This is a genomic window from Paenibacillus sp. VT-400 (genome assembly GCF_001029205.1).
Classification (GTDB): Bacteria; Bacillota; Bacilli; order Paenibacillales; family Paenibacillaceae; genus Paenibacillus; species Paenibacillus amylolyticus.
The window spans coordinates 230,686-346,028 of record NZ_LELF01000038.1 but is presented as its reverse complement, the minus strand read 5'-3'; the positions used below and the strand labels follow the sequence as shown (position 1 = coordinate 346,028).

Genomic DNA, 115,343 nt, shown 5'->3' with positions numbered 1-115,343 from the left:
ATCTGCATTTCCAGGGCCAACGGGAGCAAGTATTGATGTAGTATCGACATTGCAGATCGGTGAATGTGCTGTCGTTCGAGAACGGACAGGACTGCCAGTGATTGGCAACCTGCGGGCAAGGGATATGGCCGCTGGTGGGGAAGGTGCCCCGCTTACGCCTTATGCGGATGCTCTGATGTTCCGCAGCCCGACGGAAGGGCGGCTGGTGCAGAATATCGGTGGCATTGGCAATGTGACGGTGCTTCCCTCCGAGTCATCCACCGAAGGTATTTCGGCATTTGATACGGGACCAGGGAATATGGTGATGGACGCCATTGTGCGGCAGGCAACGGATGGGCGGCAGCATTATGATCCGAATGGAAGTATTGCCGCACAGGGGAAGGTCGATCAGGGTCTGGTAGACTTGTGTTTGGAGGATGAGTATTTCAAAAGACTTCCACCGAAAAGTACCGGGCGAGAAGTATATGGAGCCGCGTATGCAGTGAGACTGATGGAGATGGCCACAAAGCGTTCCTTATCTCTTGAAGATACGCTGGCTACTGCCACCTGTCTGACCGCGGAAACCATCGTGCGTGCAGTGAAGGATTTTATCCTGCCCAAGGTGCAAATATCGGCCATGCTCGCGTGCGGTGGTGGCACTTCCAATGCCACGTTAATGGAGATGATCCGTCAGAGACTACCGAAGGATATCCGTTTGGAGCGAACGGCAGATTATGGTATACCCGATGATGCTCGGGAAGCCATTGGATTTGCTTTACTTGGCCATGAGGCACTTATGGGAAGAACCAATACACTTCCGGCAGTAACCGGCGCAAAACACGCCGTAATCTCGGGCAATCTCACACTTTAGTGAGACCTGAATTTAATATGAGTTCAGTTATGGAAGGGCGAGGAATTCGATTAGACGCGAGTGGAATTATAAGATAAAATGCTTGTACATGAATGCAGTACGGAAAGGAGGAGCGAATGGAAGGCATGAAAGGTGGACTTGTACGTTTACGCGCATTAATGGATGACTTGACCCCGTCCGAACGGAAGATCGGAGCTTATATTCTCGATCATCCGCAAGAAACTGTTCAATCCTCGGTGGCCCAGTTGTCTGAACGGAGTGGAGGCAGCCCAGCTGCCATTATCCGTCTTTGCAAATCACTAGGTGTAACGGGTTTTCAGGAGCTGAAGCTGAAGATTGCCGGAGATTTGCAGACGAGTGAGCCATATCAATATACGGAGATTCGTCCCCAGGACTCCATGGAGAGCATTATTCAGCATGTGTCCGCAAACAATATTCAGTCGGTGAAGGATACGGTTCATATTCTGGACCCACGTCTGGTGGAAAAAGCTGTGGACGTGCTTCATCAGGCAAACCGGATCTTTTTCTATGGAGTAGGGGCCTCCAACCTGATTGCGCTGGATGCACATTACAAGTTCATGCGAATCAATCGCACAAGCTTTTCGTTCGCCGATCCGCATATGCAGATTTCGTCCGCAACGACGCTTCGTGAGGATGATGCGGTTGTATGTATCTCGTATTCAGGGGAGACTTCGAACGTAATCTCCTGTCTCAAGCATGCTCATGATGGTGGTGCAGCGACAATCAGCATTACCAAGTGGGGCAGCAATACACTCAGTAGTATGGCGGATGTGCCCCTGATGATTACTTCTACCGAAAGTGATATTCGGAGCGGAGCCACTTCGTCACGGATTGCACAGTTGAACGTGATCGATATTTTGTATCTGGCGATTGCCAGTCGGGATTATAACCAGTCGGTGGAATATTTGGAGAAGAGCCGACAGGCTATTCTGGAGCACAAGTGAAGTAGAACCATATGAATCCCTTTCTGTTTATGCAGGAGGGGATTTTTTGACGGATTATATCCGCTTTTAGAATAAAAAAAAGAGCCCAGACTAATGTTGGGCTCCTCTCTTACCACCTCTAATAATACCCCTTGTACGGCTCAGGAAGGCCCCGCAATGGCGCTGCGGACAAATCCGTCAGCCAGATCAAGCCTGTGCTGGGCTTCCGTTGCGTCCACACCTGCCATCAGCATGACGATTGCCGTTTTTACATGACCGTCTGCACCGGTAAAAGCCTCTTCAATATCCGCTTCATTCGCTCCGGTTGCCAGATGGATCATGCGTTTGGCCCGATGAACAAGCTTCTCGTTCGAAGGATTCAGATCAACCATGAAATTACGGTAAACCTTGCCCAGACGAATCATGGCGGTAGTGGTGAGCATGTTCAAAATCATTTTCTGTGCGCTGCCTGCCTTCATACGTGTTGAACCCATGACAACCTCTGGGCCGACAACAGCCTCAATGCTCACATCAGCCAACAGGGTCATCGGCGTGCCTGCATTATTACTCAGGCTGATCACCGTAGCCCCGATCTCCTTGGCGTGTCTCATCGCACCCAGCACATACGGCGTTCGTCCACTGGCTGCAATGCCAACCACAACATCGTTTTTGTCTAAGCCATGTTCATCAAGGTCCGCAGCTCCCAACTCCTCATTATCTTCAGCACCTTCAACCGGGTCCTTCACTGCCCGGAATCCCCCTGCAATAATACCCTGCACCATGGATGGCGGGGTTCCGTAGGTAGGCGGGCATTCCGAAGCGTCAAGTATTCCTAATCGTCCACTGGTACCTGCGCCTACATAAAAAAGCCTGCCGCCAGACTGAAACGCCTCCAAGATCCGATCCGCAGCTTGAGCAATGACCGGAATGAGGGGCTGAATGAGCTCCGCAATCCGTTGATCTTCCTTATTAATGAGCTCCATAATTTCTGCCGAAGGCAATTCATCTATATGATCCGTTAGTGGATTGGGTTGTTCTGTTAGTAGTGAATTCAGCATGTGATTCATCCGTATGGCCTCCTTCTCTCTTTTAAAATGATTCATTCAGGGAACGGTGTTGTCTTGCCAGTTGTGCTGCGCCAACCGCTGGAGCGGGGGCATCTTCACGATATACAAAGTCCAACTCTCCATAATATTCAGATAACTTGTGAATAAATGTATTTCGGAAAAGTGCAGCGTATCGAAACATTGATCCGGACAGGACAACCGGAGTGGATGCAAATTCGGGATGACGGGCAATCAGCGCCTTGGCGGTATCCGCCAATTGTGAGGCTTCGTCAATGATCAGTGCGCGGGCGGCCTCATCTCCGAGTTCAGCTGCTTCTATAGCTAAGCGGGCGATGGATGCGGTCTCGGTTTTGCCCCAATCCGTCTGATACACTCGCGTCTTTAACTCCGATATATCCCGAAGGTTCAGATTCTTTAGAAGAAGCGGGGTTAAACAGGTTGGAGGAAGAACACCGTCATAACTCTGCATAACCACTTGGAGTGCACGTTGCCCAATACGATAGCCACTCCCCTCATCTCCGAGCAGATGACCCCAGCCTCCTGCACGGTATCGCTCGCCTTCCAGCGTAAATCCGTACACGATGGAACCTGTTCCAGAGATACACAATACACCGTGCGTATGTCCGAGAGAGGCCATCAGAGCAATCTCTCCTTCGGATACAACCCAGACTGGACAACCTTCTGATGCCTGTTGATTACGACTCTTCATATAGTTATTTACTGCTTCGGCTATAAGTTGCCGTTCTTGGATCGTATCTACACCTGACATACCAAGGCATATACCCTCACAATTTGTCGATAAATCACTTATTAGATTAAATAGCTGTTCCAGCACTCGTTGCAGTTCGGAAATGGCCTGTTCAGTTGATACGCTGTGAGGATTCGTGGGACCACCGCTGAGTCGGGCGAGGATTTCACCAGATTCAGAAATGACTGCTGCATCAGTATTGGTACCGCCTCCATCTACGCCTACATATACTCGCAAAGTGGCTCACCTCGCTTGCTTGGGTTTTCTTTTTACATAGTATAGTTGCATGAAAAGAAAAAGTAAAATTAAATTTTATAATAAAAAATAATGTTGAATTTTTATTTTACAACTCATATAATGAATTCAATCTACAATTTTGGAAGGAATTAATACTGTTAATGTTAATTAAGTTGACGTTAATATTGCATTTAAGAGATTTAGCCTGCGACTGGCAGGCCCAATCTACAGGGGAGGTGCTTTTCCTTACTGCCGCGTGTATAGGTGGATGGCGTTTGAAGGTTGAACGATCACAAAGGGGTAGCATGGTTAGGCAATGAAAGAATCGGATGATGACATGCAAAAGGAGATGAAGGGATGAAAAAGAAGGGTCTGGTATGGGCAATGTTGTTGATGATGGTCTGGGTTACTGCCTGTGGGAATAGCGGAGGTGCTGCTTCGGATGACCCGAATGCCGATGATACGGTGACGGTATGGACCTACCCTGTACATGGCACATATGAAGATGAACTGAAGGATCTAATCTCTGATTTCAATAAAGAACACCCAAACATTACCGTGAAGACGGAAATGCTCTCCTGGGCGGAAGGGCCCAAAAAATTCGATGTCGCTTTGAACGCAGGCAACCCGCCGGATCTTTACTTTCATAGCGTAGACGGCACATATGTGAATACGGGATTGGCACTTGAGCTGGACAGCTACCTGACACCTGAGATCAAGGACGACTACCTGCCAGGTACGCTGGATTTAGGCCAGATTCAGGGGAAACAGTATGGACTGCCTTTGTATCAATTCCAATGGGCTTGGGGTGGTAACAAACGCATTCTGGAGGAAGCGGGCATTGATTGGAAGTCCATTCAACAAAATGGCTGGACCTGGTCCGAATTCAACGATGCTGCTGCCAAGCTGACCAAAACGCTGGATGGCGGGGCCAAGCAATATGCACTGGTTACCGACGGAACCTCGCTTGACTTCATTGAAATGCTGTCTCGTAACAACGGGATGATCGATGTTCTTGATAAAGACGGCACGTTCCAATGGAATGATGGTCGCATTCTGGATACCCTCTCTTTTATCAAAAACCTGATGGATCAAGGGTATATGCCGAAGGAAACGGCGGCTCTCGCTCCAGCGAAACGGACGGATATGTTCTACGCGGGGGAAACGGCGATTATTTCCAAAGCGATTCCTTATTATGATGTGATGATTCAGAATCGCAACAAGGACATCGATGATGGCAAGGTGCAGGGAGAGAAGATTGATTTTGTCCTGTTGCCTGTACCACATAATGATGATCAACCTGCGGCCACAACGATGGGCGGCGAAGGGTATGTAGCCTTCAAACAGAAAAAGGACAAGGGCGAACAGCATGCTAAAAATACGTTCCTGGTGATGGAGGCGCTTAGTGGTGCCAAAGCAGGGAACTCGGCCAATGAACTGGCGCTTCCATTCGTAAGACAGTCCCAGGTGGATCTGTTTAAAGGAAAAGAGCTTGGTCAACCGGATAATCTGGCTGCTGCAAAAGTCATGGCAGAGAATATCGCGATGCCGGTTGTACTTGAACTGGATATCGACAAAGCATCTCAGCAAAAACAATTCAAGGAACAGGTTGTGAAGCCTAATATTCAGGCGCTGTTCTCGGGTGAAAAATCACCGGAGCAGATCGCAGAAGACTTCAAGAGCAAAGGCCAGCAGATGTTTGGACAATAACTTGGACAATCAAACATAACGTAAAACCACACTGATTAGGAGAGGAGGATTCGCCATGCAGACCGCCCTCGCGCCAAAATCGTCAGTGCCCCGGACTTCCCGGGTTGCCCGGTTTTGGCGAGACTACGGGTGGGCGTATTTGTTTATTTTGGCGCCTGTCCTGCTGTTTCTCATTTTCACACTGTATCCCGTTCTGACGGCTCTTGTGATGAGCTTCCAGAAATACAATATTATGAACTCAACGTGGGTTGGATTGGATAACTACGAGCGTTTGGTGAAGGATGAGACATTCTGGAAGTCGATTAAAAATACAGTCATCTTCACCGTAGGCACAGTCCCGGTCAATATTCTCATTACATTTGTACTGTCCTATTTCATCTATCAAATGAAAAGCAAATGGCAGACATTTTTCAAAGCTACCATGTATCTGCCTGCGGTAGCCTCCGGGGTGACCATCTCCATTGTATGGCTGGCGATCTTTGACCCGACGGATTCAGGACTGCTTAACCGTTTCCTCGGTCTGTTCGGCCTGGATCCGGTGATCTGGCTGGGCCAGTCGGGAACGGCACTCTTTTCCCTTATTCTGATGAACTGGCTTGGATCGCACGGAGCGGGCATTATTCTGTATCTGGCAGCCATGGGTGGTATTCCGAAATCGCTGTACGAGGCGGCGGATATTGATCATGCCAGCGGCTGGACCCAGTTCAGCAAGATTACATGGCCGCTGCTCAAACCAACGACGCTGTATCTGCTCGTCACGGGTGTCATTACATCCTTCCAGGTGTTTATCTCGGTATATCTGATGACACAGGGTGGACCAAACTTTGCGACAACTACAATCGCTTATCTGATCTATGAGACGGCATTCAAGTTCTATGAATTTGGATTGGCTTCGGCCCAGTCGTTTGTATTGGCGATTATCATCATTGTCATCTCCGTCATACAGTTCAAATATTTCTCCAGCGATATTGAGTATTAGAGGTAGTTCAAAACACGTACGATTAGAGCACGTTGCATTAAGCATCCGGGGGTGAATGAAATCCATGAAATCAACACAGAAAAAGATTCTGCTCGTTGTTGCATCCATTCTGCTGGTAGTCTGGGCGCTGGTGACGGTCATTCCGATGTATTGGATGCTCGTTGGTTCGGTGCAGGATAGCGCGATGTCGGCTTCGTTTAAACCACAGATGATTCCGGAGCAGTTGTCGTTATCACCATATGAGCGCTTTTTTGCCAAAACCGATGCCTGGCGCTGGTTATACAACTCGCTGTTCATCTCGATCATTCTGACCGTAACAAATGTATTCTTCGCCTCCCTGGCGGGATATGCGTTTGCCAAACTGAAGTTTCCGGGTAGTCAGGCGGTATTCTGGACTTTGCTTGGGACCATGATGATCCCGGCGCAGGTGACACTGATTCCTTTGTACATTCTGATGGTCAACGTGTTTGACCTAGGGGACACGTATACGGCCATTATTCTGCCTGCTGCCGTTAGCGTAGGGAACATATTCTTGATGAAACAGTTTATGTCTACGCTGCCCACATCGCTGATCCATGCGGCACGTATCGATGCATGCAGTGAGTTCGGTATCTTCTGGAAAGTCATTCTGCCGATGGCAAAACCGGGAATCGCGGTGCTGGCAATTTTCACGTTTGTAGCTTCGTGGAATGAATTTTTCTGGCCGTTCCTCATTACCAATTCCAACGAGATGCGTACCATTCAGGTGGGGTTGGCCTCGTTTGTATTTGCCGAATCAACGGACTTCGGCGCAATGATGGCAGGGGCTACAATAGGTGCGCTGCCCATGATCATTCTGTTTTTCTCACTGCAACGTTACTTCCTGCAGGGCATTACGATCGGTGCGGTTAAAGGTTAACTGTTAGTTCAGGACAAGCGACAACGTAAAGGGGGATCTACCTATGGCACGCGTGGAGTTTCGCCAAGTGCGCAAAGAATTCAAAGACGATCATAAAGGAACGTTCACGGCTGTGGCCGGCTCGGACTTTGTTATAGAAGATAAGGAATTCGTAGTGTTTGTGGGTCCTTCGGGCTGTGGCAAGACAACGTCACTGCGGATGATTGCCGGACTTGAAAAGCAAACGAGCGGTGATATTGTGATCGGTGACCGGCTTGTTAACGATCTGCATCCGAAGGATCGGGATATCGCGATGGTGTTTCAGGATTATGCACTTTATCCGCATATGACCATCCGTGAGAATCTTTCCTTTGGCCTGAAAAATCTGAAAAAGCCAAAGTCCTATATTGATGAACAGGTGCAGAATGCGGCCTCCATTCTGGGACTGGAAGCGATGCTGGAGCGCAAACCACGCGAGCTGTCTGGTGGTCAGCGCCAGCGTGTTGCGGTAGGACGGGCGATCGTCCGTGATCCGCAGGTGTTTTTATTCGACGAACCACTGTCCAATCTGGATGCCAAGTTGCGGGTACAGATGCGGGTGGAGTTGGGTGAGTTGCATAAACGTCTCGGTGCCACGATTGTGTACGTGACGCATGATCAGGTAGAAGCCATGACACTTGGGGAACGCATCGTGGTCATGAATCATGGAGACATTCAGCAGGTGGCTTCACCAAAAGAACTGTATGCGAGTCCGCGGAATATGTTTGTTGCCGGATTTATCGGTTCTCCGGCGATGAACTTCATTGATGCCCGGATTGAAGGCACGCAGGTTGTCGTGGACGGTGCATCATTCACCTTGCCAGCAGATGTACTCGCTCGTCTTCAGAGTCATCAAGGCAAGCCGGTGATTATGGGTCTGCGTCCAGAGCATATTTTTGGTGACGATGTCGCTCCCAATATCCCGACAGACCATATGCTGCAGGCGCGAGTTCAGGTTGTAGAACATCTGGGCTCCGAGAATTTGGTATATTTCCATTCCGGTGCCCGTACTGTTACGGCCAAGGTCCACCCGGAAACACATGCTTATGTAGGTATGGACAAAAATTTTGTGCTGGACCTGCGTAAGGCACACTTTTTCGATCCAGAGACGGAGCTTGCGATCGGACGTGAGTAAGAGACGATGCCTGGTGAAGAAGGAACGGTGAGAAAGGGGAGAATAAAAATGCGTAAGCTGAGTGAAGTATTGATCAAGTCGGGTGCGGAAATCTATCGGGATATTATTCCGGTGGCCTTGTACAGTGTCGTTAGTTCCATCGTATTGGTTCCCATTCTGATGTTTGCTCCGTTGCCGATCGCGGTGCTGCTTCTGGCCTTGATATATATGCCCATCCTGTTCGGTGTCTGTTATTCCGTGCATCACAGATTGGAACGTAAGGAACGGCGCAATGGACTTAAGGATATTTGGGTCGGAACATTGAAGGGAATAATCCCGGGAGGATCGGTGGGTGTGCTTTTCGCAGTGCTTGGCTTCATTCTATGGTCAACTTGGTGGTATTACGGTGGACAGGGTGGAATTACAGGTACAGCAGTGGGTGTATTCCAGACATTCTTTGTTCTCATGGCGCTGATGTCACAGTTCTATACCTGGCAGCTTGTTTTACAAAAAAACATGGGCATCGTTCAGGCGATGGGGGAAAGTGTAAAGCTGTTCTTCCGTCACCCGGGGTACACGATGGGCGCTTGTTTTCAGGCCATGTGCCTGACTGCTCTGCTGATGCTGACTGTCGTTGGTTTCGGAGCGTTGTTTGGAGGTATGTTTGCCATCTATCAGCATAAGGTAGTTCTTAATGTGCTGGAGCCTGAAGAAGAGCCTGTCGTAACAGGCGGTAATGATCACCAGCATACAGGCTGGATCAGCCAGGGGAATGTGTGATGGGTCAGTTGAATGGGGCGAAGCAGATCCCGGTTGTAAAAACGGGAGTTGATCTTCTGTCCAGAGGGTTATCGCATCCATGGATAACGGGTAATCGAATCGGTCTGATTACAAACCCGACTGGTATTACAGCGGATTTTGTATCGACAATAGATGTGTGCGCCGGACTGGCTAATACCGAGCTTACAGCGCTCTATGCCTGTGAGCACGGACTGTATGGAGAGCTTCAGGCGGGTGTCAGATTCGGAGACATGCTTCATCCACGTCTGGACATTCCGGTGTTCAGCCTGTATGGAGATTACAAGAGACCTACGCCTGCAATGCTGGCTGGAGTGGATACGGTGCTGTTCGACATTCAGGATGTGGGCATTCGTTATTACACGTATGCCTCAACCTTGTTCCATATGATGGATGCCTGTGCTGGAGCAGGCAAACGTATGCTGATTCTGGACCGTCCCAATCCGCTGGGTGGAAACGTTGTGGAAGGCGGTGTGCTGAACGCGGGGTATGAATCACTCGTTGGCGCTTGGCGTGTACCTGTACGTACCGGATTGACGATAGGTGAACTCGCCCTGATGGTCAACAGCGAGATGGATGTACCTTGCGAATTGGGCGTGGTTGCCATGGAAGGATGGCAGCGCTCCATGGAGTTTGCGGATTGTGGTCTTCCCTGGATGTTACCCTCTCCCAATATGCCCACGCTGGACAGTGTGCGGGTATATGCGGGTATGTGCCTGTTCGAAGGCACTAATGTATCGGAGGGCAGGGGCACGACCCGCCCATTCGAGTGGATTGGGGCCCCTTGGGTTGAGGGTGAACGTTTGGCGGAACGATTTCGGGAATACAAGCTGGAAGGTGTACATGTGCATCCAGTGTACATGTCCCCAACATTCTCCAAACATGCAGGTGAGCTGTGTGGTGGCGTAAGGATTTTTGTAACGGACAGCAGGAAATTTCGGGCGGTAGAGACAGGGTTGGTGCTTTTGCATGAACTGGTGTCACTCTATCCGGAGCAATTCTGCTGGCTGGAGCCACCAGAGCCGGGTTCAAGGTACTTTATCGACCTGCTGGCAGGGGGTAAGGAAGCCAGGGAAACGATTCATGACCGCGCGGAATTCATTCGTTTAATGGACGCGTGGAATGTACAGGCAGCGGAATGGAAGGAGCGGCGAAAGCCGTTTTTGTTATATGAATGAACGGATGTTTGTTAGCGGAGGGAGGCATGAAATGAGTGGGCCAAAAGAGTTATACCAGTCGAAGCTGAAACAGATGACCTTGCGTGAGAAAATCGGGCAAATGCTGCTTTGTGGCTTTCATGGCACCGAAGCTGCTGGCGATGTGGAATCCTTTCTCCGAATGTATCCAATCGGTGGCGTAATCTACTTTGCTCGCAACGTTGAGTCGCCAGAGCAGGTAGAGCGGTTATCGTCAGGGTTACAGCATATTGCCAAAAGCAGCGGTAATGTGCCGCTCTGGATATCCATTGATCAGGAGGGCGGCATGGTTGCACGAATTACCGAAGGAATCGCCTTGATGCCTGGACCAATGGCCATTGCCGCTGCCGGTTCCATTGACGATGCATATCAGGCGGCATATATCAGTGGGTTGGAGCTGAAGGCCATGGGCATTAACATGAACTTTGCTCCGGTATTGGATGTAAACAATAACGCGGCCAATCCGGTCATCGGTGTACGATCATTCGGCGAATCTCCACAATCCGTTGCAGAATATGGAGCCAGAACCATTGCGGGAATACAGGACGCTGGAATTGCAGCGACAGCCAAGCACTTCCCGGGGCATGGGGATACGGATACCGATTCCCATCTGGACCTCCCAATCATCACTCATGATCGTGAACGGGTAGAGCGCCTGGAGTTGATTCCATTCCGAGCCGCTATCGTCGAAGGTGTCGATGCCATGATGTCGGCGCATATTTATTTTCCTGCACTGGAGCCAGAGCGTCTGCCCGTAACGCTATCGCAAACCGTATTAAGCGGTCTGCTTCGCCAGGAACTGGGTTATCAGGGCATGATCGTGACAGATTGCATGGAGATGGATGCCATTGCCGTGAACTATGGCACTGTCGATGCAGCCGTAATGGCGGTAGAGGCCGGGGCAGATCTGGTGTTAATTAGCCATACGGCTAAGCTTCAGGCAGAGGCATTTGATGCGTTGTTAGCAGCTGTGAGGAGCGGGCGGATTAGCGAGAGACGTATTGATGAGTCGGTGAATCGCTTGCTGATGTACAAGGCGAAGCGTGGTTTGTTGGAGAGTGGAATGGGCGGTGCAGATGATGATGAAGTGTATGGTGTAGTATCGAATGCATCATTGCCAAAGGCATCAAACGCTCCTGCTCTATCCAGTGGGTCGGAGCGCAACAGTTCATTACACCAAGAGGTTGCCCGCCGTATTAGCGAGAACAGTATCACACTGGTGCGCGATCAGCTGAATATGCTGCCTTTGAAGCCGGAACGCACGCTGGTCATAACGGTTGCCACGTCCGTGACGACAATTGCCGACGAAAAGCTGAATCAGACGTTCACCTTGGGCTCAGCCTTATCCATGTATGGTCTGGATGTTGTCGATCTGACGGTCACGCCTGAGGAAGTCGCCATTCGTTCCGCACGTCTACTTCAGGCAGCGGAAGCAGATGACATTCGGCAGATTGTGGTGGGAACCTACAATGCGGGAAGTCCCTCCGGCGATCCGCAGTGCAGGCTGATTGGTTGGATACAGCAATTGGGCAAACCACTGGCTGTTGTAGCACTGCGAAGCCCCTATGATCTGCTGGCGCTCCCGGATGCCAAGGTCTATGTAGCGGCTTACGAGAGCCGGCCACTTGCCATGGATAGCGTCGCTCAGGCGCTGATGGGGCGCATTCCTTTTGCGGGGAAACTTCCTGTAACATTAAAGCAAACAGATGATGAAGAACGGATGTCTCCTAGGCAGTGATAAGAATATGAGTAAATCTACCTTTTGCAGGATGGAGAAGAGCTGGATTGTGGGCTGAGCTTATACGGAAGTGTGAGTCGTTAAAATGAAAACATATATAGAGCAAAGAGACGATCCTTTAAAGGACCGTCTCTTTGTGCTGTATAAGCGATTAAATATAGATTATTGCAATTGCAGTGCTTTGGCTGTCTGTGCCTCAACTTCATCCAAAAGTGAAGTCATGTCCATACCTGCGTGGTTGCCAAGCAGGATAATGGTGATATCATCGGACAGATTACGTGAAAAGGCTGTGGCAAACCCGCCACCACTACCGTTGTGGAAGACGGTACGGTTTGCGCCATTCTCTTTGAGAATCCAGGCGTAGCCATAGTTTTTATCAGAATAAGGCTCATACATCTGTTCAATCGTATCCTGGCTTAGAATCTTGTCCGTATACAGCGCACGATCCCATTTCAGCATATCGTCCACCGTGGAATAGATGGTTCCTGATCCGGATTGAGACACATAGTAAGGTGCAGTTACCCATGCGTTATCTTCTTGAACAAAACCACTAATCGTGTGCACTTTACGGGAGGCCTCTCCCGAATTCTTCATACCAAGTGGTTTCAGTATCGTCTGCTGCACGTAATCGGCATAACTCATGCCAGATACCTGTTCAACGACGTATGCAAGTAAAACATACCCGCTGTTGCTGTACAGATAGGCACTTCCTGGTTCAAACTTCAGCGTTTTGTGGCGAATCTCCTCTACAGTCTCTTCCATAGAAGTTCCTTCACCCCGACCAAATGCAGATGGCAGACCTGAAGTCTGGGATAACAGCATATGCAGCGTGATCTGATCTCCCTTTGGTATACCGGAGATATACTTGGAGATTGGATCTTGCACATTAATCTTACCATCCTCAACCAGACTCAGAATGGACGCGGCCGTGAAGGATTTGCTCAGCGATGCGATTCGAGTCTTCTGATCCGGGCGGTTCAGCGTCTGTTCATCGGCAAGTCCGTAGCCTTGCTTTAGAAGTACTTCGCCATCGCGGGCGATCAGAGCCATACCTGGATAGTTGATCTCGCGCAGATACGTATCAACGCTGGCAACCTCGCTGTTCAGCAGGCTGACTTGATCAGTGACCATACTTACACTCATCTGCCCCGTGGCTGTACGTTGGACCTTGATGTCTGCTTTGATTGCATTAGCCATGGCCCGGACAGGTACCATCAACGTACCGTTAACGGTACGTGAATTCACACCTGTAGCTAGATCGACCTTGTTTACTTTAATGGAATTGCTGCCAGCCTGATGGATTAGCTTGTCTCTGCCAACGGTAATGGTAGCCGTCTTGGTGCGATTATCCCATTTCAACGTGCCTTTAACCGATGTGACCACATCCCGAAGTGGAACAAACGTTGAACCTTTGATGATAAGTGGTGCGTTCTTCCAGGATTGTTGCTCACCATTCACTTCAATGTGAACTGCTTGCGTCGCCTGCGCTACGGATGCCGTAATACCAGCTTGTCCCAGAATCGGGCCTGCACACAGGATGAGCGCTAACAGAATGCGGAACATGGATGAATATACAGTGGAAACATGTAGCCTTTCATTTGCCTTGCGTAAGATTTGAATCCTCTCCTTCCAATCGTTTCATGAATAACCAGCTTATGAGCATTGTAAACGATCTCGCTAAGGGGGTCAAAACGAATAGAAGGATTAGGTGAATCCATCTAAACTGATCGAAAAGATTAAATTTATTCTAATTTAGTATCTATACATAATATTTTTACAGCGATTGTCCGATAAAAGGATGGGTGAAGATTATGATGGGGGATAGTTATATGAAGAAAAGGATTCGAAATTGGTTTACTTTAACCGTAAAAAAACGCCTGATCGCTGCATTGCTCCTGTTCCTGATTGTACCGAGCATTACTGTTGGTTGGTTGTCTTATCAAAAAGCTGCTGACCAGGTTAAAATGGAAATTATTCGTTCCGCACAAGCCAAAACAGAAATGCTTAGTCTGCAGATAAATCAAATGCTGGATATGGAGAAGGATAACGCAGCGCAGTTGGCTGCGGGTATTACTTCAAACGATATTATTAATAAATCCCCTGCACTGCAAAGGCAGATGGATCGGATGTCTCAGAATCATAAGGAACTGGGTGTACTCACCGCAGGTGCGGAAGATGGCAGCTGGATGAAATCTCCTGATCCCGGGGAACAGATCTATGACCCACGTGAACGTTCATGGTATACGATGGGCATGTCCCAGGACGAACCTGTAATCTCGGATACGTTCCAATCGGTCACAACAGGTGAGTGGGTTGTAACGGCAGCTGCCAAGCTGGCTGATGGCAAAGGGGTATTCGGGGCCAATGTCAGTCTCAATCATCTGAAAGAATCCGTTGATCAGATACGTATTGGTAAAGAAGGCAAACTGTACATGCTAGATAACGGGGGTAAATTCCTGTTCCACTACAATATTGAATCCGGTACACAGTCGGATGAAAGCTACATTAATGAGATGTACACGAAGGAAAGTGGAACGGTGAAGTATACATATGATGGTCACGAAGTGGAAGCTGTGTATTTTACCAATCCGGTGACAGGTTGGAAAATTGTTGGTGAGATGGTTCCTTCCGAAGCAAGTGAAGCGGTAATGCCTATTTTGATCCGTGCAATTACAATTGTCGCATCTGCATTGGTTATCGGGTTGATTCTGCTTATATTCATTATCCGCAGTATTCACCGGCCATTGCTGCAATTAACGCAGGCAGCATCCAAAGTAAGCGCCGGGGATCTCACCGTTCGGGTTGGTTTGCAGCGCAAGGATGAGTTCGGACAGCTTGGAGATAGCTTTGATACGATGACGACTTCCCTGCGTAGTGTGCTTGGAGAGGTGCATGATACGTCCAGCCAGTTGGCAGCATCTTCTGAAGAGCTAATGGCAAGTTCGGAACAGACATCCAAAGCCACAGAACAAGTGGCTGAACTGATGCAGGATGCAGCTGCGGGTACGACTTTGCAGAACAATAGTCTTGCTGCTACAGGTCAACTCGTGGGCGAAATGTCCATTGGAGTCAAAGAGATCTCATCAAGTGCTGAAGACACCGCTCGTATCGCTCTGGATGCATCCACTAAGTCGGAAGCGGGTATGGTTACAGTAGAAGAAGCGGTTACCCATATTCAGCAGGTGAATGATGAGAGCAAAGCCATGTCTGTGGTCATTGAGGATCTGCGCGCGAAAAATGAAGAGATTCTTGTGATTGTGGCCGAGATTACGGCCATTGCCAAGCAGACGAACATTCTCGCTTTGAATGCATCTATTGAAGCTTCAAGAGCTGGTGAGCAAGGGCGTGGATTCGCGGTCGTAGCCAACGAAGTGAAGACACTGGCTCACAGTTCAGGCGCTTCAGCCGAGCGGATTAATGAGCTTATGCATGAAATGCAGGAGAAAACCAATGCGGTGCAATCCACTTTTGCCCGTACGGGAGAAGGTATGGTGAAGAGTTCGCAGATGGTTACAGAAGCAGGCGAAGCATTCAATAACATTCGTACTGCGGTACAGTTGGTGGCTGCACAAGCTGGAGAAGTATCCGCGGCTTCCCGTCAAATTGATGGGGGCATGAGTCATATCAACAAGGCAGTAAGTGATACCATGGTTCTGTCGGACAGAATTGCCTCTGGAACGGAAGATGGATCAGCGGCGGCTCAAGAACAGTTGGCTACAATGGAAGAGGTTGCAGCTTCTTCGGCAGCATTGTCACGTATGGCTGAAGATCTGCAAAGCATGATTGAACGGTTTAAGTTGTAACAGGGAATGAAATGAGACTGCAGGGTTGCGACCCTGCGGTCTTTTTTCTGTTGAACAAGGGACATCCGTTATGTCTTCAAACACAGCATTCTTTTCTGTTATATTGACATATAATAAACAAAATTATAATATATCTATAAATAAACAAACATAATTATAAAATATTTGATTAATATACGGTTGGAATGACCATAACAATGATAAAAAGGAGCTTTTACATGAAATCATCGGAATCCTGGTTGCAAACAGCTTCATTGGAAGAGATCAAGCGTGGTTATATGGAGGAGGGTCCCGCCTATATATGTGTCTGCTGCGGATATAGGACGGAAGCGGGGATTATCTATCCTGAAGATGGAGTGCTCTATGAGGCAGCCCGTTATATGCGAGTGCACATTGAGAAGGTTCATGGATCGGTATTTGAATATTTGCTGGAGCTGGATAAAAGCGTAACCGGATTGTCTGATGTCCAGCGGGGCTTGTTGTCACAATTCTATGAAGGCAAGAAGGATGCTGAAGTACAGAAGACCCTTGGCATCGGGAGTGCTTCCACGATCCGGAATCATCGGTTTGTATTAAAGGAGAAGGGACGGCAGGCCAAAATATTCCTGGCATTAATGGAACTTCTCAAAAGTAAGGATACCCAGGCTCCAGCCGAATGGGTGTCGCCGGTGACAAGGCATGAACATACGATCCATCCGAACTCATTTGATATTACAGAACAGGATCGGGAGAAGGTGCTAAACAAGTATTTTCCAGAGGGTACTGGCGGTCGGCTGACGACGTTTCATATGCAGCAAAAGCATAAATATATTGTGCTCATCGAAATTGCCAAACGATTCGAGACAGAGCGCAAATATTCCGAGAAACAGGTCAATGAGCTGCTGAAGGAAGTTAATGATGATTACGTGGAAATACGGAGGTATCTCGTCGACTATGGTTTGCTGGAACGTGAGCCAGACGGCAGTCAGTATTGGCTGGGAAGCCACGCAGATCAACAGAGCGCCGAAGTTGGAAAACAGGAGCGCAAAGCAAAGGGGGAGCAGGAGAAGATGGATCGTCGCAAAGAATTACAGGAACAGGCCAAAGAAGTTAAAACGGAAGCGGGCGTCTACCAGATTCGGAATGAACGTAACGGCAAAGTTTATATCGACAGCACACTTAACCTGAAAACCATTAACGGACAACGGTTTATGTTACAGATGGGTAGCCACCTGAATCGAAGATTGCAGGCTGAATGGAATGAATATGGAGAGAATGCGTTTGTGATCGAGGTGCTGGAGACATTGAAACAAGATGATAACCCGTATTACGATCCCAAAGATGCACTAGCCAAATGTCTGAATCGCTGGTTTGAACAGTTAGAGCCCTACGGAGATCAAGGGTACCACGGAGATAAAAAGCAATCTGCTGAATAGGAGAGTCATCTCCTTTCTGAAATGCCTGACCTTTTATAACCCAAAGCCCCTTTGCCAATATGATGGCAAAGGGGCTTTGGGTGTTACAGACTACTTATTATTATATAAGTTGAACTAATCTTTTACACGATAACAGCGATTGGAAGGTTATTCTGTCATCGTAGTGTCAGTGTAAACAATCTTTAGTTCAACGACTACAGCTTGAATTGTTCCACCAGCTTCTGCAGCTTGTGAGCCAGATGGGCAAGGGAATCAGCAGAGGATGATATCTCCTGCATGGAAGCCACTTGCTCCTCCGTAGCAGCAGAGATGTTCTCCGTTCCATCGGCATTGGTTTCCGATATGGCGTGGATCTGATCAATGGATTGCACCACTTCTGCTGTACTTGCGGACATCTGTTGTGAGGCGGCTGCAATGTTCTCAAGCTGATGATTGACGACCCCAACAGCCTCACTAATCTGGGCAAAAGCTTCATCTGCAAACTGAACGGCACGTATGCCGTTGTTTACATCCTGTTGCCCGATCTGTACACTGTGATTGGCCATTGAAATCTCCTGTTGAATCGCTCCGACCATCTCTACAATCTTCTGGCCGGACAGGCTCGATTGTTCCGCCAGCTTGCGGACTTCGCTGGCAACAACGGAGAAGCCACGTCCATGTTCACCTGCACGTGCTGCTTCAATAGAAGCATTGAGAGCAAGCAAATTGGTCTGTGCAGCGATATCTGTAATGACAGATACCATCTCACCAATGGATGTGGAATGCTGTTCAAGTCGTCCAGAAGTATCTGCCATACCTTGCACAAAGCGACTCACGGAACTCATCTCGGATACGGCCGTCTGCATGGTCGCATTCCCTTTATCCGCGAGCTCACTTGCTTGCATGGCAGCTTCGGATACTTGCTGTGTGCTGTTCGTTACCTGTCCCACACCTCCAGCAAGTTCATTCATCTGCAGTGCCGTATGTTTCAGGCTGCTTGCTTGTTTCTCAAGTCCAGCTGCGGATTCTTCCGTGATCAAGGCGACTTGCTCTGTTGCTTTGGTTGTCTCCGATGAGTTGACTGCCAATTGTGTGGATGAGGCGGTTAACTCGTCAGCCGTGTGTCGCACGTCCTGAATAACGGTTCGCAAGGATTCGCTCATCTTATTGAAGCTGGTGCTCAGCTTGCCGAATTCATCCTGTCCCAATACAGCAACCTCGATGGTCAGATTACCATTACTAATTTCGTCAGATGCCTTCACCAAACGGTTCAGTGGTTTGGTGATTGATTGCACAATCCAGAAAATAATGACGGAGCTTACCGCAATTGCAATCGCTACAACAATAAGTGTGGTGTATAAAATCGGACGGACAGAAGCCGTCACTTCCCCACTGTCAATGACACCAACCACGGTCCAGCCCGTCGTTTCATTGGTGGAGAAAAAGGCGTGTTCCTGGTTTCCATTTAGTGTATAGGTCAGACTTCCGTTTTTCTGTGCGAAAATATCTTTATAGGGTGCCATGGTTCCTTCGGTCCCCGGTTTTTCGGTAGGATGTACAATGATTTTATTGGCATTATCAATGATATAGATATAACCCTTCTCGCCAATCTTCGTGGAGTTAACCGTCTTCGAGAGGGCTTCAAGCGATAGGCTGACAGAGACGACACCATGGCCATCCGCTGAGGTCTGAGCTACCGAAGCAACAACATTGCCGGTATTGCTTGATAAGTAGGGGGTGATTACGGTAGGGACATCTTTGTTCTGCGTAGCAGCCTGATACCACGGGCGTTCGCGCGGGTCATATCCTTCTTTGTTCACCGCAGTTACAGGGGAGTTAATATACACGCCCTGATCGGTACCGAGAGAGGCAAGTTCCACGTCATCATGGGTTTCCTTATACGCGTCGAGCAAGGTACGGATGGTATCTGTTTCGTCACCCTGATTGGGTCCGACATTGCCTGCATCCAGCTGACTTGCCAGGAAATCAACATTTTTGCGTGTTGCACCAATGATCTGGTCAATGGTCTGGTTGAGCACAGTAACACTGCTGATCGCGTTCTCATACATTTTCTCTTCAACCTTGGCATCGGCTGTTTGGAACGAGATAATGCCCAGACTAATGGTTGGAATGAGCAATACAATGGCAAATGACAAAATCAGTTTCTCTCTCATCTGCATTGTTCTTTTGACCCCTTGTTTACGAATTTTTTTCATACACATTCCCCCTCTGTGTAACCCATCCTCATGTCTAGTGGACAAGCCCATCTGGTAAAAGATATTTCATTCCATCCTTTCCAGAAGTTTCTGGTGCTATCGTATGACAAATTTCGAGTTTATTCAACATAATTTATGAGTTTCGCGAAAATATTTTTTGGTTTTGTAGGTATTTAGGATTACATCTGTTCTATAAAAAGTAATCTGTCTCTCCCTTAGTGCACATCTTGTGGTATATTTCTGAATTAATGTGAAGTGAATTTTGTAAAATGTGAAATCCATAAGGCATGTAACTGGTCATGTTGAATACACAAAGAAGTTGTTTTCATGAAGAATGGACCTGGATGGATCTACATCCATATATATCGGTATATGAGGACAGAAATTGGAGAGGGGTTGTACGGCAGTTGGACCAAAGTACACTACAGATATCTGGACAGGAGAACATGGAAGAAGAGGTCCAGGACCAAGCTACATTCATGCAAGGGGTCAAAGATTGTATCCCAACCCTGCTTGGTTATTTGAGTATTGGTTTTGCAGCGGGTGTCATTGAAATGACCGCAGGTCTGAGTCTGGCGGAAACGGCACTGCTCAGCCTGATTTTATATGCAGGATCGGCTCAGTTCATTGCAGCAGGCATGCTCGCATCGAATGGGTCAGCAGTAGCGATCATATTCACCATATTTTTTGTGAATCTTCGCCATTTGCTGCTCAGCGCAGCTGTATCGCCGTATTTTCGGCATCTGACCCCGCTTAAAAATATGTGGATTGGTTCATTGCTTACGGATGAGTCTTTTGGCGTAGCGATGACACGTGCGATTGGCAGAGAAAGGCTCAGTGAACGCTGGATGCATGGTCTGAATATTACTGCGTACCTGAACTGGTTCGTGGCTAATATGGCGGGAGCGTACTTTGGACGCTGGATCACTAACCCGGAACGACTGGGTCTGGATTATGCCCTGCCAGCGATGTTTATTGGACTGGTTGTACTCCAGTTGGTGCATCGCAAAAACAAAAAAATACACATTAATGTGGCTATTATCGCCGTTGTCTGTGTAATCTTCGCCAGCATGGCTTCACTTGGCAGCATGAGTGTCATTGTGGCTGCGGTCATTGCGGCAACGATGGGAGTGATCATGGAACGATGGAAGTAAGATGGGATGTTTTCTGGATTATTATGGGCTCAGCGTTGTTAACATTTATTCCGCGTGTACTGCCACTGATGCTGTTCAGCAAGATACAGATTCCAATGTGGTTATTACGCTGGCTGGAGTATGTACCCGTAGCGGTCATGGCAGCGTTGATTGGTCAGGAACTGTTCATGTCGGGCAACCAGTTAGTGCCGATTACGCACAATGCAGCTCTGTGGGCCTCCCTGCCTACGATTGCAGTAGCCATCTGGACACGCAGTCTGCTTGGAACCGTATTGGTCGGTATTGTAGCTATGATGATTTTGCGATATTGGATCGGATAGTTGAACTAAGGAATATTTACACTAACCACTTCGATGACAGAACAACCTTCCGATCACTGTTATCCCCAGATTTTTTAATTTACTTTTTTAAAGGTGAAAATTTTGGGATAAGCGTATGCTTCCGATGCAGCTTTCTTTCAGAAAGCTTTTAGGCGAACGCTCCGCTTCTTCAGGTTCTTTCTGTCCTCTACGTTCTCGTGTAAACGGCTAGTTCAACTTATATAGGTTGTATTGTAAAATCCGGTAATTCCTTCGCCTGATCGGTTAATACTGTTCTATAGAGGACAGATAGCCTATCTGAGCGAAGGGAGCTGGATTCATGAGTGAACTGAAGCGCAAGCTGTTAATTACGGGAGCTGCCGGAGTCATTGGTCGCAGTCTGCTGGAGGGGTTGAGAGCTAAGGGTGCGTATGACATCGTTGCGGCTGATCTGCGTGAAGACGAGGAAGCTGGCATTGTAGCCATGGATGTGACCGATGGGGAACGCCTGAAGGAACTGATGCAGGGGGTTCACACCGTTCTGCACATTGCCTGGGCCAAGGATGAGGAAGATTTTCTGGGCAAAGTTCTGCCAATCAACGTAACCGGAGCCTACCATGTGTATGAAGCCGCACGGTTGAATGGTGTTCAGCGGGTGATCTTTGCAAGTTCCAACCATGCGACAGGTTTCTATCCTACAGGTGAAGATATTGAAGTGGATGACCCGTACCGGCCGGACAGCTTCTATGGACTTAGCAAATGTTATATTGAACTGCTGGGACGTTATTACGTTGACAAATATGACCTGTCCTCATTCAACATTCGGATTGGAAACTTCTCGGGTGATACATATCCGCACTCGGAGCGATCGGCTCATATTTGGATATCATCAAGGGACATGGTCCAGCTCGCTGAGTGCTGTATTGAAGCCGATTCGGATATGAAGTATCTGAATCTGTACGGGACTTCAGCGAATACAGATAATTACTATGATATTAGATATCTAGCGCAGAAGATTGGATACCACCCACAGGATGATGCGGCCGAGTTGTGGGAAGAGGCAAAGCTTAGAGGCATACCTGACAAACAGGATGAGACAGCCTATCAGGGCGGAGGCCATGTGGAAAAAGAACCAAAAGATTTATAAGATTGGGTATCTATATAAGATGAATGAATCAATTACACGATAACGGAGAGGACAGAAAAAACCTGAAAAAGCGAAGCGTTCGCCTTTATCCTCGGATTTTCACCTTTATAAAAGGGAATCAAAAAAATCTGGGGATAACAGCGATTGGAAGGTTGTTCTGTCATCGTAGTGCCAGTGTAAATATATGTAGTTCAACTTATATAGTGATGAAAACGCTATTTTCTATTGTGGCCGAAAGGGATAAAATGGAGACTGAGGTGTTCAGTGTTTCCATTTTGCACAAGAGGAAGGAACGATTTCAATCATGAGTACTAGTCCATCCGTTATATTGTTTCAGGGAGACTCGATTACAGATGGGGGAAGATCACGCAATGATGATCCAAATCATTTTCTCGGACACGGATATGCGTATCTAATCTCCAGCAAACTGGGTATGGAACTGGCGGGTAAGCAAAAGACCTTCTATAACAGAGGCATCAGCGGGGATCGGGCATCGGACCTGTACGCACGCTGGAATGAGGATACCATTAGTCTAAAACCGGACCTGATCAGCATCCTGATTGGGGTTAATGATGCCTGGCGCACGATGAATGGTGAACCTAGCGGGGTAACGGATCGTTTCGGACGGGCGTATCGCCATTTGCTTGAAGAAACTCGGGAAGTGATGCCGGATACGGGGCTGATTTTGATGGAGCCGTTTATTCTGAGAACCGGAGCGACTGCGGAGAAATGGGAAGCCTGGGAAGAGTATGTCGGTCAATATCAGAAACTGGCCCAAGGTCTTGCTGAAGAATTTGGAGCTGTGTGGGTGCCATTGCAGCAGACGTTTAATGACGCTCTGAAACAGGCGGATGCAGCGTACTGGTTATGGGATGGCGTACACCCAACCGCAGCAGGTCATGAGCTGATTGCACGCCAATGGTTGTCTGTTGTACAGAATTCTTCGCTTGCGATTGTGTAATAACAACAGCGGACAGCTAGGATATGGGCAGCAGCATTATAGGTATTCAGGATTAATTGAGGATGAGGATATAAGATAGTTAAGAATATGAGATAACCATAAAAAGCCTGTGGTGACAGGCAGAATGCAACGGAGAACCTGACGAAGGTTCTTCGTTTTTTTTTTTTGGTTAGGAAGGAGAAGGAAGTAACGTCGCGGAAAGGGTTCTAATGGATAATTCTTCAAAAATGCTATCATATCCGGTAAAATGAAATCGATTACATTATAATATGGGCATGACAATCCATTAACGAAGAGTGGTGAATCCAATGGAAGATTCCATTCACGAAGTCGAAAATGAAAATATAAACCAACGTGGTACTGAGAGCAGAGCATTGAGTTCCTTAAGTGCCGACAGACTCTTGGAGAAGTTATCCCGGCCTGAATTGGCTACGTTATACACAGACTTGAAGGCTTACGGTGAACGCGCTTTGATTGAACCCATGCCTTCTTTAACGTTCCGTCTATATCGACAGTTCAGCGATACGGGTGAGCGAAAAGCCTATGAAGAGGTATATTTTGATCGGAGGGGCAGACTTGCTGCTGTGGCGATGCTCGCATTAGACACAGCTAGGCCGGATGCACTGCAGGCGCTGGAGGAAATGTTGTGGGACGTGTGTGGTGAGTATACGTGGTGTTTGCCCGCGCATCTGGGTACGGGAGAGGTCAACCAGGTGAATGAGAACATCGATCTGTTCGCCGCAGAGACGGTACATATGCTGGCCGAGATTGTGACCATTCACGCCGAGCGGCTGGATGGCCTTGTCATAGAACGGATCAGGTCTGAAGCAGAACGGCGAATCTTCATCCCGCTTTACCGGGAGCAACGGAAGTTCCACTGGCAGACAGCGGATCACAACTGGTCGGCGGTCTGTGGTGGGTGCTGTGGCATGGCCGCATTGTTGCTGCTCGAGGATGAGTCCACACTACAGGAATCGATCTCCCATACGGTCAGCTGTATGAACGCATTCTTGAGCGGATATGGCGAGGATGGCGGCTGTGCCGAAGGCATTGGATATTGGGTATATGGATTTGGTTATTTCACCTATTATGCCGAGATGCTTCGTGAGTACAGTGAGGGCGAACTAGATCTGCTGACGGGTTCCAAAATAACAGCTATCTCAGCCTTCCCGCTGCGAGTTCATCTGTCGGGTGGCACATATGTGAATTATTCGGACAGTGCCGAGCAGGAAGAGATCCCTTCCGGATTGCTTTCCCTGCTCGCATCCCGATTTGGGTTGCAGGTGGATTTGCCGCTTCATATCCCACTGCTTACCGATGATTCCTGTCATCGCTGGGCTCATCTGTTGCGGAACGTGATGTGGAGCGATCCGCCAGTGTACGGTGATGAAGGTGCCTCTGGGCAGGCTGAACGAGGATTTATTTTTCAAAATCTGGGCTGGATGATTGCAAAAGGATCGCTCGATTCCCGGGATACAAAACATGCGAACGGGGCACCCCTTCATGTGGCTATTTCCATTAAAGGCGGGCATAACGATGAACCTCACAACCATAATGATCTGGGGCAGTTCATTATCCATTGCGGTGGTGAGAATATTCTGTGTGATCCAGGAGCAGGGTTGTATACCCAAGCGTATTTTGCGGCAGGCAGAGAGCAGCTGTTCCACATCTCGTCATCCGGGCATAACGTTCCGCTCATTGAAGGCCAGGAGCAATGCTCCGGTCGGCAAGCGCAAGCCCATGTGTTAGAGGCAAAGCTGGCAGAGGGTGGCTGTGAGCTGAATGCAACATTGGATCTGACATCCGCTTACTCTGGAGCTGCTTCACTGGCTCGTTATACGCGCCAATTTTATTGGAAGATGACTTCTGACGGTAGAGGGCATGGAGCGGAATTGCATCTAATTGACCGTTTTCAATGGAAGAGTAGGGTGGTGTCTTCGGCAGAACGATTCTCTTCTGTGGACGATTCAGATGCAGGATGTTCAAGCGTTGTGGAGCGATGGATGAGCAGAGTACAGCCTGAAGTGGTGAAGAGTGGTAATCTTCGCTGGCAAGGTGTACATGGAACGGTTCATATGACGTATGATGCGAACCAGTGGCAAATTCTTACGGAGAAACTGGACACAGTTGATCATGACAATGTACCAGTCACATTCTATCGGACGTCACTATCATGGACAGGTGTGATTGATGAGACGGATGTTCAGACAGAACGCCCTAATCCGCTTGAAACAGTATGTGAGGTACGCTTCATCATTAATCCGAAAATGGGAGAAACCGAGGTGAGCATGCGTGAGTAAATATACATCTGCGTCCACATATCCATGGAAAGACGAACTCGAACATTACCGTACATTGGCAGAAAAAGCGGGTCCCCCTCCGGCAGACGGCTGGAATAGGGAGCGCAAGTTGGCACTTGTTGAAAGTGTTGTTCGCGCTTACACACCATATCAGGACAGTCAGGGTGCAATTATCGACCCGTTCTCGGGTGTGGAGAGGTATTATTCTACACCAGCCTATGCGATGGCTGCGGCTGTTCTGGTTGACGCGGGATGTACAGATCTGCTGGATTCCGCAGCGGTAGCCCTGTCACAGAGCATTGATGCCGTGGTCAAAGGTAGCGCACCAGACAATCACCCTGATTTTTTTCCGGTGCTCATGATGAGAGCTTATATGTTGTTGAAGTCACATCTGCCTGAACAAGCACAGATCTGGGCTGAGGCACTCAAGACGATCCACCCTGAACAAGATTATGTATTTACGATGAGCAAAATGAACAATCCCAATCGCATGATTAACTGGAACGCCATTATGATCTCTGGCGAATATCTGCGGTGGCATGAACAGCTGGCGAGTGAAGATACAACGTGGATGGATCGTTATCTGGAAGCCTATCATCTACCCCGGTTTACGGCCCTTGGCTTGTATCAGGATGGACCGCTGGACCGTCCAAATTGTCCATTTTCCTATGATATTGCCACCCGTTATCACCTTGGGGTGATGCTTGAAGCTGGTTACGAGGGAACCACTGCCGATACGTTACGTGAGCAGCTGCGCCATGGTGCCTTCAGCTCGTTACTGACGCTCTCGCCGCTAGGTGAGATTCCACCGCGTGGTCGCAGCTCCCAGCATCAGTGGAATGAAGCGGCGGCGGCTTATGTATGCTCCACACATGCAACGCAGGCTCTGAAGGCGGGAGATCGGGTGATGGCGGGTGCTTTTGCACGTGCGGCCAATCGGTGTTTTGCTGCTGTTGAGCGCTGGAAGATGGAAGATGGACGTTTGAAAATCGTGCGCAATGAATACGCGCCAGAAGATCGGCACGGGTATGAAATCTATACCAACCACACCTGTTACAACCTGTGGACGGCAGCAGCGCTGGCCCACGCTTGTCTCAGTGATCCGGGAGACGATGTGGGCGAAGTGTATCTTCCTTCCGAGGTGGGCAGTAGGGTTTTGCAGACGGATGGGTGGTTCGAAACTTTGATTGCTTCCATACCTGGTCAGCAACTGGTATTACACACGGCGATGAATGATCCGTATACGATTTCTGGTTTGGTACGGATTCAGCAGATGGGGTTACCTGGTCTGATTGGTCCGTCCGTTGCCAGCCATGTTCAGGCCGGATTTACGGAGTTTGCCGAAGGGGCGGTCCGTCCGCTCAGCTACTGTCCTGCCTGGAAGACACCAGATGGGGTATGGCACAGTCTTGCAGAGGGGATTCCATCCGGTGGTGCATATGATCGGGATGTTGGGTTGGACCCTGCACAAGGAGGAGGGGCAATAGTGTACGAGAAGGATGACCATAATACGCCGAATAAAGTAGAGAAGCATCTGGTAGAAAGAGCGGCAGAAGATGGCGGCGAGCAACAGGTTAATTCTTTTGCCGTGACATGGGTCGGTCCATTACCGGGAATTGAAACATTGCGTACTCATTATGTGCAACAGGCGGATGTGCTGACTATAACGTATGAATTCGAAGGTGAGATTGCGGCGGCAGGTGCACTCATTCCGTTGATGTTCCATGATGGCCGTGAACAGGCGGTAATTACCCATACGGATCATAGCGTGCGAACGGAGTATCGGGGGGCGTATGTAGAATCCACTGCGCTTGATCAGGGAGCCATAATTCATCTGGAGGAACAGGCTGTGGCCTCCCGTAATGGTTTACTGAAGGAAGCCCGGATTGAAGTGAACGGAGCACGTAGGTTGTCATTTGCGATCCGATTGGGCGAGGTTAACTGAAGGTGTTCAGGTTGAGGATCATTAGATCTCCAAACATCTCAAAACAGCTCGAAGCATAGTTGAAAGTGTTATTCGTGGATGATTAGTGATATTTATCGGATAGATATTGCAGTTACGGCATACGACGCTATAGATAAGTTGAGGATGAGCTGGAGCATCAAGCTTAGATGTCTGGTATTGAATCGAGGAGGGATATGTTCATGAACACATCAACGTCGGTAAAATGGCTCGAGGAAGCGTGGCAACAGGGGGCTGCCAAGACAATTCGGAATGCAAAGCGGATCAAGGATACATTTCCACACATTGCCCCGCAAGGGACGTATGATCGGAATGATCCGGAATGGTGGACAGCAGGTTTCTGGCCTGGATTGTTATGGCTGGTCTATGGGGATGCGCCGGCAAGTGAAGCGGCGGCTTCGCTACATCGCATTGCCGAAAGCTGTGAGCGGCAACTGGAGGGTTGTCTGCGTGATCCCGAATCGGTGGATCACGATCTGGGGTTCATCTGGCTGCTTAGTGGCGTAGCCAACTACCGCCAGACGGGCAGCATGGATGGACGGCGGCGTGGCATGCTTGCCGCCAACCTGCTCGCTGCCCGGTTCCACGTGCGCGGTGAGTTCATCCGCGCCTGGAACTTCAGCTCGTCAGCAATGGATACGCGCGGCGTAGCCATCATTGACAGCATGATGAACCTGCCGCTGCTCTATTGGGCATCCGAGCAGAGCGGCGACCCTCGCTTCCGCTGGCTGGCGGAAGCACATGCGGACACCGTGGCGCGCGAATTCATCCGCGCGGACGGGTCCATCTGCCACGTGGTGGAGTTCGATCCACACACGGGGCAGAAGCTGCGAGAGCATGGCGGACAGGGCCATGCTCCAGGTTCCGCCTGGGCGCGGGGCACCGCCTGGGCGTTGCACGGGTTTGCGCTGTCTTTCCGGTATACGGGCGAAGCCCGATATCTGGAGACAGCGGAGCGTGCGGCCGATTTCTTCCTCGCCATGCTTGGCGAAGAGATCGTGCCGGTGTGGGATTTCCGCGCACCTGCGGAGCATCAGGTGGCGTGGGACTCGTCCGCTGCGGCGATTGCCGCGAGCGGGTTGCTTGAGCTGGCGAAGCTGTCGCCACGCGGGGAAACCTATGCTGCCGCGGGAGAACGTATCGTTCGCGGGTTGCATGAGCACTATAGCTCTGGCGACTCGGCAGCGGAAGAAGGTCTGATCATGCAGGGAACGGTGCATTACCCGGAAGGGCGAGGGCTGAATGTGCCGATTATATACGGCGATTATTTCTATATGGAGGCGCTGGCGAAGCTGCGTGGACATGCGGGGTTATTTTAAAAGAAGAATTGAGAACTACGGGCTGGGAGAACGGATTAGTAAGGTATTAGTGTTGTGAGCCTTCGAATTATTTCATTAGATTCAACTAGTTAACCAGTTATATATTCAGTATTTAGTTGTCATTAGCGTCATTAGCAAACCATCATCACCTGTCCACGTGAGGCTGTCTCCAGTATTAGGAACGATATCCCTTCTATTGGAGACGGAGTATACCTAAGCTTGAGCTTTGAATAGACAAATCAAGGTGAGCGGACAGGCGGATGGTGTACATAATCCAAGGAAGACAAAAGAATGTCTGGTCTATGAATACTCATTCTTACGGGTCCAGTTGGGGTGCAGACTTAGCTATGCTCTACTGAAAAAATCAATTTTCACTTCGAAGGCGTACGTCTCAGGATGACAAAGTCGGCAGAAGATTGATCTGGATAACGCTGCGGAATAATCTCATGAACTTTGAAATCAGGATAGTCGAAGAGATATTCAAACAGATTACGGTCCTGAATTGTATCAATCCCCGGGTTGCCGTTTTCTTTCAAACGGGTGTAAAGCACCACCCATGCTGTTGAGGAGTGCAGAATATCATAGAGGGTGTTGCGAAAATCTGTTTCATCCGTGATGTGATATAACACATCCAGACAGACCGTCAGATCGGCTTGCAGGAAACCTCGGTTAATCCATAGGCCTGGTGTATACAGCATGAAACTCTTGGAAGAATCCTTGGCAAATTGGGAAGCACAACGCTTTACTGAAGAAGCCGCTACATCCACGCCCAGGTAGTCCTCATAATTCATGTATTGCAACTGGTTGCCATCCCCACATCCAAACTCAATGACACGATGAATCCCTTCACGTTGAATCAGTCCGTTCACAACCTCGGCCTTGAATTCAGCCAAAACCCCGTATGAACCCCTCCCAGAAGTTTCACCCGAACGATATGTTTCCTCCCAATACCCGATGTAATCAAAAGGCTTACGCATTATGTTTCCTCCAATCCTGTTAAAAGAAGTTCAAGACAGTCAATATACATAGGTATGCGTAATATTCGCAGGTATGATCGGTTGAAACAGGAATAGAAGATAAATTAATTTCCATAGAATTCCCTGAAAATTTCCTGAAAGTCTAAACATCTGGAAAGAACTTGCCGACATAAAACATAAGGAAAAAAATGATGATAATCGGGGGGAAATGATGTTAAAGCCAAGATTGACCAAGTACATGGTGATGATGCTGGTGTTGATGCTGAGTATTTCCAACGTAGGCTTGGCCGCTGCGGCAGACAAAGAACTGTCCAAAATTGTGGTTTCCAAGAATGAGATGTCGCTCGAAGTTGGTGATTCCAGTTCCGTTACAGTGACAGGTGTATATTCTGATAATACATCGACAAACGTAACGATCAGTTCATCCTGGAGTACCAGTGATACTTCGATAGCAACTGTATATAATGGTGCAATTACAGCCAAAAAGGAAGGTACAGCGACGATTACCGCAGCTTACCAGGGTCAGAGTCAGACCGTTCAAGTGAAAGTGACGAAGAAGGTTAAAGCTCTTTCGAAAAACGTGCAAAGTCTGGACTTGCGTACGGGAGACACGAAAGAAATTATTTTGACAGCAACCTATAGTGACAATGAAACAAATAATGCAGCAGCAAGTACTGCAGAATGGTCTACCAGTGATGAGAAGGTTGCTACCGTTGTGAATGGTAAAGTAACTGGACAAAGCGCGGGTACGGCAGTTATTACTGCGAAAGTTGGCAGCCAAAGCGTGACGGTGGATGTTAACGTTGAAGTGGTTAAACGTGTAGATGTAGATAAACAGCAGGTTAACCTGTTGTTGAACAAAAGTGAAAGTGTGAAAGTGACGGCTACGTATCCAGATGGCACAACCAAAGATGTAACGGATCTGGCGGAGTGGACATCCAGCAATGAGAAGGTCGCAGACGTTCTTAAAGGCGAAATTACAGGATACTCGGCAGGTTCTGCCAAGATCACAGCCAAATACGGTACGAAATCAGTATCCGTTGACGTGGATGTGGATCTGACGAGCAAACTGAGTGTGGTGAAACAAAGTATTTTCTTCCGTTTGAGTGATACAACCAAAACGGCTAATGTCGTTGTAACGGCTTCTTATCCAAACAGCAGCGATGTGAATGTAACCGATCAGGCAACATGGACATCCAGCAACGAGAAGGTTGCAACGGTATTCAAGGGACAGGTCACAGCGATTAGTGCAGGTTCAACAACGATTAAAGCAACCTACAGTGGCAAAACCGTAGAAGTTGCTGTGGATGTAGATACGGCAAGATATTTGGATATCAAAGATGTGACTGACAAGCTCGCCATGAGTGTTACAGGTGAGAACAAGTCCAAAAAATTGGTAGCCAATGCAGAGTATATTGATGCAAGCACAGAAAATGTAACTTCCAAAGCAACATGGACTACAAGCAATCCAGATGTCGTATATGTATCAAACGGCGATCTGATTGCATACAAATCCGGTACGGCTACGATTACAGTAGCTTATGGCGGTAAAACGGTTAAATTCACAGTGAATGTAGACGTAGCAGACAAGTATGAGATGGACAAGAAAAAAGCATCGGTAGCTGTTGGTGGAACGACTTCGGCCAAAGTGCTGGCGTTGTATGGTGAAACATCCAAAGATGTATCTGAAGATGCAACTTGGAGCAGCAGCAGCGACAAAATCGCTGAGGTAGATAGCAAAGGGGTTATCACAGGTGTTGCTACAGGTAAAGTAACCATTACCGCGAAGATTGAAGGCAAAACACTGACTCTGCCTGTTGAAGTAGGTATGGCTAGTGGACTGGAAGCAGATGTGAGCTTCGTTGTTCTGTCTGCCAAAGAAACTCAGACGATCCTTCTAACAGGTACGGATGAGGACGGCAACACGTTGGATGTTACATCCGAAGCAACCTGGAAATCCAGCAATGCACGTGTAGCGGATGTGAAAAAAGGCGTGATCACAGGTAACAGCAGTGGTAAAGCCAACATCACAGCAGAATACGGCTCCAAAAAAGTGACGATCCAAGTTGAAGTGGATGTCATCACACGTATTGAAGCTTCCGAGCCGGTTCTTTCCCTGAAATCAGGCGATACAGCTGATCTGACGGTAACTGCCTTCTTGAGCGACGGTAGCGAGCGTGATGTTACGGACAAAGCTGAATGGAAAACGAACAGCTACAAAGTAGCTCAAGTGACCAAAGGTAAAGTCAAAGCTACAGGTTCAGGTAAAGCCAAAATCACAGCAAAATACGGTAGCAAGTCTGTGACGATTGCTGTAGATGTGGATACACTGAAATACTTGCAGACGGATAAAGTAACGTTGACCATGAAACCTGGTGAAAAGGTAACTGTGGCTGCAACTGCAACGTATGCCGATGGCAGTGAAGCTAATGTATCCAAACCGGCTCTCTGGAAATCTTCCCGTATTGCAACAGCATCGGTGAAAGATGGCATTATTCAGGCGAACGGCAAAGGTAAAGCAACGATTACGGTGACATTTGCAGGTGTGAAAACCAAAGTAACGGTAGTGGTTGAAGCGAAGTAAACGATATTTTTCAACTGTGAGTGTGAAACGCGCAAATAAAAACGGTGATGCCAGCTAATAGCTGGTATCACCGTTTTTTGTTTATAAACTAGAACGTGTCTTCAAGCGCTAACGAATCTGAAACGTCTTATTAAGGGATCGTTCCCTGTATGTTCTATAACTACATCGTATGAGACAATACCAGCGCACCATAGGCAAAAGCGATCACAATCAGAATGGCCGGATGCAACTTGGTTTTGGTCATGACCCAGAGCGAGATGCCTGCAATGATCAACGTCTGCCAGATGCCGATGGAATCAGTGGACAGCTGCCCGAATTCCCATGTGAGCAGAATCATGAGTACGGCGATAACAGGCTGCACAAGCAGGGTCATGCCTTTGACTTTTGGTGACGTGCGATGTTTGTTCAACAGACGAAGTAATATAATTAGTGCGGTCGCGGAAGGTACGATTGTGGCAAAACTTGCGATAAATGCCCCAAACCATCCTGCTACGTGGTACCCGACAAATGCAGCAATTTTGGTTGCAATCGGGCCGGGAAGGGCGTTACCAATCGCCAGTACATCACCGAATTGCTCGGTGGTCATCCATTGGTAATGGTTCACAATCTCTTCCTGCATGAGCGGAATGGAAGCCGGACCGCCCCCATATCCCAAGATGTTTGCTACGAAAAATCCCCAAAATAATTCCCACCAGGTCTGGAGCATCCTTAGGACACCCCCTTATCGGACTCGCCTTTGGACTTGAAGCGCTGAACCAGATCCAGATGGAAGACACCATATCCCAGGAAAACCGCGATCACAATCCCCGGATGGATATCCAGCAGCTGCAATAGTACAAAGGCAATTACGCCGAATAGGGCGGCAAAAACTTTACCAAGTCCCTTCCAGGCTTTCATGGCAAATTCATAAGCCATCATGCCCAGCATGACAAAAATGACCGGCCTTACGGCGGCTATCATGCCTGCTACCACTTTCGACTCGCGTAGCGCGTACATGGAACCGAGCAGAGCAATAATGGCAATACTTGTCGGCAAAATATGAGCGAGTACAGACACGATCGCGCCCAGCACACCTTTGGTTTTATAACCGAGATATGCGGCCATTTTGGTCGCGATGGGACCCGGCAAGGCGTTGGCGATAGCCAAAATCTCGCCGAACTCCTCATCACTGACCCATTTGTAACGCGTAACGGCTTCGTAACGGATTAACGGGATCACCGAAGGGCCGCCGCCATATCCGAGAATTCCGGTTCGTACCATTCCGATGACGAGACCGTTGTAATCTTTCCAACCCATGCTGATTTCCTCCTAGAGTCTCATGCCCATCCGGCTTTTATAACGTTTCAACAATAGCTGTGATTCCACTTTGACGATACCCGGCATCTTATAGAGCTTCTCCAGCAAAAACTGCTCCATCTCTTCCATATCCGCAAAAATACCGTGCATGTGCAGTGTACTCGGGCCTGTCATATGATAAAGGCTGGTGACGGCTGGCTCTTCATCCAGTTTCTCAGCGACTTCATCCAGGAAGGGCGGTTCGACATCGACATTAAAAAAGGCCGAGACTTGAAGCCCAACCTTGCCAGGGTTGATTACAACGGTGAAGCGTTCGATGATTCCTTTTTCGGATAACGCATTAATGCGCGCCTGAACAGCTACACGTGACAACCCGATCTGTGTACCCAGGTCCGTATAGGATATTCGGCTGTTGTGGTGAAGCGCGGCGATGATTTTGCGATCCATCTCGTCCAGATTGTACATTTGTGGAATTTCTCCTCCTTTGGAGGAGCGTTTCTCTGACATGTTGACCATCCTTTTCTCTCGCTATATGAAATGAACAATGAAATTTTACTAATCATACAATTTGTATGTGGCATTCATAGTTTAATGACGAATCGTAACTGGAGTCAATCTATTTATCATGATTATTGAATTTAACCGATTTTGAGCCTTCATTTTGTCATTTCGACCAATTGGAAATAAAAAGACCACTCGCACAGTCCAATAGCGAGCAGCCGTTAAATAATAGATAAGCTGGAGTAAAGCACAAAGTGTGATACGAAGCATGTACGGTTATCCCTGTGCTGTCTTGGGCAGTAAAAGGGTAACGGTAGTCCCTTCGCCAGGCTCGGAAGAAACTCTCAACGTTCCTCCTGCACCACGGGCACGCTCTTCCATACTGAACAATCCAACGCCATTGCCTGCGGTTGCTTCGCTGAATCCAGCACCTTGGTCTTCAATAATAACCATCGTCATGTTCTCAGCGTCTTCTATAGTAACACGTGCCTCGGCAACATCGGCATACTTCGCGACATTGGTTAAGGCTTCCTGAATAATCCGATAGATAGCTATCTCCCGGTTCATCTCCAGTCGTTTGCGCAAATTACATTCCAGATCAACTTCGATCCCGTAGTGACGGGTGTAATTCTCGATATACGTACGAATCGCCGGAACAACACCCAGGTCATCCAGAACGGATGGTCTCAGCTCCCATGCCATACCGCGTACATCTTCCATGATGCCCGTGACCTGTTTACGAAGTGCTTCAACCCCGGGGTGAGGCTGGTCTGCCAGCAGGCGATCCATCTGAATCACCAGAGAGAAGAGACTCTGTCCAATCCCGTCATGCAGTTCACGCGAGATCCGGCGTCGTTCCTCTTCCTGAATGTTCATCACTTGGGACATCATCTTTTGCAATTCTGCTTCGACGGATTTCAGCTTGGTGACCTCGCTGCGTACAGCCAGGTATTGATAGGGCTCCCCGTCGTTATCAAGGAAAGGCACGATGGTGGTGTTGACCCAATAATGACTGCCATCTCTGGCACGATTGAGAATTTCCCCGTTCCATACCTTACCTGAGGATATCGTGTCCCACAGGTTTTTCATAAAGCTTTTGCCATGGTATCCGGAATTAATGATTCGATGATCCTTACCGATCAGTTCCTCGCGCTCATACTGCGAGATTTCACAGAATTTATCATTCACATACTGGATTTTACCCTTGCGGTCTGTCAGGGCTACAATGGAGGATTCATCCAAGGCGAATTTCAGATCACTCAGTTGATGCAGGGAACCCTTCAACCTGCTGCGAAATTCATTATCCGTAATGTGATTATCGATTTCGTTCAGCAGGAGGCGTACGGGCTGGTCTGCGAGTCCACTTAATCTGTTCTTGCGTGCACTACTCAAAGTTCAGCAACCCCTTTTTCATAGCGAACTTCACCAGTTCCGGTCGTGTACGCAGGCCAAGTTTCTCCATCAGATTGCTTTTGTGGGATTCGACCGTTTTGACACTGATGATCAGATGTTCGGCGATTTCCTTGTTGGCGTAACCCTTGGCAATCCAGGACAAAATCTCTTTCTCCCGCTCGGATAACGTGTCATACGGTCCGGCGTTTTCCTGTTTGGCTTTGTCCAGGTATTCACTCATCAGCCGCTTGGTTGCACTGGGGTACAGATAGGCGCTACCCTCTGCTACGGAACGAATCGCAGCAAGCAATTCTTCATGCGGCGCACTTTTGAGTATATATCCGGATGCTCCCGCGTGGATGGCGCGGAACAGATATTCTTCATCGTCATGCATGGTTAGTATCAAAATGGAGACATCTGGCATCAATTTCTTCAATTCAGCCGTAGCGGTCAGACCGTCTTTGCCTGGCGGCATGCTGAAATCCATCAAGACCACATCTGGTTTCAACTCTTGAGCCTTGGCAATGGCTTCATCGCCATCTGCGGCATCTCCAACGATATGTATATCATTCTTTCCTTCAAGTAAGGCGATCAGCCCGGAACGCACGACAACATGGTCGTCTACAACTAATAGTTGAATCACATGATTTCCCCCTGTCCGCTTCCTTAGTTCTATCTATATCATAACAAAAAAAGAAGCCATTCAGAGCTTTAATCTCCGAATAGCTTCTCTCACGCTCTAGTTCAAACTTTATCCAAACACCTTCGGCTGAAGATGTAGAGCGACTTGCTCCGTCTGCCGGATCATATCCGGGGAGAAGGTGCAAGGCAATCTGCTGCCAACGAGCAGCACGGCGCCAGGCACGCTTCCTTCCTGGAACACAGGTACCGCTATGGCACATACCAGCCGCTCAGCAAGCATTAACGGGCAACGACCGGGTGTATGCTCCCCGGTGGATTGTGCATCAGATCGGGCTGTGCGTCCAGTCCGAAGGGCTGTGCCCACCAGATCTTGTCCGGGGCGCATTTCCATGCGTTTCACCCGTTCATTACTAGCCCCAGAGGTATACTTCCAGCGTAGCATCGTCCCGTTCAGACAGGCAAGTCCACAGAAGTCGCTGGATGTGTTCAGGCGCAGGCCGTCGATCATCTCCTGAATGCCAGATGGCAGTTCATCATGCATGAGAGGACACTTCCTTTTTCGAAATTATAACGTACGTGACGTGTAATTATTATCATTAACCTTTGAACAGGATCATCTTAAAGAGGTAGTTCAAAAAGTCCGCTTTTGATTACGAAGGATGCCTATCGGCATCATCAGCATCGAATATGGGATTCAGCCGAAATGTCCGTTGCTCACGTAGTTTTGCCTACGCTCCGCTACTCCATTTCTAGCTTCATCCCATCTTCTCGGTACTGAAAACCGCTCTTTTTGAACAGGATCATCTTAAAGTAAGGGTATTACAATGTTAATTCTATTGTAGACCCTTTCCCGTACGTTGTAATTCAGGGAAAACCCCTATTTCCGTTCTATAATCTACTGAACTTAGGCAGTGGAGGGCTCCTGAGTCAGGTGCACCAAGGGATTGAAGAAATGCGAAGGATGAGGCATATCGGTGAAATGTGACTTTTCTCACAGCAAACTCAGGGAGTTTCTCGTTAAGGATCAGGTAATCCCCCGATAACCCTCGCGCTACTTTCGCGGTATGATGGATACATAAGGAATCACCAAGGGGGACGAAGGTTATGGGTACAGTATTTGTAGAAAGAACAACCCAAAGAGCAGAGCAGAAACAAACGGAGGCGGGCAAAATGACACGAGAAACAGGCGGAATCCTTTCGTTCGTTACATCTGAGCAATGGGGCCTGATTGAAGCAAAAATGCAGCCCAAACGGGTGAAGTCGGGGTATAGTCTCTTTCTCGAAGGCGATGAAGCCGGATATCTGTACTACATTCGTTCGGGACGAGTGAAAATGACCAAGTCGACGGAGGATGGCAAGGAAATTATTTTATCCATTCAGCAAAGCGGCGATCTCATCGGTGAATTCGGCGGCATCGGAGGATTGAATCATAGCTACAGTGCAGAGATGGCGGAAAAAGGGGAACTGGCCATTATCTCGCTTAGCGATCTGGAAAGTATACTCAGCAAACATGGCGACCTTGCCTTGAAATTCTTGCAATGGATGGCACTGTCGCAGCGGATCACCCAGTCGAGATTCCGTGATTTGCTGCTCTATGGCAAGGCGGGTGCGCTCGCTTCGACACTGATCCGTGCCAGCAATTCGTATGGCAGGGTTACACCGGATGGTATTGTGCTGGACATGAAGCTGAACCATACCGATCTTGCCGAGATGATTGGAGCTACCCGGGAGAGTGTAACGCGGATGCTGGGGGCATGGAAGGAACAAGGTACGCTGGATATGATGGACGGCAAACTGATGATTCGAGACCTGGCAGCCCTGCGCTGTATGTGCGGATGTCCGACGTTCCCGAGCTGTCCGGTAGAGCTGTGCCGACTGTAACATAGATTGTTCCGGTGTTCCGAGTTGAGGGAAGCACAACGGTTGCATCCCTGAGGGACAAATTTGATTTGGATTTCAAATGAGGCCTCAAGGCTTCACCTCCATTGGCGATTGGGGTCGTTACGGAGTAAAAGAAAGAAAGCTGGCGTCCCATATATGGGAGTCAGCTTTTTGTGTTTCTTTGAAATTGTTCATGTGCATATTCACTGGAGAGAATCGAATAGATCACAGAGTCATGAAAGGAACCTTTGTAGAACCAGTGCTCGCGTAATAGCCCTTCTCGCTGCATGCCAATCTTCTTCATGACATTCTCCGAAGCTGTGTTGTGCGGACGACATTTGGCGTAAATCCGGTGAATTCCGAGTTCGTTGAAACCGAAACCTAGTAAAGCGCGGGCTGCTTCGGAGGCGTAACCTTTCCCTTGGTAAGCGGGGTTAAGGACGTAACCGATCTCTGCATTGGTTTTCTCCATCACGTGAATACCTACTCCGCCAAGGAGAGTTCCATCACTTTTCAAACATATTGCAAGTTCAAAGCCCTCTCTTGGATGTGCCTGCTGTGTGTCCAATACAAACTGCACGTATGCTCGTGTATCTTCTTCGGTATTTGGCCCCCACGCTGTATGCTGTGTAACTTCCGGCATGGAAGTATAGGCATGAATCCTCTCCCAATCGGTCTCAAGAATATCCCTGATGATGAGTCGTTCGGTCTCCAGTTGCAACGTTGTTCACTCCTTCACTTTTGAATAACTTTACTCTACATTGTACAACAAAAATAGCCCATAACAGATTCAACGAATGAATCGGTCATGAGCCATAATGTAGATCTATGATGTATGTGGCATGCTATTGTGGTTGTTTACATTGAACTGCAGGATAAGTATAAGCCAACTTGCGGATAATTTCCTTTTGCCATCTCGTATCACCCAGGTTGGTTGCCAGGTTCAGAAGATCCAAATAATCGTCAAGCTGCAGATCAGCCTTTTGCAGAGTTGTATTCATTCGATGTTCGTTCCCCTTTATCTATAAAATCGTAAAATCATATGCAGTAGAAAGTTACAAAGAGACAAGTTCAAGAATGATAATCATTATCACGTTTCTATATTCATTATGCAATGAACGTTGGTAAAATGCAATCCCAAGTCCACATCGAATTTAACTTTTTTCTGAAAATAGGCTCATCCACAGCACATAGGGAATGTATACTCCGAGATATGCAGACGGATACAGGAACCAGCCATTCAACAGGAAATGATGAATCTCGGTGGTGAATGTGGTCATATGAGCATTCGTCGCATACACATCACCAGCGATGACCGTTGCCGCACTATAGAAGCAGAGCAGCGCAACGATATGAAACAATCGTCTAACCATCCGGGAACGAAGAGCAACATAAGCCATAATCAGCGGAACGATCAACAAGAGTATTAAAAATACCAATTTCATCATCGTTTTACTCCTTCGGTAAATGGAATCCTAATGATTATCAGTATGGGCCAATAGACTCAACTTCTAAACTTTTTCATAAACTTTACAAAAAGAAAGAGGAATTCAGCATATGAACAATTAAATTAAAGGAGGATAACCCATTATCAGGTAATTTGGAGGAGGAGAAAGGGAATATGAAGAAGGCGTTATGGCAGCACTGGATCGGGGCATTCCTGGTCTTTATCATGATGGCAACCGCACTGCTGGGGCCGGGTTCGCAAAGTCCGGTACAAGCTGCAGCACCACTTACGGTATCTCAGGCCATCGCTGCCCAGAGCGGTGGAGGCACAGCAACGGTTGAAGGAATCATTGTTGGACATGCTACCGGGTCGCTTACCGCGAAGTTTACATCTCCCTATGCCAATGATTTTAATGTTCTGATTGCAGATTCAGCGTCAGAGCGGACCAACGCCAGATTATTGGATGTACAGATTCCCTCATCTTTCCGTTCGCAATATGGATTGGCGTCCAACCCCAGTCTTGTAGGCAAAAAGATCATCGTAACCGGAACCTTGGGTGCCTACAACAGCTATGCAGGAGTCAAAAACCCAACGTCCATCACACTTTCCTCCGGAACAACCAATCCTGATCCAGAACCAAACCCGGGCACAACACTGCCGGACGGTACCGGCAAGAAAGTATTGTTCGATAATACCCACGCCCAGACAGCAGGTGCTGCCGACTGGATTATTGACGGGGCATTTTCAGATTTTGCCAATAGTTTGCGAAACGCAGGCTTTGCCGTGGATCAGCTGGAACGCAGCATCCCGTATACATTCGGTGAGCAAGCTATCACCTATAATAAATTGAAAGATTACGACGTCTTTGTCATCGGCGAAGCCAACGTGCCGTTCAAAGCGACTGAGCAGGCAGCGCTGGTGCAGTACGTGCAGAACGGAGGAAGTATCTTCTTCATCTCCGACCACTATAATGCAGACCGCAACAAAAACCGCTGGGATTCTTCCGAAGTATTCAATGGCTATCGCCGCGGTGCCTTCCTGAATCCGGCCAAAGGCATGTCTTCGGCTGAAGCCGAATCACCAGCCATGCAGAGTGTGACGAGTTCAGACTGGCTCGCGACGAACTTTGGTGTCCGTTTCCGCTACAATGCCCTTGGAGATGTGAACGCATCGGATATCGTTGCACCTGCACAATCCTTCGGCATTACGACTGGTGTTATTTCTGTAGCCATGCATGCGGGATCGACCATTGCGATTATAGACCCGAACAAAGCCAAAGGCTTGGTGTATGTACCAAGTGGTGTGTCCAAGTGGGGCAATGCCGTGGACCAGGGCGTATACAATGGTGGTGGACGAGCTGAAGGAGCCTATGCTGCCATTGCAAAGGTTGGTGCAGGCAAAGCCGCATTTATCGGTGACTCTTCACCTGTGGAAGACGCGACTCCGAAATATTTGCGTGAAGAGACCGGTGCTACCAAGAAGACCTATGATGGATTCAAAGAAGTGGATGATGCAACGTTCCTTGTGAATACTGTGAAATGGCTCGCGGTCAAAGAGAGCTACACCAGTCTGGCACAAGTGCCAGGATTGACATTGGATACGGCAACAAGCCTGCTTCCTATCGAAGCTCCGGCCGCATCAACCGAGCCGCAACTTGAGCCATGGGCTGCACCAGCGGCAGGGTACAAATGGTATGATCCGACTACGTTTAAGGCAGGTTCATACGGAAAAGCACAATAAGTAAAGTAGACAAACACCAAATCATTATGCAAATAGAGTCTGACCGTGGAGTTTTGCGGAGAGGCTCTTTTTTTGCTTGTTATATCAGTTACAATGAAGCTCGTGATTAGCTCCTACAGCCCCGCCATTGCATAAATATGTGCTCCAGAGGGGAAGGTATGGGTACTAATGATGCGGCGTGAAGCCCAACCCAACCAAGGAGGCGGCGAATGATGACCCAGCAAGCAGACTGTGACAGTTCCTCGATGAGGCAGAAGCTTAAGGCAGACCTCCATCGTGTAGCAGAGCGTATGAATCTGACGTTATCCCGATTTGACAATGACAGTGCCTGTCTGCTGGGGCAATTTGCAGAGATTCGAGCGGAGATCAAGCAGATCGAGGTGCTCGCCTCTTCGTTTTATCTGGATTGTTATCTGTCACCCTTTACCGAGAAGTTTGCCGAATTAACATCGAGCGTACAGCATCTATCTGACCGGAGATATGGGGCGTTGATTGTGATTGAACGGGAGATTCCGTTGGAGTCGATCATTCACTCAGGCGTGACTGTGGATGCAAGAGTGACGCATGCGTTGTTGGAATCGCTATTCATTCCTGGTGCGCCATTACATGACGGGGCTGTGTTGATTCGTGGCAATCAGATTGTATCCGCTGGTAATGTGCTGCCGTTGTCGCAAGCGGAAGTGCATGAACGAAAAATAGGCACTCGTCATCGGGCAGCACTGGGACTCAGTGAATTGACGGATGCGGTTGTATTAGTTGTCTCCGAGGAGACAGGACAGGCTTCATTTGCTGTAGATGGCGATTTGCATCCAATCAATGTGGTTGAGACGCTCCCTTAAATGTGAACGATTAATTGGTCTACTCGGGGCGAATAGGTTGATGTAGTTGAGAGAATTGTACCTTTCTCCTGTAAGGGAGAGAGGTTTTTCTATGGATAGACGATAAAATTATAATCTGAAATTCGACAGCTTTGCTCCCGCCATATGAGAAACATCGATCGATGCTTCTCTGACATTGCGATGTGATTTTGCACAAACTGGGTATTCATGGGTACAATAGAGGATGGTCAATGAATAGAGAACAATGCGATTGGATCGCAAAAATGGTTGGAGGAGACGGTTAGCACATGAGTTGGTTTGAAGCAATGGAGTATCACGATTATGAGGAACTGGTTCTGTGCCAGGATCGAAATTCAGGGTTAAAAGCAATTATCGCCATACACGACACAACACTCGGCCCTGCGCTGGGAGGCACGCGGATGTGGACTTACGCTTCAGAAGAAGCAGCCATTGAAGATGCCCTGCGCCTTGCCCGTGGTATGACATATAAGAATGCGGTATCCGGCCTGAATCTGGGCGGTGGCAAAACCGTTATCATCGGAGATCCGCGGCGCGACAAAAACGAAGCGATGTTTCGGGCGTTTGGACGATATATTCAAGGGTTGAACGGACGTTATATCACGGCCGAAGATGTGGGAACAACGGAAGAGGACATGAACTTGATCTATCAGGAAACCGATTATGTGACAGGCATCTCCGCGAGTTATGGTTCATCCGGTAACCCATCGCCTGCAACGGCTTGGGGTGTATATCGGGGGATCAAGGCAGCGGCCAAAGAAGCATTTGGTACCGATCTGCTGGAGGGTAAAACGATAGCGGTCCAAGGTGTCGGCAATGTGGCGATGCATCTGTGCAAATATCTGTATGAGGAAGGTGCACATCTGATCGTTACGGATATCCATAAGGACTCGGTGAAACAGGCTGTGGACCGCTTCGGCGCAACAGCAGTTGATCCCGCAGACATCACGAGTGTGGAATGTGATATCTATGCACCATGTGCACTGGGCGGCACGATTAATGACGATACGCTCAGAACGCTCAAGGCAAAGGTTGTAGCGGGCTGTGCCAATAATCAGCTGCTGGAGACCCGTCATGGGGATCAGCTGTATGATATGGGCATCGTATATGCGCCTGACTATGTTATCAATGCAGGTGGCGTAATTAACATTGCGGATGAGTTGAACGGTTATAACGCGGATCGGGCGTGGAGCAAGATCGGAGAGATCTATTCCACTCTGGAGAAAATATTCGAAAGCTCACGTACCGAGGGCATCGCAACCTATGTTGCCGCAGATCGTCTGGCTGAGCGACGGATTGAACAGATGAAGAATACGCGCAGTACATTCTTGCAGAATGGTCATCACTCATTGAGTTCCCGGAGATTGCGCAAGTAAACTTAATAGATTCATAAAAAAACTTAAAACGGTCTGTTAGATAACGGCAACATCCATTTCCAAGATGGATAGTCGATCTGACAGGCCATTTTTTTATGTTGCTATCAGAATTTCAAAAAAAGAAAAACAGTGGCAATATTTCCCTAATTGATCAATTTTATTATGGATTTTTCCGATAATGTATGTACATCGTTCAGATGCAGATGGTTCAGGGAAGTGGGGAGAAGGAAATGGGGAAAAGAAAAGGTGTAGGACATAAGATCAAAAATATGTCGCTTAAAATCAAGCTGCCTTTCATGATCAGTGTATTGGTTGTTTTGGTTCTGCTTGGTGCAACGACCACAAGTTATATGATTTCATCTGATGTTGTGGTCAAGAAAAGCAAGGATGAAATGAATGTGATGGCTGACCGCCTTGGGGAAGGGCTTTGGACAGCTATGCAACTTCAACAACAATTGAGTCATTCGATATCCGTACATAGTACTTTTAAAGAACTCTTAAAGTTGCGTGATACAACTGACATGACGGATGAAGAATTTTTATCGGATGAGAACCCGTATTTCAATAAGGCCAATACGATCTTGACCGACAGTATATCGGAAACGGAAGGAAGTAAGCCAGATCTGTTCGTTTTTGATAAGGAAGGAATCATGGTGGCAGGAACCATGCCAGAAGTCATTGGTCAGTCACGGGGAGATCGGGAATATTTTAAGGAATCTATACAGGGGAAATCCTTCATCAGTGACGCGGTCGTCTCTAAGACTGGCAAGAAGCTCATTATTGTATTCTCGGAGCCTATCACCGATGAAGAGGGGAATAACCTGGGTGTGCTTGCTATGTCGGTGGACAGCAACTTCTTCCTGGGGCAACTCGGAGACATTAAAATCAATGGTCAAGGCAGAGTTGAAGTACTGAGTCGGAGCGGCATCATTATGTATGATTCACTGGACCCTTCCGTTGTGGGACAAACGCTGGAAGAAGATAAGGACGCGATGGGAATTATCGAGGCTAGAGCCACCGACAAAGTGAAAATCACTTCGATGGATCGAGAAGATACCTACTATCGTATTAATCAGATTCCGGGTGCAGATCTCTCTGTGCTCATTATTGACGATTATGACGATATCAAGCGTCCGATAGAGGATATGCAGCGCCAGATGGTTATCGTGATATTGATCGGGATTGCTCTGGCTATTGGTGTGGGATTGCTGATTTCTCGCAGTATTACAAGACCTATCATACGTCTGAGCGGTCTGTTCCAACAGCTTGCTCAAGGCAATCTGACCGTTAAGGCCAATGGCAAGTATAACAGCGAATTCAAGGATCTGGCGGAGAGCTTCAATGGTATGGTGGAGCAGAACAGGAACCTTATTACCGATATGAACAGTTCGATTCATGTCCTTCAGGCCAGCACTCAGGAGTTGGAGGAGACATCCAGACAGACGGCAAGATCCATTGATGAGACATCGGCAACGTCCATGGGGATTGCCAAAGCCATGGAGGCTCAATCGGAAGATACCGAGCAGATTGCAGGCAAATTCAACAGCTTTGGCGATAAAGTGGCTGCCATGAACAACAGTGCACAGGATGTGAAGGCAAGAGCAGATGAGATCGAAACGGTATTCCACAATGGGAATGAAGTCGTGAATGAACTGATGCGTATCAATGAGGTGAACGAACGGGAAGTGGAGAAAATCTCGGAGATTACCGTCAAACTTCAAACCAGTTCGGGCAGTATTAGTCAGATCACGGAAGCCATCAGCCAGATTGCGAAGCAGACCAATCTGCTTGCATTGAATGCTTCAATTGAAGCATCACGGGCAGGTGAGCATGGCAGAGGATTTGCAGTTGTGGCCGAAGAGATCCGCAACCTGGCAGAGCAGAGCTCCCGCCAATCCAAGGAAATCTCCAGCATTATCGAGCAGAATCTGGCCGATGTAGCCGAGAACAACCAAAGTGTTGCAGAGATTCATACCATCTCCTCCAGACAGGATGAGCTTGTCTTGCAGACTCGTCAAGCGTTCGATGTGATTCTGGAGAAGGTAACGGTTATCAATCGACAAATTGCCACGATGGCAGGACAGATGCAGGAGATGTTACAGAACAAGGATGATGTACTGGAGTCAGCCCATAGTTTGTCGGCTTCAGGAGAGCAGGTATCCGCTTCGGTTGAAGAGGTAACAGCAACCATGATGGAGCAATCTTCAACAGTACAGCAGTTGGCCAACATGGTGGATACGATCGATCAATTGACGCAAAAGCTGGCCGAATCGGCTGCGCGATTCAAGGTGGAGTAAGGGTTAATTGAATAGCTATAGAGGGAAGCAAGGCAAAAGGCACTCTGTATGAGTGCCTTTTGCTTTGTTTTTTATGGTCTCGATCAATGTGCTTTAGTCCATTTAGTGATCAATAAGATCAGCGGTTGAAAGAGGGGTACTAAGTTATCTATATCAAAACGTGATGCACTTCTGGTTCAGCAGCTTCATGAATTGATCCAGCGCACTGCTGACATACCGATCCTCACCGCGGACAAAGGTTGTCGTGGTATGGGTAAAACGATCTGCCAGATCAAATACGGAGAAATCATCCGGTTTCTTGTGAATAACATTGCACGGCATAATGGTAAATGCGATTCCTGACTCCACACAGCTGAGCAGGTTTTCCATCGTACTCACTTCGATGATATTACGTGCGGACAACCCTTCTTCCTGCAAAAATTCTTCGGTCATTTCACGATAAGGACAGCCCTCGGGGAAAACAACCCACGATACTTGGCACAGACTTTCGGGTGGTGTATCCATCTGCTTGGAGATGATATGAACGGTGTCCTGCATCTCGTATTCCACCTTCAAACCTTCTTTCACACAAGCCCCGCTGATAAAAGCACCATCAATCTCATCGTCCTGTATTTTCTTGCGCAGTACTTTGGGTGAAGTGGCGTTAACGAGTGAGATGGACACCTTCGGGTAAGTTATCTGATATTCATTCAGGATCTCCATAAAGCGGCTGGATGCCGCCGTTTCCACAATGCCGATTTTCAGCGTGCCAGAAGGCTCACCGGGATCGGTCATATCCTGCTTTAGATCATGCAAAAGGTTGTGAATCTGTGTGGCGTACTGGACGAACTGTTCTCCTTTGGAGGTCAGTACAACGCCTTTGGGAAATCGGTTGAACAGCTGGATCTGATATTCCTGCTCCAGTTTTTTGATACGTGTAGTGACATTGGATTGTGCGTAATTCAGTTCTTTGGCGGCCTGTGAGATTTTGCCTGAACGCGCCACCGCGAGAACAATATCGATATCGGAAAGTTCCATGTTGTATCCTCCTGAACGTGGATTAACTTCAATTGCTTCCGCAGATGCTGATGTTAGGTATCTCTTTGAGAGATACAACTATATATTTCAATCATTTTACGATATATCGGAGCCGCCGTACAATATCCTTAATGACAAAGAGAGTAGGGATATGACATGGATAACACGAATACACGTTCAACATTATTAAGCCCGGTAACGATTCATCAGTGGCAATTAAGGAACCGAATTGTGATGGCACCGTTGACCCGGGGATTTGCTGATGATCGGGAGGGGACCGTGACGGATGAGATGGTGGCGTATTATGAGCAGCGTGCGCGAGATGGTGTGGGACTGATCATTACCGAGGGCATTAACCCCAATCTGGCAGGCAAAGGCACTTACGGCATCCCCGGTTTATATACAGATGAACAGACGACTTCTTGGAAAAGGGTAACGGATGCTGTTCACAGACATGGCGGCACCATTATTGCTCAACTGTGGCATGTCGGCAGGTTGTCCCACTCCGATCTGATCGGAACCACTCCAGTGGCACCTTCCAGCCTTGCGGCAGAGGGAAGAGTGCATAAGCTGCATAAGCCGTATCAGGTTCCTCAAGCGATGAGTGCACAGGATATAGCGGATACAATTCAGCATTTTCAGACGGCTGCCCGCAATGCGGTTCTGGCGGGGTTCGACGGGATCGAGCTGCATGCTGCGCATGGGTATCTGATTGACCAGTTTATCAATGAGAAGACTAACCACAGAACAGATGAATATGGAGGAGACACTGCGGGCAGATTGCGGTTCCTGCGGGATATTATTGTGGCTGTGAAAAAAGAGATCCCTGTGGATCGCATATCGGTACGATTTTCCGAGAAAAAGGATGATGATGCATCCTATGCTTGGGTAGACAAAGCTGGAATGATCGATGCATATCTGAACTTGTTCCGTGAGACGGGAATTACGATCTTGCATCCCTCAACAGACCAATATACAAAAGCGTGGGAAGAGGAGCAGTCCTTTCACGAACGGATTCGAAGTCAGTGGGATGGAATCATCATTGGTGTGGGGGATTTGGATGTTCAGACCGCAGAGCACGCGATTGGTAAGGGAAGCATAGATTTGGCTGCGTTCGGCAGACCGTTTATCGCCAATCGAGATCTGGTACAGAGACTGCATGCGGGTCAGCAATTGATTGAGTATGATGCGAATGCACATTTGCCTGTTTTGGTGTGAAAATAAAGTGGAAAAAAGGGCAGAACAGGCTGCCCTGAGGTTCAGATACTTTTTGAGTGATCCAGCGGTTTCATTTCGTTTCTTCTTGTTGAGCTTTTTTCGATATACCAGAGAATAATCATAGACAACGCATAGAACAGACTGACAGCCAGAATAATGATCCATACACTTTCCATGTCCATGCTTTTGATGAAAATGCCTGTCAAATATGGGCTAAGTGTATAACCCAGGCAACCTACGAATAACAGCAAGCCATTAAACCGGCCCTGATGTGTATCGGGTACACGCGAAGCAATATACAGGTTGATATTGGTCTGCACGAGAATCTCTCCAATGGTCCACAGCACCGTGGATAAGGCGACGATGGAAAAATGGGGGAAGTAACCCAGCAGGTTCAAGGCTCCAAATCCGATTCCATAGAAGAGTGCGCCTGTAGCTATCGAGTTTAGGGCAGTTAATTTGCGTGTAGCGGACAGGATCACGGTGGTAAGAATAATGACGCTAATGGCATTGATGGTCATGACAGAGCCGTAATATGCTGCTCCGTTCTCGCCAAATGAGTGATTCATCTGGAGTGGGAGACTAAATGAGTATTGCATATAGATAAAATAGTTAAGAAATGACACAACGATGAAAAAGGAAACAAGTGGATTTTTCAGCAGTAGTCTGAATAACGGCGAAGGTGGTAGGCTCGATCGTTGTTGTTCTTGTTGTCCAGCATGTTCGCTGTTTGTTGATGCCAATTCCTTTCGTGTGCCGATCTTAACCTGGTTGATGATGATAAAGGTAGATATCAGAAACACGGTACCGATACTAATAAAGACAATGTTGACGTGATCCTTGATAAAAAAACCGGCGACCAGTGGTCCGATGGCTATACCCAGATTGGCCCCCAGATACATGAGGGAAAAGGCGGACTTTCGCTCTTTCTCCTCCGTACACAGTTGAATAATCAGTGCATTATAAGCAGGCCGGGTAATACTGATGAAGAACATGACTGCAATTAGAAGATAACCAACGGTAATGGTGCCTGACCAAAAAGAGCAGCTTATAATCATGATGGCAGATAACAGTTGGCCGATAACAATAATTGTTTTTTTGCCCATAAGATCGCTTAAATAGCCGCCGAGAAGTACACCGGGTCCGCTAATCAGGGCTGCCATGGACACAAAGATCCCTGCACTGACCACATTCATGCCCATCTGTAACGTAAGCACCAAGGTAATCAGGGAGAATACAAAATCTCCCGTGCTGTTAATCGTTCTGGCTAAACAGAGATAATAGATATCGCGGCTCAGACCCGCGTAGGTTTTGAATAACGACAATAATTCCAGCCCTCCCCAAGATAACAGTCACTCCAGACCAAAAACGGTGAGGATCATCCGTACATCTTATACAGTTTCAGTTTCAGCAACCGTCACTTCAATCTTGAAACGATCGTACATATCCAGCAGGGTTTGACGCAATTCCTCGAACGAATCACCCTCCACGATAGCATAGCCTGAGCGGGTCATGGTATCGTTGACGTCCCCGGCCCGCTGCCCCACTTGATAGGATACATTGAACTCAATGATGCCAGGGATATCGGCATAATCCTCTATTCCGGATATGTGTTGAATTACCCCTGCACGTGAAGGGAAGCAGATCATGCCTGTGAATTTATGGCGCGTCTCCTGTTGCTTAAATTCATATATTCCAACTTCCAGATCAGTGACGGCTTCGAAGAAATCAACGCCATGGGTGTTCTTGATACAAGGAGGCATAACATGTGATCCCCCGATTCTTGCACCAATTTCTCCAAACACCACTTCTCCTTCCGGAGTCAGAAAAAGTTCGGCATGTGTTACGGATTGATTGATACCCAAGGCAGCAATGACCTGTTCATTGAGTTCTTTGATGTGATGGATAAAATCAGCTTCCGTGCCTTCAGGGAACGTAATACTGGCTGGAGGTTTCTGCTTCGTCGCAATATCCAGGCAGTTATACAGGTATTGGGAAACAGATGCAAATACAACTTTGCCCTTGGACACAATGGAATCACAATGAAACTCCGTACCGTGGATGAATTCCTCCAGCAAATCCCTTTGCTGTGCTTGTCTTGTATGGTGTAGATAATGTACCAGTTCATCCATGCTGGATAATTTGAACGTATTGATACTTCCATATCCGCTGAGTGGCTTCACAATAATCGGAAACCCGTGTACAGCAGTGAAACGAATATAGTCCTGTTCATGTAGAGCAATTGCAATTTCGGATGTCCGAATTCCGCGTTGATGCAGCATTTGTTTCATGATCCATTTGTTGCGAACAGCCTCAGCCTGATTGCGCTGCATACCGGGGATCCCGAACTCGGAACGGAGCTGACCACCGATCTCAATCGCATTCTCACCCGGCGTTAACAGAGCAGAGATGGAATGGGATTCTCGGATCTGCATCATATGCTCCCGGATGGCATCTACGGACTCCAGATGATCGACATATCTAATTTCATCAAAGAAGTCCCTGAGCACCTCATCATGATGCAAATTATGCCGTTCAATAATCAGAATTTTCTTGTGATCCGCCAATTTCTGCAAAGGTTTAACGAAGTTTAATCCAGTTGGAAGCCTGAAATCAGATATGTATACAATGGTTTTCATACGTTCTCGTAAATCCCCTTTCAACAAAATACTAAAAATAGTAAAAATTCATTTCATAACATTATAGCTCAATATTTTCCATTTTGAATACACCTTTTAGTTAAAAATATGAACCAAAATACATATTTATGTTGCGTTAAAGTGTTAATTGACAATAGGAAATTTTTGGTATACGATCTTTAGCGGATTAGAAATAAAAAGGAGGAAATAGAAATAAATGGAGATCGTTAAAGAGAAATATGCCATACTGGGAACGCTGGGAGACGATGAAGGATTCCTGACTTGCAGCATGCATATCGCGAAAAAGCTAGGCAACTCGGAACGTATCAAGCCATACCCTGAATTTGAAGCGGCTGCGGAAGACTTGAGATCAGGGATCATATCCTGCTTGCTGGTCCCCGGGGCGTATCCCAAGCTTAACAGCTTCATCATGGATTCTGAACTAGCGGTGTCTGAGAGCTTTGTGGAGAAAATTCCTGCGCTGGTTCTATCCGGCTTCCATGCGGTATGTCCCGATCAGATCGATATTATCTATCATCATCCAGCAACCACATACTTGTTATCTGAACTTGATACAACCTATAGAGAGAACAGCACCGTATCGTCCAACCCTGAAGCTTGCAGGAAGGTCATGCACAACACGGAGAAGTCCATTGCGCTCACGAATCAGCTATGCGCTGATCATTACGGGCTTGTGACCTACAAAGTATTGCGTGAGGGAATCAATATGCCATGGGTATGTTTTACTCAAAATACACAGAGGGTGAATACAGTCATATGAAAAGAATTGCTATTATACTGGATAAAAATCTGGAACCTGGCGCCGCCGCCAATGTGGCTGCCCTGTTAATGGGACAAGCAGCCCTGAATGAGCCGGGGTTATATTCTGATCAACCTGTGCTGGATCATAGCGGCGTTCAGCATGCGGGCATCCGATATAGCACTGTCATTCTGAAGGCCGGCGAGAATCAACTGATCAATCTGGCCAAACTCTGCTCAGATGACAGCGGGGGACTGAGCCATGTTGTTTTTTCACAGACAGGCCAGTCGCTCAACAATGCCTTTGAACAATATGCAGTTGAGATTGCTTCGATGGAATTGGAAGCTACCAAAGTGGTAGGTGTCATTGTATGGGGCGAGGATGATCAAGTTAGGGCAGCGACCAAAAAATTCAGTGTCATGAAATAAGGGAAAAGGGCAGAAGCGGATCTTTAGAGATCACTCTGCCCTTCTTTATATATGAAAGAATTGTTATAGAGGTTGTTCTCGGTACTGAAAACCGCCCTTTTTGAACACGCACTTATAGATGTTTGCTGACAACGGCTGCTTTCTTTTCCGTAAAGTAGTACACCAAAGCGAGCAGCGGCATGATTAGACCAATCAGCGTTGTGAGACTCCAGCCCCCGTTAGCATAAGACCAGCTTCCAAGGGATGAACCAATCGCACCGCCGAAAAAAAAGATCGACATGAATATGCCATTCACACGTCCTCTCGCTTCACTTCCTAAGGAGTAGATAATGCGTTGACCCAGCACCAGATTTCCCGAGACAGCCATATCCAGTGTGATCGCCACGATCACAAGCAGGATCAATGCCAACGTGGAGTGGCTCTGGAACACATAAGCAAGACCGAATGAAGCAGCGGCGATCACCATGGCAGCACCCGTCAGAATACGTGTTAGTCCGCGATCTGCCAATCTTCCGGCAATAGGAGCGGCAATAGCGCCTCCGACACCAGCCAGTGCGAACCAGGCGATTCCTTGCTGTGACATGTCAAAATCGTTAGCGAGCCTGAGCGGAACCGTGGTCCAGAACAAGCTGAAAGCACCAAACAGGCTGGCCTGATAGAACGCCCGGCGGCGCAGCAACGGCATCGTTCTGAACAGTGTGCCCAAGGACACGATTAATTGCCCGTATTTCAAGGTGGGTTCAGGCTGGCGAGCAGGAAGAGCGCGTGATAGGAGCAACATGAGAAGTGTTATGACAATGGCGGAGAATACAAAGACCGTCTGCCATCCGAAGAGGCTGGTGATAAAGCTTGCGACAGGACGAGCCAGCATGATGCCCAGCAACAGACCACTCATTACATTGCCAACAACCCGTCCGCGTTGTTCCTCGGAAGTAAGATATGTCGCATAGGGCACCAGAATTTGAGCGACCACAGAACCTATACCAATGAACAGAGAGGCAGTCAGAAATACAACAGCTGTAGGTGAGAAAGCCGCAGCAATCAGGGCAACAACCAGTACGATGAGGAAAAGAACGACCAGGCGTCGATTCTCGGTAATGTCACTGAGCGGCACGATAAACAGCAAACCAATGACATAACCAATCTGAGTCAACGTTACGATCAATCCGGCAGCGGCAGAAGACAGACCCGTTGTCATGCTGATCGGACCGATAACGGTCTGAGCATAATACAGGTTTGCCACGATCAATCCACAAGCTGACGCCAGCAAAAAAATAATCCAGGTGGGTACAGGTGCCTTCTTCACTTGTTGTCTCATATCCATCATAATCATCCTCCACAGTTCTAAATTGGTATTCCCAATAAACAGGTGATATTTAAAAACGTTAATTACTAAACGGTGTGTTCACTAATTACAAATATATAATAAACTAAACGTATAGTATTGTAAATGGGCTCTACATATTTTAATGAGAAAGTTAATGAGGATGAAAAGGTGAGCGTAGGATGGAATTGTGTGTACTCATGGCAGTTTAGTATAATGAACGTATCGTTTTTATGAAAAATACTGATGATTAAATATACTTTATACATCCAGGAGGGCTCAAGATGACTGCCAAAAGAGGACGTCCGCGTAACATGGAAACCCAGAATGCCATTCTTACAGCATCGTATGCGTTGTTGTTGGAGCACGGATTCGGGGCGGTTACAATCGAGAAGATTGCTGAACGTGCACAGGTGAGCAAAGCCACTATCTACAAATGGTGGCCGAATAAAGGCGCTGTCATCATGGACGGATATATGTCTGCTGCAACGGCAAGATTGCCAGTGCCGGATACAGGCTCGGTATTGGAGGATATACGCATACATGCGAGTAATCTGGTTCGTTTTTTGACCAGTCGGGAAGGAAAAGTGATTACACAGATTATAGGGGAAGGGCAGTCGGATGCAGGGCTTGCCGAAGAATACCGTACAAGGTACATCCAACCGCGTCGGCGTGAAGCTCGGGGAATTCTGGAGAAGGGTGTGGAGCGCGGCGAATTAAAGAGTGGGACGGACATTGGATTATACATTGATCTGATCTATGGGCCGGTGTTCTATCGTATGTTAGTAACGGGGGAAGCGATGGATGATGCGTTTGTAGATGTGATGCTTCGTTCATTGTTGGAAGGCATTCAGTCCAAGTAGATAAGGGATAGTCGCGATACAAGTGGGAGGAAGAGGGAAGAGGGCGATTCGTAGGAATCACCCTGGAAGGAGCACATGTATATTGTACGTGGGAGATTGTTAGACCTGGAATATAGGTGAGATGGCTGTGGGCCACGAATCTGTAACATTAGAGGAAAGGAAGGATGAGTGCTGGGTTAACACCGGGGGTTCATTCCATACCGAACTGGGCAGTTCGCGGCGTAATACAGGGGCAACTTCCTTGGCAAAACGCTCCACTTGCTCCAGTTGCTCGCTATGCGTCAGTCCATCTACGCTGATACTCAGCACCTGATGTCCGTAAGCGGCATGATAGTCCAGAATTTTCTCAATGACCTGTTCCGGACTGCCAATTAACGCAGGACCTCGTGCAATGTTATCCTCCAGATCGGTGAAGGGGGACTGGTTATGCTGTGCGGCGGCAGTGGCATGGAACGCTTCATAATATGGCTTATAGCGGCGAATGGCTTCTTCGCCCGTATCCGCAAGATAGAGACTGCCGGCACCAGAGCCAATCACTGCTTGCTGCGGATCATGACCATAATAATCGAGGCGCTCCCGATAATGATCAATTAACGCTTTATATTTGGCCTGAGGATGAAAAGAATTCGACGTGAAGAGCGGCTCGCCATATTTGGCAGCGAGTTCGGTCGAGACCGTGCTCGACGCGCTACCATGCCAGATTGGGATGGATTGCTGAAGCGGCCTGGGCCACGTGGTCACTCCCTCAAGAGGAGGGCGATACGTTCCCTGCCAGGTTACATTCTCTTCAGACCACAGCCGTCTTAGCAGATGGTAGCGTTCATCGAGTGAGTCCCATTGTTCCTCTTCGCGTATGCCAAACAGCGGATAGTGGCGAGGGTCATTGCCTTTCCCGATGATCATCTCCAGCCGTCCGCCCGATAATTGATCCAGCGTGGCATAATCCTCGGCAACCCGGACTGGATCAAGTATACTAAGAACAGTGACGGTAGTTAGTAACCGAATGCGTGTGGTTGCTGCGGCTATTGCGGTTAATACGACAGGTGGCGAGGAAGATAAAAAAGGCGCACCGTGTCGTTCACCGATCCCATAGGCATCGAATCCCAGTCGTTCAGCCAGCTTCGCTTGCTCTAATATATTGTGGAATTTCTGCTGAGTTGTCAGAGCTTCCCCGGTTACGGCATTAGGCAGATTCATCATGAGACTAAACAAGGCAAATTTCATCTGACCTTCTCCTCGAACTGAATTGATAGTATCTGTGTCGTATAATCCTATTGAAATAGTAGGATATGTAAGTTGAATTAAATGTATCACGTTCTCACGGATTCTTCTAATGGATTTTTTCTATAAGCAGGAACAGCGAGGCCTCCTTGCATAAATGTGAAGGAAATTGCCACGATTTTTATTGACCGCTGTAAAATTTAGGATTAAAATTGTGCTTATCATATAAATTCAAAATTATGGATTTTCATTGTGGAGGTGGGATACATGGAACCTACAACTACGATACGCTCATATATTGAGGACTACATCAGGAAACAGGGGTACACCCTGCAGTATTTTGCCGATATATCGGGAGTTAACGCTGGAACGCTTAGCGCAATTATTAAGGGGACTCGGCCCATCGCTATGGCGCAACTGGATCTGATTACCCAAGGCATGAAGCTGGAAGAGGGGTATTTCTACGAGATTTATGGGGCTGAATGTTTCGTGGAATCGGCACCTCATTGGAGGAGACTGGAACCATTCCTGCAACGCTGTGCTGAATTGGACAAGCTCGAATGTATTCATAAGGTTATCCAGGAAGTGACGGATGATCGCTCGTATATCTCGGAGTTGTTTGAGATGGCGGAAGGCATGCTTGAACGTGAACAGACGAAGGCTGCACGGATGTTGTACGAATGTGTGGCGGAGTGTGAGAAATATCAACACTCGGAACGTCTGGCTCTGTGCCAGTATCGCATCTTCACCCTCTCGCTTGGTCAGAATCAACATGATAACCTGCGGGCCGCTGTGCACTTTGAGCCATATATTAATCGGCTGGATGAGGAACGGCAACTGGATGCGATTAAGGATTTGGCGAATACGTATCTGGCTTTAAGGTATTGGGACAAGGTATTTGATTTGGCAGAAGAATTGGGACAAAAGACTAGTTTCCTGACTTCTTATAAAAAAAGAAAATTAGAAACACCTAGAATTACCTCATATCCTCATTTTGTATACTCGGCATATTCAAATCTATTAAAGGCTGCTGCCTGTGATGGAAAAGAAGAGTACCTTGATGCTCTCCGCTATACAGAGGCGTACTCCAATTTGATTAGAATTGAACAGCCAGATGATGAGGATCTTAAATACATTAATAAATTTAGTGGATGGGCTGAAGTAAATCGGTACTTATACAGACTTATGATGGGAGATTCCGAGGTTATAAGTCCTTATATTGCAATAGTTACAAAGAACGAGGCAGAGGTTTTGCCTGCAATGTTGAAAATAATGGAGGCAGCTAACCACCATAATATAGATGTTGATTCAGTTCTTGAAAAAATGGATTCATATGTTTCAATGTATAGCAAAACCTATGGAGATATTGGAAGTTATACTGAACAGATTACGAATGAACGTTACGTTCAATTCCTCAAAGAGGTATCAATATATCAATTTAATAGAGAAAGATACACAATGGGATTTCAACATTTGTTTGAATGTTTAGAAGTAGCACAGAGTATGAAGAGTGAATCCGTAATTATACAGTGTGTAGGACTGTTTGAAAGACATAGATTCAAAGTTTCATTAGAGTTAGAAAATAGATATAAAACTATAATCGAGGAGGTCTATCGTAACTATGAGAAAAAAGGTAGCTTTGATCGTAGTTTTGTTTAGTGTTGTTTTGTTGATCAATGTCTTTTCTCAGGGCAATATCGAAAATGTTATAATGTATAGCCCAAGCACTCATGGTGGAGCAGGATTATAGGAGATTTACACTGTTTTGAAAAGTAAGTAAGCAATATCAGATCCTGATTTAAGGATGATAATGCTTACTTACTTTTTTTTGTTGATTGACCGATGTAAAATACAGGATTAAAATAACATTTATTATATGTAATTGAATTATAAGTGATTTGGATGACGGAGGTGAGATCGTGGAATCGGTACCTACGATAAAAATACATATTGAGAAATACATGAGAGAGAACGATCTCAAGTTGCAGCATTTTTCCGATATTACTGGGATTAATGTTGGGACATTAAGTGCCATTCTTAAAGGTAGCAGACCAATGTCTATGAACCAACTGAATCAGATTACTTTTGTAGTGGGATTAGAAAAAGGTTATTTTTATAAAAGTTACGGGGTAGAATCCTTCATTGAATCTGCGCCCCACTGGAGACGTTTGGAACCATACCTATACGAGTGTGCTGAACTTAGTAAGCTGGATTGCATACAACAAGTTATTACTCATGTGACGGACGATCGATCTTATATAGAAGAGTTATTTGAAGTAGCTGAAGGCTTCTTTGCTAGAGGATTAAATGAAGCAGCTCTTATTTTATATGAGTGTGTTGCAGACAGTGAGAAATATCAACACTCAGAGCGGTTGGCCTTATGCCAGTACCGCATTTTCCTGCTTAATAAAACGCTGAATAAATTTGATAATCTCAATGCAGCCGTAAAGTTTGAACCGTATATCGATAAATTGAATGAGGAAGTACAATTGGATGCCATTAAAGATTTAGCTAATATATATGCTTCAATTAGCTTATGGGATAAGGTTCTGGAATTGGCTCAAGAACTGGAACGGAGAGTTAACTTTCAGATTAAATTTCAAAATGAAAAGCATAAAACTAAAGGTAGTAAATCCTTTTATCCTCTATTTGTTTATAATGCTTATGCTAATCTGCTACAGGCTAATGTCTCTGAAGAGCGAAAACAATATGTACAGGCATTAAGGTACATAGATATATATGAAAATATTCTGGATGAAATTAAAAGTCCAACTAAAGAAGAACAAGATTTAATAAAGCTATTAATGGGGTGGGCTAAGGGTAATCGATATTTATATACATTATTTTTAGGTGATTTCGAAATTCTAGATGTTTTATTTAGATTATCTTGATGCCAATCCTAAAGAAATCCTAACAGCTTTCGTATATATCGTGAAGTGTGCTAATCAGTATTCGTACAATATTAATTACGCATTGGATAGATTCCATAATTATCTTGATAAGAACAGGCTAGTTAACTACGTACTAGGAACGAATAATTTGCATGATTTGAATTTTAGCTATACTCACTTATTCTACGAACTAGCAAAATACAATTTAAATCAAAACCAGATTCAGCAGGGGATCGAACATTTAATTACTAGTTTCGAACGTTCTGTCTCAAGTAATGATGACATGATGTGTATCAAATGTATTGACTTATATGGAAAGTATAGAAATCACGCTAGTAAGACCCAGGAAGAGCAGTATACAAAACTAATAGATAAGTTAAGTGTACCAACTTTTCGATAGTAAAACATCTGGGGAAGGACGATGAAGACAATGTCCAATATACGTTACTATATTGAAAGTCACTTGAAGAATAAGGGATATAATCTACAGCAATTTTCAGAAATCGCTGACATTAATGTGGGCACATTAAGTGCTATCATTAAGGGAACCAGACTTATTTCAATGAACCAACTAGGCCAAATCACATCAGCAATGGATTTAGAACAGGGGTACTTTTATGATATGTATGGTGTGGAGTGTTTTATTGAATCTGCACCCCATTGGAGACGCTTAGAACCGTTTATATATCGTTGTGCTGAGATTGGCAAGCTGGATATTATTCAACAAGTCATTACTCATGTGACAGATGATCAATCCTATATTGATAAGTTATTTGATGTGGCAGAGAGTCTCTATAGTAAAAGCATGAATGAAGCAGCACTAATTTTATATGAATGTGTAGCCGACAGTGAGAAATATCAACACTCGGAGCGGTTGGCCCTTTGCCAGTACCGTATTTTCCTACTTCATAAAACACTGAGTAAATTTGATAATCTCAATGCGGCGGTTAAGTTCGAACCGTATATTGATAAATTAAATGAAGAAGTGCAATTGGATGCAATTAAAGACTTGGCCAACGTGTATAATACGATACATTTGTGGGACAAGGTCGAAGCATGGGCACGGGAACTGGAACGGATTGCAGAATTTCAATTAAAAATTCAATCCCGTAGGCGAAAAAATAAAAAAAGGCTAACAGCCTATCCTCTTTTTACATATGTAGCCTATGCAAACTTATTAATATCAAGCGTTTATGATGCCCGCAAGAAGTACGATAAGGCCATAAATTATCTGAAAAAATACATGGAGATAATTGAGATAGAGAACCCTACAGAAGAGGATCAAGAAATAATAGATTTATTCAAAAAATGGGGGGAGGGTAATCGACTGTTGTACCAATTAATGCTTGGTCAAGAAAGTGTAATCGATTCTTATTTGGATTATATCGAAAACAACCCGTCAGAAATGTTAGCTGGATTGGTTAATATTTTGCAATCGGCTAATCAGTATTCCTTTAACATTGACTATGCCTTGATTCGATTCGAAAATCAGATCAAATTAATTAATACGGATATGCAAAATAAAAGTGGATATAACGATCAAATGTTTAACCGCGTGAATCAAGACTTTTATTATGAATTGGCAAGGTATCAAATGAAAAAACGTAATTATTCAATTGGAATGGATGCCTTACTTATATGTTTAGAGCTCTCATCTTCAAGTAAAGATGATCTGATGTGCATTAAATGTTTGGATCTGTATGGGGAGTATCGGAGTGAAGCCGATGAATCACAAATGAAAAAGTACAAAAATGTAATAGAAAAGTTAAGCACACCAACTTTTTGATAATGAAATATCTAAGAAGGGACGGTGAAGAAAATGTCCAATATACGTTCCTATATTGAAAATCACTTGAAAAATAAGAGATTCAAGACGATCACATGCTAGTAAAGTGTGTAGATCTATACGGAACTTATAGACAGCAAGCTAGTTTGTCTCAGCAAGAGACGTATTCACAATTATTTAAGACGATAAATATTAAATAAAACAAACAGCCTATCTGCTTTTGAGGTAGGCTGTTTTGTGTTTTGAAAAGGGATTAGACAGAGCGCAATGCCTTTTCTAAAGATTTGTTTTTACAATATTATGCAAAACATATTATGTTCTAAAAAGCACTTGTAGTCATTAGCGAAACTAAATAGCTTACTCATATTAAATGTTTTTCTAGAATGTCCTAGAGGGGTACATGCCATGAGGGAACTAAGTATCTTGAAAAACCAGATCGAGCAAGGCCGGCAAGAGTTGAGTCGCTTGGTAGATCAATATGAAATCTCAAATATAAAAGTGATTGAACAGTCTATGGCACTGGATGAGCTAATTAATGAATATAATAGAGTTACTTTAGGAGTGAACGTAAAGAGGTGTAAAGTATTGTGAAGCTAACTTAAAATCATAGTCATACTAAAAATAGTGTTTGTATGGTGATCATCAATGTTTAATAACAATAGGGCTATATTATGGATTATTATTCATAAAAAGTTTATTTAAGTTTCTTTTGAAAATGATTATATGATTAATCTGATACAAAGAAAGAAAAGAGGTGATTGCAACGTTAGGATATGGATAAAATTTGATTTAAGTCGATGAAGAGAGAATTTTAGCTTCAAAGATATCACAGTCTTATGATCTTAGTTTCTTTATTAAGTTAGATAGGTTATTAACGTGACTATTTTTAAACTTATGAGGAGGTTCTATCTATGAAAAAATTTGGGAAAATTCTATTAACAGCAATTATGATTTCTTCCGTATTTTCAACGGTGGCATCTGCTTCATCTGAGGGACCAGTTATAAGTACGAATACGCCTGAAATAGTGAGTAATAATGATATTTCTCAGACAAGTGCAATAGGTATTTTTGATCCTAATTTTAAAGAAAAAGCTAGTTCACAAGGACTTGATCCTGAAACAATTATTGCAGGGTATTATGTTCCTTTTGATAAGACCCGTTCCAATCTATCAAACGATCAGGTGCTTCCTTCTGCGATAGGAGATTACTATCTGAAAAACATTGACATGACCCAAATTACTGGAAATGTTATTGAGCGTGCGATTGGAAAAGGTCCAGCGCCCTTGTCCTTGTCTGTTATTGATGGTGTAGCTACTACGTTCTCTGCTGAGGTTTCTTCGAAAGCTGGATGGGGAGGCGCAGAGATTGCTGCAAAGCTAGGCACGACCTATCAGGCAACTCGTAACTTTAACAAAACATACGGACCAATCCAAATTCCTGCAAATAAAACATATACCATTTACTGCGCACCAACATACAACTACTATTCGTTTCAGATATGGAAACAAGGTTTCTTTTCTGATTCTTATATTGGTACTTATGAGTATAAAGAACCGACGGGTTTATACTTTTACTGGCAAGATACTACTGGTTGGTAACTAGACATAATTTCACAATTTTGGTAATATGGTAGCGCATACAACAGCAATACTATATTATCAAAGGAGAATTTAAATTTGAAAAGTAAAATGATTTCCTTAGTAGCCCTTATCTGTTCACTTATATTATTTGTTATTGGATTTCAGTTTATTACTCAAAGTACTGATTGGGGTATGGACAAAGCTATGTTGGTTCTTGCAGAATACCAAAATGTTAAGTCTGATACGTCTGATATCTTTGGTAGTTTCATAAACTCAGAGATTTGGTCGTATAAAATTGAAGGAATATTATTGATATTTTTAGGGATGTTAATGTTGTATTTAGCAAATTCATTACGAAGTAAATAAGTAAAAGTATTCGGGTTCCGAATACTTTTTTTCTTATTTACTGTACTTGCCAATAATCGCTTCAAATATTTGTAAGTTAAAAAGCCTGACAGTAGCCCTATGCCACTTTGAGCTGCGTTTTAATTTGGTTTAATGTAGCTCCGCCTTGGGTTTGGTTGTAAATATACTCAATAATGTCATACTTTTTCTGATCCATAGCCAGCCTAACCTTCGCCGTCCGAAAATACGTTTCAATGGCCCAACGTTTGCTGTAAAAGCTCAGAATTTCTTCATTACTTAGGGAAACATCCGTACTTAGAAAAGCTCTCATTTGCTTGGGATCAAACCCTTCTCCATAACATAGGAGCAAAGCGGCGTTCTCCACTACATTGAGCTTGCTTTCATAGCGATATACCCGGTAATCGGAGGAGCCGATGGTCACCAGATCGGTATCCGTTTTCGAGATGTAGGAAGAAAAGCTTTTGTGCGATTGCCGGATGTCTTGCGGATAGAAAATACGGTTCGTTTTAAATCACTAATGAAGTGAAATCCACGCTCTGAACTCGTTTGAAGCACTGAAGCCGATGGATACCAAGAATCCATAGGACGTAGGTTCGGCAGGAAGACATAGGGAAGGCTGAATCAGATCATTAACTAGATCGATTTTGCTTTTCCCTTGCAGATCGTGACGTTCTGTAGCAAAATAAAACATCTGCTCACCCGAGCGGAGTAGCGTTTTGAGCAAGTACAGTTAGGTAATTACGCTTCTAATGAGAGATAAAGAAGGAAATCAATTGGAGGTTGTCCTTTGAAAATAACTCGTGAATACTCCCTTCTGTTTACTAAAATGAGGATTTAATAAAGAGGAACTTATTTTATTTGAATGTGTGGCAGGCAGGATGTGCTTAAAGATTAAGCGAACCTTGATGCAACCACCATGCTTATCCCCCTTCCCTTCTACTCCATAAATGAGCGACAATAATTACCAGTAAAGAGTTAACTTCTGCAACAAACTGTGCTAAACTGGAGATAATAAAAAAAGAGCAAGGATGCGCGAACATCCCTACTCTTTACAACAGCCGCTTCTAAGGGCGGTGGCTGTGCATAGGTAGCTGAAATAGACCATTACCTTAGCTGGGGCGGTCTATTTCTTTTTGTTTTGATTATTTAAGGCAATGACAATAGTTACAATCAGTCCAATCAAGGTCACAATGAACCCCGCAAAACTGATCATCAATGTCAATACCGTTTCAATCGCCACAGGCATCACCTCCTTTGCAGGAGACTAGCCGACCACCCATATTAGCCATTCTGTTGATAGGAATATTATACCATACATGCTATTATGGTGGATACCGTTGCAGCGATCAGTACACATCTGATTTATATGTCTAGTGATTGCAATCGACAATGAACCCTATGTAGATGAAGAAATGAGTCCGGCTGAGATCAGTAATCTTTAAGTGGATCATATGAGGCGTTTATTCAAACGGGAGATGGCATCAATCATGACTTAGCTTTTTTGAGGCAGGTAAAGTAGGGAGATATAAATTAATTTTTGTTTTATGAAAACCACCTTTGCAAACGATCATTTTATTCTGCAAAGGAATATAATATGAATTTTTTGGCAATGTATCCTAAAATGTTATACAAAGAGGGGGTGCATGCTGTGAGTGAACCGGTACAGATCACAGATAAAATCGAACGGAACAGGCAAGAGTTAAGTCGTTTGGCGGAGAATCATGGCATGCAGGACAACAAAGTCCTCCGACAGTCCATGGTACTAGACGAGCTTATTAATGAATATTATCGATTCAAATATAAAAGCCAACTCAGGAACAGACAACCGATTGCATAATGCAGTCGGTTTTTTGGTCTAATTAGTGTTCTATAGAAATAGCGTAGTCGACTGTAGCGATACAGTCGGCTTTTTTTGCGTTCACCCTGAAACCTATGCGTATAACTTGAAATTCCGTACCAATTCCAGGATTGGCAGGATAGCGGATGATCATTAAAACTGGATATGATGACCCCAGTTATATCCAGATTGATCTGTGAAGGGGGCTCATACAATGATCGGGAGAGGGAGGGATGAACGGAAATGATGGACAAGGTACGCATTTTTTTCGGAAAAAATGTAAACCTGCGCACCAAGTTGCTCCTGTTGTTCCTGGCGCTGACGTTGCTGCCGCTAAGTTTGCAGGGATTGATGAACTACAAGCATTTCTCGCAGACGATGGATCGCAAGACCGAGCAATTCACCATTGATATGGTTCGCCAGATTAACGCCAATCTGAATCGGCTGCTGAAGGACTATGAGCGGTTGTCGCTCTTGCCGCTTTACGATCAGATGGTGCTTGGCATTCTGGGCAAATACAACGCTTCAATGGGGTCGGGAACATGGGCGAGGTCTGAGGATTATCTGAAAATGAAGCTTTACACATCGGGTCAAGCTTATGACCGGCCCGAGATTCGGGGAATTCATCTGATCAGCAACAGCGGTATTTTGTTCTCCAATCTCGATTCACTGGCGGTCAAGCCGGTATGGGACAGTAGGCAGGATGAATGGTTTGCAGAGCTTGAAGACTCGGAAGGGACATGGCGTCTGCTTCCTCCGCATCAACCCGGCTATTACACGGGCGGTCAGCAAGAATCGTATATATCGGTGTGCAGAGTGCTTCGAGATCCGGGAACGCTCCAGCGATTGGGTTACATTTTGATTGACATTCGTCTGGAGGCTTTCGGTCAACTGTTATCCAATCTGAATTATGAGCAAGATGCAAGTCTGATGATTGTAGACAGCAAGCAGCGTCTGCTGTTCGAACGGACCTCAATCGGAGGAATGTCTGCGTACGACCAGTTGCTAATGCAGGGACAGCTTCAAAGCTATGCAGGAAACCAAAAAGTTATTCTGGATGGGCAACTCTATCTCTATGTACAACACCATTCCAGCTATTCCGGGCTTTCGGTGATCAGTCTTACACCTATTGCTGTGATTCAAAAGGAGTCGGGTGAGATGCTCACCTTTACAATATGGTTCGCAGTGTTATGTATGGCGGGTATAGCGATTCTGGCGGTTCTGTTATCCTATCGTATCACCCGGCCACTGATTCGACTGAAGCACCACATGATTCGGGTGGAGCAAGGAGATTTTAGCCAGCGTGTATCATACTTCAGCAGTGATGAATTCGGACAGATTAGCCGGGGCTTTAACCGAATGATGGAAGAGATTCATCGACTGTTCAATGAGGTGTTTCTGCTGGGTATTCAAGAGCGGGAGGCCGAGTTGTCAGCGTTACAAAGCCAGATGAATCCCCATTTTATATACAACACGCTGGAGTCCATTAACATGATGGCCATTCGCCAGAAGCATGCTGAGGTATCGGACATGGTGACGGCGCTTGGCAAGCTGCTGCGTTATACGATTGATAAGGTGGACCGGATGGTTCCACTTGGAGAAGAACTTGCTTTTGTACAATCCTATGTACGCATTCAGCAGGTCCGTTACAACGGCAAGTTAGAGATTATCTATGACATCGAAGAAGCAATAACCGAGTATTTGATTCCCAAGCTGGTACTGCAACCGCTGGTGGAGAATGCAGTCTACCATGGCATTGAAGGGCAGGAAAATGGAGGAGTAATCTGGGTATCTGCCTTGAAATTCGACCATGAGCTGCTGATTAGTGTACGAGACAACGGTAAGGGTATGACTCAGGCAAAGATTGACGAGTTAAATGAATCCATATCAAAACAACCTTCCAATGAGGCATTACGTTGCCATGCCGGGGACAGTCTGGGGCTTAACAATATCGCCCAAAGGCTTCGCATCATGTATGGAGAAGGCGGCAGCCTAAGCATTGATGGAAGTCCCGGGCAGGGACTGGTGGTCACGATATCCATTCAACTTCTACCGAAAGGGGATTGAAGTGCATGTATAAAGTATTGCTTGTAGAGGATGAGACGGTCATCCGTCAGGGACTGAGGGAACTGATCGTACAAGTGTCTTCTCAGTTTCAGGTAACGGGCGAAGCATCGAGCGGTACCGAGGCGCTGGATTTTCTGAGATGTGAGGTGCCGGATGTGTTAATCACGGATATCCGCATGCGTGAAATGGACGGACTAACTTTGGTAAGCAAAGCAAGAGACATGTACCCTGAATTGCTAATGCTCATCATTAGCGGCTACGGCGAGTTTGAATATGCACGCAGAGCGATGGAGTTCGGGGTGTTGAACTACCTGTTGAAGCCAATCGATCGTTATGAACTGGCATTATGCATACAAAAGATTCAATTGCTACTGGATCGCAGATACGGTATTTCAACCCTTTCTATCCCTGAGCCATCTGGGAAAACAGAACAAGCTGCTGGAGATACACGGAAGATTATCCGAGATGTGAAGGAGCACATCAAGCAACATCCCGATGGAGATCTGCGACTTCAGACGATAGCCGATCTTGTTAACTTGAACCCTACTTATTTAAGCCAATTGTTCAAGAATGAAATAGGCATCAATTATTCCGAATACATCACAGAGGCACGTATGGAGCGGGCCAAGTGGTTGCTGATCAACACGGGTCTCAAAATCTATGATGTGGCACGGTTATCCGGGCATCAGAGCCCCAAACACTTCATGTTGGTGTTCAAGCAGCAGGTGGGATGGACCGCGGGAGAATATCGAGACCGATTCAGTATCTCTTGAAAAACCATACCATTTCTGTAGTTGACGTGATTTAAGGGGGAACGATGCTTTCGTTATACTTTGGTTGCACATGTATACCACGACGTCCATAAGGGGGATTTACATGAAAAAAGCAGGACTGATACTGGTTTTTATATTCATGATGATGGCTTCAATCGCGTGCGCAAGCTCCAATTCTAACAGTGAATCTGGGAGTGCAAGCGGAGAGAATGGAGAGGTCGAGCTGAAGTTCATGATGTGGGGCAATCAGGCGCATATGGATGTATACAACAAGTTGATCGATGACTTCACAAAGGAAAATCCAGGCATCAAAGTAACGATGGAATCCGTACCTTTCGCAGAATACCAGCAAAAAATCTCGGTGCTTGCTGCCGGAGGCTCCCTTCCCGATCTCGCCTGGGTATCAGAGCGAATGATACCACAATTCAAGTCCAACCACATTTTGGCCGATGTATCCGAGTTCAAGGATGATGCACAGTTTAAGCTGGATGATTATATTCCAAGTACATTGGATTTGTTCCGTGATGGCGATCAACTGCTAGGGCTACCTTTCTCTACACCTCCGGTGGTCATGTTTTACAATAAAACGCTGTTCGACCAAGCCGGCCTGACTGATCCAAACTCACTTGCCACCCAAGGACAATGGACATGGGAACAGTTCGAAGAGTCCGCCAAAGCCATTACCAGTAAGGATGCGACCAATCGAGTCTATGGTGCCAACTTTTTTCGCGACTGGAAGACCTGGGCGGTGCTTTCCTCCTACTCCTGGTCCAATGGAAGCGGTCCATTCGACGAAGGCATGACAACGTTCACCTGGAACGATGCCTATGGCGTACAGACCTTTGAATTACTGGAACGCATGATGTTCACCGATGAATCACACCCAAAGGCGGGCGAACAGGTCAGCTTTGATGCGGGTAATGTGGGCATGTTCTTTGATAATTACAGCTATGTTTCCAAAGCAAGAGAAATTACGGATTTTGAATGGAGCATCGCTCCTATGCCTTCCGGTTCTCAAGGCAGTGTGCCGATGCTGGGGCAGGCCGGATATGCCATGTTCAACGACAGCAAACATCCAGAGGAAACGAAGAAACTGTTGAAGTATTTTGCCAGTGAGCAGGGGATTCAGGCGACAGCCACCTACTTTGTACCTCCGCGTACCTCTGTTCTGAACTCAGATGCATTCATTCTCCAGCCAAATAATCCGAGCAAAGAGCATATCGTGCAGGCCGTCATTGATGAAATGCCAAAAGCGCGCTTAATTCCCGGTCATATCCGTTGGCAGGATATCGACAATGCGGTATTGCAGGGATTTGACCGACTGTTTGCCAAGACAGCGACAGCTGAGGATAACCTGAAACAAATGCAGGAAGAGATCCAAAGCGTGTTGCAACCCTAAATCATTCGATCGAAACCGGAGGTGAGAACAATGGGCAATTTCAAAGAATTACTTGAACGGGAACCGCTGTCGCTGGTGGTCAGCCTGCCTGAGAATGATATTGCTTTGGCACGGGCAGCTATGGAAGAGGGCGCTGATGCACTGAAGGTACATTATAATGTCGGTCATCGCGCCAGCGGGAATCATTTTGGTCCATTGGACATGTACGCCGAGGTGTTTCGGGCGATCCGCAGTGAGTTTGGTGGCCCGCTTGGGGTTGTACCTTCTGGCAGTATTGATGGAGCACAAAGGGAGGATGTGGAGGGGCTTTCCGGGCTGGGTTTTGATTTCTATTCCATCTATGCACATCACTTGCCTTCCTTCATGTTGAATGACTTGAGGCTGGACCCAACGTTTGCGATCAATGAGGAATATGATGCTTCCCTCGTAACATCAGCAGCGCACTTCGGCTTTACCGCTCTGGAGGCATCCATTGTACCTGGAAAAGAATATGGTACACCGCTCAGCTTCGCGGATGTGCTTAAGTATCGCCGTCTGGTCCTGCAAGCTCAGATACCGGTATTGGTTCCTTCCCAGCGAAAGCTGGTGCCGGAGGATGTTCGAGTGCTGCGCGATACCGGGGTAAAGGCGATCATGCTTGGGGCGGTCGTGACAGGCAACACGGAGGAACAGTTGCGAAGGGCTGTGAACGGGTTCCGCAATGCGGTGGACAGTCTGAACCGTCCGGACTATATAAGTTGAACTAAAGAATATTTACACTTGCCACTCCGATGCCAGAACAACCTTCCGATCGCTGTTATCCCCAGATTTCTTTTGAATCCCATATATAAAGGGGAAATCCGGGGATAAGCATATGCTTCCGATGCAGCTTTCTTCCAGAAAGCTTTTAGGCGACCGCTTCGCTTCTTCAGGTTTTTTCTGTCCTCTACGTTCTTGTTGTAAATGTATAGTTCACCTTATATAGAATCGTCGCAGAGTTCAGCTTCGGAGGAAATTTGATTAAAAGGGGGAGGCCTGATTGACCCATTCACGCAAGCGCAAAAGAGGGGGGCCGCTCGCCAGAGAGGCCCAGATCGCGGGTTGGCTGTTTGTATCGCCGATGGTGCTTGGGTTTACCCTGCTGCTGTTGTTTCCCATGGGTCTCGCGTTATACATGAGCCTGACCGACTGGCCGCTGCTGGGAGATCATCATTTTATTGGATTGGATAATTACTGGAATATTATGACAGACGCCATGTTCTGGAAAGTACTTGCCAATACGGTTTATTTCACAGCGGGGCTGGTGCCGCTTAATATTGTGCTCGCCCTGCTGCTTGCGTTGCTGCTATCCAGAAATCTGCGGGGCATCGGAATTTTCCGAACAGCGATCTTTGTTCCGGTCATGACCTCGTTGATCGTATGGGCCATCGTGTGGAAGCTGATGTATGCGACAGAGTCGGGATTGATTAATCAGCTTCTGTTGATGGCCGGCATCAAGGGTCCGGCCTGGCTTTACAATGAAGATTTGGCAATGCCGGCGGTGATTGTGACAAGTGTGTTGAAAAATGTCGGTCTGAATATGGTGCTGTTCATTGCAGCGATTCAGCAGGTACCGCGTTCACTGTACGAAGCAGCAACATTAGATGGGGCTGGCAAGAGGGGAACCTTTTTTCACGTCACGCTGCCCATGATCACGCCAACCGTGTTTTTGACCGTAGTCATGACCGTGATTGGTTCACTCAAAGTATTCGGGCAGATCTATGTGATGACACAGGGCGGGCCGAGCAACAGCACCAAGGTATTGGTTTATTATATCTGGGAAAAAGCATTCAAATTATTTCAGTTTGGTTATGCTTCTGCTCTCGCATATGTACTGTTCTTTATCGTGCTAATTCTGACGCTGCTGCAATGGCAGCTCCGAAAGAGGTGGGTATTCAATGAAGGCGATGCCTAGTCCTTCGGGGCGGAAGATAGGAAGTACTCTGGGGACATATTTGTTGCTGACTCTGACTTCCCTCATTATGATTGTGCCATTTATCTGGATGATATCGACATCATTCAAGGAACCCCAGAGCATATTCACCTATCCACCGCAGTGGATACCGGATACTTTCCGATTTCAGAACTATATCGATGTCTTTCGATTGATTCCGTTTCACCGTTTTTATTGGAACAGTATCTACATTTCTGCGTTGGTTGTGCTAGGAACAGTATTTTTTGCTTCCCTCGCCGGTTACGCATTCGCCAAAATTCCGTTTAAAGGACGTAATGTGGTATTTCTCATCCTGCTGAGTGCGATGATGATTCCCCATGAGGTGACGGCGATACCGATGTTTCTGTTCATGCGGCAGCTGGGGTGGATTGATACCCATCTTCCGCTGATATTATTGCCGATCTTTGGCGCGGGTGGTGTGTTTGGCATCTTTGTGATGCGGCAGTTCTTCATTACGGTGCCAACGGAACTGGAAGAAGCGGCGATGATTGATGGTTGCAACCGATTCCGGATATATGCGCGAATTATGCTGCCCATTGCCAAGCCGGGTATGGCTACGCTGACGATCTTCACGTTTGTGACGATCTGGAATGAGTTTTTTGATCCGTTGATCTTCATTAACTCGCGTGAGCTGATGACACTGCCATTGGGTTTGTCTTTGTTTACAGATGAAGTGGGTACAGCCTGGCAATATCTGATGAGCGCCACCGTCATGGCAACCTTGCCACTGTTAATTGTCTTTTTCCTGGCACAGCGGCGCTTTATTGAGGGGGTTGCCATGACGGGACTGAAAGAGTAAGACGTGTAATACGTGCAATAGAACGGAAGGAGGGACAACATTTGCATGAACGGATGAGCATGAAAAAGGAAGAAGCAGATGTCGTTATTGTAGGAGGGGGCCCTGCGGGAATAGCGGCAGCCATTGCGGCTGGACGGCAGGGTATACGAACAGTGCTGGTGGAGCGATACGGATTCGTTGGCGGGATGTCAACCGCTGCTATGGTTTATCCCTGGATGACTTTCCATACGGAGCAGGGTGAGCAGGTTATTAAAGGTATTGCGCAGGAGATTGTGGATCGTTTGCAGGCACGTGGCGGCTCCCCGGGACATCTGCGCGATACGGTTGGATTTGTGCATACCGTCACGCCATACCATCCGGCCATCTTTCAGGTGGTTGCGGCAGAGATGTTGCGGGAGGCAGGCGTCCGGCTGTTATTGCACAGCTTTGTGGACGAGGTGGTCGTTGTAGATGATCGGGTGGAAGCGGTGCGAGTGACCAACAAGTCTGGAAGAATGGAATTCCAGGCGAACGTATTCGTGGATGCAAGCGGGGATGCGGATCTGGCTTATCTTGCGGGGGCTTCTGTGGCAAAGGGACGAGACGGCGACCATCAGTCACAGCCGATGACCATGAAATTCCGTATGCGTGGTGTCGATCTTGGACGAGTGAAACAATACATGCAGGAGCATCCGGAGGATTTCTATGCCAAGACCCCCTTCTCGGAGCTGGACAGCATTCCGTTAACCGGGGTGAGCGGCTTCTATTCCCAGTGGAAAAAAGCAGGTGTGCCGATTAATCGCGACCAGGTATTGTTTTTTACCGGACCGGCAGAGGATGAAGTGCTGATTAATTGTACCCGAGTGCAGGGACTTGATGCGACGGATGCCGAGGATCTAACCTCTGCGGAACAGGAAGGCCGGAAGCAGGTGCTGATGATCGCTGAGTTTTTGCAGCGTGATGTGCCTGGATTCAAACGGGCTTCGATCTCGGCAGTAGCAACGCAGATTGGTATCCGTGAATCCAGGCGAATCATAGGTCATTACGCTTTGACCCAGGTGGATGTGGTTGCAGGACAAAAATTTGAAGATGTGATTGCCAGAAGTGGTTATCCGATTGATATTCATGACCCTTCGGGTCAAGGCGTTGTGGCTGCCTTTATAGAGGGAGATGGAGCATATGATATTCCGTATCGCTGTCTGATCTCTCGAAATATCCGCAATCTGCTGGCGGCAGGACGCTGCATATCCACCACACATGAGGCGCATGCAACGACAAGGTTGACTCCAAGCTGTATGGCTACCGGGGAGGCCGCGGGAACAGCGGCTGCACTCACAGTGAAGATGAAGCTGGACCCGGTGGAACTGCCGATCGCGCTGTTACAGGCGGAATTACGTCGCAATGGAGCAGCGATCTAGCGGATGAGCTGATTGTGGACGAATTGGGCGAATCGGGTGAATCATTAATAGTGGGAGTGGGTGTTTATTTAATTCGCGGTGGTGGCGTAAGTTTTAACGAACCTGAGGCGTCTAATTTCGGGATATAAGCTGAAATGAAAAATGTAACGAATCTCAGTGAAGTTATTTTACTCAAAACCCTGCAATAGGGGGTAAAAGTGGGGTGAATCGGAAGAATAGAGCGTCTACGATTCGTTAGATTAGAAACTATCCCCAAAATAGCTAAATAAGCTTCCCTCAGTTCGTTAGAAATTGGTGGGAAGCTTGTGAATTGATGAGCATAACTGTAGCCCCAAAGACTCCAAATCCACTGCATAGGTGGGTTTAGAGTCTTTGGGGCGCCTTCATGCCTTATTCTCTCCGATTATCAATTCATCCGTGCCTCAAGTCGCCTTGCGACAATGGACAGCGCGTAGTTGATGACAAAATACAATGCGGCTGCGAGCAGCAGGGCCGGGATAATGTAATCGAAACTTTGACCGCCAAGGATCTGCACGTTGTGCATCAGCTCCGGCAGAGAGATGATGATCGCCAGTGAAGTATCCTTCAGGAGTGAGATGAACTGGCTTACCATCGGCGGGGACATGCGGCGTAGCGCCTGTGGCATGATGATGCCACCGAGAGTCTGCATGTAACTCAGGCCCGAGGAGCGGGCAGCTTCCACCTGACCGCGCTCAACAGACTTCAGACCGCTACGGACGATCTCAGCGATCATCGCGCCTTCAAACAGACTCAGTCCAACAACTGTGGACCAGAAGACGGACATTTTAATCCCGAGCTGTGGAAGTACCATGTGGATGAAGAAAATGATGAGCAACAGCGGCAGATTTCGGATCGTGTCCACGATCACTGCCACGATCTGTGACAGAACAGGGATACGGGTAAACCGGATCGTACCCAGCACAGTGCCGAGCACAAAGCTGAATATAATGGATAGCCCTGCTACCTGCAGGGTAATCAGGAATCCTTGAAGCAGGAAACGAAGGTTGGGCCACGCATAGGCCCCGCTAAAGTCCATATTTTATTAGCCTCCTTCTGTGTGCAGGAATGGAATATCGAAGATCAATAGATGGGGCATGGACAAGCCGATATATTTCCCTAAAAATCTGCGCAGGTACAAGTCAATCTGTTACATGGTAACCTGACCTGCCGGTTTGTTCTTTTTCGGTTTGCCTTTGGTGCTGCGCGCTTCTGCATCGCTCTGTCCAAACCTGCGCTCCATATAATGCACCAGGAAGCTAAGTGGTAGTGTCAGCACCAGATAGAACAGCGCAACAATGGTGTACACACTTAGCGGTTGGAACGTATCCGAGTTAACTAGGTCGGCAAAATACATAAGATCCATACCGGCGACAACGGCAAGAATGGATGAGTTTTTGACCAAATTGATGAACTGGTTGCCGATGGACGGCAGTACAATCTTGATGGCCTGGGGCAGAATGATCAGATTCATGGCCTGTACATAGGACAAGCCGGAAGACCTTGCTGCTTCCAGTTGTCCACGCGGCACGGTCTGAATGCCCGCTCGGATCGCTTCGGCAATGAAAGCGGCGGTGTAGATGGTCAGACCCAGAGTACCGGAGACAAACCCATCCAGCGAGATGCCTAGTGCAGGCAGTCCAAGATAGAAGAAAAACACAACCAACAGCAATGGGATGTTTCGGATAAATTCCACAAAAGCCGTGCCGATCCAGTTCAGCGGTTTCACAGGGGATATCCGAAAGATAGCCAGGATCGCGCCAAGGATAAAGCTGCCAATGAGAGCCATAATGCTCACTTGAATCGTATTCAGGAATCCTTCCAGAAAACGATCCGAGTGTCGCATCAGTACGCTGAAATCCAATGTGCCCATATAGGCGAAGCCTCCGTTCTCCAGATGTAGAAACGGCGATTACGTCTGCTCATGCTTCGCATCCAGCAGACGAATTCGCCGCTTACCTATCTTAATTCGGGTTACTCGGGCTTCGCGCCCAGCCATTTCTCATGTAATGTGTCATATTCCCCGCTGTCTTTCATGCTTTTGAGTAGCGTGTTGACTTCCTCCACGAAGGCAGTGTCACCTTTGCGAATGGCCATACCATAAGGTTCGCTTGTGAAATTACCACCAACCAATTGGAAGCTGTTATCCGTCTGTTGCATACCGATGAGGATGATGTTATCTGTGGTCAGCGCTTCGCCTTTACCTGCTTTGAGAGCAGTGAATGCATCCTGATAGTTATCGAATTCAAGCACCTCAGCATCCGGGGCTTTCTCGCGAATATTCTGAGCGGATGTGGAGCCTTTCACCGCGAGTACTTTCACCCCGCTGAGGCTTTCCAGGCCGGTAATCGCACTGTCGTTTTTCACCAGCAGGGATTGGCCTGCTTCGAAATAAACATCACTGAAATCCACCTGTTCCTTACGCTCATCCGTAATTGTCATTGTGGCAATGATGATGTCGATGTCTCCATTTTGCAGCATGGGAATACGTGTCTTGGAAGTGACCTCTTTCAGTTCGACCTTGGTCTCATCTCCAAGGATTTGTTTGGCGAGTGCTTTGGCGATATCAATATCGAATCCTTCAACGTTGCCACTTGCAGGATCTTTCAAGCCAAACAGCTTCGTATCGTATTTCACACCGGCGATGAGCTTGCCGCGTTCCTTAATCCGCTCAATCGTGCCTTTCGCCTCGGCATCGCCACCACCGCTCGCTGAAGGTGTATCTGTACCTGTGCTACAACCTGACAATACAAGGGAGAGAATGAGGACAAGCATAAATGATGGCCATTTCAATAATTTCTTCATGAATAAAAGACCCCTTTCAAAATGGAATAGTGGATTATTCTCAATGATGAATCAGACGGCTCAGGAATTGCTGTGCTCGTTCTTCTCTGGGGTTGTCAAAAAATTCAGCAGCGTTGGCCTCTTCTACAATTCGGCCTTCGTCCATGAAGATGACCCGGTCCGCAACTTCACGGGCGAATCCCATCTCATGGGTAACGACGACCATGGTCATGCCATTATGGGCAAGGGAACGCATAACATCGAGGACTTCCCCGATCATCTCGGGATCGAGAGCAGAGGTAGGTTCGTCAAAAAGCATGATTTTGGGCTCCATGGCGAGTCCTCTGGCAATGGCTACCCGTTGCTGCTGTCCACCGGACAACTGGGAGGGATAACTTTCTGCTTTGTCGGCAATGCCCACCCGGGTCAGATACTTCATTGCTGTTGCGGCTGCCTGTTCTTTGGGTTGTTTGCGCACCTTCATGGGTGCAAGGGTAATGTTATCGATGACTTTTTTGTGAGGATAAAGATTGAAGTGTTGAAATACCATGCCGATGTCACGGCGGAAGAGGTTAATGTCCACCTTTTTCTGATGTAGAGGAATCCCACTGACGACAAGTTCACCTTCGGTAATGGTCTCCAGGCGGTTAATACAGCGGAGTAACGTGCTTTTGCCGGAGCCGGAAGGTCCGATAATGACGACGACTTCTCCTTCTTCAATGTGAAGATGGATATCCTTGAGGACATGAAAATGACCGAAATGTTTCTGGACACCCCTAAATTCAATCAAGAGTACACCCCATCCTTTCTGCAACGTCTGTGTGTAAAAGGAATAATAAGGAATAAATTGAAACTAGTTATTTAATCATACATAGTCATCCTGCTTATGGCAATTGGTTTGTGATAAAACATGACATAAGTAATGGGTTCCCTAGGGCTATAGCCAGAAAATATGTTATATATCTGTCATGTTATTAAACTCCTTGTGACGAATCCTGACAGAAAAATGAATCTATTCTCCTAGTTGCTTTCCAACCTTTGGAATAGTTGTATAGAGTATACTGAAAGTGATGTTTGATTTATGACTCTGATTAACAAAACAAATAGCATCAAGTTCCACGTGTACATGGCAAGAAAGCTAAACCCTACACGTCATGCCATTGATATGATGGAGCGAGAGAGCGTCCGTTTGAACGTACGTAAGGAAAGTAAAAGCGATGTATTGACCCTATAACAATTCCATTACATGTAGAGAGGATGATTCTGCACGATGAATACATATCACTCCCCAATGTCGACAGGAGCAAGTGCCCAGTCCGATGTTCGAGCTTATGAAGCCAATTTGCCCGTCATCCCTGCTCAGGATTTTCAGCTTACAGACTATGGAGCTGTTGGAGACGGCGTAACAGATAATACGGAGATGTTCCGACTTGCCATCGCTTCATGTGCTGAAGCAGGAGGTGGGAGAATCGTAATTCCGGCCGGGGTATGGCTCACAGGCCCGATTGTAATGCGCAGCCGTATCGAACTACATGTGGAAGCAGGGGCACTGGTTACATTTAGCCGAGATTTTGATCAATACCCATTAATTGCATCAAGCTTCGAAGGCTGGCAGGTGGTACGTTGCCAATCCCCGATCGATGGTGATCAACTGGAGGATATTGCGATTACTGGTGAGGGGATATGGGATGGGGGCGGGGAGGCATGGCGTCCAGTAAAACGCTCCAAAATGACCACTTCACAATGGAACCAATTGGTCGCTTCTGGTGGTGTTGTAGAGCAATCCGGTGGAGATGAAGATATCTGGTGGCCTACCACAGCTGCACTTGAGGGCGGCACCATCGCGAATCGATTGCATCAGGAGCAGGTACGTGATGTCGCTGCCTATGAAGAAGTCAGAGACTTTTTACGTCCCAACATGGTCAGTTTACGGAGATGCAAACGGGTACTGCTGGACGGTCCAACGTTTCAGAACTCGCCTGCATGGAATCTGCACCCCTGGGCATCTGAGCATGTCACTATTCGTAACGTGAGTGTGCGGAATCCGTGGTTTTCTCAGAATGGAGATGGGCTGGACATTGAATCCTGTCGTCATGTGGTGGTAGAGAAGAGTATATTCGATGTCGGTGATGATGCGATCTGTCTGAAATCAGGCAAGGATGCCGAAGGTCGTGAACTGGGTCTTCCATCGGAGTACATCACCATTCGGGATTGCACGGTGTATCACGGTCATGGCGGGTTTGTCATTGGCAGTGAGATGTCCGGTGGTGTGCGGCATGTGCGTGTGTTGGATTGTACATTTATCGGCACGGACATTGGACTTCGCTTCAAAAGCGCACGTGGGCGCGGCGGAGTGGTTGAGGACATCCAGATTGAGCGCATATATATGAAAGATATCATTATGGAAGCCATCTCGTTTTCCTTTTTCTATGCAAATCAGGAAGGGTCTGCTCGGGGCAGTGATCTATCTCAGGAGATTAGCGAAGAGACGCCGGTGTTCCGGGATATTCGAATATCGGATGTGGTCTGTGCCGGTGCCGACACTGCGTTGCTTGTGAGTGGATTGCCGGAACTGCCTTTGGATGGGGTGATCATCCAGCGTTACAACGTGCAAGCTCGCAGTGGTATCCAATGTGCTCATGCAAAACATCTGCATATCGCTGAATTGAAGGCGCAGATCACTGAAGGTCCGCTGGTTCATTTGCACCAGTGCAAAGGGGCAGAATTAGAGAGCATTCAGGGCAAAGGTGCAGATGGCCGACTTCTGATGGTGACCGGACACGAGTCCGCAGGCATTGTATGTCGTGAAGGCGATGCTGACACAGACGGTCGTCAGATATCTGTGGGTCCCGAGGTGCGAAGTGGCGTGATCATTCGTAGATAAAAAGTATGTAATAAGGTTTATACAAGTTGGTCCAATTCAGCCTTAGTGGCGTAGCCATAGATCCAGTAATCGTGATGCCTTTTGATATAAGGGGTACGTAATCTCTGGAGCAAGGCTACCCACTCGGCTTTTATATGAAGTTATCTGAAGATCTACCGGTGTTCCTTACGATAGCGTAGCGGTGTTGTACCGGTAACCTGTTTGAATGTTTTGTTAAAATGAGCCGTATGTTCAAATCCTACCTTCTCAGCGATCATCTGGACACGCTCTTGTGTGGACAGTAATCTTCGTTGTGCTTCCCGGACACGAACAACACGCAAATATTCGCTAAATCGAAACCCGGTAAACCGGCTGAACATTCGGCTCAGATAGGATGGACTGATATAAAAACGATTGGCTGCACCCTCCAGTGTAAGTGGTTCGGTATAGTTTTTATTCACATAAGTGACAATTTCACTGATTTTGTCCTGCATTGGATGCAAGGGACCGGGGCATGACTGCCGGATGTCCTCCTCTACCCGATGAATACGGATCAAAAGTTGGGCAAGCAGACTTCTTACGGCGATCTCATAGTGAGGGCGTCGCTCTTTGCATTCTTGCAGCATCTGCCACAATATACGCTCCATCTCGGGCTGTTCCGCTTCAGGCAGGCGAAGGAGTCTTGAACAATTAAAAGGCAGCAGACCACATATGCCAAGTTCCATCCCCGTTGCAAAAGCAGGAGAAAAACCGATTAATATCCGTTCGAAGCCGGGAATACTTCCTTTGGAGGTGGTATGTACATCGTGTGGATTAATCAGAATAAAATCACCCTTGCGGGCGGACAGAATCTGACCATTCATGGAATACACTCGTTCACCTTCAAGTAAGTAATACAGTTCGTAGAATGGATGAGCGTGAGGTTGTGGCATACCATTCCCATCATGTCTGCGCATATGTTCAATGGTAAATGAATGTTCACCGATTCGGTATTTGGGTCCAATCCGGTCCTCTATGAGACTCATGGTACAGCTCCCCTCTGCTTCACGGATTAACAACGATATCCATATCATAACGGAACATCCATCTTTTTGTAAACGCTATCATTGGAAATGAAATATTTCTTTAATCCTATCGTTAAATACCGAGAGAATGAATTCGGCATGGCACTTATGTGCTGTCAAGGTGACAAAACTTGAATGATGTTTTAGAGTAGGGAGAGAGAGGCGAAACTCTGGTTAAGGAGTGTCTCCAATATGATTTGGAAGGAAGGAAACAGGTTATGACGACACATGAATTATCGCCATTGGTTGCTGCGCTCAATATGCAACCTCACGTTGAAGGCGGTTGGTATAAGGAAGAATGGAAGGCGTCTTATCAGATTCCACAGTCCGTTCTGCCGGATACATACTCCGGTCCACGATTCTCGGCAAGTTCCACGTATTTCCTGCTGCACGCACATGAAATCTCCGAGTGGCATACGGTTCTGTCCGATGAACTTTGGCTGTGGCACAGCGGCAGTCCAGTTGAACTGAAGCTGGGTGGCAATGGGGAGAACCCGGAGAACGAGGAAGTTCTTGTTCTGGGGATGGATATTGCTGCGGGGCAATCACCACAGGTGCTCGTTCCTGCCGGCGTATGGCAGACAGCGCGTCCGCTGGGCGATGAGCCTGTACTGGTAACTTGCGTAGTAGCGCCAGGTTTCCACTTTGATGATTTCAAGCTTGTATCCAAAAGCGAATAGGTTTTAATATGTGAAAATCCCGATCCGAGATGCTCAGTGCATCCGAATCGGGATTTTTTTGGATCGAGCGTATTAAATATGCTGAGGTCTATGCCCAGTTCAGGGATGTAGGATTCCCTTTTGGATCAGCATCACTTTTGGCAATAACTAATCACTTCGGATTCTCGTTACTCATCCAGCTGTCCACATAAAACTCTTCATGATAATCCGGTTGCTGAGCGAGTTCTTTGAGCTTCTGTTCAGCTTCTTCAGCGGTAAGATATTCTCCAATAACTGCTGTAAACTCACCAGTGGACGTTTTGAGGAAAGAGATGTCCTCATCCGGATAGGACTCTTTAATTATACCCATCGATTCTCCAAAAGGCATTGATTCTGTGCGGAGAGAGTATACCTTCCAAGGTGTGACTGGTTTGCCGTCGGAAGTCAATTTCACTTCCAGGTATCCAGGGTTCTTGAATTCCGTTACGGCATACTGTACCCCTTCTTTTAAAACAACTACGAATCCGACGGAAGAGTCGTCTAAAATCATGGAACCATAAACATCTTTCACTAAAGGCTGGGTCATGAAGTCGGCTTTGACATTCTTTATATCCATGTAACGTGCACCGCTAAAAGTGAAGAGGATACGATTCGGTGCTTCTTTGTGTACCACATTATAATGGGGTGCATCATTAGTCTGATCTTGCTCGTCGGTGCTAAAATTGATTTTAAGCGTATTTTCGGTTACTTCCGATCCCACAGTTACTCCATCTGTAACTTTGCCTCCATCGCCAAATTGCAATACCTGAACAATAGATCCAACCACAGGTATTTTGACCATGGCGTTTGCGACAGTAGGAATGTTGACTATGAACAGAAAAGCAGCACATGCCGCTATGACTGAGGCATAACGAATCATTCGAGATGAACTCTTGCGAGCAGTGGCTCTTTTCTGTGCATGATGAATAACGTCAGTAAGTTGAGCAGGGATTTCAATATCTTCGTAACGATCTTTTCCTGTCATACGTTCTCAACCTCTCCTTCAATCAAATAAAATTTTAATTTTTTGATAATACGATAGAATTTGGACTTAACTGTATTTTCCGGTATGGAGAGCACTTCAGCGATCTCCCGGAAACGCATATTACCAAAGAACTTTAATATAATATAGGCTCTATCTTCGGGCACGAGTCGATCCAGTGCATCATACAGATCCATTTTCTCTTCCACGGATGCCCCTCGCTCTGGAGCCACAAACTCCTGAACATGATCCTCCATATAGGTCACTCGCTGGTTGCGTCGTATATGATCTATCGCTGTGTTAATCACAATTCGTGACATCCAGGAATCAAAATAAGTCATGGACTCCATCTTGCCATAAGCGATGTACCCTTTATAGACCGCTTCGGATACGATATCCAGCGCTTCTTGTTCGTTTTTAACATAGCAGTATGCCAGTCGATATAATTTATTTTGAATCTCTGTTATTTTTTTGCTGAACTGTTCTTCTTTTGTCTTTCTATGGTTCAGTCTAATCACTCCTGATCCCCCCTGATCAACCTAAATATTCAAGTCACCACTCGTTCCAGGCCTGGATTCTATATAAGTACTTGAGTTCGCTTGACACTCGTTAGACTGATGAGGAGACAAAATAGTTCTAAACGGTCAAAAAACTTTTGTTCTTTTGGCGCTGAACAGGATGGCGAGCCTCGCCTCCATTCTTAACAACGAATAGATTGCCTATAACATCACATACCAAAACACCCGCTCTTCTAAGATCGAAGGCGGGTGTAATCGAATTTATCTGCTTATATTAGAAGTTAAAGTTGTCTGGATCAGAACCAAAGCGTTTGTTCTCGTTCAGGCCGTTAATCTGCTCTATTTCTTCTGAAGTTAGCTCAAAATCGTAGAGATCGGCATTCGCGTGAATACGCTCAGGCGTAACGGATTTCGGTATCGTCACGATGCCGTTCTGCAGATCCCAGCGCAGAATCACTTGTGCGGGGGACTTGCTGTATTTGGCGGCGATATCCTTCAGCAACGGATGATCCATCAGATGACCTTGTCCGAGTGGAGACCAGGCTTCGATCTGAATCTGATGTTTGTTGCAGTACTCACGAAGCTCTGACTGAATCAGTAGTGGATGAAGCTCCACCTGATTAACCGCTGGTTTGATCGTGGCATCGATCATCAAGTCTTCCAGATGGTGAATCTGGAAGTTGCTCACACCGATCGCGCGGATGCGTCCTTCTTTATGGAGTTTCTCCAGCGCTCGCCATGTATCTTTGTACTTGCCCTTAACCGGCCAGTGGATAAGATAGAGATCCAGGTACTCCAGTTCGAGTCGTTCCATGCTGGCTTCGAAGGCAGCCAGCGTGGATTCATATCCCTGATCACTATTCCATACTTTAGTGGTAATGAACAGATCCTCACGAGCTACTCCAGATTCACGAATACCCTGAGCGACACCTGTTTCGTTGTTATACGCTTTGGCAGTGTCGATGCTGCGATAACCAGCTTGAATGGCTGTTTTGACAGCATGAACGACTTCGTCTCCGTCTTTAACTTTGAATACCCCAAAACCCAGCCATGGCATTTTGACTCCGTTATAGAGCGTGGTTGTGTCCTGCACGTGTTTCATGGTCCGAAATTCCTCCTCTTATTGATTCATTGTTCCACTATGTAATTACCCTGCTGTTCAGCAGCCAATCGATATCGAAGGGCCGTCTTGAATGATTATACTAAAATCTTCCTGGTCTTGGAAAAGGGAGCGATTCATTTTTACGAAGTAAACGCCGCTATTATCCTTTTTCTTCAACCAGAGGTTTGGTTTTGACGCTTGTGGGTGATAAGATGAAGTATACGAAACATGGAAGTCAAGACTTTGCTATGGAGAATTTACATAAGAAACGAAGAAGTGCGGAATCGGGTACAGATCGGACCGTACGACTAACGATAAAGGAGCAAGAATACAATGGCTAAACCTAAACAAACCAAAAAAGCAGCTGCCTGGTCTCTCGTGGTGATGGGAGCAGGTTTTGCTGCATCCTTGCCGTTCCAGGGCGTTCCCGTGGGCAAGTTGCTGGTAGGATCATTTGAAGCGGGACTCGTGGGTGGACTTGCGGACTGGTTCGCCGTTACCGCATTATTCCGTCACCCGCTCGGTATTCCCATTCCACACACTGCATTGCTGCCGAAAAATCGCGATAAAATGACGGAAGGTCTGGTCTCCGCAGTAGAGAATAACTTGCTCAACAAAGACAGCATTACCGAGAAAATTGCAGATTTCAAAGCAGCAGAGACGGTGCTCGATACGTTGACACGTGAGCTTCACAGTGACGGGATCAAGACGATGATTGATACACTCTGCAAACGAATTCTGGCTGGTCTGCCGTTAGAGCAGATTGCTCCGCTCGTAGCACGTGAGATCAAGTCACAGGCGGGCGCCTTTGATCTGGGTCCGATTCTGGAACGGGCTGCCCACCAGATGACAGAGCGTGGTTACGACGCCAAAGCGCTGGACTACGGACTGAAGCAAGCCGAGGAGTGGCTGGTTAAACCCGAGACGATCATGTTTTTGGGTGAAAGCGGCATGAAAGCCATTAGTGGCATTCAGATGAACGGTTTGATGCAGTTTGCGATGAATGCATTCCTGGGTTATATGAACGAGGAGCGTCTGGGTGGCATTTTGCAAGGATATCTCTTCGATCGGGTAGAGGATATGAAACGTGAAGGCAGTGCTCTAAGATACAAGGTGCTTGATATGGTACGTACCCAGACGGTGCGTCTGGCAATGAGCGAGGCTATGCAAGATGGAATCAACAGCTGGAAGAACAATATGCTGGAGGGCTGGAACGCAGAGGAAACGGTGCTGAACAAACTCACCGAACTGAGAGACAAGGCGCTCGCTGCGATGGAAGATGGACAGTATGTAGATACGTATGCACTGCCTGCCATTGAGCGGGTATTGGTTGATCTGCGGGCAGATGACGAGTTGATGACAGGCATGAATGCCAAGATCGTAAATGGCGTCACAACACTGCTGGAGAAAAATCATTCCAAAATCGGTAAACTCGTACGCGAAAATGTGGACAAAATGGACAATGCCACTTTGGTTTCGATGATTGAGGATAAGGTTGGACAGGACCTGCAATGGATTCGGATCAACGGAGCCGTTACCGGATTTGTTATCGGGATTGCGCTGACTGCGCTGCAGATGGCATTGGCATAAAAGTAATGTATGTAAAAGGAGGGCCGCTCCTACGAGGAGCAGGCTCTTTTTGTCGTGGATGGAAAAATTATCATGTACTTGATGCAAGAATTAGGAAAGTGGGTAATGTACACCAAAGTGTCCTATTTGAATCATATAGGAAGAAAGTTACATGAAAACGATTCTGTTAGCCGATATGGCTCATGTTGATTTTGTACTATGATGCAGGTAACAGATGAATAGGGTGTACTTCACATATAGTGAATGCCTCGATTCTATTATGAGGGGGGATCCGTATTAAACGTGCAGGATGGTTGAAGGGTTTATTCACACTAATGATGGTGTTTACTATATTTTTGGGAGGTTGTCAGAACATGAATGCAAGTGAGAAGGAAGCTCTATACCAAGAAGCTGAAGCAACCGTAATTCAGCACTTCAAGCAGAAGTTTGAACTGGATGTTGTAATTACAAGCAAAGAGTTGTTACCGGAAATGGCAGTGTCCCAGATTGGGCTGAAAGGGCATGTGAAAGATCATGAAGATCAGAGCTTTGGCATTTCGTACGACTACAAAAAGAAGGTAACCAAGAACCTGGTCATTAGTCCTGAGATTGAGGAAGTGATGATAGCCAAGGGACACAATCCATACGACAAATAAAGGGAGGTGTAGTTATTGAGTAACGGGTCCAATATTGATGATGAAACGTATAAAACGATGTCTGATCTAGCCTACCAGGATCAAAAGGCTGGAGACAAATTAACGGAACTTCCCGGATGGGAGGTCCTTGAGGGGACGGAAAGTAACAAATTTTCCGGTTTTGATGCCGTCACATTTTATAATCCCGAGACCAAGGAAGCTGTCATTGCTTATCGTGGTACAGAAGGAAGTGCGTCCTTGGATCGCTCTGTACCTGACTTTGTCATGGATGGCCGCATTGGGGGCGGAGAATTGATTCGTAAGGGTCAGCAGGAGGCCGGGAATTTTGTTAATAATCTTACGCCGGATTGGCTCGACAAAGGGGTCGAAGGTGTTAAGGACTTCACGGGCATATCCAAAGTGGAGGATTGGGCTGGCGACAGGGTAAGAGACGTGGAGAACTGGACCGGTGATCGCGTAAAAGATATTGAAAAAACCGTTTCCCCTACAGGCTGGGCCAATCAGATGTATCAATCCGAAGACTACGCAAATCACATGCAGAACAAGCATAAGGATCTGAATTTCTCGATGACCGGACATTCCTTGGGCGGGGGAAATGCACAATATGCGTCTGCTTATACAGGAATTCCAGCCGTGACGTTTAGTGCACCATCTGTAATGGGTAATCTGACGCCAGAAATGCGGCGCCGGGCTGAATCAGGTGCATTTGACGGGCAGGTTGTGAACTATGCAAATCCCAGTGATCTGGTAGCCAGCGGAACGCTGGGAGGATATGACCGGCATGTGGGATCGACCTATTACATCAACTCCGATTATGACTCGGCGAATGATGGCGTGAGTATTATCGATAAAGCCAAGAACTCATTTGGCGGGGAGAACTATCACAGTCTGGATCAATATGATTTCAAAAATGGTTACATATCCAATGACCTGTACGATCCGATTACTGGAGAGAGAATCCGCTATTCACCACGCCTTATGGATCACATGGGACCGTTCAGCAAGAACTTAGGTCCGTTACGTTCCAAGTCTGGCGGCGGTGGAGGTATGGCTTCGGCTGCTGCGGCTTCAGGTCTGATTCAGGTAACGCCGGAAGAACTGAAAAGTGTCGCTTCGCGGTGGAAGCAAAATGCACAACAATGCAATGCCGAGCTAAACCAGGTACGAAGCCGCATGGCCCAATATCTGCATACGAGCCGCAGTCGCAGGCTGGAGCCCATTGTCACCCAACTGGACGCGTCGATTCAAGAACTTAGCACATGGCATATGAAACATACCAGCCAGTTCCTGAACTTTATTGATGAGAAAGCAGATGCCTTCCGGCAGGCGGACGAAAGTCCGGTTCATTTTTAATTAGAATTTCTGGGTGCTAGCGTCGATATCACGTACATGGGGGAGGGGAACGCAAGTGGGTGGACAATTGCTGGTGGAATTGAATGATCTTCGAATTGCGGAAAAAGAACTTACACAGCTGCTTGCCCGTCTGCAAGCCGATGAACAGGAAGCGCGGGCGCTATACAGTCGCCTGAACGATTGGAAAGGCCAGTCCGCAGATCATACAAGACAGCAGATTGAAGAGTTTTTTGCGGGCTTGTCCAGACGTATTCAATCCATTGAACAGCAGAAGAAAAGCTTGCTGCAATATATTGAGATCATGATCCAGACGGATCAGGAACGCTAAAGAGTGGTAAGGCTGATGCCATATTGCGGATGGTAATCAGCGTGGATAAGGGTGTGGCCGTGGAGCGGCATGATTAGTGCCTTAACCACGGATTGTAAAGAACATGGGTAGCCAATCAAAATGATGATAGCTAAAAAGCCTACGGCATATCGGGTTTGATCCGGTATGCCATAGGCTTTTTGTTATCTGAATTTTTCTCAGGTTTTCGTAAAACTATAAGTTAGTTCTTAACGTTTTTTGCGACGTGTAGCCAACGCAATCCCCAAGAAGGACAGGATCAGGGCCAGAATGGATACGATCAATGTTGCTTGTTGAAGCTTCAGCGTACCCGGGTCTGTATCCGTGTTGTTTGGTTCACCTGTAACGGTGTCATTGAGTGCATCGCCCAGCGTGGTGTCATCGTTTGCTTTGCTATCGTCGGTAGCTGCATTATCCCCAGTGGCTCCTTCTGTACCTGCACTATCATGTCCTCCACCTGCCGCAGCATTATCAGCAGCAGCCGGATCTTCACTAATCGTCGTGATACTGTGCGGGTTGGCGTCACTTGGTTGGCCTGTCCATTCTACGATGCTACCATCACTGTAGTATTGGAAGGCATCCCAAGCTACTTCAGCTTCCGCCTTAGGGTTCTGTGCAACGAAGTTGAACTGCTGGAATTGCCCTGCCAGAATGCCTTCGTTATCGCCGTCAATCTCCCACGTAATTGATGTTACTTCATTGGAATCGTTCTTCTCTGTGGTGATTTTCCAGCCTGCCAGTGGTTGATATTGCTTGAATGCAACACCTTCCGGAACTTTCATGGTGATTTTGGTTGTAGGCAGTTCTTTCTCGGATGGAATCTTAATGGTGTACGTCTGCCATGCACTTGTCTGTGCAACGGATGGGCTAACGGTAACGTGAGCGCTAGCGAATCCGGCGAATAACATGAATGCTGCGGTACCTGTTGCGATAGTGGATGTTAGTTTGGAAATCCATGATGTTTTCTTCAAAATAAATAACCCCTCTCAGTTCTTATCATATATGATGCGGCCCATTTTCTTAAATGAGTGTCTACGTTCTGCAAAGGCCGTTTCGGTTACGAATGGTCTTTCGAGTGATTAAAAGCAGGTTACACTTGCTACTTCGATGACAGAATAACCTTCCAATCGCTGTTATCCCCAGATTTTTTGATTCCCTTTTCTTAAAGGGGAAATCTGGTGATAAAGGCGAACGCTTCGCTTCTCCAGAATCAATTTCATTCCCTTCACTACATTTGCAGTTTGTAGAAACACTAATTTTAGATTGGGTCACTTTTCAATATAAACGTTGTGTAACTATGGCTTGGCGGTGTCGATCTCAAATTCGGCATCCAGTGCATCCAACGTTTTGGTCAGGAGATGTACCTTGATATTCCAACGTCCAGGCATGGAGATGTAATCTTCAGCCTTGTACACACCGGTGTCATTTTTCGGAATGGTAATCTCATAGATCCCCATATCCATGTCCAGATGTGTGAGTGACAGTGTGATCTGTTCCAGATCGTTAACGATGCTACCGTCTGCACGTTTCACATCGACTTCGAATTGGTTCTCTCCCGTTACATTGGGACTCACCTGAAGTGTGATCGCCGAGCCGTCTTCTGTAGTTTTTGTCTCCTGATACGGACCGACCGCAGCGGGTTGTCCTGGAGACAGGTGTGTCAGTACGGCAGCAAGAGCGAGAATCACAGCACCAGTGGCAAGTTCGGCTTTCAGGCTGCCGGATAATCTGCTTCCCGTTGCTGCTCTTGCTAATCTGGCATGACGCCACGCGAAGACAAGCATCACAATAAGCAGGACGATCTTGCCGATCAGGACAAGGCCATAAGCTGTAGTGAACAAGGAAGTCAGCACAGGTGCTGGTAAAATAATCAGACTGCTGTATATCCCTGTAGCAACCAGAGCGGCTACGGCGCCAATCCCCCAGGCGGTAAACCTGCGAATAGCAACCCAGTAGACTTCTCCTCGCACCTTCGATGGCAGCTTATCCGCCAGTGGAGGCAGACATATCGCCATGGCGGTTAGTGCGCCAATCCAGAAAGCAGCACCAATTAGATGTATGAAATCCATGGCAATCGCCAGCGCACGTTGATCCGCCGCAGCCGGATGTCCCGTCATGGCATGCGTGAACAGCCATCCAAGCACGAGCACGAGTGATCCGTAAGAAGACCAGATGCGAGCACGGATGGATCGATCGCGATCATATCCGGAGAGAATCGTGACGGCCAGCAGCATTACAATGAGTATCTGTAACATCCAGATCTGACCAAAGGATGTCAGCTTGAGCGCACTTCCGATCAATCCCCAGCTTAGTTCACCCAGAGCCACACCAGATTCATATAACGTATTCAATGGCAGGCTGACCAGAGCGGCGAAGGAAGCAGCAGCATAACTGATCCATAACAATCTGTAGCTACCCGGAACGTCCATAGGTTCTCTTGTCATGGATGTCGGTGCAATTCGCAGCAGCAAGAATGCAAGTGTCCCCAGAATGACAGACAATCCGAGATACTGAATCCAGTCTGTCAGGGATACAATCCATTTCAGCGGCCCGCCTGTTGAACCGGAACCGGATGTAAGATCACTCAGTCCGGCAGGAGAACCGGATGGTTCACCGATATGAAAAACATATGCCCCTTGAATCGGGTGCCCATCGGCAGATACAGCTTTCCAGTTAACGGCATAAGTCCCGTTCCCGAGTCCAGCCTGCAGGCCAGTCTCCAGAATATGAGGGCGATCCACATCAATCTTTACATTTCCATCGTCTGCCTGATTGCCGTCAGGTCCGGTAATTTTGATATCATAAAAGGCCGTCTGCAAGGATTCGTTGAACTCCAGCGTCAGCCGCTCCGGAGCAGCTACGAGGATCTCATTTTCTCCTGGCGAAGCCTTAACAATATAAGCATGGGCAGATGCCCACTGTGGCATAACAAGGCAACATACGAGCAACAGACAGGTGACCAATGCCCAGTGCCGTTTGCCCCATTTCAGGGTAAAGCGTGTAAAAATCAAAAAATCATCACCCTCAGGTTATAGATTTGTAGTCATTCATGGTCCTTTAAACACAATCTAACCCATTATAACTTTGTCCAAAATGACTGCGTATGACTACATTGGGCTATAAAAAAACGATTTGGTCTACATAATTGTGACAAAAGCATGAATGCTATGTCATTTCTCACCTATGTCGGAAGCATCATTGACTCCGAATTAACAATGTTTATTTGCGAAGTTTACGTCCTGCAAGCCCGCTCTCTAGTGCGTAGCGGGTGAGTTGTACCCGGTTTTCAAGCTGGAGCTTCTGCAAAATGTTTTTGAGATGATTCTTCACCGTCTGGTCTGAAATACCGAGTTGATCGGCAATCTCCCGATTGGTATATCCCGCGGATACCCATTGCAGAATCTCAAGCTCCCGCGCCGTTAGCGGGTTATCTTGCACATCTTCACTGCGTGGTGCGGGGAACTCCTGCAAAATCCGGTAGGCCAGTTCCTTACTGAGCGGTGCATCGTCACTGACGATGGCGCGCAGGTATTCAAGCCAGGTGGAAGGTGTTAGATTTTTGAGCAAATAGCCTTGAGCGCCTTGTTTCAGTGCTTCGAACAGAAACGTCACATCATCCGATACGGTGACCATAACAACGATAACATAAGGGAATCGCAGCTTGATCTGACGGGTAGCTTCCAGCCCATCCATGCCCGGCATCTGCACGTCCATCAGGATCAGGTCAGGCATCCATTGTCCGGTGAGCTCCAGCGCTTCCTGTCCATTCGAAGCTGTACCTATCACTTCAAACAGGCTGTCCTCGGATAAAATGCTACAGATCGCTTCACGCGCATGCGCATGATCATCAACAACCAATACACGTACATGTTCCATATTAAGTATGCTCCTTTCCTATCGTCATTCGTGTATGCCCCGGTCTTGAATCGAGGGTAAAAGACCAACCCATCTCGGCAGCACGCTCCTTCGTAATTCGCAGTCCGTACCGATCCTTCAGATGAATAGGATCTCCACTTAGTCCATTCCCATTATCCTGAATATAAATGAACCAGGCAATTGGGTTACCTTCCGCATGAACCTGAACGCGGGTAGCCTGCGCATGTTTGCGTACATTCAGTAGTCCCTCCCGGATACAGGCGAGCAGTTCCACTTGTTCCTTGGCAGAGAACGTTACACCCCTGAGGTCCCAATGAATCTGTGCACCAGGTACCGTTTCCTTGACGAGCACTTCGACCTGCGCATGCAGTGAAATAATTTCTGACGTTACCGTAGAGGAGGGAACAAAACGCAACTGGGCAATAGCTTGCCTTACATATGTATTGACTTCATGCACGGTTTTTTGAATCTCCTGGATCTCATGCTCATGTCCGCTCCCTGCCAGACTACGGCCTGCTTTATCGGTCTTCACTGACAGCAGGAAAAGAGACTGAGATATGCCGTCGTGAAGTTCCCGTGCCAATTGGTCACGAGCTTCCAGCGCTGCTTTTGCTGCACGTTCCTGCTCCAGAGCAGCCCTGGCACCTTCGAGCATGTGGAACAGTCGGCTGAGCAGTGTCACGCTGACGAGGTAAACGATGACGGGTGTTAACCAGTTTCCAGCATCCATCGAAAGGTACGGCATCAGAAACTGATGGCGAATGTATTCCCAGATGCCAACCGTGAATGTGGGGATCAGCAGAATCATCCATTTAATTTGTTTATAGGACATGAATGCAGAACTCCTTTGATCTAGGATTAGCTTATTTAGGTACTTTATTTATACAGGGATGGGACCATTATAACGCAAGCTTGTCCAAGACCCTAGTCTGTGTCTTTGGAGAAAGCTGGGGAGGATCAGGGAGTATTTAGAAGGATATCTAAGAATGACAAGGGGTGAAATGTTGTCACGCTAGGTGAGGGTTGGTGTGTCCAGCTGAGGAAGGCTGAGTCCGTTTTCCCTATCGGAGAAGGTCCTCTATACTTAATATAGAACGTGAATTCATTACAAAACATGTTAAGGAGTGAAGCAACAACATGAGTCAAGAAGTATTGGAACGTCGCAGTGAATTGCTCAAAAAGAACATTCATCAGATGCTTGTTCAAGACAATCAGCACGGTATCAGTCGCCAAGACAACATGTTTTTGCAGCAGATGATTAAAGAGCTGCATCAGACCTCACATGAGCTGAATACCAAATCTTAATGTAGAATCTGCACGAGAATGAAGTTGTCTGGTGTACGATTCATTCCATGAAAATGAAAATGGCGCTATCTCCGATCAGACCGGGGATAGCGCTTTTACTTTTTCTGGGCTTATAGAAGAAGTTCTGTTTATTTTACTGCAACTGTTGCTGAGCGGTTCTTTTCTCAATATATTGAATGAACAACTCGGCAAGCTCCGGATCGAACTGTGAACCCGAACATGAGCGTAGCTCCCGAATGGCTTCTTCCATGTTCTTGGTTTCCTGATACGGCCTCTCTGTCGTCATGGCATCAAAGGAGTCAATCACGGTCAGCATTCGGCAGAGCCGGGGAATCTCGTTACCCTTCAGGCCGTAAGGATAGCCTTTGCCATCATAGCGCTCGTGGTGAAGTTCAATATACGGAATCAGATCGGCGAAGCGATCGTTCGTGATCACCATTTTTTTGCCCCAGGTGACATGTCCTTTGATCGTTTCCCATTCTTCTGCGGTGAGCTTGTCCTTTTTGTTCAGAATGGACCAAGGAATCTCCAGTTTTCCGATGTCATGAATCAGTGCTCCCAGCACGAAGCGACGTTTCTCCGCATTGTCCAGTGCGAGCAATTCACTGATATCCAGTGCATATTTGTAGACCCGTTTGGAATGTTTAAACGTATCCATATCTTTGTATCTGAACAGATTGAGCTGCTGTTCGATGTCACGAACGTCCTGTACCAGATCAATCTCGTGTTCCATGCCATCATTGCTGCCGTGGCGGTGCACGTTGTTTTTGCCCTGTTTCTTCGCATAATATAGTGCTTTATCCGCCTGATCCACAAGCTGGGATTTGTTATACATATCCACCTGATAGGGTGCGACGCCAGCAGAGAAGGAGAGACAACCGTGTGGAAACACTTCAACGCCTTCAAACGGCGTGTCGTTCAGTTGTTTACGCAGCTTGTTCATGAACCTGTAGGATTCGTCCAACTCCATGCCTGGCATGAGCAAAGTGAACTCTTCTCCTCCATAACGAAAGGCGGTAACAGGTGTGCCTTCCGTCTTTCGCATTAGAAAATCCCCCAGCAGGGCTAGCAGACTGTCACCTTGAAGGTGGCCAAACCGATCGTTATACTTTTTGAAATCATCGATATCAATAAGCCCCAGACAGAGCGGGGTTCCCTGCGTTCGAGCGTTAGTCAGTTCGCTTTCTAACATGCTTTCGAAATAACTATGGTTGAACAGACCCGTACGTTGATCCGTGTTGGCCTTTTCCTCAATCGTCTGATACATCACGAACAACTGCCTGAATGCATGGGAGAGCAGAATGCTAAGACTTAGATACAACAACAGGCCAAGTACGCCATTGTGCACAACCAGAATTGTCAGGACCAGCGCCAGAATCAGCGTACACAGATAAACCAGCAGGGATTCGGTAACGAATGCCCGCTTCATCTGCTGTAATGCATCCTTTGTTGAGAAATGAAAGAATAAGCCAAGTGTGATCGTGTTGATGATGAAGTAGGCTGCGAGCGCTGCAAAATAAGGAATCAGGTTATAGCCGTCCAGAGTTCCCGATTGCCCGCCAGTCCACTCAAACACGGCAGCTGCTCCCGTAATCATGAGACTGTAGATGCTGAAATTAACAATGTGTTTCCACCAGGTTAGCTTGCGCTCTTTGATTAACAGGATGATGGAGACAGGAAGCAGTACGGATAAACTGAAAGCTCCGCCAAACATGAATATACAGGCAAGGTATACCGATGAATCCATGGATTGCTGATTGCCTTTGGGTGGAATCTGGAACGTGAAATAATCCAGAATTAACGCCGCACCCAGCATGGTGTAGACCATAACCCAATCCGCCGTGGTTAGATGAAGGTAAGACCACTTGTTCATGTATAGAAAAACACCGATCCCGGTACAACTAAGCAAAATAACATACATACTGCTTCGATCTGCCTTATGGATAAGGTTACGAATAAAGTTCATAAAAAATCTCCTGCTTGAGTTTAGTCTAATCTTGATGTGTATATAGTTGGTGTTCTTCTATAGGGATATACTATATAGATGTATAACATACCAAGTTGCCTGCCAAAAATCCAGACAGAAAAAACAGGCCGCTGGCAGCCTGTTTGTCTTGTTGGGTGGTATGGATACTAGCCGCCCAGCTTGTATCCCGAAGTTAACGCTACAACGACAGAAGCCACGATGATTGCGTTGATGACAATGCGGGAATATTTCACACCTTCAAATTTTTTCATGGAGAAGACCTCCCTTCCTTGGAGTCTACCTGTTTTCTTCAAGCCTGATGAGTTTTAGCAGGTTGCACAGCCTTTTTGTCCCGATTCACCATCATGTATTGAATAAAAAGGAATATGCCAATATTCATGACCACATCACCGATACTGATGACCTGAGTCCGTGGATAAGGGCTGGAGAGTGGGATGATATCACCGAGAAAAGGCAGATTTGTAGATGCATCCATCATAAAATGCTTTGATACGGCGCCGCCTTCCCGGAGCATGTCTACATAGTAGGGTCCCAGTACAGCGGAGGCTTCCACAGAAACAGGCATGCGCCCACCGTTTACAGCCATAACGGCAAAATTGAGAAATACCCCAATCCAGATGAGCATGAAACCGGTATGGTGTCTGTTGAGCCACAGGAAAGCGAGCCCTGTAATGTAGACGGCAGCAAAGAGATATCCATTAATGGATGCCACCCATTCGAATCGTTCCTGGAGATAGAAAATAAAGAACTGGATTAGCAACAATACAGGGAAAATCCAGCCACTTCGCAGCTTGAGTGCTGCAAACTGGTTGAGCCCATGCCGCGAGCCGCCCCGAAAAAATCCAACGATCAAGCCTAGTAGAATACCGTCATATACCATGGAGTAACTCCTGTTCGTGCGGAGATATGCAATATGATTGCGTGTTTGTGTACATAAAGGATTCGACCTTATATTGGTAATTCCTGCATGAGAAAAATGATTTTGTTGAAGAAATTTGGAAAATGCTGAACAAAAAACCGCCTTTACGAATCTAGGGGTCGAAACCCCTGTAAAATTCGGTAAGGACGGCTGCTTATGGTGCCAAAATACGAGCTTTAATTCGGTTGAAGACGGAACTTATTTTATTCAGATCCACCGTTCAGATAGTTGAAGAAAGGCTGGTCCACCCAGAAGTCATACGTCGTAATGTCCGCATCAGGTGCCAGCTTCAGGAAACCTTCCCGAATGGATTTGGCATTTTCTTTCAGAGAGAAGGACTGAGCATAGTAATTGCCAAGCGCGATCTTATTATTGGAAATGACAGGGTAGTTCGCCAATGCGGTTGGTGAATAATACAGCGGTTGCCACCAGGAGCTGAGAATCAGTGGAGATGTACTGTCGCTGTTCTTTTTGGCATATTTCAGCACAATGTCGTTTAAGCGGACTTTATCTGACACATTGTTGAACTCGAACTGAATATCATATTCCTTCGCAGAAGCAATATAGTTACCGTTATCGATCTGTGTCACCTTATAATCAGGCGTTTCCTTCGGCTCGCCCCATTCCTTCAAATAAATGAAGGCAGATGTCTTGGGTTGGAATTGCACATCAGCATCAATACCTTCGCTACGCAACAAACCAACCAACTGTACAGCATGTTGAATATTATCGTGGCCGTAAGTAAGTGTCAGTTCATCGATAAAGTTGGAATCAAAGCGGCTATCCTTCAGATTATAACCTGTTACGAGATCATCTCGCAGGGCCTGATCCACAATCTTTCTCAGCTCAGGTGATTCGATCAGATCCGCTGTGCGATATGCAGCATACAGTTTGGAATAGATGTCCGCATCGCCGGAACGCCCAATCTCATGTTTGTATTTCCCTTGACTGACCAATACGCGTCCAAGCAAAGTATCAGCGAAATCTTTACTTGCTACGCCACCCTTAAGGAGAGCGGGGTATAGGCTTTCAGGAATCAGGCCTGTATCGATCGCAGCAGCCAGCTCCTGTGCGGCTTGTCCCTGAACACGGTTTGGTTTAATGCCAACTTTGGCAAGTGCTTTGGCCGTTTTCTCTGTGGGATATGTATAAGCGAGTTCCTTGAATCCGGCTGCTTTCACCGCGATGAAGACGGCGGCATAAGTGCTCAGTTGATCCTTGGCACGTACTTCTGTACCCGTAAGAACCCCATTATTGTATAAGGATACGGCAGCATCATATGAAGAATCACCAGAAGACAGATCGGTAAAGACAGGAGCGTTAGCTTCACTGTCACTTGCTTGAGTTGCTTCCGTGATGGCTGCAATGGCTTGAATGAAATCACCTTTGGTAATCTGTTGCGGCAATTGAATGTTGTATTTCGCTTGCAAGAATTGAGCAAAATCCGCTGCGCTTTCCGTGTAAGCAACTGGCGCCTGAGCTACCGGTCCTTTGACACTTTGTGAGGTGGTTGGTTTAGCCGGAGTTGCAGATGCTGCAGAAGCAGAAGCGGGCAAGCTAAGGCTGCCGAGTGTTACCGGAGCGGCGAGTAGGGCTGCCAACGTGATCTGGGTGATTTTTTTCAAATGAATAGCCTCCTTAAAATGGGTTGGAAAATAATTAGCTTTGGGTTATAATTCTGACAATTCCTATCAGAATATAATAATTGGATTGACTTTAGCACGGAGACGCGCTGGATGTCAACGAAAAAAAGCTTGATACAGAACGGTTTCCAAAGCTTGGTAGAAAGCGAATTGTCAATTATATTCTATTTGAGTGTATACGCTCAAAGATTTATTGACAAGGATCGACAGTATCCGCTAGGATAAGAAAAAAGAATGTTGAAAAGGGGTATTTTCAAAATGAAAAGAGGTTTATCGTTCGTCTTATCGATCATCATGTTGGCTATTTTGTTGGCAGCTTGTGGGAATTCGGCTTCCAAAGACGAACAATCCGCCCAAGGCAGTGATTCGGAGAAATCTCTTCGGATGGCCCTCGTACTTCCCGAAAAAATAGGGGTTAACCCTTTCTTTGTACAGATGGATGAAGGTTTCAAAAAAGCAGGCGAAGAATTCAAAGTAGATACCAAGACGATTGAATCGACAGACCCGGCAGCATTTGAACAAAATCTGCGTGCTGCGGTTGCCGAGAATTATGATCTGATTATTACAGCAACTTTCCAGGCAGAAGATGCATTGAAGAAAGTTGCAGCAGAGAATCCGGACAAGTCCTTTGCGATTGTAGATACAACCGTTGATCTTCCAAACGTTCGTAGCGTTGGTTTCCGTGAATATGAAGGGGCGTACCTGCTCGGTGCAGCTGCTGGATTGTCCACCAAAACAGACAAAGTCGGCATGATCGCAGCAATGGATGTACCATTGATCAAGAAATATACGGAAGGTTTCAAAGCTGGATTGGAATCCGTGAATCCGGATGCAGAATTCCTCGTGAACTATGTAGGTGGATTTAACGACCCAGCCAAAGCAAAAGAATTGGCGTTGGTACAATTCGGCAAAGGCGCTGACTTCATCGCTGGCGCATCCGCTGTAGGTGATCTTGGTGTGTTCGAAGCAGCAAAAGAAAAAGGCTTCTATACTTCCGGTCAGGATACGGACCGTACTGTTGAAGACCCGGAACATATCGTATTGTCTCAATTGAAGTCAACCGATACGGTTGCTTATGAGACTGTGAAAGATTTTGTAGAAGGCAACTTCAAAGCAGGCGCTGTTAACTACGGTTTGAAAGAAGACGGTGTAGGCCTGACGTACGTTACACGTGATAGTGAATCTCCATTGAATGCTTTTGTCGGACAAGAAGTGATCGACAAGGTTAAAGCAATCAAGGATGATATCGTATCCGGCAAAATCGTAGTCAAAGATCCATTGCAACAATAGTTTCGAATGTTCTTTTCAATGAATGAGTGATGGAAATGATCAGCCGGCTGCCCGATCAGGCAGCCGGTTTTGCTGCTATTAAATGACCAGTATATGTTCAACTTATCGTTTACACGATAACGGCGATCGGAAGGTTATTCTGTCATCGTAGTGGCGAGTGTAACCTTTTTAAGTTGAACTGAGGGGAGCGAACGCGAGATATGCTGTTGGAGATGGAGCAGATTACGAAGAAGTACGGTGGCTTCACCGCTAACCGGGACATCCGTTTTAATTTGCGTGAGGGAGAGATTCATGCCCTTGTTGGTGAGAACGGGGCCGGTAAAACAACCTTGATGCGTATGCTGTACGGTATGGAACAGCCCACGTCAGGCACAATCAAAGTCCGTGGACGTGAGGTAAGCTTTGCTACGCCGTCCCAGGCGATGGCAAGTGGCATCGGCATGGTGCACCAGCATTTCATGCTGTTCCCTTCCTTTACGGTGGCGGAGAACATCGTGATCGGACGTGAACCGGCTAAGGCAGGCGCATTTGATCGCAAAAAGGCAGCAGCCCAGGTAAATGAGTTGGGCAGACAATATGGCATGCCGGTTGACCCGTGGAAAAAAGTGTCCGAGTGCCCGCTTGGCATGCAGCAGCGTGTTGAAATTCTTAAGGTGCTGCATCAGGGCGCAGACATCATTATATTGGATGAACCTTCGGCGGTACTGACACCGCTTGAAGTGAAGGAACTGCTGGCGAACATGAAATCGCTCGCCAAGCTGGGCAAAACCTTTGTACTGATCACGCACAAGTTGCAAGAAGTCATGGATGTAGCCGACCGGATCACGGTGCTTAGGGATGGTCAGGTGACAGGTACGTTGGAAGCGAAGGATACACATGTGGAGGAATTGTCCCGTCTGATGGTTGGTCGTGAACTTGTGCGTATGGACAAGCAGCCATCGGTTCCAGCCGAAGCCGTGCTTCAAGTGGAAGGGGTTAATCTGTCCGGAGCGAAGGATCGTTCGGCGCTCAAGGAGATCCATATGGAAGTTCGAAAAGGTGAGGTCGTTGGTATAGCGGGTATCTCGGGTAACGGCCAGTCGGAACTGATTCAGGTCATTGCCGGACTGCGTAAGGCGGATAGTGGTCGCGTTGTGCTCTCCGGGCAGGATACAACCAACTGGCCTGTACGGCGAATAAGGGAGCATGGACTTGCTCATATTCCGGAAGATCGCTACATGTGGGGAGCGGCCAAGGATGCGAGCGTTCGCGAGAACGGGCTAATGGGACACCATCATCGCTTGCAGTCACGGGGCATCATCAAAGCCAAAGCAGCAAAAACGATGGTAGAGAGCTGGATCAAACAGTTTAGCATCAAGACGGGTTCTGCGGAGACCAAGGCACAGTTTCTGTCTGGAGGAAACTTGCAGAAGTTGATTGCTGCCCGTGAATTTGCACAAGATACACCGTTTCTGATTGCAGCCGAACCGACTCGTGGTGTGGATATCGGAGCGATGGAGACGATCCATGCCGAATTGCTGCGCAAACGCAGTGAGGGCGTTGGCATTCTGCTCATTTCATCGGAGTTGTCGGAGATTTTGCAATTATCTGATCGGATTATTGTCATGTATGAAGGCGAAATTGCCGGAGAACTGAGAGCAGAAGAAGCGACTGAGGAACAGATCAGCTTGTTAATGGCAGGAGGGAAAGAGCGGATATGAATCGGGTAAAAGAAACACTTCGCGGACTCGTACAGCCGCTGCTTGCCGTATTCATCGGTCTGATTGCAGGGGCTGTAGCGATTCTGATCGTTGGCGGTGATGTGGTAGATACGTATGCGGAGATGTGGAAAGGAGCCTTCGGCAACTTCTACTTCTTCACCAATACGTTGGCTCGTTCCACACCAATCATCTTGGCGGGGCTTGGCGTAGCATTGGCATTCCGTGCCGGATTTTTCAATATGGGAGCCGAAGGCCAGATGATTCTTGGCGGGCTTAGTGCCGCGCTCACGGCGCTCTATCTGCCAGGACCAGGCTGGTTTGTGTGTATTGCTGCGATTGTGGCAGGTATTATTGCCGGGGGAATCTGGTCCCTGTTTGCAGGCTGGCTGGATGCACGCTTCGGGATGAACTTATTGATCACAACCTTACTACTTAACTATATTGCCATTTATTTCGGGGGCTACATGGTCTCCTATCCATTTAAGGACCGCACAGGATCTGCAGCAATGGCTCAGACACCCATGATTGACCAGAGTATCTGGTTGCCGAAGTTGTTCCAGGGCATGGGGCTGCATGCAGGCTTCATTATTGCCATTGTAGCGGCCATTCTGATCTACTGGTTCACGCATAAAACGGTGACTGGTTACGAGATCCGCATGCTCGGCAGCAACCCGTCCTTTGCAACCTACGGTGGTGTTCGCCGCATTCGCATGATGATGCTGTCCATGGTCATCAGTGGTGGACTTGCTGGACTCGCGGGTGCGGGGGAAGTGCTCGGTACACAGTACCGTTTCCTTGATGGCTCATTGTCATCGGCAAGTTACGCATGGAGCGGCATTATGGCCACGTTGCTTGCCCGCTCGCATCCACTCGGTACAGCTGTAGCAGCTATTTTGCTGGCTGCGTTACAGACAGGTGCCATGGGGATGGAACGGAATACGGATGTGCCGCTGGAAGTCGGCAGTGTCATCCAGGCGGTATTGACGTTATTTGTATCAGCTCAGATCGGTTATTCATTCCTGAAGCGGAGAAAGGAGAAAAAGTCCAATGCAACAACTGTTTGATGCAGCCATGTTTGGCTCAACCTTGCGGATTATGACTCCAATCCTGCTTGCAGCGCTCGGTGGGGCTTTATGTTCTCGTGTCGGTCTGTTTAACGTGGGTCTTGAAGGACTGGTTCTGATCGGTGCGTTCTCCGCTATTGTCGGTAATTATCTGTTTGGCAATGTGCTGCTGGCGGTACTCTTTTCCATTATAATTGTGATGTTATTCTCGGCGCTCTTTGCCTTTATAAGCATTAATCTGAAGGCCAATGCCATCGTGGTCGGGATCTCGCTCAACTTCCTGGCTGCGGGGGTGACGACCTTTGCATTGCGTGCGATTTTTGATGTAAAAGGTGCATACTACGACAAAGACATGGTGGGACTTCCCAAGTGGGATATTCCGCTGATTAAGGACATTCCGTGGGTCGGCGATGTAATATCGGGACATAGTCCGCTGGTTTACCTCGGTATTGTGCTCGTGATTGCACTACAATTTTATCTGTTCAAAAGTGTATCCGGCTTCCGCCTGCGCTCCGTCGGTGAGAACCCGATTGCAGCACAGAGCATCGGGATCAAGGTACGTGGCATCCAGTATGGTGCCGTTCTGATGTGCGGTGTGTTGTGCGCTCTGGCTGGAGCACAGTTGTCGCTTGGTCAGGTGACGATGTTTACCGAAGGCATGACTGCTGGTCGTGGTTTTATAGCGCTGGTGGCAACGATGTTAGGGCAAGCGAATCCGCTGGGCGTGATGGGCTCCAGTGTGCTGTTTGGCTTCATGGAAGCATTGAGTATTCGTCTGCAAGGATTCTCCCTGCCAACGCATTTCACGTTGATGCTGCCGTATATTGTGACGCTGGTCGCGATGTTCTTTTTCAAAGACCGTACCTATGCACAGGATGCACTGAAAGCGGGCGGAAGCTCGCGTTAATTCCTGAATGTCTATGTTAGAGACAGTAAAAGAAGGAGGAATTCCACTTGCATAACAAGGCTGAACGTTTGAAAAAAAGTAAAACCCCGGCACCCAAAACAGGTAACGATCACGGAGATCGGCTGCCGCCAGGACAGATGCTGACGGAGAAATTCCCGATTCTGCATGAAGGGGAAGTGCCGGAATATGACCTGTCCACATGGGACCTGAAGGTATTCGGTGAAGTAGAAGAGGAGAAGGTGTTCTCCTTAGCTGAGTTGCAGGCGATGCCACAGGTGAACACGGTGAGTGATATTCACTGTGTTACCCGTTGGTCGAAATTCGATACGCCGTGGGAAGGTATTCGCTTCTCCGATTTTGTGAAACTTCTGGGGGTTAAGCCGGAGGCAAAATACGTCATGATTCATGCGGATCATGATTATGAGACAAACGTACCGCTTGAAGAATTGATGCATGATGATGTACTGCTTGCATTCAAATATAACGGTGAGCCACTAACACCCAAGCATGGTTTTCCACTGCGTATGGTTGTGCCACAACTTTACTTCTGGAAGAGTGCCAAGTGGATACGTGGTCTGGAGTTTATGACAGAAGACCGTAACGGATTCTGGGAAGTGAATGGTTTCCACCATTTTGCCGATCCGTTCAAGGAACAACGCTTCTCGGGTGAAGATCTGCCGATTCCGGAAGACGAGTGGACGAAGAAGGAGTTTGATTGATATGTTGATGCCTATTTTGCAGATTCATTCGGAAGACATGCCTGCATACGCCATCGTCTGTGGTGATCCGGCACGTGCGGAGAAGATTTCTCGTAAGCTGGAGCAGGCGAGAGAACTGGCGTTCAGTCGGGAGTATCGTACATTTGTTGGATTGTATGAAGGGGTGCAGATCGCTGTGGTCAGTCATGGTGTAGGTTCACCTGGAGCAGCTGTGTGTTTCGAGGAATTGATTCGGGCGGGTGTAACAACTCTGATTCGTGTAGGTACAGCGGGATCGTATACAGCTGATTATCCGGCAGGCAGTGTGATTGTGAGTACAGCCGCTGTTCGTACAGACGGGTTGACTCGCCAACTGGTACCGGATGGTTTCCCGGCGGTAGCGGACATTGGGTTGACTCAAGCGTTGATCGAAGCTGCTCGTGAGCAAGAAAGCGCGGATGCTGCAACCTTTGCAGGCAAAGTGGGCGTTGGTATTACCGTAACACTGGATGCATTCTTTGCAGGCGTGGAAGAGATTCCACACCGCAAATACAAGCAGGCTGGAGCACTTGCAGCCGAGATGGAAATTGCGGCGCTCTACATCGTCAGCACCTTGCGTGGCGCTCGCGCCGGAGCCATTGTCGCGATCGATGGATTCGCGGACAGTGATCTGGCAGCCGAGTATGATCCGCATACGGATGCGGTGGGACAAGCGGTGGAGCGCGAGATTAATGCAGCGCTACGTGCGCTAGCCGCGCTTGCTCGCCAGGATCAGGTATAGGTTGGTTAAGGCAAGTATACATTTTTGCTCATTGTTACAACCAAAACAATAGATGATGTCCATTTGAGGTGGACAATATAAAAAGGGCGTCCCGTAAGGTCATGAATATGACCCAGGGGGCGTCCTTTCCTTTTTAAGAGGGGGATGCAGGTACAGTAGCGAATTGTATTTGCATGGCATGTCATTAAATTAGGAGAGTGATTAAATATGGGCTGGAGTGAATTGCGTGAAATTTCTAATGAATACAGCGATGAGGTACAGCGGATTGATGAGCAACTTTTGAAACTGGTTGCAGCCAGAAAGGACTTAACCGGAGCAGTCCAATACCAACCTCCTCAAAATACCATCGATGAATGGGTGAGCTTACTGGATATGAGGGAGGAAGATATCCGATATGTTCTCCGTAGCGTGCAACCGATGCCGCAAAGACACTACTTTCCAAGTGAACCTCTTCAATTGACGAGTGTAGTGCCGATTATGAAAAAAATGATTAAAGATTCGTGTGAGTATATGATCACGCATTCGATGCAATATGAAGGTGAAAGCCTCGTTTATGTGGAGATTCAATATAAGGGGAATGAAGCTGAGCGTATACAAATGGTTCCACATTTGGCTCTGGAAATATTCAGCGAACAGAGATATATCACCATGAGACATGGCAGTCGTGGAGGAGGTGGGGAGACGCAAATTAGTTTCCGAGTGGTTCCTGCCCTTCCTTCTTCTCTGGAAAACGTTCGATTCTCCTTGATTCCCTCAATACCAGAGATGGAATACAAAGTAGAGGAAATCATTTTGGATAAACAGGTTGATTTCGATTAACGGAAGGGTTTAGAGATGGATTTAGCTTAACTTGGGGACGGCCTGTCCCTCGAAGAGAATGATAATGCAGAAAGTGGGCACGTTATATAAAGGAACATCAACATGAATACGAAAAAAGGGAGGATTCTACGATGACACAGAACAATCAACCTCAGGACGAGGCGGAAATTCGCAACAAGCTGGATGAAGACGGGGATTCCTTGATGGAGAAAAAGAAGATTTTGAGCGGAGTAGACATTGAGCCGCAGGCGGACGAATGGGCGGCGAAGCCATCACCTGTTGCTTTTAATGAAGGAAATGCTTCTTCGAAAAAATAAACAACATGAGAATCATATGGGCTTGATGGAATGAAGATAAATTTAGCGAAGCAGGTACCCTTATGGTATCTGCTTTTTGGTTGTATAATAATGTAAAATTCAGTAGATGAAAGAGTGATGAGGATGAGTACGGGTAAGATTAACATCAGAAAGGCAGAAATGAGGGACTACTCTGGCGTGTCATTGTTGATGGATGAGCTGCACCAGATGCATGTCGAGGCGCGGCCGGATCTATACAGAGCGTTGGAGACTAGAATGGAGAAAAAGGAGTTCATCGAACTGCTGGAAACGGACAAGCGTTACCTATATGTTGCCGAGTCTTCCGAAACGGGCTTGATTCTGGGTTACGGGAGTGCGCAGTTAAGTGTAATTCAGGATAACCCATTGATGGTGGATCGCAAGATGTTGTACATCCATGAACTTGTAGTGGATAACAAACATCGGGGCCAAGGAACAGGTAAACAGTTACTACAAGCATTCATCGAGTTAGGGAGAGAGCTTCAGGCAGACAGCGTGGAATTATCCGTGTCAACGTTTAACTCTGGGGCACAGACTTTCTATGAACAGATGGGTCTGGTCGTCCGCAGCAGCAGGATGGAGTATACCTTGTAAGATGCATCGCTCTATTTAATTAGGAAGAATTCATCCATTTTTAACAAAATATCAGAATACTCTTGAATACCCCCATGGGGTATGTTACTCTTAGAAAAGAACGAAAGAAAAGGGGTGTTCATGATGGATCATCAGAGCCATCCCGAGGAACCTTTGCAATCCTCCAAGTCAGATTCAACGGAAGCTTTGGCAACAGTCCAAGAAGCAGTATCCTGTCATGCCGAGGGCAGTGATGGGAAGCATGTGCGCAAGAGTCACCATTCGCAGGAGATGAAGAGTAACCTGGTTTCTCGTTTGAACCGTGTGGAAGGTCAGATTCGCGGGATCAAGGGATTGATCGAGAAGGATACGTACTGTGATGATGTGCTGACGCAGATTGCGGCGGCTCAGTCTGCTCTTAATTCAGTAGGCAAACTTTTGCTTGAAGGCCATATGAAGAGCTGTATCGTTGAGCGTATTCAGGCTGGTGAACATGAGGTTGTGGATGAACTGCTGGTTACGATGCGGAAGTTAATGAAGTAAGCTGAATCAATTCACCTAATTAATTTTATCATTTTAATATACCCCAAGGAGGAATTTAGAATGTCTAATATTACATTGAACGTTACGGGAATGTCGTGCAATCACTGTGTGAAGTCGGTTGAAGAAGCTGTGAAGAATACCGGTGCGAGTGGTAAGGTTGATCTGGCAGCGGGAACAGTAGCCGTGGAATATGATGAGCAGAAAGTGAACGTGGATCAGATCAAAGCTGCGATTGAAGATCAGGGATATGATGTAGTCTAACTGCATCACAGGCTTAAACCGAACATGCTCATGGGTGAAAAAGAGGTCAGAGTACCTTTTTCCAAGAGTCAGGTTTAAGCCTAATTTTCTGTCTTATATATACCCCTTGGGGGTATGTTGGATGCCACATGCAATAAATTGAATTGACATGAAAGGAGCTGACATGATGGATAACTCAACGAATAAACCAATGGATAGATCATCCGAACCAATCCCAATACCACCTATGGCAGAAGCACCAGGACTGAAGGCAACACTGCACATCACGGGGATGACCTGTGCTGCATGTTCGACACGAGTGGAGAAGGGCTTGTCTCACATGGAAGGGGTGCATCAGGCCAATGTGAACCTTGCCATCGAACAGGCAACCGTATCTTATGATCCGAAGACAACCAACGTGAATGCCTTGCGAGATAAGGTGGAAGCATTGGGCTACGGTACGGTGTCCGAATCGGTTGATCTGAACATTACGGGTATGACGTGTGCTGCCTGTTCTGCCCGGATTGAAAAAGGACTTTCCCGACTACCGGGGGTATCTCAGGCGAATGTGAATCTGGCGCTGGAAACAGGGCATATCGAATATGCCGCTGGTGCATTGAAACCTTCGGATATTACCGCCAAGATCAAGCAGATGGGCTACGGTGCTGAATTGCAATTGACGCAAGAAGAGACCACATCGGTTCGTGAACGTGAGCTGCAACGCAAAAAGTGGAAATGGATGATATCTGCTTTGTTATCGATTCCTTTGCTGTGGGCAATGGTGGGGCATTTCTCGTTCACATCCGGAATCTATGTCCCAGATCTGTTCATGAACCCTTGGTTCCAGCTGATTCTGGCAACGCCAGTACAGTTCGTGATTGGGTGGCAGTTCTATGTGGGAGCATACAAAGCACTGCGCAACCGTAGCGCCAATATGGACGTCCTCGTCGCACTGGGTACCAGCGCAGCGTTTTTCTATAGTCTGTATCTGACGTTATCCAGTGGGTACTTACCTTCTGCAACCATGGATCATGGTGCAATGGGAACGAGTACAGCCGCCATGCCTTCGGTAGAACTCTATTATGAGACAAGTGCAATTCTGATTACGTTAATTTTACTGGGAAAATGGTTCGAAGCTGTGGCGAAAGGTCGCTCTTCACAGGCGATCAAAAGCCTGATTGAACTGGCTCCACGTGAAGCCCGTGTCATCCGGGATGGACAGGAAGTGATGGTTCCTGCCGCATATGTTGCGGTGGGTGACTTGGTTCTGGTGAAGCCGGGGGACAGCATCCCGGTGGATGGTATCGTTGAAGAAGGGCAATCCTCTGTGGATGAATCCATGCTAAGTGGAGAGAGCCTTCCCGTGGATAAAAAGCCGGGAGATCCCGTTACAGGTGCTACGCTGAACAAAAACGGGGTATTACGACTACGTGCGACCCGAGTGGGGTCGGACACGGCTTTGTCCCAGATCATTAAAGTAGTCGAGCAAGCTCAGGGCTCCAAAGCACCGATCCAGCGGATTGCAGATGTCATTTCAGGCATATTTGTTCCCATTGTCGTGGGTATTGCCGCGTTGACATTCCTGATCTGGTATCTGTTTGCAAGTCCGGGTGACTTCGCTGGTTCCCTTGAAAAAGCGATTGCCGTGCTTGTCATTGCCTGTCCATGTGCACTGGGGCTGGCAACGCCTACCTCTGTCATGGCTGGATCAGGACGTGCGGCTGAATATGGCATTCTGTTCAAGGGGGGCGAACATCTGGAGTCGGCACAACAGATTCAGACCGTGGTGCTCGACAAAACAGGTACAGTAACCCAAGGTAAACCGGTCCTTACTGATGTTATCACGGCTCCGAATTGGACGGAATCCGATCTGCTTGAGCGTGTAGGAGCGGCCGAGCAGAGTTCCGAGCATCCGCTGGCAGAGGCGATTGTTGCAGGTATTCGTGCCAAGGGTTTGGAGTTAACCCCAACAGAGAAGTTCGAGAACATACCGGGATACGGCGTGCGAGCTTCAGCAAAAGGGCAAGAAATTCTGGTCGGCACGCGGCGTTTGCTTGCAGATGCACAGGTGAATATCTCTGAGGAAACCGTTCAGCAGATGAACCGTCTGGAGGAACAAGGACGTACAGCGATGCTGGTAGCGGTAGATGGTCAGTGGGCAGGGATTGTGGCTGTGGCTGACACCATCAAGGATACCTCTCGTGAAGCCATTGGTCGACTTCAGGCGATGGGGATCGATGTCATCATGATCACGGGAGACAATGAGCGAACAGCTCGTGCTGTAGCAGAACAGGCAGGGATCGGTAAAGTTCTGGCTGAGGTTCTGCCGGAAGGCAAGGCTGCGGAAGTGAAGAAACTTCAGGAGAGTGGTCTGAAAGTTGCCATGGTAGGTGATGGCATTAATGATGCTCCGGCACTTGCTACTGCTGATATTGGAATGGCCATCGGAAAAGGAACGGATGTAGCGATGGAAGCGGCGGATATTACGTTGATGCGTGGTGATCTGAACAGCATTGCAGATGCCATTGAGATGAGCCGGCGCACGATGGGTAACATCAAACAAAACCTGTTCTGGGCACTCGGTTACAACGTTATTGGTATTCCTATTGCGGCAGTTGGCTTCTTGGCTCCATGGCTGGCAGGGGCGGCGATGGCGTTCAGCTCCGTATCGGTTGTCCTGAATTCCCTACGTCTGCAACGCATGAAGCTGAAGAGAAATGACTGACCGACCTTTGTTTGGTGATATATTCAACGCCTCATTGTAATAAAGTGAGGATTTAAATGCACGGTTCGCTGCAGCGGTCCGTGTTTTTTGTTGAGAAAAATACAGTTGAGTCGCCAGAAAGTAAGCCTGAATCGTTGGTATAGATGCTCTTTTCTTCGGGAAAAGGATAGCATAATGCTCTTTTGTGAAAATGGATCAATTGTATTCATGAATAAAGCTTACGTTTTCTGAATTTTTCAAAAATGAGTTGACAATATGGACATATTCACATAAAATTTAAACGATCGTTTGATTCAAACAACTGTTTAAATCAAATTAGAACTATTTGAGTAATGGAGGACACCTTTTATGTTACAGGCTTTACGTACATTGTTTAAAAAACCGCCAGTGATTGTAGGGATCGTAACAGCACTTATGTTCCAAGTGATCTTTAGCGTGATCTGGATGACCGCATATTCTGGAGTAAATGACCGTACGAAAGAATTGACGGTTGCGATTGTGAACGAGGACGGAGAAATGTCCAAAGGAATCGCGGATTCGCTCGCAGGAACACTGCCTTTCCATACCGTATCCAATCTAAGCGCGGCTGAAGCGTTGGACCAGCTGAATCATCACCAAGTACACATGGTGCTGGATATCCCGGCTGGGTTTAACGAATTGCTTCAGACGGCTGGCTCAACCGCCGAGATTAAATACACCATTAATGAAGCGAACCCGGTTACGATTAAAAGCATGATGCAAGGTGTATCACAAAGTGTGACAAACACGATTAACAAACAAGCTACAGCACAAGGAGTACAGACGGTGTTAACCGCTTCAGGTGCGCCTGCCGATCAGGCTGCTGAAGCCGCTACAAACCTGGCTACCCGAGTGGAAGGAACAACAACGTCCATCAACCCGGTTAATGGGATGAATAATCAGATGGTGCCAATGATGATGGTACTGGCTTCCTATGTAGGTGCCATGATCATGGGGATGAACCTCCAGACAGCCATGGGTATGCTGTCATCTACCTATTCCCGCTTGACTTTGTTTGGCGCGAGAGTAGTCATTAACGTGGGTTCTGCATTGGTTGTTTCCTTGCTGGGATCATCATTGATCGTGGCACTGGGAGGACAGATTGCACAAGGATTTGTTGCATTCTGGTTGTTCCAGGCGCTCTTCCTGTGCACGTTCATGTTCTTCTCCCAGTTCTTCCTGATCTGCTTCGGACCTGCAGGAAGTCTGTTCAACATCATCTCACTGTCCTTGCAACTGGTATCCTCCGGTGCAATGGTACCGCGTGAATTACTGAACAGCTTCTATAGCGGCATTGGGCAGTACCTGCCTGCAACATACGCCGTTCAGGGTATTCTGAGCGTACAGTTGGGAGGCCCAGGAGTTCAGTCTGCTGCGGGCTCTATCGTGATTGTGCTGTTGGTTGCAGTTGCGTTGTCACTCGTTGTGACGTTGTTGAAAAAACAACGCATGCCAGCTATGGCTCCAAGCCCTGCTCAAGCAAACAACTAATACAGCAGATGTATACCATTGCTTTATAGGATAGGACAAGCACCCCGATGATTTTCATCGGGGTGCTTGGTGTAATATAATAGACAGATGATTCGCTGGCTGCAGTCCTTGAGCTGGAGCGAATAAGATGAACGGACAAGAGGGAGCGGGACGGAATGACTGAACCGGAGTTGGATATCAAAACGAGGATATTGCTTGCAGCCAAGAAGCTTTTTGCACAGCAGGGGTATGACGGGACGAGTGTTCGCCAAATATGTGATGAGGCAGGTGCCAATGTGTCGCTGGTGTCTTATCATTTTGGCGGCAAAGAAAAGGTGTTCGAAGCGTTATTTGAGCATTTCTTCCCTGGGCATATGATGAACGCGCTGGCTGAAGAGTCCATGTCCTCGCCTGTGGAAGGTATCCGACGAATTATTGGTGAAGTTGTGAAGTTCACGATGACGGATCGGGAGATGAGCGATATTGTGCAGCTTGAAATTACACTGCGTACACATCGCACAGCTACTGTATTTCGTTTTCTAGACCCTGTATGGACCCGAGTGAGGGAACTGTTGCAAGAAGGAAAAGACCAGGGATTGTTCCAGGTCGAGTCCGTATCTTATGCGATGCTTCAGGTTATGGGTGTGGCTTTGGCGCACAAACGGGCCAAGAATTCACGATTTGGCTTTGATTATCAGGATATGAATACAGACGAGCTTGCTGAGCAGACAATTGAGTTCGTACTACGAGGATTGGGAGTGAACCACCATGAATGAAACCATTGATTTGATGATGAAACACCGCTCTGTACGCAAATTCAAGCCAGACCCGGTAAGTGATGAGCAGCTTGCAGCCATTGTATCTGCAGGGCAGATGGCTTCCTCTTCAAGTAGTGTGCAAGCCTATACCGTAATTGCTGTGACTGACTTAGCGCAAAAGGCCAAGCTGGCTGAATTGGCAGGCAACCAGGCCTATGTCAATGAATGTCCGGTGTTTCTTGTATGGTGTGCTGATCTGTATCGGCTGAGTGATGCTGCGAAACGTCATCTTCCTGAGAAGGAATCGTATGCCGATTCAACCGAGAATTTCATGGTAGCCACAATTGATGCTGCACTGGCTTCCCAGAACGCCGCTCTTGCAGCGGAGTCACTAGGGTTCGGAATCGTATATATTGGCGGGCTTCGTACCCGGATTGAGGAAGTTGCTGAGCTGTTGGAATTGCCGGAAGGGGTATATCCGGTGTATGGCATGTGTATTGGTGTTGCAGATCAGGAAACGGGAATTCGCCCGCGTCTGCCACTTAATGCAGTTCTGCATCGTAATCGTTATAATGCCGAGCAGAGCATCAAAGGTGTTGAGCAGTATGATGAGACAACGACGGCGTACATGAAAGAACGGACTAATGGTGAAAGAACGACTCCATGGTCCGAACTGATGGCGAAGCGCCTGACTGAGCCGACACGGTTGCAAGTGAGACCGTTCCTGGAAGGCAAAGGATTCTTGAAGCGTTAAGTTGAACTGAAGGTAGTTACACTTGCCACTCCGATGACAGAACAACCTTCCGATCGCTGTTATCCCCAGATTTTTTGATCCAATTTTTGTGAAGGTGAAAATCTGGTGATAGCGTATGCTTCCGAAGTAGCTTTCTTTCAGAAAGCTTTTAGGCGACCGCTCTGCTTCCTCAGGTTATTTCTGTCCTCTACGTTCCTGTGTAAAAATTTAGTTCAACTGATATATAATAGTAGACTAGAAGTCAGTCGGGGCGAAGCCGACTGGCTTCTTTGTGTTGTGCTGGCAGGACAAGCGATAGTACTTGCTGTTACCTGATTGTACTCAAGTTAAGCCATAGAAACGCTTTGTGTTCTGATAAAAGAGCCGGGCGGCCCGCTCGGTTCCCATGCCAGTGATTTCGCTCCATGCCTGGATGACCTGTCTGGTCATGGCCGGGTGTGTCATTCGTCCCTGAAATGGTCCTTCGAAGGGCCACGGTCCGTCGGTCTCGGCCATCACTTGTTCTGATGGATATTGCCGGGCGAGTTCACGAATCTCTTCTTCATACCGAATATCCGGCGTGAAGGAAATGAAATAACCGTTGTCCGCCATGCGCCTTACGGTTTGGCGAGAACCTTTGAACCAGTGGAAATGAGCACGTCGGAACTGATATTGCTCCAGCAAATCACAGACGATATCCGCATCATCGTATACCGCATGAAGGACAAGTGGTTTGTTATGCTTTTTGGCAAGTTGGATGAAACGTTCAAGCAGTTCAATGTACCCGCTCTGATCGAAGCGTTGCCCTGCCTGCTCCGCTTCCTGACGATTGTAATAGGGAAGGCCAACTTCTCCTATGGCTGTGGCTTGTCCCATATGCTTCTCGATCCATTGGAAGAAGAGGTCCATTTCTGCAATGGACGGCAGTTCCTGTTCCGGATGGAAACCGAAGGCCGGATAGATGTTACGTGGATGTTGTTTTGCAAGCTCCAGATTGGTCTTGGCAGAAGCGAGATTCATGGACACGGCAATGACTGCTTCGACCTGCTGAGACGGAAACGATAGCAGCATCTCGCGTTGTTTGTCAGGGGTATACTGATCGAAGTGAATATGAGCATCAATTAATGGTGCAAAAGCTTGAGAATGCACGAGGGAATTCCTCCTTGTGTTCAGTTATATTCTAACTATGTTACGCAGAATTTCTTATGGCGGATCACCCATTAAAGGAAATAAATAACTTAAAAACCCGCACTATCAAGATAGGCGGGCTTTCTGCTGTTCTTCTTTCATCCACTGTGCAATCTGCCGTTTACGTTCCAAAAAAGCGGATTCCTCCGTAATTTCTTCTCGTCTTGGGCGATCAAAAGGAACATGTACCTCGTGCAACACCGTTGCAGGTCGGTTGGATAATACATAGACCCGATCTGCAAGTAGCAATGCTTCTTCGATATTGTGGGTGATGAACAGCACCGAGCGGCGGTTCTGTTCCCAGATATCGATCAGCCAGCGCTGCATGTCGCTACGTGTCAGTGCATCCAGCGCGCTGAAAGGTTCGTCCAGCAGCATGAGTTCCTGCGGACTGAGCAGGGCACGCAGAAATGCAGCACGCTGCTGCATTCCGCCCGACAGCATATGAGGATAGGCCTGCTCGAACCCGGCAAGACCCACGCTGCTTAACCACTTTCGAGCCTCTGCAAGTGCTTCGGCCCGAGGTGGAGCACTTGAAGCTACTTCACCAGCAAGCAGTACATTATCTTCAATGGTACGCCACGGGAAAAGGGCGGGCTGTTGCGGCATATAACTAATCTTGCCACGCTGTCCCGTTACATTCTGACCGTTCATAAGTACTTGGCCTTCCTGTGGCTTAAGCAGACCGCCGATGATATGGAACAGAGTGCTTTTGCCACAGCCAGAAGGTCCAACGATAGCAACAAACTCGCCTTGCTCCACAGTCAGGGACAGGCCGTTCAGAACCGGTAACCTGCTCCGCCGTTCACGGAATGATGCATGAACATCAACGACGTCCAGTGCAGGTGGAACCGGAGCAGGAGTCGTATTGGCAGGTCGATCAGGCGTAGCGGAGTTAACCTTTTCACCGTGCGTTGGCTCCATTACACTTGCTCCTCGTCCAGGCTGGACTTGTTCATCCTGTTGCCGATTCATATGGTCATCACTTCCTAATATACAGATTACTTGCTTTACTACCGCTTCTGTGGCCGCCAGCGCACGAGCAGCTTCTCCAGCAGGGCAATGAACAGGAAGAGCAGCAAGCTGAGCGCGACAATAATCATGATCGCCACGAATAGGCGGTCCGTACGATAAGCCGACTTTTGCAGCATCATATAATAACCAATACCCTTGTCTGCACCAATCCATTCGGCGATGATAGCACCCATCACGCTATAGGTAGCGGCGATTTTGACACCGGAGAACACGGATGGCAGCGCATGGGGAAGCTCCAGCTTCCAGAAGATATGATGACGTTTGGCACCAGCCATGCGCATATAGTTCATCATCGCCGCGTCAGTACGGGTCAAGCCATCCATGGCCGCCACTGCAACGGGGAAGAAGCAGACCAGGATGATCGTAATCAGCTTGGGCAACAGCCCGAATCCGAACCAGATTAACAGGAGCGGCGCGAGCGCGATGGTTGGGATATTTTGACTAAGAATAAGTAAAGGATACAGGGCCGACTTGAGAAAAGGGACCAAATGCAGCACCATTGCAATCAGTAATCCAACCGCTGTTCCAGCAGCGAATCCAATCAGCGTTAACTGAATGGTTGCGGAAGCGTGCATGCCAAGCCGTTCGGCCTGGGTTGCCGCTTCGCGGGCGATGTCGGATGGTGCAGGTAGCATCCATTTCTCAATATGGAAGAGGGAGACGGCTCCCTGCCATATCGCTATAAAGAGAATAACCGCCACAATGGGCGGCCATACACTTTTGAAATAGGCAGGCATTAGCGATACTTCTCCGTCAGGGTATCCATGCTGAAGCCGGTAGGGCTATGGGCGATTTTGATCTGGGAGATGATGCTTGGGCTGCCAGCCTCCACAAGTACCTCGTGCATTTTACGTACAACTTCCAGCAGTTCCTCCAGTTCACCTTCCATCGTTGTGTCGAGCGCATTCACCTGATACTTCAAGCCAGATTGCTGAATAACTTCAATGGCGCGATCTACGTAAGGATAAGAGTTCTCGCCATTTGGCGTTTTCGGGATAACCTGAATACTAAGTAGTGTGCTTGCCATGAGAGATCACGGCTCCTTTCATGATATATAAAATGAACTAATGACCGTTACACTAGCCACTTCGATGACAGAATAACCTTCCAATCGCTGTTATCCCCAGATTTTTTTGATTCCCTTTCTCTAAAGGGAAAATCCGGTGATAAAGGCGACCGCTTCGCTTTTTCACGTTATTTCTGTCCTCTCCGTCCTCGTGTAAATATTAAGTTCGTTTTATATGAGAAATTTTATTGGGGTAAAAAATCGTTTGTATATGCCTTGCTCACATCGATCTGTTCATCAAGCACTTTTTTGCTAAACATCCAGTCGGTGTAGTTCTGCCAGACTTCCTGTTTTTGTTCTCCCCAGCGCGGGGCGTCATCCGTGTATTTTGGACTAAGCCATTTCTGGCTTGCCAGTACGAGGTCTTTATCCAGATCCGGGACGGCCTTGATCAGAATGTTTGCTGCGTCTTCGGGATGATCAATTGCGTATTGATATCCTTCTGAAGTGGCTTTCAGAAATGCTTTCACCAGCTCAGGGTCGTTTTGGATCGTTTGCTCGTTTGTTACGAGGACAGGCGTGTAATAATCCAGTGCATCTGAATAATCCTTCACATATAACATGTCGATCGGTTCCCCGCGCAGTTCGGCTTCAATCCCCGTCCAGGCGTAGAAAATCCACGCAAAATCAATGTCCCGTTTTACTGCGGTGAAAAAGTCGGCGTCACCCATATTAATGTTTTTCACTTTGGATACATCGGCTCCGTCGCCTTCCATAATGGATTGCATCACGGCTTCTTCGACTGGGGAACCCCAACCGCCATAGGTTTTACCTTCAAAATCTTTCGGTGACTTGATATTCCGATCCGCCGGAGCAGCGAAACCAGATGTATTATGCTGAATAACTGCTGCGATGGAGACCAATGGAACACCCTGTGTGCGGGCTTGAGTTACACTCTCCTGATAACTTACGCCAAACGGTACTTCATTGGAGGCAACCATCGTATCTGCGCCACCGGCACCTGGTTGTACAATCTCCACGTTCAAGCCTTCGGCCTTGTAAAAACCTTGATCTACAGCCGCATATAGGCCGGTATGATTCGTATTCGGTGTCCAGTCGAGCACCACTTTAATATCTTTCAGGGCGGCAGTGTCACCTTTGTTACTGCTTTCCGCATTTGTGTTGCTGTTCTGTTCTGCCGGGGCAGCTTCTTTGCCGCCACATGCGGCTACAGTCACCATAAGCACGCATAAGAGCATCAATCCCATCGTTTTACGCCATTTCATCTGTAATTCTCTCCTTCGATATGTCCGGCCGAGTGGCACGGGGTACTCCTTGGCTTCATATCCAATCATCTTGCATAAATCGACAGATTTATACCAGTTGAGATCTGAATAACGTCACTTTTTTTAGCTCTCTGGCTATATAAAAGAACATTAAAAAAGCGTCCCGTATTCCGGGACGCGTGCAGGCGTTAGAGAGGTGGCGTTCAGCCATAGGGCTGTGCCATTTCGATATACTCCGATTCCTACGCTGGCATGATCCAGATCAGGTCTAAGGGTTAGTATCTTGGTGGGATACACTCTCAGCCGGCCAA

The 115,343-nt window shown here is 47.3% G+C and carries 106 protein-coding genes and 1 riboswitch (2 of these 107 only partly in view); of the genes, 64 read left to right on the top strand and 42 right to left on the bottom strand.

Annotated elements, in window-relative coordinates; genetic code table 11:
* A protein-coding gene (locus EL84_RS01635; RefSeq protein ID WP_047840440.1) for an anhydro-N-acetylmuramic acid kinase crosses the window boundary here: on the top strand, window positions 1–850 show its 3' portion. Its footprint begins 380 nt before the window's first position; the window shows 850 of its 1,230 coding nt (coding positions 381–1,230); its start codon lies beyond the left edge, outside the window; it ends in the stop codon at window positions 848–850.
* 125 nt (window positions 851–975) lie between these two features.
* Window positions 976–1,815: a MurR/RpiR family transcriptional regulator gene (locus EL84_RS01630; RefSeq protein WP_036616797.1), complete on the top strand. Its 840-nt coding sequence runs from the start codon at window positions 976–978 to the stop codon at window positions 1,813–1,815.
* Between the two features lie 140 nt (window positions 1,816–1,955).
* Here the strand turns inward: EL84_RS01630 and murQ are convergent, their stop codons facing one another.
* Entirely contained in the window at window positions 1,956–2,861 is a 906-nt protein-coding gene (gene murQ, locus EL84_RS01625) for an N-acetylmuramic acid 6-phosphate etherase (protein WP_047840439.1), read from the bottom strand.
* Window positions 2,862–2,883: 22 nt separating this feature from the next.
* Window positions 2,884–3,846, bottom strand: coding sequence for an N-acetylglucosamine kinase (locus EL84_RS01620; RefSeq protein ID WP_047840438.1), 963 nt, complete (start codon window positions 3,844–3,846; stop codon window positions 2,884–2,886).
* Window positions 3,847–4,203: 357 nt separating this feature from the next.
* Between EL84_RS01620 and EL84_RS01615 the strand changes: the two genes are divergently transcribed.
* From EL84_RS01615 to nagZ, 7 genes are all read left to right on the top strand, one after another.
* Window positions 4,204–5,556, top strand: coding sequence for an ABC transporter substrate-binding protein (locus EL84_RS01615; protein WP_036673010.1), 1,353 nt, complete (start codon window positions 4,204–4,206; stop codon window positions 5,554–5,556).
* A 55-nt stretch (window positions 5,557–5,611) separates the two neighbouring features.
* Window positions 5,612–6,535 (top strand): carbohydrate ABC transporter permease, encoded by a 924-nt coding sequence (locus EL84_RS01610; RefSeq protein ID WP_036616502.1) that lies wholly within the window; start codon window positions 5,612–5,614, stop codon window positions 6,533–6,535.
* A 64-nt stretch (window positions 6,536–6,599) separates the two neighbouring features.
* Window positions 6,600–7,433 carry a carbohydrate ABC transporter permease gene (locus tag EL84_RS01605; protein ID WP_047840437.1) on the top strand — a complete coding sequence of 278 codons (834 nt, stop codon included), beginning with the start codon at window positions 6,600–6,602 and terminating at the stop codon, window positions 7,431–7,433.
* A gap of 43 nt (window positions 7,434–7,476) precedes the next feature.
* Window positions 7,477–8,586, top strand: coding sequence for an ABC transporter ATP-binding protein (locus tag EL84_RS01600; RefSeq protein WP_047840436.1), 1,110 nt, complete (start codon window positions 7,477–7,479; stop codon window positions 8,584–8,586).
* Between the two features lie 48 nt (window positions 8,587–8,634).
* Window positions 8,635–9,345 carry a hypothetical protein gene (locus tag EL84_RS01595; protein ID WP_047840435.1) on the top strand — a complete coding sequence of 237 codons (711 nt, stop codon included), beginning with the start codon at window positions 8,635–8,637 and terminating at the stop codon, window positions 9,343–9,345.
* Window positions 9,345–10,541: a DUF1343 domain-containing protein gene (locus EL84_RS01590; RefSeq protein ID WP_047840434.1), complete on the top strand. Its 1,197-nt coding sequence runs from the start codon at window positions 9,345–9,347 to the stop codon at window positions 10,539–10,541. Before EL84_RS01595 ends, EL84_RS01590 begins: the two co-directional genes overlap by 1 nt.
* A gap of 31 nt (window positions 10,542–10,572) precedes the next feature.
* Window positions 10,573–12,297: a beta-N-acetylhexosaminidase gene (gene nagZ, locus EL84_RS01585; RefSeq protein ID WP_047840433.1), complete on the top strand. Its 1,725-nt coding sequence runs from the start codon at window positions 10,573–10,575 to the stop codon at window positions 12,295–12,297.
* Between the two features lie 162 nt (window positions 12,298–12,459).
* On the opposite strand, the gene EL84_RS01580 is transcribed toward nagZ, so the two are convergent.
* A complete protein-coding gene (locus EL84_RS01580) occupies window positions 12,460–13,860 on the bottom strand; it encodes a serine hydrolase (protein ID WP_047840432.1) in 1,401 nt (466 codons plus the stop codon).
* Between the two features lie 266 nt (window positions 13,861–14,126).
* Here EL84_RS01580 and EL84_RS01575 point away from each other — a divergent pair, with 266 nt between their 5' ends.
* Together EL84_RS01575 and EL84_RS01570 are read left to right on the top strand one after the other, a co-directional pair.
* The gene (locus EL84_RS01575; protein WP_161799399.1) at window positions 14,127–16,100 is read left to right on the top strand and encodes a methyl-accepting chemotaxis protein; all 1,974 of its coding nucleotides are present in this window, start codon (window positions 14,127–14,129) and stop codon (window positions 16,098–16,100) included.
* 218 nt (window positions 16,101–16,318) lie between these two features.
* Window positions 16,319–17,515: a DUF2087 domain-containing protein gene (locus EL84_RS01570; protein WP_047840430.1), complete on the top strand. Its 1,197-nt coding sequence runs from the start codon at window positions 16,319–16,321 to the stop codon at window positions 17,513–17,515.
* Window positions 17,516–17,709: 194 nt separating this feature from the next.
* On the opposite strand, the gene EL84_RS01565 is transcribed toward EL84_RS01570, so the two are convergent.
* Window positions 17,710–19,710, bottom strand: coding sequence for a methyl-accepting chemotaxis protein (locus EL84_RS01565; protein WP_047840429.1), 2,001 nt, complete (start codon window positions 19,708–19,710; stop codon window positions 17,710–17,712).
* 446 nt (window positions 19,711–20,156) lie between these two features.
* On the opposite strand from EL84_RS01565, the gene EL84_RS01560 reads away from it, so the two are divergent.
* From EL84_RS01560 to EL84_RS01530, 7 genes are all read left to right on the top strand, one after another.
* Window positions 20,157–20,864, top strand: coding sequence for an AzlC family ABC transporter permease (locus tag EL84_RS01560; RefSeq protein WP_047840481.1), 708 nt, complete (start codon window positions 20,157–20,159; stop codon window positions 20,862–20,864).
* Window positions 20,855–21,184, top strand: coding sequence for an AzlD domain-containing protein (locus EL84_RS01555; protein ID WP_047840428.1), 330 nt, complete (start codon window positions 20,855–20,857; stop codon window positions 21,182–21,184). The genes EL84_RS01560 and EL84_RS01555 overlap by 10 nt, the downstream gene beginning before the upstream one ends.
* A 328-nt stretch (window positions 21,185–21,512) precedes the next feature.
* The gene (locus tag EL84_RS01550) at window positions 21,513–22,310 is read left to right on the top strand and encodes an NAD-dependent epimerase/dehydratase family protein (protein ID WP_047840480.1); all 798 of its coding nucleotides are present in this window, start codon (window positions 21,513–21,515) and stop codon (window positions 22,308–22,310) included.
* Between the two features lie 304 nt (window positions 22,311–22,614).
* The gene (locus tag EL84_RS01545) at window positions 22,615–23,271 is read left to right on the top strand and encodes an SGNH/GDSL hydrolase family protein (RefSeq protein WP_047840427.1); all 657 of its coding nucleotides are present in this window, start codon (window positions 22,615–22,617) and stop codon (window positions 23,269–23,271) included.
* Window positions 23,272–23,579: 308 nt separating this feature from the next.
* The gene (locus tag EL84_RS01540; RefSeq protein ID WP_053061346.1) at window positions 23,580–25,571 is read left to right on the top strand and encodes a heparinase II/III domain-containing protein; all 1,992 of its coding nucleotides are present in this window, start codon (window positions 23,580–23,582) and stop codon (window positions 25,569–25,571) included.
* On the top strand, window positions 25,564–27,516 hold the full coding sequence (locus tag EL84_RS01535) for a hypothetical protein (protein WP_047840426.1): 1,953 nt from the start codon (window positions 25,564–25,566) through the stop codon (window positions 27,514–27,516). The genes EL84_RS01540 and EL84_RS01535 overlap by 8 nt, the downstream gene beginning before the upstream one ends.
* Before the next feature lie 200 nt (window positions 27,517–27,716).
* Window positions 27,717–28,853, top strand: a complete 1,137-nt coding sequence (locus EL84_RS01530; protein ID WP_047840425.1) for a glycoside hydrolase family 88 protein — start codon at window positions 27,717–27,719, stop codon at window positions 28,851–28,853.
* Between the two features lie 371 nt (window positions 28,854–29,224).
* Here the strand turns inward: EL84_RS01530 and EL84_RS01525 are convergent, their stop codons facing one another.
* Window positions 29,225–29,830: a methyltransferase domain-containing protein gene (locus EL84_RS01525; protein ID WP_047840424.1), complete on the bottom strand. Its 606-nt coding sequence runs from the start codon at window positions 29,828–29,830 to the stop codon at window positions 29,225–29,227.
* Window positions 29,831–30,041: 211 nt separating this feature from the next.
* Here EL84_RS01525 and EL84_RS01520 point away from each other — a divergent pair, with 211 nt between their 5' ends.
* Entirely contained in the window at window positions 30,042–32,414 is a 2,373-nt protein-coding gene (locus tag EL84_RS01520) for an Ig-like domain-containing protein (RefSeq protein ID WP_053061345.1), read from the top strand.
* Between the two features lie 160 nt (window positions 32,415–32,574).
* Here the strand turns inward: EL84_RS01520 and EL84_RS01515 are convergent, their stop codons facing one another.
* The 6 genes from EL84_RS01515 to EL84_RS01490 form a co-directional block, all read right to left on the bottom strand.
* On the bottom strand, window positions 32,575–33,120 hold the full coding sequence (locus tag EL84_RS01515; RefSeq protein ID WP_017691072.1) for a chromate transporter: 546 nt from the start codon (window positions 33,118–33,120) through the stop codon (window positions 32,575–32,577).
* Between the two features lie 2 nt (window positions 33,121–33,122).
* Window positions 33,123–33,710 (bottom strand): chromate transporter, encoded by a 588-nt coding sequence (locus EL84_RS01510; RefSeq protein ID WP_047840422.1) that lies wholly within the window; start codon window positions 33,708–33,710, stop codon window positions 33,123–33,125.
* Between the two features lie 12 nt (window positions 33,711–33,722).
* Window positions 33,723–34,217: an Lrp/AsnC family transcriptional regulator gene (locus EL84_RS01505; protein ID WP_036616550.1), complete on the bottom strand. Its 495-nt coding sequence runs from the start codon at window positions 34,215–34,217 to the stop codon at window positions 33,723–33,725.
* Window positions 34,218–34,487: 270 nt separating this feature from the next.
* Window positions 34,488–35,603: a PAS domain-containing protein gene (locus tag EL84_RS01500; protein ID WP_036616552.1), complete on the bottom strand. Its 1,116-nt coding sequence runs from the start codon at window positions 35,601–35,603 to the stop codon at window positions 34,488–34,490.
* The gene (locus tag EL84_RS01495; protein ID WP_017691068.1) at window positions 35,596–36,246 is read right to left on the bottom strand and encodes a response regulator; all 651 of its coding nucleotides are present in this window, start codon (window positions 36,244–36,246) and stop codon (window positions 35,596–35,598) included. Before EL84_RS01495 ends, EL84_RS01500 begins: the two co-directional genes overlap by 8 nt.
* A gap of 108 nt (window positions 36,247–36,354) precedes the next feature.
* Window positions 36,355–36,786: a GAF domain-containing protein gene (locus EL84_RS01490; RefSeq protein ID WP_053061344.1), complete on the bottom strand. Its 432-nt coding sequence runs from the start codon at window positions 36,784–36,786 to the stop codon at window positions 36,355–36,357.
* A 563-nt stretch (window positions 36,787–37,349) separates the two neighbouring features.
* Between EL84_RS01490 and EL84_RS01485 the strand changes: the two genes are divergently transcribed.
* Window positions 37,350–38,126 (top strand): Crp/Fnr family transcriptional regulator, encoded by a 777-nt coding sequence (locus EL84_RS01485; protein WP_235193905.1) that lies wholly within the window; start codon window positions 37,350–37,352, stop codon window positions 38,124–38,126.
* A 163-nt stretch (window positions 38,127–38,289) separates the two neighbouring features.
* Here EL84_RS01485 and EL84_RS01480 read toward each other — a convergent pair whose 3' ends face one another.
* The 3 genes from EL84_RS01480 to EL84_RS01475 form a co-directional block, all read right to left on the bottom strand.
* Entirely contained in the window at window positions 38,290–38,847 is a 558-nt protein-coding gene (locus tag EL84_RS01480) for a GNAT family N-acetyltransferase (RefSeq protein WP_047840421.1), read from the bottom strand.
* 124 nt (window positions 38,848–38,971) lie between these two features.
* Complete coding sequence (locus EL84_RS32200; protein ID WP_017691064.1) at window positions 38,972–39,127, bottom strand: hypothetical protein; 156 nt, start codon at window positions 39,125–39,127, stop codon at window positions 38,972–38,974.
* Window positions 39,128–39,280: 153 nt separating this feature from the next.
* Window positions 39,281–39,574, bottom strand: coding sequence for a hypothetical protein (locus EL84_RS01475; RefSeq protein WP_047840420.1), 294 nt, complete (start codon window positions 39,572–39,574; stop codon window positions 39,281–39,283).
* Between the two features lie 224 nt (window positions 39,575–39,798).
* On the opposite strand from EL84_RS01475, the gene EL84_RS01470 reads away from it, so the two are divergent.
* The 4 genes from EL84_RS01470 to EL84_RS01455 all read left to right on the top strand — a co-directional run bounded on the left by EL84_RS01470 (window position 39,799) and on the right by EL84_RS01455 (window position 45,843).
* On the top strand, window positions 39,799–41,313 hold the full coding sequence (locus tag EL84_RS01470; protein ID WP_235431471.1) for a DUF6359 domain-containing protein: 1,515 nt from the start codon (window positions 39,799–39,801) through the stop codon (window positions 41,311–41,313).
* Window positions 41,314–41,522: 209 nt separating this feature from the next.
* Window positions 41,523–42,152: a sporulation-specific diadenylate cyclase CdaS gene (gene cdaS / locus EL84_RS01465; RefSeq protein ID WP_047840418.1), complete on the top strand. Its 630-nt coding sequence runs from the start codon at window positions 41,523–41,525 to the stop codon at window positions 42,150–42,152.
* A 287-nt stretch (window positions 42,153–42,439) separates the two neighbouring features.
* Window positions 42,440–43,546 (top strand): Leu/Phe/Val dehydrogenase, encoded by a 1,107-nt coding sequence (locus EL84_RS01460; RefSeq protein ID WP_047840417.1) that lies wholly within the window; start codon window positions 42,440–42,442, stop codon window positions 43,544–43,546.
* A 230-nt stretch (window positions 43,547–43,776) separates the two neighbouring features.
* On the top strand, window positions 43,777–45,843 hold the full coding sequence (locus EL84_RS01455) for a methyl-accepting chemotaxis protein (RefSeq protein ID WP_053061348.1): 2,067 nt from the start codon (window positions 43,777–43,779) through the stop codon (window positions 45,841–45,843).
* A gap of 153 nt (window positions 45,844–45,996) precedes the next feature.
* On the opposite strand, the gene EL84_RS01450 is transcribed toward EL84_RS01455, so the two are convergent.
* Window positions 45,997–46,860, bottom strand: a complete 864-nt coding sequence (locus EL84_RS01450; RefSeq protein ID WP_047840416.1) for a LysR family transcriptional regulator — start codon at window positions 46,858–46,860, stop codon at window positions 45,997–45,999.
* Between the two features lie 156 nt (window positions 46,861–47,016).
* On the opposite strand from EL84_RS01450, the gene EL84_RS01445 reads away from it, so the two are divergent.
* Entirely contained in the window at window positions 47,017–48,078 is a 1,062-nt protein-coding gene (locus EL84_RS01445) for an oxidoreductase (protein WP_047840415.1), read from the top strand.
* A 41-nt stretch (window positions 48,079–48,119) separates the two neighbouring features.
* On the opposite strand, the gene EL84_RS01440 is transcribed toward EL84_RS01445, so the two are convergent.
* The gene (locus tag EL84_RS01440) at window positions 48,120–49,403 is read right to left on the bottom strand and encodes an MFS transporter (RefSeq protein WP_047840414.1); all 1,284 of its coding nucleotides are present in this window, start codon (window positions 49,401–49,403) and stop codon (window positions 48,120–48,122) included.
* A 66-nt stretch (window positions 49,404–49,469) separates the two neighbouring features.
* The gene (locus EL84_RS01435; protein ID WP_047840413.1) at window positions 49,470–50,717 is read right to left on the bottom strand and encodes an ATP-grasp domain-containing protein; all 1,248 of its coding nucleotides are present in this window, start codon (window positions 50,715–50,717) and stop codon (window positions 49,470–49,472) included.
* 217 nt (window positions 50,718–50,934) lie between these two features.
* Here EL84_RS01435 and EL84_RS01430 point away from each other — a divergent pair, with 217 nt between their 5' ends.
* Together EL84_RS01430 and EL84_RS01425 are read left to right on the top strand one after the other, a co-directional pair.
* Entirely contained in the window at window positions 50,935–51,498 is a 564-nt protein-coding gene (locus tag EL84_RS01430) for a hypothetical protein (RefSeq protein ID WP_036673091.1), read from the top strand.
* Window positions 51,495–51,905, top strand: coding sequence for a DUF2000 family protein (locus EL84_RS01425; RefSeq protein WP_047840412.1), 411 nt, complete (start codon window positions 51,495–51,497; stop codon window positions 51,903–51,905). Before EL84_RS01430 ends, EL84_RS01425 begins: the two co-directional genes overlap by 4 nt.
* A gap of 112 nt (window positions 51,906–52,017) precedes the next feature.
* Here EL84_RS01425 and EL84_RS01420 read toward each other — a convergent pair whose 3' ends face one another.
* Window positions 52,018–53,232 (bottom strand): MFS transporter, encoded by a 1,215-nt coding sequence (locus EL84_RS01420; protein ID WP_047840411.1) that lies wholly within the window; start codon window positions 53,230–53,232, stop codon window positions 52,018–52,020.
* Between the two features lie 281 nt (window positions 53,233–53,513).
* Between EL84_RS01420 and EL84_RS01415 the strand changes: the two genes are divergently transcribed.
* Window positions 53,514–54,092, top strand: a complete 579-nt coding sequence (locus EL84_RS01415) for a TetR/AcrR family transcriptional regulator (RefSeq protein ID WP_047840410.1) — start codon at window positions 53,514–53,516, stop codon at window positions 54,090–54,092.
* A 99-nt stretch (window positions 54,093–54,191) separates the two neighbouring features.
* Here EL84_RS01415 and EL84_RS01410 read toward each other — a convergent pair whose 3' ends face one another.
* Window positions 54,192–55,316, bottom strand: a complete 1,125-nt coding sequence (locus EL84_RS01410; protein WP_047840409.1) for an LLM class flavin-dependent oxidoreductase — start codon at window positions 55,314–55,316, stop codon at window positions 54,192–54,194.
* Between the two features lie 405 nt (window positions 55,317–55,721).
* Here EL84_RS01410 and EL84_RS01405 point away from each other — a divergent pair, with 405 nt between their 5' ends.
* The 6 genes from EL84_RS01405 (at window position 55,722) to EL84_RS01375 (ending at window position 61,936) form a co-directional block, all read left to right on the top strand.
* Window positions 55,722–56,972: a transcriptional regulator gene (locus EL84_RS01405; protein WP_152682946.1), complete on the top strand. Its 1,251-nt coding sequence runs from the start codon at window positions 55,722–55,724 to the stop codon at window positions 56,970–56,972.
* 260 nt (window positions 56,973–57,232) lie between these two features.
* Window positions 57,233–58,204: a hypothetical protein gene (locus tag EL84_RS01400; protein WP_047840407.1), complete on the top strand. Its 972-nt coding sequence runs from the start codon at window positions 57,233–57,235 to the stop codon at window positions 58,202–58,204.
* A 430-nt stretch (window positions 58,205–58,634) separates the two neighbouring features.
* Window positions 58,635–59,990 carry a transcriptional regulator gene (locus EL84_RS01390; protein ID WP_152682945.1) on the top strand — a complete coding sequence of 452 codons (1,356 nt, stop codon included), beginning with the start codon at window positions 58,635–58,637 and terminating at the stop codon, window positions 59,988–59,990.
* A gap of 405 nt (window positions 59,991–60,395) precedes the next feature.
* A complete protein-coding gene (locus EL84_RS01385) occupies window positions 60,396–60,581 on the top strand; it encodes an aspartyl-phosphate phosphatase Spo0E family protein (protein ID WP_047840404.1) in 186 nt (61 codons plus the stop codon).
* A gap of 320 nt (window positions 60,582–60,901) precedes the next feature.
* Complete coding sequence (locus tag EL84_RS01380) at window positions 60,902–61,588, top strand: hypothetical protein (protein ID WP_036616621.1); 687 nt, start codon at window positions 60,902–60,904, stop codon at window positions 61,586–61,588.
* A 78-nt stretch (window positions 61,589–61,666) separates the two neighbouring features.
* Window positions 61,667–61,936, top strand: coding sequence for a hypothetical protein (locus EL84_RS01375; RefSeq protein WP_047840403.1), 270 nt, complete (start codon window positions 61,667–61,669; stop codon window positions 61,934–61,936).
* A gap of 97 nt (window positions 61,937–62,033) precedes the next feature.
* On the opposite strand, the gene EL84_RS31625 is transcribed toward EL84_RS01375, so the two are convergent.
* The 3 genes from EL84_RS31625 to EL84_RS32410 form a co-directional block, all read right to left on the bottom strand.
* Complete coding sequence (locus tag EL84_RS31625; RefSeq protein ID WP_152682944.1) at window positions 62,034–62,357, bottom strand: hypothetical protein; 324 nt, start codon at window positions 62,355–62,357, stop codon at window positions 62,034–62,036.
* Between the two features lie 93 nt (window positions 62,358–62,450).
* Window positions 62,451–62,627, bottom strand: coding sequence for a hypothetical protein (locus tag EL84_RS31620; RefSeq protein WP_161799398.1), 177 nt, complete (start codon window positions 62,625–62,627; stop codon window positions 62,451–62,453).
* 432 nt (window positions 62,628–63,059) lie between these two features.
* A complete protein-coding gene (locus tag EL84_RS32410; RefSeq protein ID WP_222592206.1) occupies window positions 63,060–63,176 on the bottom strand; it encodes a putative holin-like toxin in 117 nt (38 codons plus the stop codon).
* A 408-nt stretch (window positions 63,177–63,584) separates the two neighbouring features.
* On the opposite strand from EL84_RS32410, the gene EL84_RS01365 reads away from it, so the two are divergent.
* From EL84_RS01365 to EL84_RS01330, 8 genes are all read left to right on the top strand, one after another.
* Window positions 63,585–63,773 carry an aspartyl-phosphate phosphatase Spo0E family protein gene (locus tag EL84_RS01365; protein ID WP_047840476.1) on the top strand — a complete coding sequence of 63 codons (189 nt, stop codon included), beginning with the start codon at window positions 63,585–63,587 and terminating at the stop codon, window positions 63,771–63,773.
* A 243-nt stretch (window positions 63,774–64,016) separates the two neighbouring features.
* A complete protein-coding gene (locus EL84_RS01360; RefSeq protein WP_047840402.1) occupies window positions 64,017–65,840 on the top strand; it encodes a sensor histidine kinase in 1,824 nt (607 codons plus the stop codon).
* A 5-nt stretch (window positions 65,841–65,845) separates the two neighbouring features.
* A complete protein-coding gene (locus tag EL84_RS01355) occupies window positions 65,846–66,613 on the top strand; it encodes a response regulator transcription factor (RefSeq protein ID WP_047840401.1) in 768 nt (255 codons plus the stop codon).
* 103 nt (window positions 66,614–66,716) lie between these two features.
* The gene (locus tag EL84_RS01350; RefSeq protein WP_047840400.1) at window positions 66,717–68,012 is read left to right on the top strand and encodes an ABC transporter substrate-binding protein; all 1,296 of its coding nucleotides are present in this window, start codon (window positions 66,717–66,719) and stop codon (window positions 68,010–68,012) included.
* Between the two features lie 30 nt (window positions 68,013–68,042).
* Entirely contained in the window at window positions 68,043–68,753 is a 711-nt protein-coding gene (locus tag EL84_RS01345) for a hypothetical protein (RefSeq protein WP_047840399.1), read from the top strand.
* A 277-nt stretch (window positions 68,754–69,030) separates the two neighbouring features.
* Window positions 69,031–69,945, top strand: coding sequence for a carbohydrate ABC transporter permease (locus EL84_RS01340; protein ID WP_047840398.1), 915 nt, complete (start codon window positions 69,031–69,033; stop codon window positions 69,943–69,945).
* Window positions 69,929–70,783 carry a carbohydrate ABC transporter permease gene (locus tag EL84_RS01335; RefSeq protein ID WP_047840397.1) on the top strand — a complete coding sequence of 285 codons (855 nt, stop codon included), beginning with the start codon at window positions 69,929–69,931 and terminating at the stop codon, window positions 70,781–70,783. Before EL84_RS01340 ends, EL84_RS01335 begins: the two co-directional genes overlap by 17 nt.
* Window positions 70,784–70,842: 59 nt before the next feature.
* Window positions 70,843–72,180: an FAD-dependent oxidoreductase gene (locus EL84_RS01330; protein WP_152682942.1), complete on the top strand. Its 1,338-nt coding sequence runs from the start codon at window positions 70,843–70,845 to the stop codon at window positions 72,178–72,180.
* A 406-nt stretch (window positions 72,181–72,586) separates the two neighbouring features.
* Here the strand turns inward: EL84_RS01330 and EL84_RS01325 are convergent, their stop codons facing one another.
* The 4 genes from EL84_RS01325 to EL84_RS01310 form a co-directional block, all read right to left on the bottom strand.
* Entirely contained in the window at window positions 72,587–73,237 is a 651-nt protein-coding gene (locus EL84_RS01325; RefSeq protein ID WP_047840396.1) for an amino acid ABC transporter permease, read from the bottom strand.
* A 111-nt stretch (window positions 73,238–73,348) separates the two neighbouring features.
* Entirely contained in the window at window positions 73,349–74,071 is a 723-nt protein-coding gene (locus tag EL84_RS01320; protein ID WP_036616642.1) for an amino acid ABC transporter permease, read from the bottom strand.
* 101 nt (window positions 74,072–74,172) lie between these two features.
* On the bottom strand, window positions 74,173–75,003 hold the full coding sequence (locus tag EL84_RS01315; protein WP_047840395.1) for a transporter substrate-binding domain-containing protein: 831 nt from the start codon (window positions 75,001–75,003) through the stop codon (window positions 74,173–74,175).
* Window positions 75,004–75,043: 40 nt separating this feature from the next.
* Complete coding sequence (locus EL84_RS01310; RefSeq protein ID WP_047840394.1) at window positions 75,044–75,772, bottom strand: amino acid ABC transporter ATP-binding protein; 729 nt, start codon at window positions 75,770–75,772, stop codon at window positions 75,044–75,046.
* A gap of 480 nt (window positions 75,773–76,252) precedes the next feature.
* Between EL84_RS01310 and EL84_RS01305 the strand changes: the two genes are divergently transcribed.
* Window positions 76,253–77,866 carry a glycoside hydrolase family 28 protein gene (locus EL84_RS01305; RefSeq protein ID WP_047840393.1) on the top strand — a complete coding sequence of 538 codons (1,614 nt, stop codon included), beginning with the start codon at window positions 76,253–76,255 and terminating at the stop codon, window positions 77,864–77,866.
* A 152-nt stretch (window positions 77,867–78,018) separates the two neighbouring features.
* Here the strand turns inward: EL84_RS01305 and EL84_RS01300 are convergent, their stop codons facing one another.
* Entirely contained in the window at window positions 78,019–78,870 is an 852-nt protein-coding gene (locus EL84_RS01300) for an AraC family transcriptional regulator (RefSeq protein ID WP_036616653.1), read from the bottom strand.
* A 257-nt stretch (window positions 78,871–79,127) separates the two neighbouring features.
* Here EL84_RS01300 and EL84_RS01295 point away from each other — a divergent pair, with 257 nt between their 5' ends.
* On the top strand, window positions 79,128–79,589 hold the full coding sequence (locus EL84_RS01295; RefSeq protein ID WP_017691032.1) for a cupin domain-containing protein: 462 nt from the start codon (window positions 79,128–79,130) through the stop codon (window positions 79,587–79,589).
* A 151-nt stretch (window positions 79,590–79,740) separates the two neighbouring features.
* On the opposite strand, the gene EL84_RS01290 is transcribed toward EL84_RS01295, so the two are convergent.
* From EL84_RS01290 to EL84_RS01280, 3 genes are all read right to left on the bottom strand, one after another.
* The gene (locus EL84_RS01290; protein ID WP_047840392.1) at window positions 79,741–80,592 is read right to left on the bottom strand and encodes a DUF4179 domain-containing protein; all 852 of its coding nucleotides are present in this window, start codon (window positions 80,590–80,592) and stop codon (window positions 79,741–79,743) included.
* Window positions 80,589–81,107, bottom strand: a complete 519-nt coding sequence (locus EL84_RS01285; RefSeq protein ID WP_047840391.1) for a sigma-70 family RNA polymerase sigma factor — start codon at window positions 81,105–81,107, stop codon at window positions 80,589–80,591. The genes EL84_RS01290 and EL84_RS01285 overlap by 4 nt, the downstream gene beginning before the upstream one ends.
* A gap of 274 nt (window positions 81,108–81,381) precedes the next feature.
* On the bottom strand, window positions 81,382–82,209 hold the full coding sequence (locus tag EL84_RS01280) for an aldo/keto reductase (RefSeq protein ID WP_047840390.1): 828 nt from the start codon (window positions 82,207–82,209) through the stop codon (window positions 81,382–81,384).
* A gap of 333 nt (window positions 82,210–82,542) precedes the next feature.
* Here EL84_RS01280 and EL84_RS01275 point away from each other — a divergent pair, with 333 nt between their 5' ends.
* The 4 genes from EL84_RS01275 to EL84_RS01260 all read left to right on the top strand — a co-directional run bounded on the left by EL84_RS01275 (window position 82,543) and on the right by EL84_RS01260 (window position 86,115).
* Window positions 82,543–83,799, top strand: a complete 1,257-nt coding sequence (locus tag EL84_RS01275; RefSeq protein WP_047840389.1) for a DUF445 domain-containing protein — start codon at window positions 82,543–82,545, stop codon at window positions 83,797–83,799.
* 353 nt (window positions 83,800–84,152) lie between these two features.
* On the top strand, window positions 84,153–84,434 hold the full coding sequence (locus EL84_RS01270; protein WP_047840388.1) for a hypothetical protein: 282 nt from the start codon (window positions 84,153–84,155) through the stop codon (window positions 84,432–84,434).
* 15 nt (window positions 84,435–84,449) lie between these two features.
* Window positions 84,450–85,787, top strand: coding sequence for a hypothetical protein (locus EL84_RS01265; RefSeq protein ID WP_235431470.1), 1,338 nt, complete (start codon window positions 84,450–84,452; stop codon window positions 85,785–85,787).
* 55 nt (window positions 85,788–85,842) lie between these two features.
* Window positions 85,843–86,115 (top strand): hypothetical protein, encoded by a 273-nt coding sequence (locus tag EL84_RS01260; RefSeq protein ID WP_017691024.1) that lies wholly within the window; start codon window positions 85,843–85,845, stop codon window positions 86,113–86,115.
* A 227-nt stretch (window positions 86,116–86,342) separates the two neighbouring features.
* Here EL84_RS01260 and EL84_RS01255 read toward each other — a convergent pair whose 3' ends face one another.
* From EL84_RS01255 to EL84_RS01240, 4 genes are all read right to left on the bottom strand, one after another.
* Window positions 86,343–87,104, bottom strand: coding sequence for a YcnI family protein (locus EL84_RS01255; RefSeq protein WP_047840387.1), 762 nt, complete (start codon window positions 87,102–87,104; stop codon window positions 86,343–86,345).
* A 324-nt stretch (window positions 87,105–87,428) separates the two neighbouring features.
* On the bottom strand, window positions 87,429–89,144 hold the full coding sequence (locus EL84_RS01250; RefSeq protein WP_053061341.1) for a copper resistance CopC/CopD family protein: 1,716 nt from the start codon (window positions 89,142–89,144) through the stop codon (window positions 87,429–87,431).
* A 208-nt stretch (window positions 89,145–89,352) separates the two neighbouring features.
* Window positions 89,353–90,009 carry a response regulator gene (locus EL84_RS01245; protein WP_036616682.1) on the bottom strand — a complete coding sequence of 219 codons (657 nt, stop codon included), beginning with the start codon at window positions 90,007–90,009 and terminating at the stop codon, window positions 89,353–89,355.
* A gap of 1 nt (window position 90,010) precedes the next feature.
* Window positions 90,011–90,841: a sensor histidine kinase gene (locus EL84_RS01240; RefSeq protein ID WP_047840386.1), complete on the bottom strand. Its 831-nt coding sequence runs from the start codon at window positions 90,839–90,841 to the stop codon at window positions 90,011–90,013.
* Window positions 90,842–91,146: 305 nt separating this feature from the next.
* Here EL84_RS01240 and EL84_RS32195 point away from each other — a divergent pair, with 305 nt between their 5' ends.
* Window positions 91,147–91,314, top strand: a complete 168-nt coding sequence (locus tag EL84_RS32195) for a hypothetical protein (protein ID WP_017691019.1) — start codon at window positions 91,147–91,149, stop codon at window positions 91,312–91,314.
* Window positions 91,315–91,447: 133 nt separating this feature from the next.
* On the opposite strand, the gene EL84_RS01235 is transcribed toward EL84_RS32195, so the two are convergent.
* The 3 genes from EL84_RS01235 to EL84_RS01225 form a co-directional block, all read right to left on the bottom strand.
* Window positions 91,448–93,280, bottom strand: a complete 1,833-nt coding sequence (locus EL84_RS01235) for a diguanylate cyclase (RefSeq protein ID WP_047840385.1) — start codon at window positions 93,278–93,280, stop codon at window positions 91,448–91,450.
* A gap of 310 nt (window positions 93,281–93,590) precedes the next feature.
* Window positions 93,591–94,181: a DUF5317 domain-containing protein gene (locus EL84_RS01230; RefSeq protein WP_047840384.1), complete on the bottom strand. Its 591-nt coding sequence runs from the start codon at window positions 94,179–94,181 to the stop codon at window positions 93,591–93,593.
* 242 nt (window positions 94,182–94,423) lie between these two features.
* On the bottom strand, window positions 94,424–95,845 hold the full coding sequence (locus EL84_RS01225; protein ID WP_047840383.1) for a hypothetical protein: 1,422 nt from the start codon (window positions 95,843–95,845) through the stop codon (window positions 94,424–94,426).
* 276 nt (window positions 95,846–96,121) lie between these two features.
* Between EL84_RS01225 and EL84_RS01220 the strand changes: the two genes are divergently transcribed.
* The 15 genes from EL84_RS01220 to nfsA all read left to right on the top strand — a co-directional run bounded on the left by EL84_RS01220 (window position 96,122) and on the right by nfsA (window position 110,538).
* Complete coding sequence (locus EL84_RS01220; protein WP_017691014.1) at window positions 96,122–97,153, top strand: BMP family lipoprotein; 1,032 nt, start codon at window positions 96,122–96,124, stop codon at window positions 97,151–97,153.
* Window positions 97,154–97,353: 200 nt separating this feature from the next.
* The gene (locus EL84_RS01215) at window positions 97,354–98,853 is read left to right on the top strand and encodes an ABC transporter ATP-binding protein (protein ID WP_047840382.1); all 1,500 of its coding nucleotides are present in this window, start codon (window positions 97,354–97,356) and stop codon (window positions 98,851–98,853) included.
* A complete protein-coding gene (locus EL84_RS01210) occupies window positions 98,850–99,917 on the top strand; it encodes an ABC transporter permease (protein ID WP_047840381.1) in 1,068 nt (355 codons plus the stop codon). Before EL84_RS01215 ends, EL84_RS01210 begins: the two co-directional genes overlap by 4 nt.
* Entirely contained in the window at window positions 99,901–100,824 is a 924-nt protein-coding gene (locus tag EL84_RS01205) for an ABC transporter permease (protein ID WP_017691011.1), read from the top strand. The genes EL84_RS01210 and EL84_RS01205 overlap by 17 nt, the downstream gene beginning before the upstream one ends.
* A 47-nt stretch (window positions 100,825–100,871) precedes the next feature.
* Window positions 100,872–101,543: a sulfite oxidase-like oxidoreductase gene (locus EL84_RS01200; RefSeq protein ID WP_017691010.1), complete on the top strand. Its 672-nt coding sequence runs from the start codon at window positions 100,872–100,874 to the stop codon at window positions 101,541–101,543.
* Window position 101,544: 1 nt separating this feature from the next.
* On the top strand, window positions 101,545–102,303 hold the full coding sequence (locus tag EL84_RS01195) for a nucleoside phosphorylase (protein WP_047840380.1): 759 nt from the start codon (window positions 101,545–101,547) through the stop codon (window positions 102,301–102,303).
* 207 nt (window positions 102,304–102,510) lie between these two features.
* A complete protein-coding gene (locus tag EL84_RS01190; RefSeq protein WP_047840379.1) occupies window positions 102,511–103,122 on the top strand; it encodes a hypothetical protein in 612 nt (203 codons plus the stop codon).
* Between the two features lie 131 nt (window positions 103,123–103,253).
* Window positions 103,254–103,439, top strand: a complete 186-nt coding sequence (locus EL84_RS01185) for a hypothetical protein (RefSeq protein WP_017691007.1) — start codon at window positions 103,254–103,256, stop codon at window positions 103,437–103,439.
* A 123-nt stretch (window positions 103,440–103,562) separates the two neighbouring features.
* On the top strand, window positions 103,563–104,051 hold the full coding sequence (locus tag EL84_RS01180) for a GNAT family N-acetyltransferase (protein ID WP_047840378.1): 489 nt from the start codon (window positions 103,563–103,565) through the stop codon (window positions 104,049–104,051).
* Between the two features lie 123 nt (window positions 104,052–104,174).
* The gene (locus tag EL84_RS32820; protein WP_017691005.1) at window positions 104,175–104,573 is read left to right on the top strand and encodes a metal-sensitive transcriptional regulator; all 399 of its coding nucleotides are present in this window, start codon (window positions 104,175–104,177) and stop codon (window positions 104,571–104,573) included.
* A gap of 60 nt (window positions 104,574–104,633) precedes the next feature.
* Window positions 104,634–104,834 carry a copper ion binding protein gene (locus EL84_RS01170; protein WP_047840377.1) on the top strand — a complete coding sequence of 67 codons (201 nt, stop codon included), beginning with the start codon at window positions 104,634–104,636 and terminating at the stop codon, window positions 104,832–104,834.
* A 226-nt stretch (window positions 104,835–105,060) separates the two neighbouring features.
* The gene (locus EL84_RS01165; protein WP_047840472.1) at window positions 105,061–107,538 is read left to right on the top strand and encodes a heavy metal translocating P-type ATPase; all 2,478 of its coding nucleotides are present in this window, start codon (window positions 105,061–105,063) and stop codon (window positions 107,536–107,538) included.
* Window positions 107,539–107,886: 348 nt separating this feature from the next.
* Window positions 107,887–109,047, top strand: a complete 1,161-nt coding sequence (locus tag EL84_RS01160) for a YhgE/Pip domain-containing protein (protein WP_047840376.1) — start codon at window positions 107,887–107,889, stop codon at window positions 109,045–109,047.
* A gap of 155 nt (window positions 109,048–109,202) precedes the next feature.
* Complete coding sequence (locus EL84_RS01155; protein WP_036673159.1) at window positions 109,203–109,802, top strand: TetR family transcriptional regulator; 600 nt, start codon at window positions 109,203–109,205, stop codon at window positions 109,800–109,802.
* The gene (gene nfsA, locus EL84_RS01150; RefSeq protein ID WP_047840375.1) at window positions 109,795–110,538 is read left to right on the top strand and encodes an oxygen-insensitive NADPH nitroreductase; all 744 of its coding nucleotides are present in this window, start codon (window positions 109,795–109,797) and stop codon (window positions 110,536–110,538) included. Before EL84_RS01155 ends, nfsA begins: the two co-directional genes overlap by 8 nt.
* A 321-nt stretch (window positions 110,539–110,859) precedes the next feature.
* Here the strand turns inward: nfsA and EL84_RS01145 are convergent, their stop codons facing one another.
* From EL84_RS01145 to EL84_RS01125, 5 genes are all read right to left on the bottom strand, one after another.
* Window positions 110,860–111,666, bottom strand: coding sequence for a TatD family hydrolase (locus tag EL84_RS01145; protein WP_082218787.1), 807 nt, complete (start codon window positions 111,664–111,666; stop codon window positions 110,860–110,862).
* Between the two features lie 105 nt (window positions 111,667–111,771).
* On the bottom strand, window positions 111,772–112,680 hold the full coding sequence (locus EL84_RS01140) for an ABC transporter ATP-binding protein (protein WP_053061340.1): 909 nt from the start codon (window positions 112,678–112,680) through the stop codon (window positions 111,772–111,774).
* Between the two features lie 38 nt (window positions 112,681–112,718).
* Complete coding sequence (locus EL84_RS01135; protein WP_017690997.1) at window positions 112,719–113,477, bottom strand: ABC transporter permease; 759 nt, start codon at window positions 113,475–113,477, stop codon at window positions 112,719–112,721.
* Window positions 113,477–113,767 carry an MTH1187 family thiamine-binding protein gene (locus tag EL84_RS01130; protein WP_017690996.1) on the bottom strand — a complete coding sequence of 97 codons (291 nt, stop codon included), beginning with the start codon at window positions 113,765–113,767 and terminating at the stop codon, window positions 113,477–113,479. Before EL84_RS01130 ends, EL84_RS01135 begins: the two co-directional genes overlap by 1 nt.
* Before the next feature lie 224 nt (window positions 113,768–113,991).
* Window positions 113,992–115,032 carry an ABC transporter substrate-binding protein gene (locus tag EL84_RS01125; RefSeq protein ID WP_047840373.1) on the bottom strand — a complete coding sequence of 347 codons (1,041 nt, stop codon included), beginning with the start codon at window positions 115,030–115,032 and terminating at the stop codon, window positions 113,992–113,994.
* Window positions 115,033–115,253: 221 nt separating this feature from the next.
* Window positions 115,254–115,343, bottom strand: a riboswitch (TPP riboswitch); it runs 23 nt beyond the window's last position.

Coding starts and splice junctions, on each gene's coding strand:
- EL84_RS01630 (WP_036616797.1), top strand. CDS start 976: ATGAAAGGTGGACTTGTACGTTTACGCGCATTAATGGATGACTTGACC.
- murQ (WP_047840439.1), bottom strand. CDS start 2,861: ATGAATCACATGCTGAATTCACTACTAACAGAACAACCCAATCCACTA.
- EL84_RS01615 (WP_036673010.1), top strand. CDS start 4,204: ATGAAAAAGAAGGGTCTGGTATGGGCAATGTTGTTGATGATGGTCTGG.
- EL84_RS01610 (WP_036616502.1), top strand. CDS start 5,612: ATGCAGACCGCCCTCGCGCCAAAATCGTCAGTGCCCCGGACTTCCCGG.
- EL84_RS01605 (WP_047840437.1), top strand. CDS start 6,600: ATGAAATCAACACAGAAAAAGATTCTGCTCGTTGTTGCATCCATTCTG.
- EL84_RS01600 (WP_047840436.1), top strand. CDS start 7,477: ATGGCACGCGTGGAGTTTCGCCAAGTGCGCAAAGAATTCAAAGACGAT.
- EL84_RS01595 (WP_047840435.1), top strand. CDS start 8,635: ATGCGTAAGCTGAGTGAAGTATTGATCAAGTCGGGTGCGGAAATCTAT.
- EL84_RS01590 (WP_047840434.1), top strand. CDS start 9,345: ATGGGTCAGTTGAATGGGGCGAAGCAGATCCCGGTTGTAAAAACGGGA.
- nagZ (WP_047840433.1), top strand. CDS start 10,573: ATGAGTGGGCCAAAAGAGTTATACCAGTCGAAGCTGAAACAGATGACC.
- EL84_RS01580 (WP_047840432.1), bottom strand. CDS start 13,860: ATGTTCCGCATTCTGTTAGCGCTCATCCTGTGTGCAGGCCCGATTCTG.
- EL84_RS01575 (WP_161799399.1), top strand. CDS start 14,127: ATGAAGAAAAGGATTCGAAATTGGTTTACTTTAACCGTAAAAAAACGC.
- EL84_RS01570 (WP_047840430.1), top strand. CDS start 16,319: ATGAAATCATCGGAATCCTGGTTGCAAACAGCTTCATTGGAAGAGATC.
- EL84_RS01565 (WP_047840429.1), bottom strand. CDS start 19,710: ATGAAAAAAATTCGTAAACAAGGGGTCAAAAGAACAATGCAGATGAGA.
- EL84_RS01560 (WP_047840481.1), top strand. CDS start 20,157: ATGGAAGAAGAGGTCCAGGACCAAGCTACATTCATGCAAGGGGTCAAA.
- EL84_RS01555 (WP_047840428.1), top strand. CDS start 20,855: ATGGAAGTAAGATGGGATGTTTTCTGGATTATTATGGGCTCAGCGTTG.
- EL84_RS01545 (WP_047840427.1), top strand. CDS start 22,615: ATGAGTACTAGTCCATCCGTTATATTGTTTCAGGGAGACTCGATTACA.
- EL84_RS01540 (WP_053061346.1), top strand. CDS start 23,580: ATGGAAGATTCCATTCACGAAGTCGAAAATGAAAATATAAACCAACGT.
- EL84_RS01530 (WP_047840425.1), top strand. CDS start 27,717: ATGAACACATCAACGTCGGTAAAATGGCTCGAGGAAGCGTGGCAACAG.
- EL84_RS01525 (WP_047840424.1), bottom strand. CDS start 29,830: ATGCGTAAGCCTTTTGATTACATCGGGTATTGGGAGGAAACATATCGT.
- EL84_RS01520 (WP_053061345.1), top strand. CDS start 30,042: ATGTTAAAGCCAAGATTGACCAAGTACATGGTGATGATGCTGGTGTTG.
- EL84_RS01515 (WP_017691072.1), bottom strand. CDS start 33,120: ATGCTCCAGACCTGGTGGGAATTATTTTGGGGATTTTTCGTAGCAAAC.
- EL84_RS01510 (WP_047840422.1), bottom strand. CDS start 33,710: ATGGGTTGGAAAGATTACAACGGTCTCGTCATCGGAATGGTACGAACC.
- EL84_RS01505 (WP_036616550.1), bottom strand. CDS start 34,217: ATGTCAGAGAAACGCTCCTCCAAAGGAGGAGAAATTCCACAAATGTAC.
- EL84_RS01490 (WP_053061344.1), bottom strand. CDS start 36,786: ATGCATGATGAACTGCCATCTGGCATTCAGGAGATGATCGACGGCCTG.
- EL84_RS01485 (WP_235193905.1), top strand. CDS start 37,350: ATGGGTACAGTATTTGTAGAAAGAACAACCCAAAGAGCAGAGCAGAAA.
- EL84_RS32200 (WP_017691064.1), bottom strand. CDS start 39,127: ATGAATACAACTCTGCAAAAGGCTGATCTGCAGCTTGACGATTATTTG.
- EL84_RS01475 (WP_047840420.1), bottom strand. CDS start 39,574: ATGATGAAATTGGTATTTTTAATACTCTTGTTGATCGTTCCGCTGATT.
- EL84_RS01470 (WP_235431471.1), top strand. CDS start 39,799: ATGATGGCAACCGCACTGCTGGGGCCGGGTTCGCAAAGTCCGGTACAA.
- cdaS (WP_047840418.1), top strand. CDS start 41,523: ATGATGACCCAGCAAGCAGACTGTGACAGTTCCTCGATGAGGCAGAAG.
- EL84_RS01460 (WP_047840417.1), top strand. CDS start 42,440: ATGAGTTGGTTTGAAGCAATGGAGTATCACGATTATGAGGAACTGGTT.
- EL84_RS01455 (WP_053061348.1), top strand. CDS start 43,777: ATGGGGAAAAGAAAAGGTGTAGGACATAAGATCAAAAATATGTCGCTT.
- EL84_RS01450 (WP_047840416.1), bottom strand. CDS start 46,860: ATGGAACTTTCCGATATCGATATTGTTCTCGCGGTGGCGCGTTCAGGC.
- EL84_RS01445 (WP_047840415.1), top strand. CDS start 47,017: ATGGATAACACGAATACACGTTCAACATTATTAAGCCCGGTAACGATT.
- EL84_RS01435 (WP_047840413.1), bottom strand. CDS start 50,717: ATGAAAACCATTGTATACATATCTGATTTCAGGCTTCCAACTGGATTA.
- EL84_RS01430 (WP_036673091.1), top strand. CDS start 50,935: ATGGAGATCGTTAAAGAGAAATATGCCATACTGGGAACGCTGGGAGAC.
- EL84_RS01425 (WP_047840412.1), top strand. CDS start 51,495: ATGAAAAGAATTGCTATTATACTGGATAAAAATCTGGAACCTGGCGCC.
- EL84_RS01420 (WP_047840411.1), bottom strand. CDS start 53,232: ATGATGGATATGAGACAACAAGTGAAGAAGGCACCTGTACCCACCTGG.
- EL84_RS01415 (WP_047840410.1), top strand. CDS start 53,514: ATGACTGCCAAAAGAGGACGTCCGCGTAACATGGAAACCCAGAATGCC.
- EL84_RS01410 (WP_047840409.1), bottom strand. CDS start 55,316: ATGAAATTTGCCTTGTTTAGTCTCATGATGAATCTGCCTAATGCCGTA.
- EL84_RS01405 (WP_152682946.1), top strand. CDS start 55,722: ATGGCGCAACTGGATCTGATTACCCAAGGCATGAAGCTGGAAGAGGGG.
- EL84_RS01390 (WP_152682945.1), top strand. CDS start 58,635: ATGTCCAATATACGTTACTATATTGAAAGTCACTTGAAGAATAAGGGA.
- EL84_RS01385 (WP_047840404.1), top strand. CDS start 60,396: ATGAGGGAACTAAGTATCTTGAAAAACCAGATCGAGCAAGGCCGGCAA.
- EL84_RS01380 (WP_036616621.1), top strand. CDS start 60,902: ATGAAAAAATTTGGGAAAATTCTATTAACAGCAATTATGATTTCTTCC.
- EL84_RS31620 (WP_161799398.1), bottom strand. CDS start 62,627: ATGTTTTATTTTGCTACAGAACGTCACGATCTGCAAGGGAAAAGCAAA.
- EL84_RS01360 (WP_047840402.1), top strand. CDS start 64,017: ATGATGGACAAGGTACGCATTTTTTTCGGAAAAAATGTAAACCTGCGC.
- EL84_RS01355 (WP_047840401.1), top strand. CDS start 65,846: ATGTATAAAGTATTGCTTGTAGAGGATGAGACGGTCATCCGTCAGGGA.
- EL84_RS01350 (WP_047840400.1), top strand. CDS start 66,717: ATGAAAAAAGCAGGACTGATACTGGTTTTTATATTCATGATGATGGCT.
- EL84_RS01345 (WP_047840399.1), top strand. CDS start 68,043: ATGGGCAATTTCAAAGAATTACTTGAACGGGAACCGCTGTCGCTGGTG.
- EL84_RS01335 (WP_047840397.1), top strand. CDS start 69,929: ATGAAGGCGATGCCTAGTCCTTCGGGGCGGAAGATAGGAAGTACTCTG.
- EL84_RS01330 (WP_152682942.1), top strand. CDS start 70,843: ATGAAAAAGGAAGAAGCAGATGTCGTTATTGTAGGAGGGGGCCCTGCG.
- EL84_RS01325 (WP_047840396.1), bottom strand. CDS start 73,237: ATGGACTTTAGCGGGGCCTATGCGTGGCCCAACCTTCGTTTCCTGCTT.
- EL84_RS01320 (WP_036616642.1), bottom strand. CDS start 74,071: ATGGGCACATTGGATTTCAGCGTACTGATGCGACACTCGGATCGTTTT.
- EL84_RS01315 (WP_047840395.1), bottom strand. CDS start 75,003: ATGAAGAAATTATTGAAATGGCCATCATTTATGCTTGTCCTCATTCTC.
- EL84_RS01305 (WP_047840393.1), top strand. CDS start 76,253: ATGAATACATATCACTCCCCAATGTCGACAGGAGCAAGTGCCCAGTCC.
- EL84_RS01300 (WP_036616653.1), bottom strand. CDS start 78,870: ATGAGTCTCATAGAGGACCGGATTGGACCCAAATACCGAATCGGTGAA.
- EL84_RS01295 (WP_017691032.1), top strand. CDS start 79,128: ATGACGACACATGAATTATCGCCATTGGTTGCTGCGCTCAATATGCAA.
- EL84_RS01290 (WP_047840392.1), bottom strand. CDS start 80,592: ATGACAGGAAAAGATCGTTACGAAGATATTGAAATCCCTGCTCAACTT.
- EL84_RS01280 (WP_047840390.1), bottom strand. CDS start 82,209: ATGAAACACGTGCAGGACACAACCACGCTCTATAACGGAGTCAAAATG.
- EL84_RS01275 (WP_047840389.1), top strand. CDS start 82,543: ATGGCTAAACCTAAACAAACCAAAAAAGCAGCTGCCTGGTCTCTCGTG.
- EL84_RS01270 (WP_047840388.1), top strand. CDS start 84,153: ATGAATGCAAGTGAGAAGGAAGCTCTATACCAAGAAGCTGAAGCAACC.
- EL84_RS01245 (WP_036616682.1), bottom strand. CDS start 90,009: ATGGAACATGTACGTGTATTGGTTGTTGATGATCATGCGCATGCGCGT.
- EL84_RS01240 (WP_047840386.1), bottom strand. CDS start 90,841: ATGTCCTATAAACAAATTAAATGGATGATTCTGCTGATCCCCACATTC.
- EL84_RS32195 (WP_017691019.1), top strand. CDS start 91,147: ATGAGTCAAGAAGTATTGGAACGTCGCAGTGAATTGCTCAAAAAGAAC.
- EL84_RS01235 (WP_047840385.1), bottom strand. CDS start 93,280: ATGAACTTTATTCGTAACCTTATCCATAAGGCAGATCGAAGCAGTATG.
- EL84_RS01230 (WP_047840384.1), bottom strand. CDS start 94,181: ATGGTATATGACGGTATTCTACTAGGCTTGATCGTTGGATTTTTTCGG.
- EL84_RS01220 (WP_017691014.1), top strand. CDS start 96,122: ATGAAAAGAGGTTTATCGTTCGTCTTATCGATCATCATGTTGGCTATT.
- EL84_RS01215 (WP_047840382.1), top strand. CDS start 97,354: ATGCTGTTGGAGATGGAGCAGATTACGAAGAAGTACGGTGGCTTCACC.
- EL84_RS01210 (WP_047840381.1), top strand. CDS start 98,850: ATGAATCGGGTAAAAGAAACACTTCGCGGACTCGTACAGCCGCTGCTT.
- EL84_RS01205 (WP_017691011.1), top strand. CDS start 99,901: ATGCAACAACTGTTTGATGCAGCCATGTTTGGCTCAACCTTGCGGATT.
- EL84_RS01195 (WP_047840380.1), top strand. CDS start 101,545: ATGTTGATGCCTATTTTGCAGATTCATTCGGAAGACATGCCTGCATAC.
- EL84_RS01190 (WP_047840379.1), top strand. CDS start 102,511: ATGGGCTGGAGTGAATTGCGTGAAATTTCTAATGAATACAGCGATGAG.
- EL84_RS01185 (WP_017691007.1), top strand. CDS start 103,254: ATGACACAGAACAATCAACCTCAGGACGAGGCGGAAATTCGCAACAAG.
- EL84_RS01180 (WP_047840378.1), top strand. CDS start 103,563: ATGAGTACGGGTAAGATTAACATCAGAAAGGCAGAAATGAGGGACTAC.
- EL84_RS32820 (WP_017691005.1), top strand. CDS start 104,175: ATGGATCATCAGAGCCATCCCGAGGAACCTTTGCAATCCTCCAAGTCA.
- EL84_RS01170 (WP_047840377.1), top strand. CDS start 104,634: ATGTCTAATATTACATTGAACGTTACGGGAATGTCGTGCAATCACTGT.
- EL84_RS01165 (WP_047840472.1), top strand. CDS start 105,061: ATGGCAGAAGCACCAGGACTGAAGGCAACACTGCACATCACGGGGATG.
- EL84_RS01160 (WP_047840376.1), top strand. CDS start 107,887: ATGTTACAGGCTTTACGTACATTGTTTAAAAAACCGCCAGTGATTGTA.
- EL84_RS01155 (WP_036673159.1), top strand. CDS start 109,203: ATGACTGAACCGGAGTTGGATATCAAAACGAGGATATTGCTTGCAGCC.
- nfsA (WP_047840375.1), top strand. CDS start 109,795: ATGAATGAAACCATTGATTTGATGATGAAACACCGCTCTGTACGCAAA.
- EL84_RS01140 (WP_053061340.1), bottom strand. CDS start 112,680: ATGAATCGGCAACAGGATGAACAAGTCCAGCCTGGACGAGGAGCAAGT.
- EL84_RS01135 (WP_017690997.1), bottom strand. CDS start 113,477: ATGCCTGCCTATTTCAAAAGTGTATGGCCGCCCATTGTGGCGGTTATT.
- EL84_RS01130 (WP_017690996.1), bottom strand. CDS start 113,767: ATGGCAAGCACACTACTTAGTATTCAGGTTATCCCGAAAACGCCAAAT.
- EL84_RS01125 (WP_047840373.1), bottom strand. CDS start 115,032: ATGAAATGGCGTAAAACGATGGGATTGATGCTCTTATGCGTGCTTATG.